Raw genomic sequence first — 115,343 nt, 5'->3', positions numbered from 1 at the left:
AAGTCCATCAACGGTGGCACGCCAAAGTACTCGGTATCGCTCATCATCCCGAAATCCGACACCGTGACCGTCGCCAAGATCAAGGCAGCCATCGAAGCGGCCTACAAGGAGGGCGAAGCCAAGCTCAAGGGCAACAGCAAGTCTGTGCCAGCCCTTTCCGCAATCAAGATGCCGCTTCGTGACGGCGATGTGGAGCGCCCGGACGACGAGGCATACCGTAACGCCTACTTCGTGAACGCAAACGCCACGACTGCTCCCGGCATCGTGGACGCGGATCTCAACCCGATCATGAGCCGCAGCGAGGTGTACTCCGGCGTGTACGGCAGAGCCAGCATCACGTTCTACGCGTTCAACAGCTCCGGCAACCGCGGTATCGCCTGCGGGCTGAACAACCTGCAGAAGATCCGTGACGGCGAACCGCTCGGCAGCAAGGCCAGCGCTGAATCCGACTTCGCGGACTTTGCAACCGACAGCGACGACGATTTCCTGAACTAAGGAGGCAAACCAATGGAAACCATTATGAACATGATTCTCTACATCATCTACGACCTGCTCGGTCTCAGCGGCATCGCGCTCCTGATCATCATCTCGGTCACGAGCGCCCGCTCCTACCGTGAGGACAAGGAGCTCAAGCTCCGTCAGGAAGAGCGTGACAAGGAGTACCACGAGCGCCGCATGAAGGAGCTTGAAGCGCATCGCGGCTAAGCCATAAACCATACAAGTATTGCGGGCGGCAGGGACCTATCTCTCTGCCGCCTTATTCGTGAATTGAGGTGAAAAATGTGAAGACAATCAGCATAGACATCGAGACGTTTTCCGACATCGGTCTTGGCAAATGCGGCGTATACAAGTATTCAGAGTCGCCTTCCTTTGAAATTCTCCTGTTCGGCTACAGCGTTGACGACGGACCGGTGCAGGTCATCGACCTTTCCTGCGGTGAACAGATCCCGGAGGACATTCTGGACGCCCTGACCGACGACACGGTTCTCAAGTGGGCCTTTAACGCGAACTTCGAACGCGTCTGCCTGTCACGCTACCTGCGTGACCTGGGCCGAAGCCTTGATCCGTTCCACGACAAGCATCCACTGTCGACCGAGCCTGCCCGGTTCCTGAATCCGCAGGGCTGGCGCTGCTCGATGGTGTGGGCAGCAACAATGGGGCTCCCACTCTCCCTAAAGGGAGTCGGCGCAGTCCTAAATCTCGAAGACCAGAAGATGGACGAGGGAAAGGCACTGATTCGTTACTTCTCCGTCCCCTGCGCACCTACCAAGGCAAACGGCGGCAGGACACGTAATCGGCCCTCCGATGATCCAGCCAAGTGGGCAACGTTCAAGAGATACAACAAGCGAGATGTCGAAGTCGAGATGTTGATCCAGAAGCGACTCCGGAATTTTCCTGTGCCGGACTTCGTGTGGAATGAGTACCACATCGATCAGAAGATCAACGACCGCGGCGTGCGCATCGACATGGATCTCGTGGAAAAGGCCCTCGACATGGACACCCGCTCCCGCAGCGAGCTCACAGAGAAGATGCAGAAATTGACGGACTTGGAGAATCCGAACAGCGTCCAACAGATGAAGCGGTGGCTCTCCGACAACGGCATGGAGGTCAACAGCCTCGGCAAGAAAGCCGTCGCCGCACTGCTCAAGACCGCTCCTCCTGAGCTTGCGGAGGTGCTGGAACTTCGGCAGCAGCTTGCGAAATCCAGCGTGAAGAAATACCAGACAATGCAGCGTGCCGTATGCTCCGACAGCCGTGCGCGAGGCATGTTCATGTTCTACGGCGCAAACCGCACCGGGCGCTGGGCCGGGAGACTCATCCAATTGCAGAATCTGCCGCAGAACCATCTGCCTGACCTGGATGCTGCGCGGGCGCTTGTGAAGTCCGGCGAATACGAAGCCTTAAAGATGATCTACGAGGATGTGCCGGATACGCTTAGCCAGCTCATCCGCACGGCGTTCATACCTCAGGACGGCTGCCGGTTCTATGTGGCGGACTTCTCCGCCATCGAAGCCAGAGTCATCGCATGGTACGCAGGCGAGCAATGGAAATCCGACGCATTCGCAAACGGCGAGGACATCTACTGCAGTACAGCAAGCCGCATGTTCCACAAGCCGGTCGTCAAACACGGCGTGAATGGTGAGCTCCGCGCCAAGGGTAAGATCGCTGAACTGGCATGCGGCTACGGCGGCTCGACAGGCGCATTGAAGGCGATGGGCGCTCTCGAGATGGGACTTTCCGAGGATGAACTTCCGGACATCGTGTCCTCGTGGCGGGATGCAAACCAGCAGATCGTCCGCTTCTGGTGGGACGTCGACAAGGCCGTCATGCAGGCCGTGAAAAACCACCGCACCACCCGGCTTGGGAAGCTCACCTTCTTCTGGCAGTCCGGGATGCTGTTCATCACCCTGCCGTCCGGACGGAGCCTCGCGTATGTGAAGCCAAAGGTCGGCATGAACCGTTTCGGCAGCGAGTGCATCACCTACGAGGGCGTGGGTGGCACGAAGAAATGGGAGCGCCTCGAATCGTACGGTCCGAAGTTTGTGGAGAACATCGTGCAGGCCACCTCCCGCGACATCCTGTGCAATTCGATGAAGACGCTCCGGCATTGCGCTATCTGCATGCATATCCATGACGAGCTTGTCATCGAAGCCGATCCGCGCGTCTCGCTCGACGCATTGTGCGAGCAGATGGGACGCGCCCCTTCTTGGGCGGATGGTCTGGTGCTGCGTGCAGACGGGTACGTCTGCGATTTCTATAAGAAAAACTGAATCTGTTTCGTCAAAAGCGGTCTGTCTCCTCCAGTGGGAAGTAGAGGCAGGCCGCTTTTTCTATTGCCTGCCGGAAAGGAGGATACCGGTTTGGATTACAGGAATTTTGAGGGCTATCCGGACCCGACATGCTGCGAGGCCTTGAGCCGTATCGAGCTCGAGGAAAAGAAGGCGCTCCGGGCTTTCCGTCCCATCGTCTATGTCTGCTCACCATATACGGGCAACATCCAGAAAAACGTGGAGGCGGCAAGGCGCTACTGCCGTTTCGTGGTCGATCAGGGATACATCCCGATTGCGCCGCACCTGCTGTTCCCGCAGTTCCTTGACGACAGCGATCCAACGGAGCGCAAGCTCGGACTCTTCTTTGGGAACGCGCTCATGAGCAAGTGTGCCGAGGTCTGGGTGTTCGGAAACCGCATATCGCGTGGTATGACGACGGAAATCAAACACGCCCGCTGGAAGGGATACCGACTGCGCTATTTCACAGAGAATTTAAAGGAGGTCTAACCATGCATGCAATCAATGAAAACAGGCGGACGCTCTACGACGGAACCAGCATCACCACCTACAGCCGCGAGATCGAAAGCGCGAACGTGCTGGAGGCCGAGGCCGGAACAACCGGATATATGGGAGGCGACACCGGTCACGGCGGACGCACCTTCTTCCGTGTCACAGATCTCGGCGGCACGGATATCCGTGTGAACCCGATCCAGGACAGGTACGGGAACGGCGGCTTCGAGGTTACCCTCGGCGGTGACTGCGAGCTTGAAACCATGATCATGGCCCTAAAGTTCATCGTACAGGTGCTGGAGGAAGAATCGAAGGAGGTGTACGACTGATGTTCACCATCTATACATCTGACGCCTACCAGCAAGAATCCAACTGCGTCTACCCGCACCCAATCGAGGTCGCCGACGAGGCGAGCTTCAAAAGAGCCGTCTCGCACGACCACGTGTGCGCCAAGTACAGGAACAACTATCGCGGCAACGACAACTTCATCTCCTCGGACTGCCTGCCGGTCGACTGTGACAACGACCACTCCGACAGCAAGCGTGACTGGAAGACGCCTGCGGATATTCAGAAGGCACTGCCCGGCGTCTTCTTCGCCGTCCACTACAGCCGCCACAACATGCGGCCCAAGGACGGGAAATCCGCAAGGCCGCGGTTCCACCTGTTCTTCCAGATCGATCCGATGACCGACTACGAGGCGTACGTCGCATTGAAACAGCTCCTGCACGAAATCTTCCCCTACCTGGATGCGAACGCGCTCGACGCGGCACGCTTCCTCTACGGGACAAGGAACCCGGAGGTCGAGTTCCATCCCGGAGGCAAGACGCTCACGGACTTCCTGTTCGGCGACGAGTTCGACAGGGACATGCCGGGCGGCTACGAGAAGCAGGCCACGATTCCGGAGGGCAGCCGGAACAACACGATGTTCCACTGGGCAGTACGCTCCATGAAACGCTATGGCGATTCAGAGGAATCCAAGAACGCGTATTTCACGGAAGCGGAGAAATGCCAGCCGCCGCTCTCCACGGAGGAGCTGAACCACATCTGGAGAAGCGCACAGAAATACTATGCGAAGATCGCAAGCCAGCCCGGCTACGTGAGCCCGCAGGAGTACAACAATCCGGACACCGGATGGAGCGAGCCGCTGCCGTTCTCACGGTACACGATGGCGCCCTTCCCGGTCGACGCACTCCCGCAGGCGATAGCCGACTATGTTCGTGCTGTCGCGGAGAGCACGCAGACCAGCGTCGACATGGCAGGCAGCATTGCAATCAGCGTCCTGTCGACCTGTCTTCAGAAGAAGTACCGGATTCAGGGCAAGTCCGACTGGGTGGAGCCGCTCAACACCTACGTGATCGTCATCGCACCGCCGTCCGAGAGGAAGTCGTCGGTATTGCATCTGATGCTGCAGCCGGTCAACGACTACGAGGTCGAATACAACAAGACCAACGCCGCTGCCGTCGAGGCGGGACGCATGCAGAAGCGCGTGCTGGAGCGCAGGCAGAAGGCCCTCGAGGAGAAGGTCGCCAAGGGCAACGCCGATCCGGAGGAGCTTGAGCGCATCGCGCAGGAGGTCGCCGACTTCGAGGAAGTGAATCCGCTGCAATTGTATGTGGATGATATTACGACCGAGAAGCTCGTCTCCGTCATCGCCAGCAACCACGGCCACGCCTCGCTGATCTCCAGTGAGGGCGGCATCTTCGACACGCTCTCCGGCATCTACACGCGGAACGTGAACATCGACGTCATGCTCAAGGGCTACTCGGGAGACACGATCCGCGTCGACCGTATCGGGCGTGACAGTGAAAGCATCATGGACCCGGCGCTCACCATCCTCCTGATGGCGCAGCCGAACGTCGTCTCCGCGGTCCTCAGCAACACGACCTTCCGCGGACGAGGGCTCACCGCGAGGTTCCTCTACAGCATGCCCGTCTCCAGTGTGGGAAGCAGGCGCTACCGGAGCGAGGCCGTGACCGACAGTATCTACCGCGCCTATGAGCGTCTGGTCGTAAACCTGCTGGACGACGAGTACCCGGAGAAGCCGCAGACCATCACGCTCAGCCCGGAAGCCGACCGCGAGCTTGAAGCCTTCGCCAACTGGCTGGAGCCCAAGCTCACCACCGGCTATGCGGAGATGGCCGACTGGGCTGGAAAGCTCGTCGGCAACGTGCTGCGCATCGCCGGGCTCCTCTGCCGGGCAGCCACCTATCAGAGCCACGACTTCCTCGACGTCCACAGCGCACTCACCGTATCGGGCGAGACCATGCAGAATGCGATCCGGCTTGGCAGGTACTTCCTGAACCACGCGCAGGCCGCCTACTCCGTTCTTCCCGAGGATGCGATGTACAAGAACGCCGACATGATCCTCCAGAAGCTCAAGGAGCGGAACATCGACCACTTCGACCGGCGTGACGCCATGCGTATGTGCCGGACCTTCAAGACCGTGGAGAGCATCCAGCCGGTTCTCGACTTCCTTGAGGACTACGGATACATCGCGCAGAGGCCGCAGAAGGCATCCGGGACCGGCAGACCGCCGCTTCCCAAGTATGCCGTCAATCCGTGGCTGAAGGAGCACAAGTGAGTTTTGTCATTTCGTCCTATGCCTGTCCTGACCTTCAGGACAGGTTCAGGGACACGAAAACATCAGCATCCATGCGGCTTTCAGGGTTTTGTCCCTTTTGTCCGAACCCCTATAAAAAGCAAAAAAGACTTATTTATTTATTATCAATTCTTCTACAAAACCATATGGAAATACGGATAGAGGGACAAAAGCGACAAAAGGGACAAAGCCTCAAAAACGTTGAAAGCACGGAGGTTTTAACACCATGAACAATTCAGGACAAGTCTTAGGCATTGACGGCCTAAAGGACAAAAGCTATCTCGCCCGCTGCCAGAAGACACTACGCAGCTGGGGAGCACCGTTCTCCGGATGGACATGCAAGGAGATCTACGACGTACGTGATGACGACTGGAACGCACCGCTCCACGCATGCGAGCTGTGCGGCTGCACCAAGGTCCGCTACGTTCACGTCATGACGCACCCGGACTACTTCGAGGATGTATCCGTCGGCTGCATCTGCGCCGGAGTCATGGAAGGCGACATCCTCGCCGCCAAGAACCGCGAACGCCTGATACGGAACCGCTCCAAGCGGAAACGCAGCTTCCCCAGACGCAAATGGACAAGGACGACAAACGGCTGGAGTCTCACCTACCACGGAGAGCAGATCCTCATCGGGCGCAGCCGCCACAACCCGGAGCGCCTCGGCGTCAAATACAACGGCCAGTGCGTCTGGACATACAAGGGAAAGCCGATCACCGACTTCCTCTCCGCAGCCTACGCCGCATTCAACCTGGCCGACCAGGTTCCGGAGGCGAAACCATGAGAAGTGAAAAGCAGATCGAGCAGAAACTCGCCAGCGAGGTGAAGCGCCGCGGCGGCATCGCGCCGAAGTTCGTCTCACCCGGCTTCGACGGGATGCCGGACCGGATCATCCTGCTGCCCGGCGCACGCATCGCCTTCGCAGAGCTCAAGGCACCCGGAAAGAAGCCAAGAAGACTGCAATATGCACGGCACCGACTCCTGCGGAAACTCGGATTCCGCGTCTATGTCATCGACAATCCAGAACAGATCGGAGGTGTGATAGATGAAATTGAAAATAGTCTGTGATTGGTGCGGACGTGAATTCTTCCGAGATTCAGCCCAGCTTAAAGGCAAGAAGCACCACTTCTGCAGCAGACAATGCCTCGCGGATTTCAGCAGCAAAGCGAAGAACCCAGACGGCTATGCCAGCCTCAAGGACTTCACTAACATAAGCCAGCACATAACAAAGCTAAACGAGGAACTCAACCCGGATCGTATGACGCCTGAGACCAAGGAGAAACTCAGAGAATCCCGCCTCGGAAAAGGCAGATGCGACGGTTATTCCAAAATCCATGGACTCGCCGCACATCGCGTCGTAGCTGAACAGATGCTTGGAAGGTCATTGATGCCCGGAGAAGTCGTACACCATCGTGACGGAAACCGATACAACAATTCTCCCGAGAATCTGGTCGTTTTTCCGTCGCAAAGTGCACACGCTCACCACCACAGCGAATTGAGATGGTTCATCAAGCAGATAAAAGAAATGGAGGCCGAAGAAAATGCCGAAACTGAGTGACCTTCATTACTACCAGCAATACTGCGTCTCGTATATCGAGACGCACGAAACAGCCGCCATCTTCCTTGATTGCGGACTTGGAAAAACAATCATCACGCTGACCGCCGCCGTTGACCTCCTGTTCGACAGCTTCGAGGTTCACCGGATTCTCGTGGTCGCGCCTCTCAGAGTCGCCCGTGACACATGGCCCGCGGAGATACGGAAATGGGAGCACCTTTCCGGCCTCACCTACGCCGTCGCAGTCGGAAACTCACGCGAACGGAAAGCGGCTCTCCTGCAGGGCGCGGATGTCACGATCATCAACCGGGAGAACCTCGGATGGCTGATCGACGACTCCGGCATTCCCTTCACCTACGACATGGTGGTATTGGACGAGCTCTCCTCCTTCAAGAACCACAAGTCAAAGCGGTTCCGCGCCCTGATGAAGGTCAGGCCGAAGGTGAAGCGGATCATCGGACTCACCGGAACGCCATCGAGCAACGGTCTCATGGATCTGTGGGCGGAGTTCAAGGCCCTCGATCAGGGACAGCGCCTCGGACGCTTCATCACCCAGTACCGGACGGCCTACTTCATGCCCGACAAGCGCAACGGCGAGATCATCTACTCCTACAAGCCGCTGCCGTATGCAGAGGACGCGATCTACCGGAAAATCTCGGATATCACGATTTCCATGAAGTCGACCGATCATCTGAAGATGCCGGAGCTCATCTCCACGCAGTACGAGGTGCAGCTGTCCGCCGAGGAGCGCAAACGGTACGAGGAGCTGAAGAACGATCTGGTGCTGGAACTTCACGGCGACGAGATCACCGCAGCGAACGCGGCAACGCTTACCGGGAAGCTCTCTCAGCTTGCAAACGGCGCGATCTACTCCGACGACGGGAAGATCATCGAATTCCATGACCGGAAGCTCGACGCCTTGGAGGACATCATCGAGGCCGCGAACGGGAAGCCGCTGCTTGTCGCCTACTGGTTCCGGCACGATCTGGAGAGAATCCGCAGATGGTTCGACGTCCGGGAGATCAAGTCGTCGCAGGACATCGATGACTGGAATGCGGGCAATATTCCTGTAGCAGTCATCCACCCGGCCTCCGCCGGTCACGGGCTCAACCTGCAGTCCGGCGGATCGACGCTTGTCTGGTTCGGCCTCACGTGGTCATTGGAGCTCTACCAGCAGACGAACGCAAGGCTCTGGCGGCAAGGCCAGAAAAGCCGGACCGTCGTCATCCAGCACATCGTCACTGCGAGCACCATCGACGGGCAGATCCTCAACGCCTTGAAACGCAAGGACAAGACGCAGTCAGCGCTTATCGCTGCGGTGAAGGCGGTGATGCGATGAACGACCCCTACGAGAATCTCGCCAACGCCGTCATCCTGCAGGCTGTCCGCGACTACCGGACAGCACTGAAGGCCCTGCGCATGAACCCGCGGAACAAGGCCGCTCAAACGGAGAAGGAATCAATCGAACGGTTCTTCCGCTCTCAGTGGTATCAGGCGCTGACGACGGTTGACGGCGAGATGCTGATAAGAAAGCTCAACGAGGAGGTGATGAGATGACTCCGAAGCAATATCTGAATCAGGCCAAGCACCTGGATGCGCTGATCCACTCGCGGCTCCGGGAGATCGACTACTGGAGGGAAATGTCCACCAGCGTCAGCGGCATGCGCTACGACGGCATGCCGAGGAACCCGAACACGCCAAGCGACGCGCACTTCGTCACCTGCCTCCACAAGATCGACGAGATACAGGCCGACGTGGAGAAGAAGGTGGCGCAGCTCATTACGCTGCGGGACGAGATCAACGCGCGTATCGACCTGCTGGCTGATCCCGAGGAGCAGCTGGTTCTCCGCTACCGGTACATCGACAACTGCACATGGGAGGAGATCGCCAGCATGCTGAACGTCAGCCTCCGCACCGTACACCGCATCCACGGATCGGCACTTCAGAACTTCACAATGCCGGATTAGAAAAGTTGGCACGGTTTGGCACACTTTGGCACAGAATGGCAGACGCCTTCTGTGTTATCCTTACAATAGCGAAAACCATAAGAAGAACCAGAAGCCTCGACGGGAGCAATCTCCTGCCGGGGCTTTTCTCATGCCCGGAAAGGAGGCAGCGCCTATGCCAATGAAACCAAATCGGCCCTGCCGCTATCCCGGATGCCCGAACCTCTGCGACGACGGCGAACAGTACTGCCCGGAGCACAAAGCCTTGATGGAGAAGCACTACGAGACGTTCACGCGCGGCTACTCCACCGGCAAGCGTTACGGCAGGCATTGGAAACGCATCCGCGACCGTTACGTTCACAAGCATCCCTTGTGCGAGATGTGCCTTAAGCGGGGACGATACGTTGCGGTCGAGGAAGTCCACCACATCGTTCCGCTGTCGGAAGGCGGGACGAACGACGAGAGCAACCTCATGAGCCTCTGCAGGTCGTGCCACGAGAAGATCCACAGGGAACGCGGCGACCGGTAGGGGCGGTCGAAATCTCTGCGAGGCGGCCTCCCGGAAAACGGCGCGGGGCTTTCTGTACGAAAAAAGCGAAATCAAACGGGTAATAACCCGGCTCCTTATCTATTACGCGCGTACATGCGAGAAAGGCGGTGACGAAATGCCTACAAAATCGAATAACACTGGCGGTCGCGGCGGCAGACGTCCCGGCGCTGGCCGGAAGAAAACCGCCGTCAAGGAGAAATACGAAAACGGGAATCCGGGCGGACGAAAGCTCGAAGTGCTCGACATCCCAGACACCGAGGGCGAGGACATGCCGGAACCGCACGAGTTCCTCTCGGCTCGGCAGCATGACGGCTCCACTCTGGAGGCCGCCGACATCTACCGCGAGACTTGGGAATGGCTCGACAAGCTCGGCGTCGCAAAAGCCGTATCACCGCAGCTGCTGGAACGGTATGCGATGTGCTCCGCGAGATGGATTCAGTGCGAGGAAATGACGACCAAGCTCGGATATTTGAGCAAGCATCCGACGACCGGAAAGCCGATCCCGTCGCCGTTCATCAATATCGGCATCAACTACATGAATCAGGCGAACCGCCTGTGGGACGAGATCTTCCAGATCGTGAAGGAGAACTGCTCCACCGAGTATGGCGGCGCGAATCCGCAGGACGACGTGATGGAGAGACTGCTTCGTGCCAGAAAGGGAATGTAAATGAACACACAAAGACTTGAACAGGTACCGATTGACAATCTGGTGCCATATGCCCGGAACGCCCGGACACATAGTAAAGAACAGATCGCGCAGCTCCGCTCCTCCCTCCGGGAGTTCGGATTCGTAAGCCCTGCGGTCATCGATCAGGATTACAACATCCTCGTCGGCCACGGACGGATTGCTGCTGCACGAGAGGAAGGGTACAAGACCGTCCCTTGCGTATTCGCCGAGGATCTGACCGACGCGCAGAAACGCGCCTACATCCTCGCCGACAATCAGCTCGCGCTGAACGCCGGTTGGGATGAGGAGATGCTTTCCGTCGAACTCTCCGATTTGCAGGAGAACGCCTTCGACCTCTCCCTGCTCGGATTCGACGACAAGGAACTTGAGAAGCTGCTGAAAGGAGAATCCGACAAGGACATCGAGGATGACGACTTCGACCTGTCCGCTGCACTTGAGAAGGCCTCCTTCGTGGAGCGCGACGACATCTGGGCGGTCGGACGGCACAGGCTGATGTGTGGCGACGCCACCAGCGCTGAAGATGTAGATACACTCATGGACGGCAAGCGAGCGAACCTCGTACTCACGGACCCGCCGTACGGCGTTTCCTTCAAGGCATCCGATGGCCTGACGATCCAGAACGACAGCCTCAAGGGCGAGGAATTCTACAACTTCCTGCTCTCCGCATTCAAGAACATGGCCGACCATCTGGAGAAAGGCGGCGCGGCATACTGCTTCCATGCGGACACCGAGGGCCTGACCTTCCGGCGTGCTTTCGTCGACGCTGGATTCCATCTCGCAGGCGTGTGCATCTGGGTGAAGAACAGCCTCGTACTCGGTCGCTCCGATTACCAGTGGCAGCATGAGCCCGTGCTCTATGGATTCCTCCAGAACGGCAAGCATCCGTGGTACGCAGGACGCGCGGAAACCACCATATGGAACTTCGACAAACCCAAGCGCAACAAGGATCATCCGACCAGCAAGCCTCTCGACCTGCTCGGCTATCCGATCCAGAACTCCACGCAGGAGAACGCCATCGTCATCGACACTTTCGGCGGCTCCGGTTCCACGCTCATGGCCTGCGAGCAGCTCAACCGCACCTGCTATATGTGCGAGCTTGATCCGAAATACGCCTCCGTCATCCTCCGACGCTACGTCGAGGACACCGGCGATTCCGGGAACGTGCATGTCGTCCGCGACGGCAAGAAACTCATGTACTCCGACCTTGTGAAGGAGGTCGAGCTGCCGGACGGCGAGTGATCCCTTTGTGTACTAAGCACAGTTTCAGAGCCGGATAATCAGAAGATTTTCTACCAGAAAAATATCGCAGATTCGCTTGCTATTACAGGCCTTCAGAGTGATGTATAGACATGCCGAAAGGCACAGGGCCTTCCGGACAGACGCATACCAAGGAGGTAAACACAATGCGAATCAACTACAACGTAACAGGAGCACAGAGGAAAGAACTGGTCAAGGTCATCTCCGACACCACCGGAGCCAAGGCAGAATACAAATTCATGCCGACCTGCAACTACGAGATCGACTATTTCACCGTCACCAAGGACGGCACGCTCGAGTTCGACGACATGGCGGATTCCGAGGAGGTCGAGAAGGTTCTCGAAGCCATCGCTGCCGCGGGATTCGAGCCCGAGCTGCAGGAAACGGCTGAAGCCGAAGCCGGAGAAGTATCCGAAGAGCCGGAAACAAGCGAACAGGACGCGCCACAGGGCAACGAAGCGGGCCTGACGGTTGAGCTTCCGCTCGACAAGGTTGCGGTCGGAACATTGACCAACATCCTCGAAGCCAAGGGAACGCTCATCAAGAAGGCGCTCGGCATCGACGACCTTCGGTTCGAGATTAGGGACGACAAGATCGCCTTCCCCTGGTTCAAGGAACTGCCCACGCCGGAGGAAACCAGAGCGTACACGATGTTCATCGCCCAGCTCTGCAAGCTTTCCAAGGAACTGAAACGCGCGAGCTCGACCGAAACGCCGGTCACCAACGAGAAATACGCATTCCGCTGCTTCCTGCTCCGCCTTGGATTCATCGGCAGCGAATACAAACAGGAACGCAAGATCCTGCTCCAGAACCTTGAGGGCAACTCAAGCTGGAAGAACGGCGCTCCCAAGAAAGAAGCCACCGAAGAACCTGCTGCGGAAGCTACGGATACCGAGGAGGTGCAGGCATGAGGATAATCAGACCGGAACAGCTCAAGAGGCTCAAGGAAACCTACCCGAATGGCACGCGCGTGGAGCTCGTCCAAATGGACGACATTCAGGCACCGCCTGCCGGAACCCGCGGAACCGTCTACGGCATCGACGACACCGGCAGCCTGCTGGTCCACTGGGACAACGGCAGCGGACTCAACGTGATCTACGGCGAAGACATCGTGCGGAAGGTGGTGGACTGACATGGATGAGAAGGTCAAAGAGCAGATCCTCGCGATCCGCGACACCGGGCTGGCGAACATGTTCGACCTGCCCTACGTGCAGCGCCTCGCCTTCGACCGGAACTACTACGAGCTGGTGATCTTCATCGAAGAGCATCGCAAAGAATACGTGCATTTCATCATGACCGGCGAAACGCAGGAATCCTGATTTTCAGGCACAGAAAGTTATCAATTTATCTGGCCGAATTGACTTGCTATATCCCCTCGAAAGAGTGATGTATATACATGCCGAAAGGCACAGAAAACAAGCGAAAATCAGGAGGAAAACACGATGGAAAAGAACACATACTTCGAACAGATGAGAGACACAGCGATCGCCTACAACGAGGCGCAGGCCATCCGTGAAAAGGAACGCGACACGATGATCGCCGCGGACGACTGGGACAGCGTGAAAGCCTTTGACAGGCGCGAGAAAGAGGAATTTCCGTACCCCTTCACCGCCGGTCAGAACAAGGCGCTGGTCCTTTACGACCGGAGCCTCAGGAACGGCGCGGACGCCTTCGAGGCCGACGACCTGCCCTGGGACTACGAGCTTGAGGATTTCGTCAGGACGCTCCGGGAAGCCGGAATCACCGCGATTGTGGTGACCGACCAGAGCACCGGCCTGATGGACGGCATCTATGGACTGACGGCATTCGGCTGCCGGATGAACGGACTCAAGACCGTCACCAGAGTGGACAACCACCGCTTCGGCAGCAAGGAGCCGGAACGCAAGAACGGCATCGAATTCGAGCTGTAAACTATACAATTTTCTCCGCCGAAACTGCCCTGAAGATTGTCACATATATTCTCCGGAAACGACTTGCTATAAAGGCCGTTCAGAGTGATATATGTACACACCGAAAGGGAAAACAAAGCAAACGGAGGAAACCACCATGACAAACATTTACGACGAACTCAGAAGCCACTTCACACTTGGAGATTACAACACCAGCATCAGCCGGGAGGATTTCGAGGAAGCCTTCACAAAGACAAAGGAAAGCATCCGCTTCACCTTCAACGGCTGGGACGGCAAAAGCTACGACGGAGAAAGTCGCAGCGCAAAGGTCATCCGCTGCAACATTCCCGGATTCGAGAGCATCCGCTTCATCAAGGTCGGAAAGCACCTTTGCTTCATCGACGAAGACTGGATGGTAACGGAAAAGGAAACCGGCGAACAGCACCCGACTACCGGATGGCTGGTCGAAGTCAGAAAAGCCTGAAGGAGGACAAGACAATGTGGGAAAAAGGATCACTGCTCATCGAAGGAGCGGTTGTAAAGTACTGGGTAAAGCACTACCCGGAGCCTTCCGAGGATTACGGAATCGACGGCGGACGCATTTCCAAGATGGAACTGCGTGTCGGCGGCAAGGTCACACTCAACTACGACCGCGGATGGGACATCGAGCCCGAGGACGAAGCCAGTCAGCTTGCCTACGCGGTACTCATGAAGCAGTACAACTAAGCATCAACCTGAATTTGAATATTCCGAAAGCAGAGCCCAACCGGGCTCTCGCTCTCGTACTGATAGAAGCCGCAGCGATGCGGTTATTTTTATGCCATGAAGGGAGTGATTTTCCATTGGCAGTACGGAAACTGAAGAAATACAAGGTCACGCGGTTCATGGAGAAGACCTCCCATTACGACGAGAATCTTGCCGACTACGCCTGCCTGTTCATCGAGCAGCTCTGCCATACCAAGGGAACCTGGGCCGGAAAGCCCTTCGAGCTGATCGACTGGCAGGAGCAGATCGTCCGCGACCTGTTCGGCGTGATTAAGGAGAACGGCTACCGGCAGTTCAACACCGCCTACGTCGAGATTCCGAAGAAGCAAGGCAAGTCGGAGCTTGCCGCTGCGATCGCGCTGCTGCTCACCTGCGGAGACGGCGAGGAGCGTGCCGAGGTGTACGGCTGCGCGGCTGACAGGAATCAGGCCAAGATCGTCTTTGACGTGGCAGTCGATATGGTGCGCTTCTGCCCGGCACTCTCAAAGCGCGTGAAGATCCTCGAATCGCAGAAGCGGCTCGAATACCTGCCGACGCACAGCTTCTACCAGGTGCTCTCCGCCGATGTGGCAAACAAGCATGGATTCAATACGCATGGCGTGATCTTTGACGAGCTGCACACGCAGCCGAACCGGAAGCTCTTTGATGTTATGACCAAGGGCTCCGGCGACGCGCGGATGCAGCCGCTGTTCTTCCTGATCACGACTGCCGGGAATGATACGCAGTCGATCTGCTATGAGCAGCACCAGAAAGCGCTCGACATCATGAACGGCAGGAAGCACGATCCGACCTTCTACCCGGTCATCTTCGGAGCGGACGAGTCCGAGGACTGGACCGACCCGAAGGTCTGGAAGAAAGCCAATCCGAGCCTTGGTATCACGGTCGGCATCGACAAGGTCAAAGCCGCGTGCGAATCGGCAAAGCAGAATCCCGGTGAGGAGAACGCATTCCGGCAGCTTCGCCTGAACCAGTGGGTGAAACAGTCTGTCAGGTGGATGCCAATGGACAAATGGGATGCCTGCGCATTCCCGGTGGATGAGGACGATTTGGAAGGCCGCGTCTGCTACGGCGGACTCGACCTGTCATCCACGACGGATATTACAGCGTTCGTGCTGGTCTTCCCGCCGCAGGATGAGGACGACAAATATGTGGTTCTCCCATACTTCTGGGTGCCGGAGGGCACATTGGATTTGCGCGTCCGGCGCGATCACGTTCCCTACGACCTCTGGCAGAAACAAGGCGTCCTCGAAACGACCGAGGGCAATGTCATCCACTACGGATACATCGAAAAGTTCATCGAGAACCTCGGCGAACGGTTCAACATCCGCGAGATCGCATTCGACCGCTGGGGAGCCGTCCAGATGGTGCAGAATCTCGAGGGCATGGGCTTCACCGTCGTTCCCTTCGGACAGGGCTTCAAGGACATGTCTCCGCCGACCAAGGAGCTGATGAAGCTGGTCTTGGAGAAACGAATAGCACATGGAGGCCATCCGGTGCTCCGCTGGATGATGGACAACATCTTCATCCGAACCGATCCGGCGGGCAACATTAAGGCCGACAAGGAGAAATCCACGGAGAAGATCGACGGCGCAATCGCCACGATCATGGCGCTCGACAGGGCGATACGAATGGGCAATGACAATGCTGCCTCCGTTTACGATTCGAGAGGCATTCTTTTTATCTGAATGAGGACAAATGAATGATTCTGATTTCACTATTGGGCTTCCTGCTGCTGCGGGAGGCCCTTAATCAAATGGAGGTGTGGCAATGAGCATATTCAACAGATGGTTTCGAGGGCGCGACGCTCCCAAGGACAGCACAGCGGGCAGCTCGTACCGCTTCTTCTTCGGAGGAACGACAAGCGGCAAAGCCGTGACGGAGCGATCCGCCATGCAGATGACGGCGGTCTACTCTTGCGTCCGGATTCTGTCCGAGGCGATAGCCGGGCTTCCATTGCATTTGTACAGATACGCAGAGAACGGCTCGAAGGAAAAAGCCATCGACCATCCGCTCTATGAGCTTCTGCACGACGAGCCGAATCCTGAGATGACGTCGTTCGTGTTCCGGGAGACGCTTATGACGCACCTGCTCCTGTGGGGCAACGCCTACGCGCAGATCATCCGAAACGGCAAGGGCGACGTCGTGGCCCTCTATCCGCTGATGCCGAACCGCATGACGGTCGATCGCGACGAAAACGGGCAGCTCTACTACGAATACCAGACCTCGACAGACGAGGCGCACACCATGAAAGGCAGTCTGGTAAGGCTGTCTCCGATGGATGTGCTGCATATTCCCGGTCTCGGCTTCGACGGCTTAGTCGGCTACTCGCCGATTGCGATGGCCAAGAACGCCATAGGGCTTGCCATTGCCACCGAGGAGTACGGCAGTAAGTTCTTTGCCAATGGCGCGACGCCGGGCGGCATTCTGGAGCATCCCGGCGTGGTCAAAGATCCGGAGCGAGTCCGTGAAAGCTGGAACTCAGCCTTCGGCGGCTCTGCCAATTCCAACAAGGTCGCAGTGCTCGAAGAAGGCATGAAATACACGCCAATCAGCATCAGCCCGGAGCAGGCGCAGTTCCTTGAGACGCGCAAGTTCCAGATAGACGAGATCGCGAGAATATTCCGTATCCCGCCGCACATGATCGGTGACCTCGATAAATCGAGCTACTCGAATATCGAGCAGCAGTCGCTGGAATTCGTAAAGTACACGCTCGACCCGTGGGTATCCCGCTGGGAACAGTCGATGCGCAGAGCACTGCTCCGTCCCGAGGAGAAGAAGGACTACTTCTTCAAGTTCAACGTGGACGGTCTGCTCAGAGGCGACTATCAGAGCCGCATGAACGGCTACGCCACTGCAAGGCAGAACGGATGGATGTCGGCAAACGACATACGCGAGCTTGAAAATCTCGACCGCATTCCGGAGAACAAGGGCGGCGACCTGTATCTCATCAACGGCAACATGACCAAGCTCGAGGATGCCGGAATCTTCGCAGCATCAGCTTCAACAGAAACGGAGGAACAACCCAATGAAGAACAAGAATCGACCGAGAAATCGGAAGAATCACAGGAACAGTCGGAGTCCGGTGACCGGCTCCGGGAAAGGAGGAAGCCCCTATGACAAGAAAATTCTGGCGATGGACCAGAAACGAAACGCCGGACAGCTTCGGCAGCGACCGCACGCTCTACCTCGACGGGGAAATATCCGATGAGACCTGGTACGGCGACGAAGTCACGCCGCAGGTCTTCAAGGACGAGCTGAACAGCGGAAAAGGCAACATCACGCTCTGGATCAATTCGCCCGGCGGCGACGTCTTCGCGGCGGCGCAGATCTACAACATGCTGATGGACTACCCGTATGAGGTGACCGTCAAGATCGACGCGCTCGCGGCTTCGGCGGCAAGCGTCATCGCAATGGCGGGAACGAAGGTCTGCATGAGTCCGGTCGCGATGCTGATGGTGCATAATCCCGCGACCATCGCAATCGGCGATTCGGAAGAAATGCAGAAAGCCATCGACATGCTGTCCGAGGTCAAGGAATCCATCATGAACGCCTACGAGATCAAGTCCGGTCTCTCCCGGAACAAGATCAGCAAGCTCATGGACGCTGAGACCTGGATGAACGCTAAGGAAGCCAAGAAGCTCGGATTCGCCGACGAGATCCTGTTCGCGGACGGAACCGAGCCCGACGAAAGCACCGAGGGCGACGAGCCTGATGACGGCGAAGTCGAGATGCTTTTCTCCCGGAAAGCCGTCACGGATTCCCTGCTCTCGAAGCTGATACCGAAACGCAAACCCGAAATAAAGACACAGACCGTGAAGGTCGCAGATCTTGAGAAGCGGCTCTCGCTTCTCAGCCACTAATGAATGGAGGATAACGATTATGACCAAGATTATGGAACTCATGGACAGACGCGCCAAGGCGTGGGACGCGGCTAAGAACTTTCTCGACACCCACTCCGATAACGGCGGCAACGTATCCGCGGAGGACGCCGCCACCTACGACAAGATGGAAAAGGAAGTCACCGATCTGACGCACGACATCGAGCGCCTGCAGCGACAGGAGCAGATCGACAAGATGCTCTCCGCGCCGACATCCGCACCGCTCACCGGCAAGCCCGGTGCCAAGGACGAACCGGACGACAAGCCCGGCATTGCTTCCAAGGCGTACAAGACCGCCTTCTGGGATTCGATCCGCAAGCGCAACTGGTACGACGTACAGAATGTACTCGAAGTCGGCACTGACGCGAACGGCGGGTACCTCGTACCGGATGAGTACGAGCATCAGCTGGTGCAGGCGCTGACCGACGAGAACTTCTTCAGAAGTCTCGCGCACGTCATTCAGACCGACAGCGGAACGCACACGATTCCGATTGTCGCATCTCACGGAACGGCAAGCTGGATGGAGGAGAATGGGCTCTATCCGGAATCCGACGACACCTTCGACCAGATCACGCTTTCCGCGTACAAGCTGGGAACGGCGATCAAGGTATCCGAGGAGCTGATGAACGACTCCGTCTTCGACCTCGAGAGCTACATCTCCACCGAGTTCGCGCGGCGCATCGGTGCCGCCGAGGAGGAGGCGTTCCTCGTCGGCGACGGCCAGAAGAAGCCTGAGGGCGTCTTCACCAAGGTCAAGGCGACCGATGGCGCGACCACGGAGATCGCGAACACGAACCTCACCTTCGACCAGATCATGGACGTGTTCCACTCCCTGCGTTCGGTCTACCGCAACCGCGCTGTGTGGATTCTGAACGACTCCACCGTCAAGGCGCTGCGCAAGATCAAGGACGGCAACGGAAACTACATCTGGCAGCCGAGCGTCGTAGCCGGTCAGCCGGATACCATCCTGAACCGTCCGTACCACACGAGCATCTACGCGCCGGAGCTGGCAGCCGGAAATGTGCCGATCCTGTTCGGAGACTTCTCCTATTACTGGATTGCCGACCGTCAGGGACGCTCCTTCAAGCGCCTGTCGGAGCTCTACGCGGCGAACGGCCAGATCGGATTCCTCGCGTCTGAGCGCGTAGATGGCAAGCTGATCCTGCCGGAAGCCGTGCGCGGTCTTTCCGTCAAGGCGGCGGGCTGATTGATTTCGCTTTGTTGTGGGCGGGCATCCATTACGGGTGTCCGCTTCACTTTTATTGGAGGTGTCTCATGGAAGTAACGCTTGAGGAAGCAAAAACCTATCTGCGAGTTAGTTCTTCCGATGAGGACGAGCTGATCCAGAATCTCATAACATCGGCCACCGCGACCGTTCAGGACATCGCCCGCTACTCTGACGAGGAATGGGAGGCAAGCGAGGAGAAAATCCTCATCCGCATGCGCATTGCCATTCTCTACACCGTGGCGTACCTGTACGAGCACCGCGAGGACGCTGACCACAATCAGCTGAATCTGACGCTCCGGGCGCTTCTGTTCGGCGTGCGCAAGGAGGGATTTTGATGAAGATCGCCAATATGCGTGTGCCGGTCACATTCCAGAAGAATGAAATAACCACGGACAAGTACGGAAACCATACGGCGTCGTGGACAGACTACTTCAAGTGCTGGGCGACGGTCGGTACGGACTCCTACGGTTCGGAGACTTCCGGCGAGGTGATCAACTCGGAGGAATCGCTGAACTTCACCTGCCGCTGGTGCTCCGAGCTTGCCGAGGTCGTCTCCACGAAGTACCGGATTCTCGCGGAAGGCAAAACGTACAACATCACCTATGTGAACCCGATGGGCTACAAGAAGAACACGCTGAAATTCAACTGCGCATTGGAGAAAACGACATGAACGAGAAGGTATCAATTGACGGCCTGCGTGACGCCGTGATGAAGGGCCTGCAGGAATACGCCGACCTTGCCGCCGACGACATGAAGGATGCGGTCAGGGATACGGCGAAATCCGTCCGCAAGGATATTCAGGCGAACGCTCCTGTGCGTACCGGCAAGTACAAGAAGTCATGGTCGGTCAAGACCGTCAGCGAAAGTGCGGACTCCATCGACATGGTGGTTCATTCGCGGAACCGCTATCAGATTGCGCACCTTCTGGAGCATGGTCACGCCAAGCGCGGCGGAGGCCGTGTGGCCGCAAGACCGCATATCGCTCCTGCCGAGCAGGCAGGCAATGAGAAGCTGGTGCGCGAGATTGAATCCAAACTGAAAGGATGACGCCTATGAACTATGACGAGATCGTAACCATGCTCGAGGAAGCCGGACTTCCCGTCGCCTACGACCACTTTGCCGAGGGCGAGTCTCCGGACCCGCCGTTCATCTGCTTCCTGTTTCCGGGAACGGACAACATTTTCGCGGACAACGTGGTCTGGCAGAAGGTCGACGAGCTGAACATCGAGCTTTACACAGACAAAAAGGACCCGGACACTGAATCGAAAATCGAGGACATTCTCACCTCTCACGAATTGCCGTATGAGAAGTCGGAGGTCTGGATCGAGGACGAGAAGATGTACGAGGTTCTCTACCAAACACAGATTATTGGAGGTTAAAGAATATGGCTAATAAGAAGAACAAGGTCAAGTTTGGCCTGAAGAACTGCCACTACGCGATCGCGACGCTTGCCGAGGATGGAACGGTGACATTCGGCACGCCTGTGGCGATGCCCGGCGCGGTCAGTCTTTCCCTTGACGCCGAGGGCGACAACGAGCCGTTCTACGCCGACGACACGGTTTATTACATGGTCAGCAACAACAACGGATATTCCGGCGACTTTGAGCTGGCACTCATCCCGGAAAGCTTCCTCACCGACGTGATGCACGAGACCGAGGACGCGAACGGCGTGATTGCCGAGAACAAGGATGTGGAGCCGGAGCATTTCGCGCTGCTATTCGAATTTTCCGGCGACCAGCGAAAGATCCGCCACTGTATGTACTACTGCTCCGCGACGAGACCGTCCGTTTCAGGTCAGACCAAGGAAGACTCGACCGAGGTACAGACGGACACGCTTTCCATCACCGTATCGCCGCTGCCTTCTGGACTCGTGAAGGTCAAGACCGGCACGAACACCACGGACGCGGTTTACAACGCCTGGTACGACAAAGTCTACGAGCCAAGCGACACCACGACCACCTCGTCCGGCGAAAAGGCAAACATGAGCTATTCGACAGAGGAGGAGTAAACGATGGCAGTGACGAAAACTATCACGATTGACGGGCAGCCAGTGACATTCAGAGCATCGGCTGCGATTCCACGCCTCTACAGAAACAAGTTCCACCGAGACATCTACCGCGACCTGAATGAGCTTCAGAAAGGCATCAGCGAGAACGACTCGGAAAATTCCAGTCTGGATACATTCTCGCTGGAGCTGTTCGAGAACATCGCATGGCTGATGGCAAAGCACGCGGATGCAGCCGTTCCGGATACGCCGGAGGAATGGCTGGACGGCTTCAACACGTTCTCGATTTACGAGGTGCTGCCGCAGATTATCGAGCTGTGGGGCATCAATACCGAGCAGCAGGTATCCGCTAAAAAAAACATCGCGCGACAGAGCGGGAAATGACTACCCCGCTCTTTCTTTTGCGCTGCGTGCAGATCGGACTGCATGTCTCGGAGCTTGACCTGCTGACCATCGGCACCGTCAACGACATGTACGCCGAAATGAGCAACGACGACTGGGACTACCCGGAAATCGCGACACAGGAAATGATGGATAGATTTTAATAGGGAGGAGGAATCCGCATGGCGAATAGAATCAAAGGCATCACCGTCGAGATCGGCGGCGACACCACTAAGCTGACCGAATCGCTCAAATCGGTCGACAAGCAGATCAGCAATACGCAGAAAAGCCTGCGGGACGTCAACAAGCTCCTGAAGCTCGATCCTGGCAATACGGAACTCCTCTCCCAGAAGCAGAAAGGACTTCAAACTGAAATTGCCGCAACTAAGGAGCGGCTTGAAGCGCTCAAGGAAGCAGCAAAACAGGCAGATCAGGCTCTTGCAAACGGCGACATGAGCCAGAGCCAGTACGATGCGCTTCAGCGAGAAATCGTCGAAACCGAGCAAGACCTCAAAAGCCTGACCAAGGAATATGAGAACTTCGGCTCCGTCTCCGCACAGAAGATTGCGGCAGCCGGTGAGAAGGTCAAATCCGTCGGCGAGAGCCTTTCCAGTGCTGGAACAAAAATGACGATGGGCTTCACTGCTCCCGTTGTGGCCGGAGCGACAGCGGCAGTCACTGCCTACGGCGACGTGGACAAGCAGTTCAACCTCGTCAAACAGACGATGGGCGACACAGCGAACTCTGTCGAGGACTTCGAGGGACTATGGGACCAGATCGGGACCTCCGCGAAGGAATCTGTCTACGGCATGCAGGACGCAGCCGACGCCACCTTGAACTTCGCGCGTCAGGGCTTCACGGCAAAAGAAGCAACCGACATGCTGACTCCGGCGATGAACCTTGCCGCGGGTACTGGCACGGATCTTTCCGAAACCACATCTGGACTTGGCAACGCCATGAAGATGTTCGGTGCGGACTCCTCTGAAGCGGCAAACTACGCGGACGTTCTCGCCAAGGCGCAGGCACAGGCGAACACCACGACCTCGGAGCTTTTCGAGGCAATGTCCGTTGCAGGGCCTATCTGCAAGACCGTCGGATGGGATGTGAAGGATCTCGCGACGATTACTGACGTGTTCGGAAACGCGGGCATTTCCGGTTCTGAAGGTGCGAACGCTCTGAAAACAGGACTCGCACGTCTCGCTTCTCCCGCCAAGGAAGGCGCGACGGCAATGGATCAGCTCGGGCTTTCCACCGGACAGACCTACGCCATCTTCAATGAAAACGGCACGCTCAAGGACATGCCGACCGTGCTGGCAAATCTGAACTCTGCGTTCTCCGGTCTGACCGATCAGGAAAAGCTGGAAGCCGCCGCTAATATCTTTGGCAAGGAACAGATGTCCAAGTGGCTGACGCTGATCCAGACCTCACCGTCTGAGGTGTCGTCTCTCCGCGACGCGCTCGACGACTGCGGCGGCTCGGCGGAGAACATGTCGAACGCCCTGATGAGCGGCACCGGCGGTACAATCGAGCAGCTCAAGTCCACCTTCGATGTGCTGACGGTTACCATCGGTCAGGCAGTCGCACCGGCGTTCCTGAGCCTGATGGAGAAGATCATCGACGTAATGAACGCTATCATGAACATGGACCCGGCGATGCAGAAAATGATCCTGGCCATCACCGCAATCGTGGCGGCCATCGGTCCTGTGCTGATCGTCATTGGAAAGATGGCGACAGGAGTCGGGGCATTGATGACGCTTGCGCCGAAGATCGTATCTGCAATCAATATAGTTAAAGGTGGCATGACTGCGCTCAACGCGGCAATAGCGGCGAATCCAATAGGTCTCATCATTACAGCAATTGGACTGCTCGTCGCGGCCTTTATTTACCTGTGGAACAACTGCGAGAGTTTCCGCAATTTCTGGATCAACCTCTGGGACAACATCAAGGAAGTCGCGATAACCGTCTGGACAGCGATCAAGGACTTCTTCACAACCATCTGGACTGCCATCAGTGGCGTGTTCACCTCCGCGATGAACGGCATCAGTAGCTTCCTGTCCGGCGCGTGGAACGGAATACAGAGCATCGTTACAACGGTGATGAACACCATCAGCACGGTGATTCAGACTGTGTGGAATGGCATCAAGACATTCTTCACCACAATTTTTACGGCGATACAGACTGTCGTCACAGCCTACTTCAATATCTACAAGACGGTCATTACCACCGTTCTTACAGCTATCCAGACTGTGGTGAACACGATATGGAACGCAATAAAGACTGTGATTTCGACGGTATGCACAGCCATTCAGACTGTCGTCACAACCGTCTGGAATGCCATCAAAACCGCGATTACGACAGTCTGCAACGGTATCAAGATCGCCGTCACGACCGCTTGGAACGGAATAAAGGCCATCACCTCGACCGTGTTCAACGGAATTAAATCCGTCGCGACCTCGGTATGGAACGGCATTAAATCAGCCGTGATGAGCGTCGTGAACACGATGAAGTCCGGGATTACCTCCGCCTTCAATGCTATCAAAAGCACGATCAGTGGAATCCTGAACGGCATCAAATCAACGTTCACATCGGTGTTCAATAACATCTGGAGCTTTGTCTCCGGCGTCGTGAACAAGCTGAAAGGCGTGTTCAACTTCAAGTGGAGCCTGCCGAAAATCAAGCTCCCGCACTTCTCGATTTCCGGTTCGTTCAGTCTGAATCCGCCGAGCATTCCGCATTTCTCTGTCTCCTGGTACAAGAAAGCGATGAACGGCGGCATGATCCTCAAGGACGCGACCATCTTCGGGCAGTCCGGGGGAACGCTCCTCGGAGGAGGCGAAGCTGGCGACGAAGCCGTGGTCGGCGTGAACAGTCTTAAAAACATGATACGGGAAGCCGTCAGCGAAACCGCCGGATACAATGGCCCACTGATCAATATCGAAACCATGAGCGTGCGCAGCGACGACGACATACGCAAAATCTCGCAGCAGCTCAACACCCTGCTTGTCGGCAGCCGCCGCGCGAAAGGATCGGTGATCTAATGGGATTCAAATTCAACGGCAGAACGAGCCAGAGCTTCGGCTTGGCGACCAGAATGACAAAGGAAATCAGAATGCCGGACTTCACCAACAACACGATCACCGTTCCCGGACGCGAGGGCGTATTCGACTTTGGCGAGACCATCGGCGAGCGCAAGATCGAAATATCCTGTTTCATCCCTCCTGGAAAATCCGATGAGGATTTTCTCGCCCGCAAGGACGAGATCATCGCGTGGCTTAATCCGGACATCGGGCTGTGCGATCTGATACTGGACAAGGAGCCGAACCGCGTGCACCGTGCGAGACTCGAGAGCGGATTCTCGTTTGACAAGGTCGTACGGAACTCCTGCACCTTCGATCTGACGTTCCTCTGTCCCGATCCATACGCCTACGCCGAAAACGACGAGACGTTTGAAATCACCGAGGCCGGGACGTTCTCGCTGAACCGGACACTCGGCAATGCCGATTCCCTGCCGGTCTATTCACTTACGGCGGACCTTGCCAAAGGCAAGAATGCGGTCGTCACGACCAACGGCAGCAGCCTGAAGATTGACGGTGCACTCTCCAAGAATGAGATTCTGGTGATTGATTCCTCGCTCATGACTGCGAAGGTCACGGATTCTGACGGCAATACGCTTCGCAACGGCCTGCCGCTTCTAGAAAGCCTTGACTTCCCGGCGCTCAAGGTCGGCGCGAACACGATCACAATTGAAGCCGACAGCACTACGGAGACGACGGTTCAGACGCTGAACTCGCAGAACAAGTTCACCGGGCAGGTTCCCGCGTCATGGGGAGCGGATGGTCTGTGGCGGTTCAATGAATCCGCGCCGGATTCCGACACATGCCTTGCGGACTCCTCCGGCAAAGACAGAAAGGCATCCATCAGTGGATGGAGCGGCACTACGGCTTCCCTGCAGGCAGGCCACCTTGGCAGGTCGTTCCGCATGAACATCAACAATCCCTCGACCGAGCAGACGTATCTGAAAGTCAGCAACGACGGCACGCTGTTTTCGAATATCGGCAAGACGATAGTAGTCGGCGGATGGTTCATGTCCACAACATACTCGGTCGGAAATACTTTCTGCCCGCTGCTCAATACCCGCCAGGGAACCGGCAACCCGATATTCTACCTATCACTGCATTCCGGCAATCCGCGCCTGATGCTCTACAATTCCTCCGGAACACTGATCCTCGATGAGGATTTCACGCCGAGCTTCACGCTAACAAACGGCCTGTGGTACTTCATAGTGGCGGTGATCAAGCCGGACGACAGGACAGCACAGTATGTGCTTGAATGCCGGAGCACCGGCGAAATCTGGATATCCGATGCGGTCAGCTTCACAGGTGACCTCAACCGATCCTGTACAGCCGACCTGATCTGGGGAATGCACGCCGAGACATACTGGTATGCGGGTAACTTCGACGACTGGTTCCTGAACTGTGAGTCGGATTTAACAGCGGACGACATCGCCCTCTGGTTTCAGAAGTCCCTGACGGCAAATGCGGCGGACTCGACGGCAGACGTGGACGGACTGATGACAGAGGACGCCGTGACACTCAAAGCAACGGACTCCGCCTACGCGACGAGCGGATACCTCACAACCGCCGCCGTGGAATACGGTATAGTGGGAAAATGCTATCTTTCCCTGACTGCCGATAAGCCGGCCGGTACAAGCGTCTCCGTTGAGACCTCCACCTCGGGTGACTTATCGACGTGGAGCGACTGGGCGACTCCCGGCGCGGACAATACGGTGCAGTCGGATTCTGCGAAATACATCAAATTCCGTGTGACGCTTGCCACAACGGATTCATCGGTAACGCCAATGGTAAAAAGCATCACACTCTCGACGCCCAGAGAGTCCGCGTTCAAGAAACTGACCATTCAGGCCCGCAGCAGATGGAGGTGATCCTGTGGCTGAGAAAAAACAACTAGCCGTTCTTGATCTGAACGGCGAACTGGAAGCCGTGCTGGAAAACGCCTACGACGTGATTATCACGGGCGAGATCAACGGCATCGACACGCTCGAATTCAGCCTGCCCTTCCGTGACGAGAAACGCAAATATCTGGAGAACGAAAAGCAGGTCAAGGTCGGCGATGACGCATACCGCATCCGTACAATCACCGATGAAAAAAACGAGCAAGGCACAGCCATAACCTCGGTCTACGCCGAGGCGGCGTTCTATGACCTGGGATTCTCGACAAAGAAAGCCGAGATCACCTTCAACGCGGACACCGCCGACGTGCCAATGGCATACGCGCTACATGACACTGGATGGACGGTCGGGACCGTCAACAAGCAAACCAAACGCACCTGGACCTGTCAGGAGAAAAACGCGCTCGCGATTCTGCGCAAAGTTCAGGATCTGCACGGCGGCGACCTGATCTTCGACAACGCGAACAAGACCGTAAGCCTGCTGACCTTCAGCGGCACGGACTCGGGTGCATTGTTCTGCTACAAGAAGAACATGAAGTCCATCAAACGCGTGATCGACACGCAGAGCCTGATTACCCGGCTCTACGCCTACGGCAAGGATGGCATGACGTTCGCGTCCATCAACGAAGGCAAGGAATATGTCGAGGACACGACCTACACCAATGAAATCCGCGTCTCGACGCTCGACTGCTCGAATTTCACCAATCCGTACCAGATGCTGGAATACGCCGAGATGCGTCTCGCCGACTATGCCACACCGAGAATTTCCTATGTTCTGAACGCAATGGATCTGTCCGTGCTGACCGGCTATGAGCATGAAAGCTGGAAGCTCGGCGACATCGTGACGGTCAGGGACGATGAACTGAACATCAGCGTCAAGACACGAATCGTCAGGCGCGAGTATAACCTCTTGGAACCATGGAATACAGTTCTGGAGCTGTCCACCACGCTCCGCGAACTCGGCGATTCCTCTTCGCAATGGGACGCTGCCGCTGACATGCTTTCCGGTGCGAACCTCGTCGATAGTCAGGAAATGAAAGACCTCGTGCCGTTCAACCATCTGCGCAACTCACGAGCAGACAGCGGACTCAATTACTGGGAAAACTCCGGCTTTGAGGTCGATGCAGAGAACGGCGTATCCGGCACGGCGTCCTTTAAATGTGAAGGTGCTCTGAATACGACGAAGAGTCTGACGCAGACCATCACTCCGGCGAACCGCGATAGCTATACCTTTTCCTGTCAGATCGCGTCCGACGATCTCAAGATGGGCGACAACGGACAGGTCGGTGTGGAAATTACCTTTGAGTACGAGGACGGAACCACCGAGACGCGGTTCATTGACCTGATTTAAGGAGGCGTGCAATGGCTTCATTTACACATATGGCGCAGGCAGTTTCTCCGCAAAATGGGCGCGTGAAAAAAATCCGCATTCGCGTCTGCGTGACCGACTGCACCGGAACAATCTATATAACCGACATGTTCCTTCAGGGCGGTTCCATTGCGACCGGCTGGGTGGGACATGTTTCAGAGATTCAATGGACGCAGGACGGTGACTGATTATGCCGATATTCACACGCTTTACAGAGACAATCAACAAGAAGGAAAAAAAGCGGATCGTCAGCATCACCGTAAAACCAACCGTCACAGACTGTACCGGGACCGTCTGGTTCACCGACCTCATGCTGCAGGAAACCGCGATGCTCTCAGGCTACGTAATCAACACAGAGACAATGCTAAAGAAGTATGCGACCGGCGACGAATATGCCATCACCGGAAAGCGCTTCTTCAATGGCATCGTCCGTGGCAGCGCGACCTGCATCATCTTCAATCTCGGCAAGACCTCAACTGGACTTGACTGGAAGGTCTATCCGAATCAGGACATGAAAGCAGGCAGCGTTTCGCTTGGCCTCGGCGCGGGAGCGCACAAAGCGATCTTTACGGATGCTGCAAGCGCGGGTGATGAATTATCCCTTCTCGCGTCAAGCCGCGAATGCCTGAAGAACGGCTCCGCAACCGCCAAGGACGGATTCTTTCAATATTCCGCCGCAGGCGACAGCAAGCACCCGGTCACTGTCGAGGAGAAGAAATCGGCAAAGCTGTATGTGGAGTTTCAGGAGATGGAGGATGGTGATGTGATATGAACAGGGATATTCTCAAAGGCCGCAAGTGCATGGTCTGGACGTTCATGGGAAACGCCCGCATGTACACCGCATTGAAGAATTACGGAGACCGCCTCTCTCAGGTAGGTCTCTTTTCTTTTAAGGTCGACGCGACCGGGACGATTACCGAAACCGGCGTGGCAATATCCGATATGCTGACCTACATCAATAAGTATCCGCATATCACGTGGCTCCTCACTGTCCGCAATGACGGAACATCGAGTGTATTTACTGCTCTTCGCGAGAATACAGACGGAGCGCAGGACAAGTTCCTGAGCGAGCTGCTGCGGATCATGGAGAAGTATCCGTGGTGCGCAGGCGTCGACATCGACCTCGAGCGCGGCGGCGATTACTCAACGCACGCCAAGTCGACCGCCATGTTCAAGAACATCTGGAACACGGTCAAGAATTATGACAGCACGAAAAAGGTCAATATCTGCCTTCCCGGAATGGACTCCGTCAACGGGTCGGTCGGCGGCGAGAACTGGTGCGTCTATGCTGACCTAAATCCATACTGCGATACGGCGGCGATCATGAGCTATGGAATGGCGTGGGCAGGAAGTGCTCCCGGACCAGTGTCACCCAAGGATTGGCTCGACGGAATCTATGATTACGCCGTTACCGCGATGACGCCTGAGAAGGTGTTCATGGGACTTCCGGCATACGGCTGGAACTGGCAGATCTACGATACGCCGGAGAATCTTGGGAAAACCTATCGCGGAACTTCGAACACCTACTACGCCGCCAAGAACTGGGTAACGGGCAAGTACAACTTCACGGACGACAAGCCGCCTCAGCCGTTCATCCCGATTTTGGCGTACTGGGATGACTACAACAAGGTACCATATGCGTTCCCGCAGGTCTACGATTTTGCGGAAGGTCAGGACGCTTCAAGCTACGAGTACCCGCTGATGACCGGAACCTACAACCGGCGAAGGTACCTCACTGCCTACAGCAAAACACAGAAGACCTCGTTTGGAACGGTCTATGTGGATCATGATGGCACGCCGGACAACTACACCGGTATCGTCTCTTCGGAGAACGGTATCGCAGTCATGGGTGACGAGGGAGAAGCGACATACAGCTTCTCCGTATCAAGCGCCGGAACATACGACATCGCTGTGAGGCTCTGCTATCCCTTCTGGGACAAGAACGGTATCTATATCAGCATTGACGAGACACAGAAGCACTTCACCGAATCGCGGCTCTGGTGGCCGTACTGGAGGAGCACCTTCTGGGCATCGCTTGTAGATGGCATTTCGCTATCTGCCGGGATGCACACCGTTACGGTATCGGTCGATGTGAAAGGTGTGCAGTTCTACGGGTTCCGCGTCTGCTCGGCATTCAGTGAGAAACCGTCCGCCGGATCAGCTTCGTTTACCCTGTCTCCGCGCCACTTCATAGACGTGGACGGAAACGAATGCCAGCCGGATAAGGGCTTCAAGCTCACGACAGAAGTCCTGCGCCGCAAGCCCGACTCCGCGCTCATCTGGTACGAGGACTTCGAGGACTACGGCATGCTCGAGACGAACTACTGGCAGACGTTGTCCGGCTCTTGGAAGGTCTGGCGGTCGGATGAATACTCCGAATCCAGAGTGTATTCGCAGCTCGACGGCAGCGGCCAATTTGCGTGGAACTATGACGGATTCAAGGACATCCACTTGAGAGCACGTCTTGCGTTTCCGTCCGGCAGCACCGGCAAAGCGGGAATCTTCTGCGGAAATCTATTCTGTTGCCTGAACTACGACAGTCAAGCCGTAGAGCTATGGAGCGGAGGCACGAAACTCGGAAGCTACTCTCAGTCCATTGCGCAGACACCAACCGCAACTCTTCGCACCGACCCGACGACCTACACCATCGAGATGCGGATTCGCGGCAGCACGGTTCGCGTCTATTCCGGTGCATCCAACACGCTCCGGTTCACGGCGACCGTCAGCGGATTCACCGGAGGAACCGCGGGCTACCGGTCTGACCAGAGGACTATCTGCGAGCTTCTCCGCATGGGCGACGCATGGACGTATGAGCCATATGAACGGTTCGACGTAACCTTCCCGGACGGCAGCGTCACGCAGTACGGGAAGATCAGCCGGAGCAATGTCACCTGGGATGATGAATTTCAGGTATTCACGCTGACAAGCGACATCGAGGAATCCGAAACCCGCTCTGATTCCATCTCGATGGACTACGAGTTCTACCACTCGGCGCAGCTCGACCTCAAATGTGGGAAGGACTACACGATTACGGTCACGCCGAAGGACATCGACATCTGGATTTCGCGGCTGTTCCTCGGAGACGCGGACGGGTTCTCCATCCTCTACTATCAGGATGTGGACTCTCTCGTCTACTGGGCAAACCAGGCCGCCTACCACTGGAACTTGCGCGGCATTGCGATCTGGTCGCTCGGGCAGGAGGATCTCCGATTGTGGGAGGCTTTGCCGAAACAGACGAACACCTCATAACTTCATAAATCACACAGTTTTCCAAGGCTGTCTGCAATCTCGCAGGCGGCCTTTCTTTTTGCTCAAAATCAAAGGAGGGACTTATCAATGAAGGAATTCTGGAACACTATACAGCTCATTTTCGCAGCCATCGGAGGGTGGCTCGGCTACTTCTTAGGAGGCTGCGACGGGCTGCTCATCGCGCTCATCATCTTTGTGGTCTGCGATTACATCACCGGCGTGCTCTGCGCTATCGCGGACAAGAAACTGTCGAGTGCAGTCGGCTTCAAAGGAATCTTCCGCAAGGTACTAATCTTCATTCTGGTCGGAATCGCCAACATCCTCGACATCCACGTGCTCGGTCACGAGGGCGTGCTGAGAACAGCGATCATTTTCTTCTACATCAGCAATGAAGGACTCAGTTTAACAGAAAACGCTGCGCACCTCGGACTGCCGATACCAGGCAAGCTCAAGGACGTGCTCGAACAGCTTCACGACAGAAACGACAAGGAGGAACAGTAATGGCATACAAGGGAATCGACGTATCCGTCTGGCAGGGAAACAGCATCGACTTTAACATGGTCAAAGCGTCTGGCATTGACTTCGTGATCATCCGCGCTGGATACGGAAACGGCAACAAAGACAAATACTTCGAAACGAACTACAGCAAGGCGAAAGCTGCAGGACTTCACGTCGGCGCGTATTGGTATTCATATGCTACATCCGCTGACGGTGCGAAGCAGGAAGCGAAATCCTGCGCATCTGTCCTGTCCGGCAAACAGATCGACTACCCGGTCTACTTCGACATTGAGGAGAAGTCACAGCTCGCGCGCGGACGGAATTTCTGCTCATCGCTTACCACAGCATTCTGCACGGAGTTGGAGAGCCGCGGCTATTACGCCGGATTCTACACCTCGCTTTCGAGTCTGAACTCCGTGGTGACAGATGCCGTGAAGAAGCGGTTCACCGTATGGGTGGCGCAGTGGGCGAGCAAATGCTCGTATCCCAGCGCTTACGGTGTCTGGCAATATTCGTCCAAAGGAAAAGTAAACGGCATCAGCGGGAATGTCGACATGAACTACTCCTACATCGACTTCCCGAGCACAATTAAGAACGGCGGATTCAACGGCTATGGCAAAAGCGCTACTGCCAATACATCAACAACGACCGTAAAGAAATCCGTGGATGAGATTGCCTCCGAGATCATCGCCGGTAAATGGGGCAACGGAGCTGACCGTAAAAAACGTCTGACAGCCGCAGGATATGACTACAATACTGTACAGGCGAAGGTCAACGAAAAGCTCGGTACATCCTCTAAAAAATCCACTGCCATCTACTACACAGTCCAGCGCGGTGACACGCTCTCCGGCATCGCCAAGAAGTATGGAACGACCGTGTCCGCGATCCAGAAGCTGAACTCCTCGCTTATAAAAAACGTGAACCTCATCCAGGTCGGATGGAAGATTCGCGTGAAATAACCACATCCCCTTCTCTGGCCCACTGGCTTTCCTTTATTTGGATTGACAGTGGGCTTTTTTTCGTCTCTGCTTCGTCAAAACGAGCCTCCCGCCTCCAGTGGAAAGCAGGAGGAGAAACATCATGACGAAGGAAAATAACTACTACACAGATGAGCGTATCCGCAGCGATCTCGATTATCAGCGGGCGCAGAGAATCGCCAAAAACATGCTTGATTCAGGCTTGATTTCCGGTGAGGAATTCAACAAATTATGCAACATCAATCGCAAAACATTCTCTCCCCTGTTCGTGGAAATATATCCGAAAATCACTTGCTATGTGTCCGAAACAGAGTGATGTATGGACACTGACAAGGAGGAAAACCAATGCGGAAAGTAACGAAAATAGAACAGACAAGCATTAAAAAAAACAAGTCAAAAAAGCTAAAAGTTGCCGCCTACTGCCGCGTATCTACAGACTCGGATGAGCAGCTTGAGAGCCTTGAAACCCAGAAAACGCATTATGAAAACTACATCACTTCGCGCAATGACTGGCAGTTTGCCGGAGTCTATTACGACGAGGGCATCAGCGGCACTGACAAAGCCCATCGTCCGGAGCTCAAACGGCTCATACAGGACTGCAGAGCTGGGAAGATCGACATGATCATCACCAAGAGCATTAGCCGCTTCTCCCGGAACACCACGGACTGTCTTGCGCTCGTCAGAAAGCTCCTTGAGCTGAACATTCCCGTCTGGTTTGAGAAGGAGAACATCAACACCGGTTCGATGGAGAGCGAGCTCTTCCTATCCATTCTCTCGAGCATGGCAGCAGACGAATCCCTTTCCATAAGCTTGAACAGCAAATGGAGCATCAAGAAGCGATTTGAAAACGGGACCTTCAAGATCAGCTACCCGCCATACGGGTACAACTGGGACGGCGAAACAATGACCATCAACCCTAAGCAGGCGGAGATTGTCCGCCGAATCTTCTCTGAAGCACTCTCCGGGAAGGGAATCGCTACCATTGCCGCGGAGCTTAACCGGGAGCAAATCCCGACGAAGCGCGGAGGGCACTGGAGCCCGTCAGGGATACGCGGAATGCTAGCAAACGAGAAATACTGCGGAGACTGCCTCTACCAGAAAACATGGTCCGATTCAGCCTACAAGCGTCACCTAAACCACGGCGAGCAGACACAGTACCTGCAGCAGAACCATCACGAACCAATCATCAGCCGCAAGGACTGGGAAGCAGCGCAGAAGCTTATCTCCCAGCGAGCTAATGAGAAGAACATCAGCAAAGGCAATGAAAAGTATCAGAACCGCTACGCTTTCTCTGGCAGAATCATCTGCGGCGAGTGCGGTGCTGCCTTCAAACGGCGAATCAACTACACCACGGACGGAAGCTACGCGGCATGGAGCTGCAAAACGCACCTTGCCGACAAGGACCGGTGCTCCATGCTCTTCATCAGGGACAATGATCTCAAGCTTGCATTCACAACCATGATGAACAAGCTCATCTTCGCGCACCGGCTGATCCTTAAGCCCTATGCGGAGAGCCTGAAGCAGAATTCGACAAGTCAGACGCTCATCCGCATACAGCAGCTCGAAACAAAACTCGCCGAGAACGCCGACAAGCGCAAAACGCTGACGAAGCTCATGGCACAGGGATTCATCGACCAGGTAATCTACAGCCAGCAGACCTCTGAGCTCCTCTCACAGGCTGACGGCGTCCGGAAACAGATAGACGCCTTGAAAAACACGACAAGCAGTGAAACCGCAGCTTTGATGCAAACGAAGGACCTTCTGCATTTCGTCGAAAAAAGCAAAATGCTGGAGGCTTTCGACGACCGGATTTTCACACGGTTCGTTGAACGTATCGTCATCCACTCACGACACGAGGCGGCGTTCAAGCTCAAGTGCGGGCTCACGCTCACGGAAAGGATGTGAAAAACCATAGGACATACTCCATACGGATACAGAATCGAAAACGGCAAGGCAGTCATAGACGAGGATAAAGCCAAACAGATACGGAAGCTCTATAAGAACTATCTTGACGGCATGGCCCTTGCCAAGGCAGCGCACGAAGCAGGAATCGAGACCTGGCATGGCTCAGCAAAGCGCCTGCTCGAAAACAGGCATTTCCTCGGAGACGACTACTACCCCGCCATCATCGACCAGCAAACCTATAACAAGGCACAGGCGGAGCGCCAGCGTCGAGCAGAGAAGCTCGGACGGACGAACAGAAAGAAGCAGCCGCCGGATACGCGAAAGCCGCCGACTCGCTTCAAACTCTCCGCTCCCGAATCGATCTATGACGATCCGAAGCAACAGGCAGAATACCTGTACAGTCTGATAGAAAGCGAGGTGCAGTGATGGCAAACGTGACAATCATCCCTGCCAGAAGGCAGGTTGGAAACAATGTCAAACAGGCAGAGCAGCCGAAGCTCAGAGTTGCGGCATACTGCCGCGTCAGCACCAGCTCAGATGAACAGGAAACCAGCTATGAGACGCAGGTCTCCCACTACACGGAATATATCAAAAGCCACCCGGAATGGAAACTTGCCGGAATCTTCGCAGACGACGGCATTAGTGGCACCAACACGAAGAAACGCGACGAGTTCAACCACATGATCGACGAGTGCATGGCCGGAAACATCGACATGGTCATCACCAAAAGCATCAGCCGTTTCGCCCGAAACACCCTCGACTGCCTCAAATATATCCGGCTCCTCAAGGACAAGAACATCGCGGTCTGGTTTGAAAAAGAGTCCATCAACACGATGGACGCTAAGGGCGAAGTCCTGATCACCATCATGGCAAGCCTCGCACAGCAGGAATCACAGTCTCTCTCCCAAAACGTCAAGCTCGGACTTCAGTACCGCTACCAGCAAGGCAAGGTGCAGGTCAACCACAACCGTTTCTTAGGATACACCAAAGACGAAAACGGAAATCTCATCATTGATCCCGCGCAGGCCGAAGTGGTGCGGCGTATCTACCGGGAGTACCTCGAAGGACTCTCCATGAAGAAGATTGCCGAGGGACTGGAGAAGGACGGCATCCTCACCGGCGCAGGCAAAACAAAATGGTACGACTCCACCATCAACAAAATTTTGCGAAACGAGAAATACATGGGTGACGCCCTGCTACAGAAAACCGTGACCACCGACTTTCTCACCAAGAAGCGTGTACGAAACAATGGTGCTCTGCCGCAATACTACGTGGAAGACGATCATGAGGCGATCATCCCAAAAGACATCTTCATGCAGGTGCAAGCCGAGCTTGTGTGGCGCAGAAAGGTTCACACCGGGCCGAATGGGCAGAAGCGCATCTACTCTGGCAACAATTGCTTCTCCCAGATGGTCTTCTGTGGCGAGTGCAGCGAGCTCTACCGGCGTGTCCACTGGAACAACCATGGCTGCAAAAGCATCGTATGGCGATGCATCAGCCGCCTTGAACCCAGCCATGCCGCCTTGAACTGCACCAGCCGCACCGTCAAAGAAGACCTCCTGCAGGAGGTCACGGTCAAGGCATTCAACAGGATACTCACTGACAAGGATGGATTCATCCGTCAAATGCAGGAGAACATTGCAAAAGCAATAACGGCCGCCGATACGATGAGCCCGGATGGCATACAGGCACGACTCGACGAGCTGCAGAAAGAGCTCATCCGGAAGGCCAACAGCAAGCAAGACTACGATGCCATCGCCGATGAAATCTTCCGGCTGCGCGAGCAGAAATCACAGGCCGAAGCCGACACCTTCAGCCGCGAGGAAACCCGGAAGCGCATCATTGAGTTACAGGACTTCATTGGGAAGCAGCAGACCGGCATCACCGAATTCGACGAGAGCCTTGTCCGAAAGCTCATCCAGCAAATCATCGTCTACGACGATCACTTCACAATTCGATTCAAATCTGGGCTTGATGTCGACATCGACGAATAAGAGCAGGCTTGCTCATGGGATTGCTCCCGGAGCAGCCTGCTCTCTTTTTATCTTTTATGACATCCAACTGGAACACTACATCCAATCACGAGTCTCAACCTACCAAATATCTAATCACGAGTCTCAACCTTGTAAAATAGCTCGGTCGATAAGTTCCCCCAGAGAGTTTTTCCTTAATTGAACCATCCTTTTGCAAAATGGTCAGGTGTGCAGGAATGGCTTAAAATAAGGCTTTGCTCACCCCTTAGTCCCTGACCCTTGACATCAATACTACCGTCTCCACATGCACCGTTGAGCAGAACTGGTCAACTGCCACGCATTTCACGACTTCATACCCCCGCTCCTGCATCATCTCTAAATCTCTTGCCAGGCTTGTCACTTTACAGGATATATATACAATCTTATCCACCTGATAATCCAATATCTTCCGCAGTGCCTTGGGATGTACCCCGTCTCTTGGCGGGTCCAGCACTATCACATCGGGCTTTTCTTCTATCTCATCCAGCACCTTGAACACATCCCCCGCGATAAATCTGCAGTTCTTCAGCCCATTGCGCCTTGCGTTTTCCTGGGCTGCTTCCACCGCTTCCTCAACAATCTCCACGCCGATCACCTGTTTTGCCACTGGAGAGAGCACCTGTGCTATGGTTCCTGTCCCGCTAAAAAGGTCGAATACCGTCATGTTCTGAATATCCCCTATGTATTCCCGGACCGTGTTATAGAGTATCTCCGCTGCTCTGGAGTTTGGCTGAAAGAAGGAAAATGGTGTGATTTTGAATTCCATTTCCAGCAGCTTTTCGTAAAAATAATCCTGGCCATACAGTATTTTGGTCTCATCACTCTGAACCACATCAGAAAGAGAATCATTTAGAATATGCAGTACCCCTACGATCCGCCCCTCCAGTTTCAGCTGAAGCAGTTTTTCCACCAAGGGACGCACATCTATCTCTTCCTGGGTTGTGGTAACCAGATTTACCAGTATCTCACCGGTCATATCTCCTCTGCGAAGCAACAGATGTCTCAAGTAGCCCGTATGCTGCATTTTCTTATAGTAGCTTACATTCCCTGCTCTGAAATATTCAAGTACGCAAAGCAATATTTGATTCATATCTTTATGTACAAGTTTGCAGTCCCCTGCTGTCAGTACATCATAGGTGCTTCCCTTTTTGTGAAGTCCCAGAGAAAGAGGGCCGTCCTTGTATTCATCTCCAAAGGAGAATTCCATCTTATTGCGATATCCAAATTCTTTTGGACTTCCCTTTATTCCTTCAAAAACATAGTCTTTATTTACAGCCTCATCTATGATATTTTTCACCTGTCCTGCCTTCATTTTGAGCTGTGCGTCATAGGGCATGGTCTGATACATACAGCCGCCGCAGGCAGGGAAAATGCTGCAGACAGGATCACGTGTCTCCAGCGGTGATTTTTCTAATACCTCCAGGAGCCTCCCTTCCCGTCTGCTATGCTTAAACTTATTTATCACAAAGCGGATTTTTTGCCCTGGTATTGTGTTTTTCACTGTTATATATGTCTTCTCTTCCGGCACCCATACAAGTCCCTTATTAGGAAAATCAACTCTTTCTATTTTTCCTTCCAATACCTGTCCCTTTTTCATCCCTACCTCCAGTATGCTAATAGAATATAGGAAGCTTTCGTTCCCTATCACATAAAAAAACAGACAGGATGCATTAAGCCTCCGCATCCTGTCCTTTATTCTTTTCTGTTATGTTACAACTTAGCCATTTTTATTATCTATACTTGATCATCCTCACTGAAATAATCATCAAAGTCATCATCAAAATCATCTTCAAAGTCTTCCAGATAGTTCGGTGTAAAGAAACGGTACACCCCATAGGCAATGGCTGCTACTGCTGCTGCCGCCCCCACAATTGCAAGAATCCAGAGTACTATATTTTTCTGCTTCTCATTTTCTTTACCACGCAGCAATTCATTCAATTTTGTTTCAGCAATTAATTCCTCAACTCTATTCATATTGTCACGTCCTTTCCCTTTTTTGTTCAGGTGTATTTTTAGTTATTATATCACTATCACCTTCATATTACTACTTATTTACTTAATTTTTTGAAGTTTTGCAAAGGAGGCGAACATCTTTTTTACACCTGCCTTATCAAACTGCACGGTTACCTCGTAGTCCCGTCCTCCCTCTGTAATAGCTTCCACGGTTCCTTCGCCAAACTTTATATGGCGCACTCTATCCCCAACCGTATAATCCAGTTTCTTTCCTTTTGTTACTGTAAACTGCTGTGCGGTTTTTCCTGTTGAAAATGCCTTGGTTTTAAATGCCTGTTTTGCCTGAAAATAGGCATTTTGAGTTGGAATTTCCAAATCCTCCCTAAAAGTCTTCCCCGTTTCCATCAGCTCTTCCGGGATTTCCTTTAAAAAACGTGAAGTTTTGTTATAATGGGTTTCACCACGAACCATTCTTTTCCTTGCACAGCTTACCGTCAGCTCCTTTTTGGCACGTGTAATACCTACATAGCAAAGTCTTCTCTCCTCTTCCATCTCTTCCGGATCATCGGATGTAACTGTCATATAACTTGGAAACAGACCGTCCTCCATCCCTGCCAGATACACATGTGGAAATTCCAGGCCCTTTGCACTGTGTAATGTCATCAGAACCACATAGTCCTGATTTTCATCCAGGCTGTCAATATCGGCCACAAGGGCAACCTCTTCCAAAAAACCGCTCAGGGTTGGTTTTTCATCTCTGTCCTGACTATTTTCCTCATAAGCCGCAATTTTGCTTATGAGCTCATCGATATTTTCAATTCTGGCCTGGGCATCTTCTTTGTCCTCTGTTTCCAGTTCTTCCACATAGCCCGTTTTTTCTATAATCTCTTTTATCAGGTCGGATAGACTTTCTGTCCGGGCCACCCCTTTAAAATATTCTATTAGTGCTACAAAGGACTCAAGCTTAGCGGCTCCCCGGGCAATATTCGGAATTAGATCCAGCCCCCTTAATGCGTCATAAAAGCCGATTTCCCGTTTTGCCGCAGATTCCTGCACCCGGTTAATAGTTGTCAGCCCGATCCCCCTCTTGGGTACGTTGATGATGCGCCTTACTGCCAGATCATCCTGCCCGTTGTCGATGGTTTTCAGGTATGCCAGCAAATCCTTAATTTCTCTGCGGGCATAGAAATTAACTCCACCCACAATTTTGTAGGGAATATTAGAGGACACAAAACGTTCTTCAAGCAAACGGGACTGGGCATTGGTTCGGTACAAAACAGCATTATCGTTGTAAACCGCCCCCGCTCCCACGTTCTTCCTTATATCCTCAGCAATAAATTCTGCTTCATCGTATGCTGTATCGAACTGCCTAAGCTGTATTTTCTCTCCTTCTTTGTTTTCCGTCCACAAAGACTTCGCCTTTCGGCCTACATTATTGCTGATGACTGCATTTGCCGCACTCAGAATATTTCCGGTGGAACGGTAATTTTGCTCCAGTTTAATCACCTTTGCATCCTGAAATTCTTTCTCAAAATTCAAAATATTCTTGATGTTAGCTCCCCGGAATTTATAGATGGACTGGTCATCATCCCCCACCACACAGAGGTTCTTATATTTACCTGCCAAAAGGCTTACAAACTTAAACTGTACAGTATTTGTATCCTGATACTCATCCACCATTATGTAACGAAACCTTTGCTGATAGTATTCCAGCACATCCGGCTGCGTCTGAAGCAGCTGCACTGTTTTCACAAGCAAATCATCAAAATCAAGTGCATTATTTGCCCTGAGCTGTTTTTCATATTCCCTGTAGACTTTTGCAGTCTTCTGCTTTCCAAAATCTCCTGCCGCGTTAAGCTCATATTCTTCGGGAGAAATCATTTCGTCTTTTGCCGAGGAAATAGCTGCCAAAAGACTGCGCTCTTTGTACACCTTTGTGTCAATAGCAGCCATCTTGCACACGTCTCTCATCAGTATTTTCTGATCGTCCCCATCATAAATAGTAAAATTATTTTCATAGCCCAGTCTGTCGATATATCTTCTCAATATCCTTACACAGGAAGAATGGAAAGTACTCACCCAGATGCTCTCAGAGCCAAAGCCTACCAGCTGATCCACTCTCTCTCTCATCTCTCCTGCCGCCTTATTGGTAAATGTAATTGCCAGGATATTCCACGGATTCACGCCCTTTTCCTCTATCAGATAGGCGATTCTGTGAGTCAGCACCCTTGTCTTTCCTGAACCGGCCCCTGCCAAAATTAAGAGAGGTCCATCTGTGTGGAACACGGCCTCCCGCTGTTCTTTATTCAATGTGTCATATATGCTCATTTGTATCTCCTGTCTTTTTGCGCATAGTATGCTGCTCTGCACAAAACTTCTTGCATATAAGAGTATAATATAAAAAAGTATTTATGTCTATTGCTGTTCGCTTATTCCTCAGTCACATCATATAGTGTAGGGGTCAAAAGGTATTTTGCCCCCTGATACCTACGGATTGCTCCGCACTTTGCGCTCTCGCAAGCATGAAACCCATGGCCTTTTGACCCTGGTATCATCATATATAAAAAAGGCTTGCCATATAGTTTTGAATACTATATAATGGTGTTATTGAGGTGATACTATGACAATTGACGCGAAAGATATGCTGAACAGCATTCTGAAAAGTATCTCCCGCATTGATTATATTCATCCGGGAGATATTCCGAATATAGATTTGTATATGGATCAGGTTACGACCTTCATGGATTCTCAGCTTGCCTCCACAAAGCGGTACAGTGAGGATAAGATTCTGACAAAGACAATGATTAATAATTATGCCAAGAATAATCTTCTTCCTCCTCCGGTGAAGAAGAAGTATACAAAAGAGCATGTCCTGGTTTTGATATTTATCTATTATTTTAAAAATATTCTGTCAATCAAGGATATCGAGATATTGCTTAAGCCTATTACCGACAATGCCTTTTCTGCCGATGGTGATTTAGATTTGACCGTGCTCTACGAAGAAGTCTGCGCTATGGAAAAAGGGCAGATTGAACCCCTGCAGGAGGAAATCAAAAAAGCTTACAAGCAGGCTGAAAGTACCTTTGAGAGCGCAGATACCAAAGACCGGGATTATTTACAATTGTTTTCCTTCATATGCAGCCTGAGTTTTGATGTATATGTGAAAAAGCTGCTGATTGAAAAAATCATTGATGGGCTGCCTTCTTCAGAGGAAAAATCTTCTAAAAAATAAAAATATTTCAAAAAAGGATGCTTCACGCATCCTTTTTTTCGTTCTTCCCGAGTCTTTCAAATACCATGTCATAACCATCATTTCCATAGTTAAGTGAACGATTCACACGGCTGATGGTCGCGGTAGATGCGCCGGTCTTGTCTGCAATCTCCAGATAAGTCTTCTGCTCCCGAAGCATCCTTGCAACTTCAAAGCGCTGAGAAAGTGATAACAATTCATTGATCGTACAGATGTCTTCAAAGAATGTATAGCACTCCTCTTTGTTCTTCAGGCTTAACACAGCGCTAAACAGGTAGTCCACCGCTTCTGTCCTTATCTTCTTACTCATATTGCCGATCTCCTTTATTCCCGCGCGCAACAATCCAAACGGAAATACTTGAATTTCCATTTGGCGACCGCCGCGAGGATCAAATACCTCGCAGCTTGCTGCGCTGCAAGCTTGATGCCCCGCCAGCTTGCTGCGGGGTCTTTGACTAGTCAAATGACCACTACTGAATTTTAGCACACTAAACTTATAAAGTCCACCTTTTATAGAGATTTAAATAAGGTTTCAATTTCTCAAAATCTGTTGTTACAATCAGCTCTTTAGGGAAATCACAATGCTCCAGAATCTTCTCAATATTAGAAAAGTTTCCCGCATCCACATCAACATGGGCATCACTCCCCGTTGTCACCGGTACTTCATACTGCTTACACAAATCAAGCAGCATCAGCATATTCTCCTGGGCGCCCTGTCGGAAGCTTTGGGAACGCAGTGAAGAATTATTCAGCTCCAACAGTGTCTTAGTCTCCTTTGCCGCCTTGACCAATATTTCATAATCTATGGGAAAACGTCCGTCATCCGGATGCCCAATAATATTCACATAGGGCTTTTTCATTGTTTCCACATAAGCTTTCGTTACCGCCTCAATTGTAGGCTCCTCTTTAAAACACGGACTGTGCATACTGGCGACAACGATATCCAATTCTTTGCATAATTTTTCAGGCAAATCAACATTTCCCTCGGAATCCATAATATTCAGCTCAGTGCCAAAGAGCATATGCAGCCCGTTTATTTCCCTGGGAACTACATCAAGATTCTGAAAGTAATATAATTGACATGTGCCGGGCATTTCCGGGGCATGTTCTGTCAATGCAAGTATCTGTAGTCCTTTTTCTGCCCCTGCGGCTGCCATTTCCCTGATTGTACTGTAGGCATGTCCGCTTGCCAATGTATGTGCATGAGTATCTGCGATAAATTTCATACCAATCCCTCTTTTCTTTTTCCATTTTCTCCTAAGTATACCATATTTTGCGCAGAATACAATTTTTGCATCTGCAAATACTATTTCTGAGGTGAGATTATGTTAAGTAATAAGAAAAATCAAAAAATAATTGATGATTACGATTATTTATCAAATGCAGCATCGTCCATGGACTGTACTGGTCTGATTCCTTCTGCACCCTTAAGTGATGCAGAACTGGAATCCTATAATGATCTGTATCAATACCAGACTCCTGCAGCCAAAGGGAAAAAATCCAAACATGCCGATTCTGTAGAATAATTTCCCTCAATATAGTACTTTTTAATAGTATTATAGTGTTTCCCCAGAAAAGCATTGCCATTCTAAAATGTGGCGGTGCTTTTCGGTTGCTGCTTGCAGACTGGCCTGTGAACAGTAACGCTTTTCGACATAGTACGTCAAGATATTGCATTTTTTCATTGTCCTTCGACAGACAAGATGTTATAATAAAACCATTAAAAGTCAGCAGGGAAAGAGAGGAATGCATAAATGAGATGCCCGAAATGTGGAAAAGATGTAGAATTGCAGAAAAGGCAAGTAGGCGTTGATGAGAATGGAAAGCCTGTCTTTAATGAATATGCAGTCTGCAAGGATTGTAAAAAGCAGTGGAATTTGGACAAACAAAGAGCAAAAAAAGCAGCAGAGACAGCTGCTTCTAATCATACAGATACCCCGGCAAATCCTGGTTCTCCGAAAAAAGAGTCGAAAGCAGTGCCGGAAAAGAAAGTCACTGCTGCCAAAAAAGAGAGGCCTGCATCGGCCGCTTCATCAGAAGACAAAAAGGTGCGCAAAAGGCCGTCATCTGCGGTCTCTTCAGCAGCTCCTGATGCAGCAGGCTTAAGTAAAACCCGGAGCTATGGAAATATTCCTCCGGAAAAAGTAAGGGCAAAAAGAGAAAAAGCTATGAAGCAAAATTACGAAGATATGCTTTCATCCGATCCACGGAAGAAAACAGCCAAAGGCAAACGTTCTGCCGCAGACAAAAGCAGTGCTCCAAGCAGAAATGCTGCACCTCCCAAATCCTCGGCTTCCCGGGGAAAACCAGTTTCACACTCTTCTGGAAAAGGTGCTGAAAAAGAGGAAAAGCTAAAGCCCCGATTCAAAGTTTTACGTATTATTTTGGGAATTGTTTCTATTATTGCCTTTGTACTTTTTACATATAAGGGTTTCCTTGCAGGATTGAGTAATATCTCGGCCGGAAATAATTCTTCCTCCGGACTTACTTATATCGTTCTTGCACTTTGTATGCTTGTGTCCGGAATGCTTCTTCTGATTATGAGAGCAAAACGTACAATCTTTGCATTTATACTGCCCATGGTTTTTTGTATCGGCGGCGCAGTGTGCGCATTTCTAAGACGCGGGGGGGACCGATGGCTGTTATTCGGTGCACTGGCCGGGATTCTGCTGGCAGTAATATTCCTCGTTTTAGCTATTGTTTCAAAATCTGGGAATAACAATTACAAATATGATGATGATTACGATGATCCATTTGAAGAGGATCATGATAACTATTAAGTGTATTTTTAAAGTTGGGAGTCCGGAGAGCTAAGTATACTATTCCGGACTCTCACTTTTGTAGTAACAGTTCAGCCATGCGAATTTTCGACAGCGTAGGCAGGAGAAAGCTTGCTTTCGTATGCATATGCTGCCGAAAATTCATATGGCGCTCTGCCACAGCGAGATGAAGCGCAGCACATGTCCTTGGTTAGCAACCGTAGTGTGGTTGTTTAGCAAGGACGGTACCCTTGGGGTGGAATCGAGCTGATGGCTGAACTGTTACTTTTTGTATTTATAAAAAGACAAAAACTTGATGAAATTTGTCTTAACCTATGGTAAAATTAACATTATTTCTATCATTTTAAAATATGAGGGATTTTACTAAGGAATTGGAGGATTTAATTTATGGAGCCAAAACTAGAAAAAAAATATGGTTTTTTCACAGCTGTTGCGATGGTTATAGGCATCGTCGTAGGCAGTGGTGTGTTTTTTAAAGCAGAAAAAATTTTAACCGCGACGGGCGGAAATTTAAAGCAGGGAATTATTGCATGGCTGATTGGCGGCATTATTATGATTTCCTGTGCATATACCTTTGCTGTTATGGCAACCAAATATCAATATGTAAATGGCCTGGTAGACTATGCAGAAGCTACTGTCGGGAAAAAATATGCCTATTATATCGGCTGGTTCATGTCAATTATTTATTATCCAGCAATTACATCCGTGCTGGCATGGGCTTCCGCACGTTACACCTGTGTACTTCTTGGCTTTCCAATTGCCGGGGGAGAATGTATGACGATTTCCTGCCTTTACCTGGTTGCAAGTTTTGCAATAAATGCCCTGTCTCCCATTTTGGCTGGGAAGTTCCAGGTAAGTACCACAATTATTAAGCTGATTCCACTTTTTTTAATGGCAATAGTTGGCACGGCCATTGGAATTCATAGTGGAATGACAAAGTATAATTTTACTCATTATGTCTCTCAGAGTTCTTCTAACGGATTGTTTACAGCAGTTGTTGCAGCGAGTTTTGCATATGAAGGCTGGATTATTGCAACCAGTATCAACGCAGAATTAAAAAACGCAAAAAAGAATCTTCCTCTTGCTTTAATCACAGGTACTTTTATTATCATGACCGTTTATATTCTATATTATATTGGTATAGCCGGAACCGTTGAAAATAAAGTAATGATGGCCAACGGTGAAACAGGAGCCAAGCTGGCATTTCAGACTGTTTTCTCCGACCTTGGCGGAACGCTGCTGTTTGTGTTTGTCGTTATCTCATGCTTGGGGACTTTAAATGGATTGATGATGGGCTGTACACGGGGAATCTACTCCATCGCGGCAAGAGGGCAGGGGCCAAGCCCCAAGATTCTAAGCCATATAGATTCCACCACCAATATGCCTGTAAACTCCGCTATCATGGGTGTACTTCTCTGTGCAGTCTGGCTGTTTTATTTTTACGGTGCAAATTTGACCGACACATGGTTCGGTTTTTTCAGTTTTGATTCTTCCGAATTGCCCATCGTCACAGTTTACGCTTTATATATTCCCATTTTTATTATGTTTATGAAAAAAGAAAAAGAGCTCAACTTTTTCAACCGCATAATTATGCCCTGCATATCTCTGGCAAGCTGTGTATTTATGGTGATTGCTGCCTGCTTCGCACACGGAACTGCTGTCATCGCTTTTCTGATCGTGTTTGCAGTTGTTATGGCGGCAGGAGCTTTCATATATCATAAACCAGCTAAAGTCAAAGACCCCGCAGCAAGCTGACGGGACATCAATTAAATTCTTTGCCGCAAGAGCCCCGGATGTCTGAAGTCCGGGGCTTTTACTGTCATTACAAAATACAGCGCACACAAGATGAACCAATTTATAAGTTTTTCATATATTATTAAGAGATAAACAGCTTATGGGAGGAATCTTATGAAAAAGCGGCTACTTGCGGCGCTGCTTTCAGTTGTCATGGTTATAACGCTGTCTGCCTGCGCTTCACAGGAAGATAAGAAGGAGACATCCGGAAATACCACATCAAAATCAAAGGAAGAAGATACTAAGACGGAAATGGTGGATATTACCTTAAACGAGGTAGCACATTCCATTTTTTATGCACCAATGTATGTGGCTATTGAAGAGGGCTATTTCGATGAGGAAGGCATTAACCTCACTTTAATCTGCGGTTTCGGAGCTGATAAGACTATGACTGCAGTTATCTCAGGTGATGCAGACATTGGATTTATGGGCTCTGAGGCATCTATTTATACTTATAATGAAGGTGCAAATGACTATGTTGTTAACTTTGCACAGCTTACACAGCGGGCAGGAAACTTTTTGGTTGCCAGAGAAGAAATGCCAGACTTCTCCTGGGATGATATTAAAAACAGTACGGTTCTTGGTGGAAGAAAGGGCGGAATGCCCGAAATGGTATTTGAATATATACTGAAACAGAACGACATTGATCCTGCTGCAGATTTGGAAATTAATCAAAGTATTGATTTTGGCTCAACTGCCGCCGCCTTTTCAGAAGGAAAGGGCGATTTCACAATCGAATTTGAGCCTGGTGCCACCTCCCTGGAATCTGCGGGCAAGGGCTATGTTGTTGCTTCTCTCGGAGAAGACAGCGGCTATGTGCCATACACCGCCTACAGTGCAAAGCAGAGCTTCATTGAAAAAAATCCCGATACCGTTCAGAGTTTTGTAAATGCACTGCAAAAAGGTATGGATTATGTACAGTCTCATACGCCGGAAGAAATTGCAAAGACCATTGAGCCACAATTTCCTGAGACGGACCTTGATACTATTACGAAAATTGTAACCCGTTATTATGATCAGGACACCTGGAAAGAAAATCTAATATTTGAAGAAAGCAGCTTTGACCTGCTCCAGGATATCCTTGAGAGTGCGGGAGAATTAGATTCCCGTGCACCTTACGAAGATTTAATAACCACTGAATTTGCTCAGAAGGCAGCAAAGTCAAAGATTCCATAGCAAGCGGGAATAAACCAAAGTGATGCTTTTTTCATATAATGAATACAAAAGACGAAGTTAGGTATTGGAAAGATATGAACAATGATTATAGAGGTACAACTACTCAGCACGGCAACATCATGGTTGTAGAAAATGCCCTTGTGGAATTTACCTTTAATGCTATAGGAGAAGGCAGCTACCTGCTAATTTCCTATATAAGCCCCGGAACAAACATGATGCAATTTATCGAGCTTTTAAGATTGAATATAAATAAAAACACAGTGATTCTGGATTATTCCGGTTTTCCCACAGACTTTTCTGCTATCCGTAAAGGCATGTATGTTGATGCGATATACTCCCCCGTTTTAACCAGGAGCAACCCACCTCAATCAAGTGCCTTTTTAATAGTAATAAAGACAGATCATCAGGCTACACTTGGATTTACTATGGATCAGATTATTGAAGTAGATATTGATAATAATTGCCTTTACACCGGGAGCGCTGATGATACCGGCAACCGCATAAAGTTTACCATATCTGATAAAACTTTTATAAGAGACCAGACCGGAGTTCCTGCGGACATCCACTCTCCTCAGCCAGGGCAGAGTGCCAGAATCATACATGCCGCCCTGAAAAATAACGGCACACCTCAGGAAATTGCGGCACTCTATATACAACTTATATAAAGTCAAAGACCCTCGCGGCAGTTGCCCGCGGGAATAAAAAGGAAACCGTCTGTATGGATATAATCAAGCTTCGTGCAGACGGTTCCTCTTATAGTGCTCTATGCTCTCACCTTAGCCTTTTCACAGCCCTTACAGCCCCTACATCCCGAGCAAACGCTGCACAGTATTTCTTCCAGTGCATTCTGGCTGCTTGTGTGAGATCTGATAATCTCTGCGTTGCAGCGCCCGGCCTCCTCCACTGCGCATCTCACCATTTTATGTGAAACTGTGTTTGTGAACAATACAATCACATCCGGGCTTCCAATCTGCTTGCTTAAATTCGCGGACATCTGGGTAAACACTTTAGCTTTGCACTTGTATTGCTTACATAGCTTTTTATATTGACATACCATACGGTCATGTCCTCCAACTATTACTACACTCATAGGAGCCTCCTCACTGTTTTAAACAATATGCTTTTTATCGCTCACAGTGTCCTCCGCAATTTCTGCAATCTACACCGCACTGAAGAGATTTTCCACTCTTTTTGTCACGCACCAGCTTACGAATAATTATTGCGACTACTCCTAACAGAACTGCTCCTACTATAACTGTTCCCATAAAAACTGCCTCCTTCCGCAACGAAACTATTTTTATCTCAGGCTTACTCTAAGTAACGGCCACTACTTTGACTGAGACGCACCCTTCAATTTCACATTGAAAGTGGTGCTTTCTTTATAAGGTCTGACTAACAGGTAGATAAATCCGATAATCAGTATGATTGCTGCTACCATTCCTGCGCCGAATTTTCCTGTTGTTATAAATGTGCCGACCTGGTATACGCACAGTGAAACCACATATGCCAGTATTGTCTGATAACCCACTGCAGTCCAGAACCACTTTGTACTGTTCATCTCTCTCTTAATAGCTCCCATTGCCGCGAAGCAAGGTGCACACAGAAGATTAAATACCAGGAACGAGTATGCTGCAATCTGTGTCATGCTTCCTGCAAGAGAACCCCAGATTTCGTTTCCTTCCTCCCCTACTTCCGCAAAGCCATACAGAATACCGAAAGTTCCGACTACATTTTCCTTTGCTACCAAACCAGTGATGGCTGCAACTGCTGATCTCCAGTCTCCCCAGCCAAGTGGTGTGAATACCCATGCAAATACATTGCCTATCTTTGCAAGTATACTATGGTCTAATTCCAGCACATCCAGCATTCTGAACTTTCCATCTATCCACCCAAAGTAAGAGGTAAACCAAACAAAGATTGTAGAAAGGAGGATAATTGTTCCTGCCTTTTTAATAAAGGACCAGCCGCGCTCCCACATACTGCGAAGTACATTCCCCACTGTCGGCAAATGGTATGCCGGAAGTTCCATAACGAAGGGTGCCGGATCCCCTGCAAACAGTTTTGTCTTCTTCAAAATAATTCCGGAGCAGATGATTGCTGCAATTCCTACAAAATAGGCACTTGGTGCCACCCACGGTGCACCGTTAAACAACGCACCTGCAATTAGGCCAATGATTGGGAGTTTCGCTCCACAGGGGATAAATGTGGTAGTCATAATTGTCATTCTTCTGTCACGTTCATTCTCGATTGTACGTGACGCCATAATTCCGGGGACACCACATCCGCTTCCTATCAGCATAGGGATAAAGGATTTTCCTGAAAGACCAAATTTGCGGAAAATTCTGTCCATGATAAATGCAACCCTTGCCATATACCCGCATCCCTCAAGGAATCCAAGGAAAATAAACAGTACCAGCATCTGCGGTACGAAGCCCAACACAGCTCCCACACCGGCTACGATACCATCCAGAATCAGTCCTTCAAGCCAGGGCGCAACGCCTATTGCATCCAATAGATTTCCTATAAGCATGGGGATTCCGGGTACATCAGTTCCGAAAAAGCGCCAGCTTTCACCAAACAGGCCATCATTGGTCCAATCTGTCACCCAGGTTCCTACTGTCGTAACTGAGACATAGTATACAATAAACATAACAAGTGCAAAAATCGGAAGGGCTAGAAAACGGTTTGTGACGATACGGTCAATCTTATCAGAAATCGTCAGCTTTCCTTTACTGTTCTTGGTAGAACACTCATCTATAATGGACGAAATATAAACATATCTTTCATTTGTGATAATACTTTCTGTATCATCATCCATTTTAGTTTCGATTTCGTCAATTTCCTTTGTTACATCCGGAACAGACTTCATCTGTGTGGAAATCTTATCATCTTTTTCCAGAAGCTTAATGGCAAAGAAACGTTTCTGATTATCATCAATATTACTACCCAGCTTCGCTTCCACAGCATCCAGTACACTCTCTACTTCCGGAGCAAAAGTATGTACCGGTACAGTTACGTTCTTACTGTTTGCAACAGCAACTGCTTTTTCGGCAGCTTTCTGAATCCCGGTCCCCTTCAGAGCTGAAATTTCTACTACTTCACAACCTAGCTTCTTTGAAAGCTTGTCAGTGTATATCCTGTCACCATTCTTATCCACTACGTCCATCATATTAACTGCCATGATGACCGGAATTCCCAACTCCATCAACTGCGTGGACAGATAAAGATTCCTCTCCAGATTTGTACCGTCTACAATGTTCAGTATGGCATCGGGTCTTTCATTAATCAGATAATTTCTTGCAACCACTTCCTCCAGTGTATACGGTGAGAGCGAATAGATTCCGGGAAGGTCTGTGATAACAACATTCTTATTTCCCTTTAACTTCCCTTCTTTCTTTTCTACCGTAACCCCGGGCCAGTTACCAACAAACTGATTGGAGCCGGTCAGCGCATTGAACAATGTGGTCTTTCCACTGTTCGGATTTCCTGCCAACGCAATTTTAATAGCCATTTTCCTTTTCCTCCTAAAACAATTCACATTTATTTGAACCGTTAATATGATACCAGGGTCAAAAGGTCATGTGTTTCATGCTTGCATGAAAAAGCATGGCCTTGGGACCCATAAAACATGAGAAAGTAGCCCGAGTAGGGCGGATTTCGAATGTTTTTAGGATTGCGGGAGCACAAAGTGCGGAGCAATCCGTAGGTATCAGGGGGCAAAATACCTTTTGACCCCTACATCTTAATATTTAAATAGAGTATGCTTATTGTATACTCTTAATATTTCGATTAGCTTACTCTAACTCCTGTGCAAAAATTTGATGCAGAAATATCTGCTCCGGTCTATTCAACCTGAATCATTTCTGCATCTGCTTTTCTTACAGATAATTCGTATCCTCTGACCGTGATCTCGACAGGATCTCCCAGGGGTGCTACCTTTCTCACAAAAATGTCTACTCCCTTTGTGATTCCCATATCCATGATACGCCTCTTTATCGGCCCTGCTCCGGACAGCTTCGTTACCTTAACCGTCTCTCCGCACGGAATGTCTTTTAATGTCTTCATCGCTTCTTCCTCCCTAGACAACCATGATTTTATTTGCCATGTCTTTTCCAATGGCAACCCTGGATTCTTTTACATTGACAATCATATTGCCGCCCGTTACAGAAACGACTGTGACAACTGCCCCTTCAACAAAACCCAGATTTTCCAGGAATCTTTTGATTTTTTCTTTTCCTGTGACCCTGTGGATTTTGTTCGGCTCTCCTTCTCTCACCATTGTTAACGGCATCACGTCTCATCTTCTTTCTTCCGATTAGTTGATAATTGTTTTCATTTGTTTATCTAATAGTTAGTATATGCTAACATCCCGGGATTGTCAAGTGCTCTTTTAGAAAAAATTTATAATTTGGTAACAGTTCAGCCATGCGAATTTTCGACAGCGTAGGCAGGAGAAAGCTTGCTTTCGTATGCATATGCTGCCGAAAATTCATATGGCGCTCTGCCACAGCGAGATGAAGCGCAGCACATGTCCTTGGTTAGCAACCGTAGTGTGGTTGTTTAACAAGGACGGTACCCTTGGGGTGGAATCGAGCTGATGGCTGAACTGTTACATAATTTGAGCCATCATACTGCCACAATATATTTGCCCAATCATTGCAAATATGGTACGATAAGCCTATCAGATATTTATATATTTTAAAAATTGAGGTGAGTACCTATGAAAACAACTGAATCTGCTGAAAATTATCTGGAAACTATTTTAGTTCTGGGCAAACTGCACCCCACTGTGCGCTCCATAGATATTGCTGAGGAGATGGGGTTCAAAAAATCTAGTGTCAGCGTAGCAATGAAAAATCTCCGGGAGAAAAATCATATTGTCGTATCAAAGGAAGGATTTATCACCCTCACGAATACGGGAAGAGAGATTGCAGAAATGATTTATGAACGCCATGAACTGATCAGTAAATGGCTGGTGACACTTGGAGTAGATAAAGATACTGCGGTTGCCGACGCCTGCAGGATGGAACATATCCTTAGTAAAGAAAGTTTTGAAGCCATTAAAAATCATATAGCCCAGACAGGGGTTGCTATATCATGATAGATAAAAAGCTAATCCCCATAGGAGGATTGAAAAAGGAACCGTTCTCCGGCTGTCATGGCGGTATGCGATACTATTTTAAAATGGATGAAAGCAAAGAGACATTCACAGTGACAATCTATCCTGAACCGTGGTCTTTCGAAAACACCCCCGACTGCAATAAAGAATCTTCTGTATTTCCAATGTCGGATGAGGGGATGGATTCTGCAATAGAATGGCTTCATAAGATGTATGAAGAAAATAAGCCCAAGTGGCAGGACAGTGCAAAAAGCAAAATGCACCTTGTGTACAAAAAGCACTAAAAACACCGCTTCATTTTCCTTTAAGAATTTTAATAAAGAATTCCAAATATTGACACAATACATTCACAATTGTTTGTTATGATGTATTCATGAAGAACAGAAGACAATGGCCGCACTTGCGGTGGCGCATCCGCGGTCATTGGACTTCGCCTAAATAAAATGATATTAAAATAACTGTAAATAGATTTTTTCTTTTTCTAAATGAGCCGCTGCACAGTTTATGCAGCGGCTCATTTACTATACACATTCTATCGAATATAGCCGTTCTGATATGCTGTTGCCCTGTTTACCGAGTATAACTCAGCAATGGTAGCCTGTATATAAGGTTCTACATAGAAAACTCCGACAATCCCGAAAGTGATTCCTTCCAATATGCGCCATCCGATGAAAGACAAATCTAGTACAAAGACGTCCCATTTCTGCCCCATCATCATTTTCTTACTTATCGCAAAGGCCTCTTCTCTTCTCATTCCTGGATTCTCTGCCAATATATATGGTATCATCAGATATTCGTAATGCTTGACAATCCCGGGTATAACAAATAGCAGAGACCACAAAAATGTGAATAAATCTTTCAGGAACATAATTAGAATTACATTTCCAAAATTACCCGACTTAAAAACATACCCCAGAGTACCTGCTGTCGGTGCCTCTGTCTGGTTCAGCACGAAAAACCTATATCCACCTACCATCAGCGCATTCCCGATAAAAATATCAAGAAAGACCACAATTACCATTGCAAGAGCATACACTACAAGAATACTCAATAAAATCCCTATTGACCAAGCCCAGCCGCCGGCGCCCTGGTATCCCTCATAGCCCGAACTCCTATTAGAACTATTCGAACGTGATGCACTAAACGCCCCGGTTACAATAGCCATCACCAGAGCGACTGCGACTGAGGACCAGTAATTTCTTTGAAATGCCTGCTTTCCTCTTATTTTCAATTCAACTCTTGTCCACATAGCATCAACCTCCTTTTCTCAGTATTTTTCAAAAGCATATTTTATTATAACGTAATTGCTTTTAAAAATCTACCAATTAAAAGATATGGGTAAACTTTCAACATGAAGTTGATTATATTTTATATCCGCTTGTGTGGATCCGGCTGTGATGAATATTCAGGAAAATATTCTTCAAATGCAGCTTTCGTCTGCTCATTGACCTTCTGCTCCATCTGGCGGAACCTGGTTATCAAGGACTCTCCTTTGCCTGTCAACCCGCATTTACCGCCCTGGCTGCCTCCATGCTGCCGGACAAGCAAATCATACCCCAGTTCCCTCTCTGCTCTATTTACAATCTTCCAGCCCTTGCTGTAGGACATTCCCATCTCTGCACAGGCCTCTTTCATAGAATCTGTCCCCCGCAAAAACTCCAGCAGAGTTACCAGGCCGGGGCCACATACCAACTCTTCATTATATATCTTTAGCTGCACATACGGATGAAACATAAACGCACCTTCTTTACATGTGTTCTACAGATCCCGCCTATATCTTTACCCGTCACTCCAACAGCAGAATCTTGCTTTGATCCACCCACACTTTCTCCGGTATCTGCTCTTTTCCCCTCTCCTGCTTCATCCACATATTTCCTTTCGGATTTTCTTTGTTTTGAAACAGCAGCGTCCATTCAAAGGGTGCCTTTGTTATACCGCAGGGGAATACCGGAATAACATTTTCACGGCGCTGATCGTTCACATCTGCGGGAATGAAATCGTGGGCTCTTATTCCTATATAGGATAACTGTTTGGGTATCTCTCTGTCAATGCAAAATTCTACTCCCCAGTCAGTTGCCCGGATCGTCCGGGGTCCTACACGCTCTGCTTTGGAAATATTTTTACAGCCTGTCAGTCTTGCTGCCTGCATATACCGGGGCTGGTTAAAAAGCTTTTTTGTCTCCTCAAAAATGATGTTTGAACCCTCCCCCATAATCATGGTGTGTGAACATAATTTATAGATTTCATCTCTGTCGTGACTGACAATGACACTGCACCCGGAAAATGTCTTCAGTCTGTTATCCAGCTCTATCTGAAGCTCCTCCCTCAGATAACTGTCCATCGCCGAAAATGGCTCATCCAAAAGTAGAATGTCCGGCCGGGACACCAGTATGCGTGCCAGTGCCGTTCTCTGCTGCTGACCGCCGGAAAGCTTTACCGGATATTGATTTTCCAATCCCTGCAGCTGGAATTGTTCTATGAGATTCTTCACCTGTTCCCGGACATTTTGTTTTTCCGTCCTGTGCCGCTTATCCTTCCTTTTGGCATGGCGGATTCCTGCAGCGATATTATCCGCTACTGTCATATTAGGGAACAATGCATAATTCTGAAACAGATAACCTACTTTTCTTTTCTGGGGTGTCAGGTTGACTTTTTCGGCGCTGTCATAAAACACAGTTTTTCCTGTCTCAATCCTTCCTGTGTCCGGGGTGACAATCCCTGCGATTGTCTTCAGCGTCATGCTTTTTCCGCATCCGGAAGCCCCCAATATGCCAAGCCGGCCTTCCTCCATGGCAAAGTTCATCTGTAAATCAAAATTCTTCAGCCTTTTTCTGAAATCTACCTGTAACTTTTTCACCTGACTACCTCCGATTATACCTTTGGTATATATAAGTAACATAGTTCATACCAGTCACCACCAAAAAAGAGAGCACAACTAAAATCAGTACATACTGATATGCTCCCTGCATGTCTCCGGCTGCTACCTTAGAGTAAACGGCAAGGGGAAGTGTCTGCGTCCTTCCTGCTATATTTCCTGCAATCATAGCTGTGGCGCCAAATTCTCCAAGTCCCCTTGCAAAGGCAAGAATTCCTCCGGAGAGAATCCCCGAAAGAGCATTGGGAAATAATATTCTCCAAAATATACTCCATTCGGACATTCCCAGCGTTCTTCCTGCATAGAGCAGGTTCGGGTCAACCTGCTCAAAAGCTCCTCTTGCAGAACGGTACATCATGGGCAAGGACATTATGATAGCTGCCAATACCGTGGCAGACCATGAAAATGCAATCTTCACACCAAAAAAGTCCAGAAAGAACTTTCCAATCGGACGCTTCACTCCAAATACGTAAAGCAGGAAAAATCCTGCAACCGTAGGCGGAAGGACAAGAGGAAGGGTAAGAAGTCCATCGCAAACCATCTTTACTTTTTCATGTTTCATATTTACCACCCAGTAGGCAAAAGCTATCCCCACAAAAAACGTAAAAACAATCGCAGCCGAGGCTGTCTTCATTGATATAAGTATCGGTGAAAAATCCATCTTATCCTCCCATTTTTAATCTATTCATTTGGCATGAACCAAACAACGGGGAAACCGCAGGTTTTCAAGCTTGGCTCAGAATTATAGCCTTATTTATTCTGGATGAATCCATAATCTTCAAACACAGCAATTGCTTCACCGGTTCCAAGGAAATCTACGAATTTCTGTGCTGCTTCTTTATTCTTAGATGCTGTCACTACGCCTACCGGGTAAATTGCAGGTTCTGCAAGGCTGTCCGCCGGCGCCTCTGCTATTACTTTTACTTTATCTGTAGTTGCCGCATCTGTAGCATATACGATTCCTGCATCTGCACTTCCTTCAGCCACCTGATTCAATACTTCAGTTACGTTTGTTCCCAGACTTGCCTTTGCAGACACTTCATCCCAAAGTCCCAGGTTTGTCAGGGCTTCTTTTGAATACTGTCCTACAGGCACACTCTCAGGATCACCAAGTGCAACGGTCTGTGCTTTTGTAATATCAGTAAATTCTTTCAAATCTAATGTGGAATCAGCTGCAGTAATCAACACAATTTTGTTTTCCAGAAGATCTACGACGGTATCCTTGTCCACTAGACTTTCATCAACCAGAGTATTCATCTGCTTTGTTGCTGCTGACATAAATACATCTGCTTCAATACCTTCTTCAATCTGTGTCTGCAGTTTTCCGGAGCTGTCATAGGTTCCCGTCACTGTGATATTCGGATTCTCCTTTTCGAACATCGGGATCAGCTTGTCCTCATAAGAATACTGCAGACTTGCTGCCGCTGCAACCATCAAAGTTACCGGCTCCTCCTCTTTTGCAGACTCTGTTGTCTCCTCAGTTTTCGTTGCTTTTGTGTCATCCGCTTTGCTGTCATCCTTTTTCGCTCCACAACCTATAACAAGTGAGCCTGCCAAAACCACTGTTAATAATACACTTCCTGCCTTTTGCAATTTTCTCATCACTTCTTCTCCTTTTTGTTTAATGAATTTATTATACCTCAAGTTGTTTTCCGGCACAACTCGAAAGTAATAAAAAAAGTTAATTTTCCGGTAACTGTTCAGCCATGCAAATTTTCAGCAGCATAGGCAGGAGAAAGCTTGCTTTCGTATGCATATGCTGCCAAATACATTTTCCGAATGAAAATTTAACTATTTTTTCCTACTATAGGGGGTTCCTGTCAAGGGAAGTATTGTCTGAAATTCTCCATTCAATTTGTAGTACGCCCCTGCAACGGCCGGTGCTGTTGGAATAGATGTGATTTCTCCGATTCCTATCGCTCCGTAACCTACCTCTACGCCTGGTTTTTCTATAATAATGGGATCTAACTCCGGAACCTTATCTGCCCGGAACAAGCCTAAGGTGCCAAACCTGGATACCGGGTATCCGTCTTTAATCTCATATTTTTCTGTAAGAGCATATCCAAGACTCATAACAACGCCGCCTTCAATCTGGCCTTCTACACTGATTGGGTTAACTGCCTTTCCTACATCGTGTGCCGCAACCATTTTCTTTATGGTTCCATCCTCATTCAAGATACAGATCTGAGTTGCGTATCCATATGCCACATGAGACACTGGGTTGGGTACATCGGCACCCATTTTATCTGTCTTTGCAAGGTATTCGCCATAGAAGTCTTTTCCTTCCAGATCTTCCAGTGTATGGCTCTTAAGCTCCGCTCTCAGCAATTCTGACGCACGTTTTGCCGCCTCGCCGGTTATCAGAGTCTGGCGTGAACCAGAGGTGGTTCCTGCATCCGGTGCTTTTGCAGTATTCGGACGGCAGTATCTAATCTTGTCAATCGAAATATCCACTGTCTCCGAAACTACCTGGGTAAGAACCGTCCCCAATCCCTGTCCGATACAGGATGCGCCGGCATGGATCTGGATTTGTCCATCATGAATAAGCAGGCGGCAGCGTCCCCAGTCAGGAATTCCCACACCTACACCGGCATTTTTCATGGCGCATCCAATGCCAACATAAGGCTCACTGTCATAGATGTCTTTCACGGCTTCCAGCGTCTCCACAAATCCTGTAGAAGCATCGGCAATCTGTCCGTTGGGGAGTACCTGTCCGGGACGGACTGCATTGCGGTGGCGGATTTCCCAGGGGGAAATTCCCACCATCTGGGCCAGCAGATCCAGATTGCGCTCGGATCCGAAACAGGTTTGGGTCACACCGAAGCCTCTGTAGGCCCCTGCCGGGGGATTATTGGTATACACTGCTTTCCCGTCGATATCAATGATCTGGAAATTATAAGGTCCGGCAGCATGGGTGCAGGCTCTCTGCAAAACAGGGCCGCCAAGAGAAGCATAGGCACCTGTATCAGAAACAACAACGGCTTTCATGGCTGTCAAATATCCATTTTCATCACAGGCCGTTGTAATATCCATCCACATAGGATGACGTTTTGGATGGACTGTAATACTCTCCTGCCTGGAGAATTTTACTTTTACAATTCTTTTCGTAAGGTACGCAACCAAAGCTGCAAGATGCTGCACACTGGCATCCTCTTTTCCTCCGAATCCACCGCCTACCAGTTTATTTTCCACAATAACCTTTTCCGGCGGAAGTCCCAGCATAAGAGAACATTCATGCTGTATGTCATATGTACCCTGGTCTGTGGAATATATGAACACACCGTCATCAAAGGGCATCGCCACCGCACACTCCGGCTCCAGAAATGCATGTTCTGTCCAGGGTGTTTCATAGTGTTTCGTTACTTTATATTTAGACTTTTCTATCACTTCGTCTGCATCGCCCCGGACCAGATGCTCATGTGCCAGGACATTTCCGGTAGAATGTACTAAGGGAGCCCCTTCTTTCATGGCCTCAAATGGATCCAGTACAGGTTCAAGCACTTCATAATCCACTTTTATCAGGCTCTTTGCCTTCTCCAGAATCTCCGGTGTCTCGGCGGCAACCAGGCAGACTGCATCTCCCAGATAACGTGTCGTTTTCCCCACCGCGATCATAGTGTCCCAGTCATGCTTCAGATGGCCTACCTTTACACTACCCGGAATATCCTCCGCTGTAAAAACACCAATCACACCGTCCAGAGCCTTTGCCTCCCCCGAATGGATTGCCAGCACTTTTGCCCTGGGATATTCTGAGCGGACTGCACTCGCATGTATCATATCATCCAGATAGATGTCATCGGGATATTCACCTGTGCCCAGTACTTTCTCTTTGGCATCAATCCTTAAAATCGTATCACCTACCGCAACAACACCTTCATCTTCTTCGACAGAAAGGTTTTCCCGCATAATTTTAGCACTCAAAAGGATACCATCAATAATCTTCTTATACCCTGTACAGCGGCATATGTTATTACGAATTGCGGCAATTACCTCCAACCGTGTGGGATCAGGATTTACATCAATCAGACCTTTTGCACACATTACCATGCCCGGGATGCAAAATCCACACTGCACAGCTCCTGCCTTGCCGAAAGCATAGGAGTAAACTTCCTTTTCTCTATCGCTTAATCCTTCCACTGTTACAATTGACTTCCCCTCCAGTTTAGAAATCATGGGAATACAGGCCCTGGTTGTCTTTCCATCCACAAGGACTGTACACGTACCGCAGGCTCCCTGGCTGCAGCCGTCTTTTACGGATGTAAGGCGAAGGTCATCCCGCAGGAAACGCATGAGCTTGTTATCCTGCTCGGCCTGATAGTCCATTCCATTTACATGAACTGTAAACATTTGCTACCTCTCTTTCTTAAGCAGATTCTACTCTCTGTAATCTAAATCAGAAATATCACTTTTATAATCAATGTCATGAAGTTCTTTTGCATGAGCTTCTACGTATCGGATTTTTTCAGGGATCTCAGCCATAATTTGTTTTCCCCCGTTATCACCGGAAAGGCTCATTAGTTTTGGGAAAAACTTCCTGTCCCACAGAACGGGATTCCCCGGCCTTCCCTGATTTGCTGTGCAGATAATCTGCCCTTTGTGCAGACCGGCCGTATTCAGAAGTCTTTGTATTGTAGCCGGATGCAGCTTTGGCTGATCACATACGGAAAACAAAACTCCCTGTATATCCGGATTTTCTTCTAGGCAGGCTTTCAGTCCCATCTGAATGGAATGAGAAATTCCAAGTTCCGGCTCCAGGTTTATCACTGAGTGCATTCCCAGCTCTTCCGCTCTTTTTTCGATTTCATGGTATCCCGTTACTACGAATCTAGAAAAGTCCCAAAATCCTTCCAGGCGGGCTAATGTATGCTCATACAATGGCTTCCCTGAAACTGTGGTTAGAAGTTTATTTTCTCCTCCAAAACGCAGGCTTCTTCCTGCAGCCAATACTACGATTGCATATTTGTTTCGGATATTTTCAAAGCCTGTCACTGCTTCCAGAACTCCGCCGCCAATGGACCGTGCCTTATCAGAAATTGTAAAACAGTGAAACTTTTCACAGCGGGCATCAATATCCCCGATCTTGAGGTTCTTCCACACCTGTACACCGGGCTGCAGCATCCCCCGGACAATACCGCTCATCTGGGCATATACTTTCTGCCCCCCAGTTACAGCCACAACCTGCCCCTTTTCTACCATATCACCGATGGAGGCCACAGGCTCTATAAGTCCGTTTCCCCCGGCCCGGATAAGGCGCTCTGTTGTAAAACCTCCTATATTTCCCGGAACGCCTGTATTTGGAATAGCACTGCCGTCATACAACACCATGCCCAGTGTATGTCCCCTTTTTGTTTCCACCACACAATGGCAGTCCAGGCCCGCAGTAAATCCAGGCCCCACTCCTATGACAAAAGGAGCATCTGTCATTCTGGTTCCCAGATTTTTCTTGGCAAGAATAGCATCCACAATAACATCCGGTTTGTATTTCTGTACAATTTCTGCTTTTTCATCTACAATAATTGGAATATCTCCATCTTGTATGACTGCATTAGCTTCTTCCATAGAATGCACAAGGATTCCCGTCATATCCTCCACTTCTGCCCGCCCCTCATAGACTGCTCTGGAAAATGCAACCATTCTGCGCACAGTCAGGGGAACTGCTATCTCTGTCATTATAATTTGATGCCCGCCATGATAGAGGCGCGAGGCTATGCCGGTTGCTAGATCCCCGGCCCCTCTGATTAATATTCTCATTTTTGTGTCTGTCCTTCTCTCGATGTCACCGTCAGCTTCATTTTGCCTTTTTTCTCAGAAAATTTGCAGATAGCGAGAGCTGCTGCTTCTCTTTCAGGAATGTCTGCCTTATTTAAAACAACCTGGTATGACATAGAGGCTGTAACTCCTTTTTGTCCCGCCAGGTTGTTAAATGCCAATCTAACAATATCCTCTTCTGTAACCAGGTCGGTCTCCTTTTTTCTGAGCAGGCGTGTAGCAATGTCTGATCGAAAACATATTTCTTCAAAAGTTTTCCCTAAAGCATCCAATCCATATACATTGACTACATGTGTCGTCTCCGAAAGTATTACCGGTTCGTGATCCGCCGGGATTTTCAGCGGAAGGTGCCGGGCGCCGTCCGCCTCTATCAGAACCGGGCAGCCTAAGTTCAGGAGCTGATGCATCAGCTCCGAAGAAGGCGCCCGCATCTTTCCGGACTCATTTTGACGGCCAACCCAGACCATGCCTTCCCGCTTCAGTATCTCCCTCACTTCATCCAGAGAGGAAGTCAGCAAAAACCAGGGCTGATTCTCTGCCATCATGTGCGTCGTTGTTGTAACAATGACAGGAATCCCTTTTCGTCTGTACTCTTCCGCCGCTCTTTTGATTGTTGTTGTTTTTCCTCCTGCCCCCACTACGGAAACGACAGGATTTTTTATAGCTTCCAGCCCCAGTGCACAAAGCAGAGAGGACTGGTCTTTCAAAACGCCTTCCAGATATGATTTTATCATTGGCTCTTACATTAAATAAAATGAATAATCCTGGATTACAGTTTCCATAAGCTGCTGGAGCCCGGCAGGAAGTTTTGTCTCCTCTCCCTTTGTCCATGTAAAGATATCTCCCAGGTATCTTACCTGGCATATAAGCTTATCTGCATCCAGTACTGCAAATCCTTCATTTGTGCTGTCTTCCATATCTTTTGCTTTTGCAAAAAGGGTAAACTTATCTTTATACGGAGCGCTCAGATATGGACAGAAGCTTTCACAATTACCACACTCATTGCACATGTAATCTATGTGGATAATCTGATGCTGGAGCATTCCCGGAACCTGGATGGAAACATTTGCACGGTTTGGACATACCTCGACACAGTTTTCACAGATACTGGAGCAAGAAATACAGCGCTCTCCTTCTTCTTTTCCTGTCTGAGTAACTTTCAGGATGCCTTCCTTTGCGTAAACCTGTTCCTCCGGTGCCTGAATATGCTGGTTTTTGGAGAGAACTTTTCCGATAATGGCTTCTGCCGCCCTCTTTCCGTCGCGGATACCTTCCACAATGGTGGCCGGACCGCTGAGACCGTCGCCTGCAACATAGACACCGTCTACATTTGTCTCATTTGTCTCTTCATTTACAAGAGCTTTTCCGCGCTCATTTACGTGGATCCCATTTGCCTGGTAGAATTCTGTCTCCACTTTCTCGCCCACTGCAACGACAACTGTATCTGCCGGTACTTCCCGGGTTTCATCCGTCTCGACCACACCTCTTCTTCCGGAGGCATCATAATCCCCAAGCTTCATAACCTTGCATGTGAGAACCCCGTTTACCAGTTTGACCGGTGAGAGCAGCTCTTTAAACTCTACTCCATCTTCAAGAGCCATAATCAATTCTTCCTCGTCGGCAGGCATAAAGCGTTTTGTTCTCCTGTACACAAGAGAAGAAGTCTCCACACCTTTTGTCATCTTTGCTGCTCTTGCAGCATCCATTGCAGTATTTCCGCCGCCGATGACAACCACATGTTTTCCCGCATCAAAGTTTCCATCTGTCTCTTTAAATTTTGTAAGGAAGTCAATCGCATTTACGGTCTCGCCTTCCTCCAGCTTCAATGTACCCGGTTTAGATGCGCCGATTGCAAGGATTACGGAAGTATAGCCTTTGTCCTGTAGTTCCTTTACGCTTTCTATCCTTGTGTTGTACTGCACATCCACGCCCACAGCATCTATAATTGCCGCATCTTTGTCGATGGCTTCCTTTGTCATCCTAAATCCAGAGATAACATGGCGGGGTACACCGCCCAAAGAGTCATGCTGCTCAAACAGAGTGACTTTCATTCCTGCTCTTCTCAGGAAATATGCCGCCGCCATGCCGGCCGGACCGCCGCCCACAACTGCTGCCTTCCCTTCTTTTGTGATTGGATACGGGGTGACTTTCTTAATCCATGCATCATAGCCGTTTTCTGCCGCTACCAGTTTCACGTTCCTGATGTGTACCGGGTCCTCGTAGAAATTGCGGGTACATTTTGTCATACAATTGTGAGCACAGATTGTTCCTGTAATAAACGGCAATGGGTTTTTATCTGTAATCACCTCCATGGCCTCTTCGTACCTGCCTTCGCTTGTAAGTCTCAAATATTCCGGAATATCCTGGTTGATTGGACATCCATCCTTACAGGGAGCAATAAAGCAATCTAACAGCGGCAATTTTCTGTCTACCTTACGGGTCGGAAGAGGCTTAATTGCTTTTACATGGTAAGGATTAACCTTTGCATCTTCGGCCAGTTTCTGAGCGGCCTCTGCGCTGACACCTTCAAATGAAGCATTCTCTGTCTCTGTTTCTTTAGCAACCTGAATTATTCTTTCATACCCGCCCGGCTTGAGCACTGTAGTTGCCAGTGTAACCGGCCAGATCCCTGCATCTACAATTCCCTTAATATTGAAATAGTCCGCACCGCCTGAATAGGAAATACGAAGTTTTCCATTAAATTCTTTTGCAAGCTTTGCAGCCAGAGAAATAGACAACGGATACAGCGATTTTCCAGACATATACATCTCTTCGCTCGGCAGCTCGTTCTGCTTTACGTCTACCGGGAATGTATTTGTAATTTTAACACCAAATTCCAGATTTCTTTCTTCACAGACTTTCATGAGACGTGTCAGCATCGGCACTGCATCTTCATACTGTAAGTCATCTTTAAAATGGAAATCACCAAATGCGATATAGTCGTATCCCATCTCGTCCATTGTCTTTCTGGCAAATTCATACCCTAATAATGTAGGATTACATTTAATGAAGGTATGGAACCCTTTTTCTGTAATCAGGTACATAGCGATTTTCTCGATCTCCTGGGGAGGACATCCGTGCAGAGTAGAAATTGTCACGGAATTGCAGATATCGGACTGGATATTCTCAATATCCTCCTTCGTAACATTCTGTAACCTGTCCACATTGTCCAGCAGATACTGCCTGCAGGAGCGGAAAATTTCTGAATCTTTTGCTTCCTTCATTGTATTGAGGAAATTGTCAATCTTCTCAGACTTAATCCCTTCCAGGTCATATCCCACACTGATATTGAACTGAAACCCATCCATACTCCCAAGGCCAAATTCCTTTGAAATAACCTTCAGCAAGAACCATGCCTTGATATACTCTTCCATAGCCTGAGGAACATAAAGCTCCGTAGACCACTCACAGTTGTAACACTCGTCTACCGCTGCGATACAGGGTTTGTTTACACATGCCGCCAGTTCGGCACCGTCCATAACCTGAACAGTCTTCAGTTCAAAGAAACGGCTGCCTGTGTAGTAGGCTGCCACCACGTTTTGGGCCAACTGTGTGTGAGGGCCTGCTGCCGGCCCCACCGGTGTTTCAAGAGGACGTCCAAAGATCGTCCTGTTATACTTTTCATCTGCATGGTATGCATGATGTTCTCCAAATACCGTGCCGTGGTTCTTGTGTTCCTCTAAAATCCAATCTACCAATTGCCCGAAAGGAATCGGGGTCATAATGTCACTCATTGTGTATCCTCCTTTATCCATTTATCCTTTTTGCCAGGGCACCGGCTGCCTGTCTGCAGTCTGCCATTACTTTTGCTTCGTCAATGTGCTGCAATTCACGGTCTTTCATGAGGATTTTTCCATTGGCCACTGTAGTTACTACGTCTCTTCCATTCATACCGAACAGGATATGCCCGTTGCAGTTGTCTGCTCCAAAGGGTGTCAGCGGGTCGTAATTCATCACGATTACATCGGCTGCTGCACCTTCTTCCAGAACTCCCAGCTTCTGCTCAAAATAGCGGTTTGCAATCTGTGGATTTCCTTCAAAAAGCATCTGGGGAACCTCTGCCCATGCAGCCCCGGCATCGCATAAATGATGTTTATGAAGAATATTAGCTACCTTCCAGGACTCTATCATATCGTGGGTATACCCGTCTGTGCCGAGCCCTGTCAAAATTCCCTTGTGTACGAGTTCCATAGTCGGAGGGCAGCCGCAGGCATTGCCCATGTTGGATTCCGGGTTGTGCACTACCATAGTATTGGTATCTTTTATCAGGTCCATCTCATGCTTATTGACATAAATACAATGTCCAAGCAGAGTCTTCTCACCCAATATGTCCCAATCATACAGTCTGTCCACGATTCTTTTGCCGTAATGCTTCAGGCAGTGATGTAAATCTTCAATTCCTTCGGCAACATGAATATGGTATCCAACTCCATCCGGTTTATTCGCAGCTGCCAGCTCCATTGTCTCGTCGGAAATTGTAAACTGGGCGTGCATTCCCATCATGCCGGCAATCATTCCGGTGTTATCTTTTAATGCGTGCTTAATGAATTCTGCGTTCTCTATAACAGAATCTTTTGCTTTTTCCTTGCCGTCCCTGTCAGAAACCTCGTAGCACAGGCAGGAGCGCACTCCTGTCTCTTTTGCCGCCTTTTCAATGTGGAACAGAGAATCTCGGATGGCGCCAAAGCTTGCATGGTGATCAAAAATTGTTGTCACACCGTTCTTAATGCAGTCGATATACGTTGCCATAGCACTTAAGTATGTGTCCTCCAATGTAAGATTCCTGTCAATTGTCCACCATTGCCCATCCAAGATTTCTAAAAAGCCATCCGGGGAGTATCCTTTAATAGAAAGTCCCCTTGCAAAAGCGCTGTAAATATGCTCGTGGGTGTTAATAAATGCAGGCATGATCAGTTTTCCCTTCACATCCATAAATTCTGCGCGGGGATAAGCTGCCCGGACATCATCCAGGCTCCCCACCTTCTTAATCGTTGCCCCATCAATGGCTACTGCGCCGTTTTCCAGATACGGATTTTTGACATCTCTTGTAATTACCCTGCCATTCCCTAAAATCAGCATAATTTCTTCCTCCTTTTCTTTAGGTTGTCCAACTAGATACCCGCGTATGTGCTGCGCATTTTTAGACTCTTTGAACGACTCTTTTATATTTATAAATATACAATAACATTAATATAACTGGATTGCAATATTTATTCTAAAAAAAAATTAGGTTGCCTAAAAATTTTTTAGAAAAAGTATTGATTTAATTTTTTTTTAATGATATCATGCTTTTAGAAGCAAAAAGTTTTCAGGAAATATCCTGGAGTCCACATACGAAGGAGGCGAACATTTTGGGCCGCAGACTAGATTTATTAAAACAGCTTGCCCACGGACTTGCCGTGCAATTCGGGAGCTCATGTGAGATTGTCATTCATGATTTAACAAGAAAAGAGTTGGAACATTCTGTTGTTTACATTGAAAACGGATACATTTCCAACAGAAAGCCGGGTGACGGGCCTTCCAGTGTTGTTCTGGAGACATTAAGCCGGGAGCCCTCAAAGATTCAGGACCGTCTTTCCTATCTCACTAAGACAGAGGACGGACGGATTTTAAAGTCCAGTACAATGTACATCCGGGGGGATGACAATCGTATCGCCTACATTTTTTCTCTGAACTACGATATCACAGCACTGCTCACTGCCCAGACTGCTATTGGGTCATTAACCGACACAGAACCGGAAAAGGAATCCGAATCCGGAACCCGTCAGCCACAAAAAATCACCCACAATGTAAATGAGTTATTAGACATGTTGATTGAACAGGCTCTGGCTCTGGTCGGCAAACCCGTTGCCCTGATGAATAAGGATGACAAGGTGGCAGTCGTACATTATTTAAATGACGCAGGTGCTTTCTTGATTACCAAGTCCGGGGACAAGATTGCTTCACTTTTAGGTATTTCAAAATTTACACTTTACAGTTACATGGACGCAGGCAAGTAGTACAAAAAGGAGGTTTTTAACACATGGAAACAATCAAATGGGCAGTAAACCATATGCCCAAAACAGAGGATTCACAGCTTAAGGTTATGGCACTTGATGAGGTGGAAAAAGCAAGAGCTTTCCACGAGAGTTTTCCTCAGTACAGCATTACTCCCCTTGTTAAGCTTGACAAGATGGCCGGGAGACTCGGACTAAAGGAAGTATATGTAAAAGATGAGTCTTACAGATTCGGTCTAAACGCTTTCAAGGTACTGGGAGGTTCTTTTGCAATGGCCCGCTACATTGCACAGCAGGTAGGCAAGGACGTTTCTGAGCTTCCTTACAACGTACTGACTTCTGATGAACTGAGAAAGACTTTTGGACAGGCAACCTTCTTCACAGCTACAGATGGAAATCACGGACGCGGTGTTGCATGGGCTGCCAACAAATTGGGACAGAAATGTGTAGTTCTGATGCCAAAGGGAACAACACAGACCCGTCTGAACAACATTCTTGCAGAAGGTGCCCAGGCAACCATCGAAGAATATAATTACGACGAATGTGTACGTATGGCCAACGATCTGGCTAATAAAACAGAGCATGGAATTATGGTACAGGATACTGCATGGGACGGATACGAAGAAATCCCGGCATGGATTATGCAGGGATATGGAACAATGGCCAGCGAAGCTAACGAACAATTGGATGACTTTGGCTGCGAGAGGCCCACTCACGTATTTATCCAGGCAGGTGTAGGCTCTCTTGCCGGAGCAGTGCAAGGTTACTTTGCGAACCGCTATCCTGAGAATCCGCCGAAAGTGATTGTTGTCGAAGCAGAGGCTGCCGCATGTCTCTACAAAGGCGCTGCTTTAGGCACCGGAGAACTTCAGATTGTAGACGGAGACATGGTTACTATCATGGCAGGTCTTGCATGCGGCGAACCTAATACTATTTCATGGGATATTTTAAAGAACCATGTAGATTCATTCGTGGCTGCACCGGATTGGGTGGCTGCAAGAGGAATGCGTATGCTGGCGGCTCCGGTAAAGGGTGATTCACCTGTTACATCGGGAGAATCAGGTGCAGCGCCATTCGGTGCGCTCTCATGTATTATGTGCATGGATGAGTACAAAGAGTTAAGAGAGCATCTTGGACTGGACGAAAGTTCCAAAGTACTGCTCTTCTCTACTGAGGGAGATACAGACCCAGAGAGATATGAATCTATTGTCTGGGGTGGAAACAGCCGTTAACCAATCCATGTAAAGACAATTTTTACCTATATTTATGTATAAGTTAGAAGAAACTTGTAAACCTAATTTTTTAAAAGGAGAGATTATTATGGATTTTAACAAAATCAAAGAAGCTGCTCAGGGTTATCAGGCAGACATGACAAAATTCCTCAGGGATATTGTTAAAAACCCAGGCGAGAGCTGTGATGAAAAGTCTCACATCGACCGCATTGCAGAAGAGATGAGAAAAGTCGGATTTGATAAAGTAGAAATTGATCCTCAGGGAAATGTTCTCGGATACATGGGAACAGGCGAAAAGCTTATCGGATTTGACGCTCATATCGACACTGTAGGTATCGGCAATATCGAGAACTGGTCCTTTGATCCATATGAAGGCTATGAAAATGAGGAAGAAATAGGCGGACGTGGGGTTTCTGACCAGTGCGGCGGTATTGTTTCCGCAGTATACGGGGCAAAGATCATGAAGGACCTGGGATTGTTAGGTGACAAGTACACAGTTCTCGTAACAGGAACTGTTCAGGAAGAAGACTGTGATGGCCTCTGCTGGCAGTACATCATCAATGAGGATAAGGTTCGTCCTGAGTTTGTAGTATCTACAGAGCCTACAGACGGCGGAATCTACCGCGGACAGCGCGGACGTATGGAAATCCGCATCGATGTGAAGGGTGTTTCCTGTCACGGATCTGCACCAGAACGCGGTGACAATGCAATTTACAAGATGGCCGATATTCTCCAGGATGTCCGTGCGTTAAATGAAAATGATGCGGCAGACGACAAAGAAGTAAAAGGTCTTGTAAAAATGCTGGATGAGAAATATAATTCTGAATACAAAGAGGCAAACTTCCTTGGAAGAGGAACTGTTACTACTTCCGAAATCTTCTTTACATCACCAAGCCGCTGTGCAGTTGCCGATTCATGCTCAGTATCACTTGACCGCCGTATGACAGCAGGTGAAACATGGGAAAGCTGCCTGGATGAAATCCGTGCACTTCCAAGTGTAAAGAAATATGGAGATGACGTAAAAGTTTCCATGTACAACTATGACCGTCCTTCTTACACAGGGCTCTCCTATCCGATTGAATGTTACTTCCCCACATGGGTAATTCCGGAGGATCACAAAGTAACAAAAGCACTGGAAGAAGCTTATAAGAACCTTTACGGTGAAACAAGAATCGGAAACACAGAGACTGAAAGCATGAGAAAAGCACGTCCTCTGACAGACAAATGGACATTCTCCACAAACGGTGTGTCCATCATGGGAAGAAATGGAATTCCATGTATCGGATTCGGACCCGGAGCAGAAGCTCAGGCACATGCACCAAATGAAAAGACATGGAAGGCTGACCTTGTAGTATGTGCTGCTGTATATGCCGCACTGCCCACAATGTATTGTAAATAAAAGGGGACATAAAAGGGGACTGACCCTTTTGCGGCCCATTTTCAGAATATTCAAACAACACAATTAGGAGGATTTTTAGTATGAAAACATTACAGGACTATATCGACAAACTGAATGCCCTGAACTTCAAAGAAATGTACAACGGAGATTTTTTCCTGACATGGGAAAAGACAGATGACGAATTGGAAGCTGTCTTCACAGTTGCCGATGCACTCCGCTTCATGAGAGAAAATAACATTTCCACAAAAGTATTTGAGAGCGGCCTTGGAATTTCTCTGTTCCGTGACAATTCCACACGTACACGTTTCTCTTTCGCTTCCGCATGTAACCTGTTAGGACTTGAGGTACAGGATCTGGATGAGGGAAAATCTCAGGTAGCTCACGGCGAGACTGTCCGTGAGACTGCTAACATGATTTCTTTCATGGCCGATGTTATTGGTATCCGTGATGATATGTACATTGGAAAAGGGAATGCTTACATGCATGAAGTTGTTGACTCTGTAACACAGGGAAACAAAGACGGTATTTTGGAGCAGAAGCCAACTCTTGTAAACCTGCAGTGCGATATTGACCACCCGACCCAGGCTATGGCTGATATGCTTCACATTATCCATGAGTTCGGCGGTGTTGATAATCTAAAAGGAAAGAAGCTGGCTATGACATGGGCTTACTCTCCTTCTTATGGAAAACCACTGTCAGTTCCACAGGGTGTTATCGGTCTGATGACCCGTTTCGGAATGGATGTTGTGCTGGCTCATCCTGAAGGATACGAAGTATTTGAGGATGTAGAAAAAGTTGCTGCTGAAAATGCCAAGAAATCAGGCGGCTCATTTACAAAGACAAACGACATGGCAGAAGCCTTCAAAGATGCTGATATTGTATATCCAAAGAGCTGGGCTCCCTTTGCTGCTATGGAAAAACGTACAGAGCTTTACGGAAATGGTGACACTGAAGGAATCAATGCCCTGGAAAAGGAACTGCTTGCTCAGAACGCAGAGCATAAAGATTGGGCTTGTACAGAAGAACTTATGTCCACAACAAAGGAGGGAAAAGCTCTCTACCTGCACTGCCTGCCTGCCGACATCACAGGCGTAAGCTGTGAGACAGGTGAAGTTGATGCAAGCGTATTTGACCGCTACAGGGATCCTCTGTACAAAGAAGCAAGCTTCAAACCATACATCATCGCAGCTATGATCTTCCTTGCAAAATTCGCAGATCCTGCTGAAGTATTAAAAAAACTGGAAGAAAAGAAAACTCCAAGAGTTTTCGAGTAATCAATAGGTATCAGGAGGTAAATACTATGTTGAAATATGTTGATACTAAAAATGCACCCGCTGCTATCGGTCCTTATTCCCAGGGAATCATTGCAAATGATATTGCTTTCTTCTCTGGTCAAATTCCGCTTTCACCGGAAACCGGTGAGGTTGTCGGAACAACCATCGAGGAACAGGCAGAACAGATTATGAAAAATGTTGCTGCTCTTTTGGAGAGCCAGGGAGCTGATTTCAAAGATGTTGTAAAGACAACCTGCTTCCTTGCAGATATGGAAGATTTCGCTGCATTTAATGATGTCTACGCAAAATATTTTGTCGGAAAGCCGGGACGTTCCTGCGTTGCTGTAAAAGGACTGCCAAAGGGAGTTCTCTGCGAAGTAGAAGCTATTGCCTATGTCGGAGGAAAATAAAATGACAAAGAAAAAAAGAATCGTCATTGCTCTGGGCGGAAACGCCCTGGGCAATACGCTTCCAGAGCAGATGGCTGCAGTAAAAATTACGGCCCGCGCTATCGTGGATCTGATTGAAGAAGGCTGTGAAGTTGTAGTTGCTCACGGAAACGGTCCCCAGGTCGGAATGGTAAATAATGCAATGATCGCGCTGACTCACGAAGAACCGGAGCAGCCAAATACACCACTTTCTGTCTGTGTCGCGATGAGCCAGGCGTATATTGGCTATGACCTGCAGAACGCCCTGCGCGAAGAGCTTCTGAACAGAAACATTACAGACATTCCTGTAGCTACTATGATTACACAGGTGCGTGTGGATGAAAATGACCCTGCCTTTAAGACTCCTACCAAGCCCATCGGCAAGTTTCTGACAAAAGAACAGGCTGATGAGATGGCTGCGAAATATAACTATATCATGAAAGAAGATGCGGGACGCGGTTACCGCCGTGTAGTATCTTCTCCAAAACCACAGGAAATCGTAGAAATCGGTACTATCCGCACTATGGTAGACTCCGGTGATCTGGTAATCGCCTGCGGCGGCGGAGGAATTCCGGTTGTTCGTCAGGGAAATCACTTAAGAGGTGCCAGTGCCGTTATCGACAAAGATTTCGCAAGCAGCCTGTTGGCAAAGGAGTTGGATGCAGATTTCCTGATTATTCTGACCGCAGTTGAAAAAGTTGCAATTAATTATGGAAAGCCGGATGAAAAATGGCTGGATAGTATCACTATAGAAGAGGCAAAGCAATATATGTCCGAAGGGCATTTTGCTCCGGGCTCCATGCTGCCTAAAGTACAGGCTGCAGTAGAATTTGCTGAATCTGCACCGGAACGTCAAGCCCTGATTACTTTACTTGAAAAAGCAAAAGACGGAATTCTGGGAAAAACAGGCACCAGAATTAGTCAGACTTAAACGGAGGCACACATGAAAAAAGATGTAAAACACGCTAGTGTATTTCAAATGAGCGGAGTTCCTTCCTTGGGGGAAGCTCTTCCTCTTGCTTTCCAGCACGTTGTTGCTGCGATTATTGGTATTGTAACCCCTGCTATTATTGTAGCAGCAACTGCCGGAATTTCTGAGGCCGACAGTGTCAAGTTGATTCAGGCGGCACTGGTCGTATCCGCGCTTTCTACACTGCTTCAGCTTTTTCCATTTATCAGAGTTAAAGGAGTTGGCATCGGTGCCGGTCTTCCGGTTATCATGGGTATCAGCTTTGCTTACCTGCCAAGTATGCAGGCCATTGCCGAAGGTTTCGACATTCCCACTATATTGGGAGCCCAGATCGTAGGCGGCTGCATGGCAATCATTGTTGGTTTGTTTATTAAAAAAATTCGTAAGTTTTTCCCTCCGCTGATTGCGGGAACTGTAGTGTTCACCATCGGCCTTTCTCTATATCCGACTGCTATTAATTATATGGCAGGAGGCGCAGGGCGGCCGGACTATGGTTCATGGAAAAACTGGCTGGTTGCAATTATCACACTTGTCATCGTGACAGCACTTAATCATTTTGGAAAAGGGCTCTGGAAACTGGCATCCATCCTGATTGGTATTATCGGTGGATATGTTGTTGCGTTATTCTTCGGCATGGTGGACTTCAGCCCCGTTGCCCAGGCATCAGTTTTCCAGATTACTGCACCCTTACATTTTGGGGTAAAATTTGAGATTTCTTCCAGTATCGCAATCGGTCTGCTGTTTGTCGTGAACTCTGTACAGGCTATCGGAGACTTCTCTGCTACAACAAGCGGTGGTCTTGACCGTATGCCTACAGACAATGAACTGCAGGGAGGTATCATTGGATACGGAATTAGCAATATTCTGGGAGCTCTCATGGGGGGACTTCCCACAGCAACTTACAGCCAGAACGTAGGTATTGTTGCCACAACAAAGGTTGTAAACCGCTGTGTACTTGGCCTGGCAGCTGTTATTCTGCTGGTTGCCGGACTGATTCCAAAGTTTTCATCGCTGCTGACCACAATTCCATACTGTGTCCTCGGCGGAGCAACTGTATCTGTCTTTGCATCTATTGCCATGACAGGAATGAAGCTGATTAACACCGAAAAGATGTCTTATAGAAACACTTCTGTCGTAGGACTCGGCGTTGCATTAGGAATGGGTATTACACAGGCAAGCGGTTCCCTTGCATCTTTCCCGGATTGGTTTACCACAATATTCGGGAAATCACCTGTTGTAGTTGCTACATTGGTTGCTATATTGTTGAATATTATCCTTCCGAAGGATAAAGAAACGGTGCCGGAAACTGCATCTGATGAACAAGCATAAGTATCATACAACAAAAAGGATGAATCTATAAGCCAGGATTCATCCTTTTTATTTGTGCGGGTAACGAGCGAAACTCACAAAGTATGTTTCGTCTCGTTTACCGCTCCTATAATTCCTTTCCCAGTCGCCGATACATTGTCTTTTCCACAGCATTTAATATATTCTGGTATCCGGTACACCTGCACAGATGACCTGCCAGGAGCTTTCTCAGCTCTTCTCTGGTATACTCCTTACCGGATTCCAATATCTCCACTGCGCTCATGATTACACCCGGCGTACAAAAACCGCACTGTACCGCCGCCTCATCGATAAATGCCTGTTGAATATCCGACAGCTCTCCGTCCGGTCCCAGCAGCCCCTCAAGGGTGTGTATTTCCTTTCCGTCTGCCCACACAGCTAGGTAAATACAGGAATTATAACATTCTCCGTCAATAATCACATTACAGGCGCCGCACTCTCCCACCTCACAGCCCTTTTTCACGCTGGTCAGCCGATAGTCATTTCTCAGCATATCTGTCAGTGATGCACGGACATCCACCATGGCTTCTCTCTTCTCACCGTTAATGACACACCTTACCAGCTTATACTGCTTTTCACTCATGGATCACACCTCCTGCCAGTAAAATAGCTTCTTTCAATGCCCGTCTGCACAGCACCTTTGCAATATGTTCCCTGAAAGCCTTGCTTGCTCTCCAGCTGTCACGGGGGGTGATGTCCTCCAAGACCTTATTTCCCACTCTTTCGAGGACAGCCTCACTTATTTCCAGCCCTCTTCCCTCTGCTTCCGCATGTTCTGCGCGCAGGGGAATCGGTCCCGCTACCCCATATGCAATTCTAACATCCTCAAGATGCCGCTTATCTTTAGAAAGCTTTACATTTACAGAACATCCAAGGGTTGCAATATCCATCGCCTCCCGCATGGCATACTTGATATAATGTCCGAAATATCCCTCATAAGATTTCTTGGGAAGCAAAATACCCGTCTGCATCTCAGCAGGCTTTAAATCTACTTTTCCAGCCTTAATATAGAACTCCTGAATCGGAATTCTACGAATTCCTTCAGGTCCTGTAATCTCAATCACAGCATCCCATGCAAATAATGTGGAAGCTGAATCTGCGGAGGTCACACCGTTACAGGTGTTCCCGCCTATTGTGCCGATATTTCGTATCTGGGGGCCTCCTACCATATCCACTGCTTCGCCCAGTACATTGATATATTTCTGAATAACTGGGTCTTTTGTAATATGTGAAAAGCTGGTCAGAGAACCAATCCGTATAGTCCCGTCCTCCTCCATTGTCACCCCGCGCAGTTCCTCCAGCCCATAAATGCTCACCAGTTCAACCCCTGCACGTTTTCCTTCACGCATCTGAATCAGAACGTCACTTCCGCCGGCAATAATCTGGGCCTGGGGATGTTCCTGCAGTAACTGTACCGCATGTGGCACGCTCGTAGCTTCATATAATGCTTTCATGTCATACATGTCTTAAATCCTCCCTTTCATAAAACCCTTGATTATATCAGTCCTTCTTCTTTGAACCGGCAGAATAATACGTGTGGTGTCAGCGGAATTTCATCTATTGCCACTCCTGTCGCCTGCAGCACCGCGTTGCGGATAGCCGGAGCTACCGAGCATACCGGCGGCTCCCCTAATGATTTCGTTCCATATGCACTGGTGGGCTCATAATTTTCCACAAAATCTCCCTCCAATTCCGGGTGATCCATAAAAGTAGACAACTTATAATCCAGAAGATTATCATTCAAAGGCTTCCCGGTTTTCTCATCAAAGAGCAGCTTTTCTGACATTCCATATCCGATGCCCATACTCATGCCTCCGTGTACCTGCGCCTCCGCCAGCTGGGGATTAATTAGCTTGCCGCAGTCATGTACATTCACAATTTTCTTCAGTACGGCCCGGCACGCCAAAATATCCACTTCCACCTCGGCAAAGGTACACCCGAAAGAATATGCATTTGTCTTTGCCTGATATGTACTCTCTGCAGTGAGATGTCCATTGTTTGTCAGGCTGTAGAGCTTTTCCTCGGCCAGATCTGCCAGGCTCATCAGAATTTCTTTGTCTCCCTCTCGTATGATTTTTCCGTCAATGATGTCCAAACTTTCTTTCGTATGCCTTGTCAAATCCTGAGCTGTATCCAATATATGACTCTTTAAAAGGGATGCCGTCTGCTTTATAGAAAATCCCGCCATGTAGGTCTGGCGTGAGGCATAAGCGCCTGTACCAAATGGTGTAATATCTGTATCCTGTACCGTCATTACGTGCACCTTTTCAAATGCAATGCCCAGGGTCTCTGCAGCCATCTGTGCAAACACTGTGTCGGCTCCCTGGCCGATTTCCGTTTCCGCCACCTGTACCTGAATAGAGCCATCCTGATTCAGCACCATCCGGCAGGACGAAGTCTCCAGAGAAATAGGCCATACACCAGTATTATACCAGAATGCGGCAACTCCGATACCTTTTCTCACATCCCCTGTCTGATTTGCATATTCCTTTACCTTTCGGTCATAATCAATATGGGCCTTCCCCTTCTCCATACACTGGTGAAATGTATCAAAATAGTTTACATTCTTTGAGAATCCATCTGCATAGCCCTTTGGCATCAAATATTTCCACCGGAATTCGTAAGGTGAGATTCCCAATGCTTTTGCCACATCATCTATATGGGACTCCCCTGCAAACATAGCCTGAGGAATGCCGTATCCCCGCATGGCCCCTGCCACGCTCTTATTTGTAAATACTGTATAGGCATCTCCCTCTACATTTGAACATGGGTACAATTGAGGAAAGGCTCCCATTCCCTTTGCTGCGATACCATGTCCGTGGGAAGCATATGCCCCCTGGTCGGAGAAACATTCGATTTTCCGAGCTGCAAAGCTTCCGTCCGGACGGACATAAGATATAATGTGGGTCCGTATCGCATGGCGCACTCTTGTGCTCGCAAAAGTCTCCTCCCGGGAATTATCCAGTTTCACCAGCCTTCCCCCCACTACTGTACTTAAATACGCGCAAAGAGGTTCATAGAGAATATCCTGTTTGTTTCCAAATCCGCCTCCTATGTAAGGCTTTATCACTCTCACATCACCCCAGGGGATTCCAAGTGCCTGCCCCACAATCCTCCGGCAGATATGGGGAATCTGAGTGGACGAAACAACCACAATCCTTCCCTGCTCCATGTAAGCATAACAGATAAAGTTTTCAATGTGGCAGTGCTGAACCGTGGGTGTGTCATACCAGCCCTCAACCTTGATCAGTCCCGGTTCCTTCTTTGCCTCTTCATAGTTTCCGTTTCGTATGGTGGTATGATTCAATATATTTCCGGGATAGTTCTCATGAATCAGCGGAGCGTCCTCTTTCATAGCCTCCTGGACATCCAGCACAAAGGGAAGCTCCTCATACTCTACATTTATTGCCCGCAGCGCCTGAGCCGCCGCAACATCGTTCTCGGCAACTACTGCTGCCACATCATCACCATAGAATCTTACCTTGTCTGTCAAAAGCAGCCGGTCTGCCACATCCTGATGAGCCGGTTCTGTGGACCAGGGATGCCCTGCCGTAGGAAAATAATATTTGGGGACATCAAAGCATGTCACTACTTTTACCACCCCCGGAATACTCTCCGCCTCTTTTGTATCAACGGACTTTACAGTCCCGTGGGCAATCGTAGAATGCAAAATCTTTGCCACATAAGCACTCTTGTCGCATAAATCGTCTGTATATTTTGCACGTCCTGTTACCTTTTCAAAAGCATCCACACGCTTTACACTTTTGCCTACTACATGCTCTTTTCCATTCATGTCTCCGCCTCCATATCCTATTTTAAAACAATCTGTTCCCACTTACATATTTTGCAAAAATCTCTCTGTCATCTGACAAATAAATCATCCGTTCAAGACGTTCTTTCACCCCCAGAGACTGTGGATGCCTCAATCTGCTGTCATCCAGAATCACCGCATCCACCTCATAGCCCGGCTGAAAACTCCCTGCCTTTCCGAAAAATGCACCGCCGCCTTTTGTGGCCATATAAAATACTTCTTCCACCGTCAAGGGTTTAAGAGAATTGTCCTGAAGCCGCCACCTAAGCTTTGATGCCTGGATGGCGTGAGCCATAGCTGTAAAAATATTCTCCGTGGAGCCCCCCGCCACATCACTTCCTATGCCAACATGGAGTCCTTCATCAAGAAATGTTCTGACCGGAGCCACACCGGAGGAGATATTCATGTTTGATTCAGGGCAATGAGCGATAAATACACCATTTTCTTTCATTCTGGCAATTTCTTCTTCACCGGAATAGACGCAGTGTGCCATAATCGAAGATGTATCCACTCCAAACAAGCCAAACTTATCATAGGCGTCCCCATAAAATTCAGACCAGGGGCACAGGTCTTTTACCCATGCAATCTCGCCGGGGTTTTCTGATAAATGAGACTGCAGCGGCAGTTCGTAGCGCATCTGAATCATCTTCAGCTTTTCCATCAGCTCATCTGTACAACTGGGAATAAAACGAGGCGTCAGAATCGGCCGTGTGTGCCTATACTTCTTATACAGCACATCTTTAACCCATTCAATCGTTTCTGACGCTGATTCTTCTGCCGAAGCCTCCCTTATATAATCCGGGCAGTTTCTGTCCATATTGACCTTCCCCACCATTGTCTCAAGGCCGGCTTTCTCCAACATATCCATCAGCAGAAGGGTTGACTTTCTGTGCACTGTAGCAAAAATGCAGGCCCTCGTTGTGGCACCCTTTCGCAGATTCTCCACGAAAATCTCATGGGCGCGCTTGGCATATTCCAGATCCTTAAATTTGGCCTCCTCCGGAAATGTGTTTGTCTCCAGCCATTCCAGAAGCTCCATATCCATTCCAAGTCCCCGGTAGGAATACTGAGGCGCGTGTACATGCAAATCCACAAGTCCGGGGATAATAAGGCGGTTCTCATAATCCTCAATAGGAAGTCCCCCATATTCAAAAGGCAGTGTCCGGTATACTCCTTTCACTTTTCCCGCTTCACAGACCAGATACCCATGTTCACATATCTCCAGCTCATTCAAACTTTTACTATATACAATATTTCCCTTTAAAATAGAAATAGATTCATACATCAGATAACCTCCCTCTCGCATCCTTGCGTTATATAAGCACTGCAAAGAAATTACCCTTTGCAGATACTTATAGTCAACTATTCCGGTAGTTGGTAGAGACGTCCATCCGATTATGAACCTATATAAGCACTACTTCATTTTATTTGTAACCGTTCAGAACCAAGTAGCGGGGAAACTCTAGGTTTTCGAGCTTGCTTCTGAATAATTACCAACATTTTAATTTATAACATCCTAACACTTTAAAAAATTACTGTCAACTTGCATTTACTAATAACTTGCTTTCCAGTTTTCAAAAGTCTGTGTTGCTTCCTTTAGAAAATCATAGTTGATTGTAACCGAGTCCGCTGTTTCGGTTTTATCTTCTGAGAAAATGGGAAGCGGGTTGCAGCCGCCGGAAAGGACTTCTACCTGTTCCACCGTAAATTGATTTCCGCAGTTCTGACAAACCAATTTATCCCCAACCTGCTTATAGTAGCCTCTCCCTGAACTGTAGCAGACCTGGCAGGTGTTAAAAGCAGTACGAATGTTTCCTTCCTCATCTTTTACTGCAAGTATTTCCATATCGATCCCGTCCACTGTTACGGGATAAAACTTCACCGTCCCCGACAGTTCATTTACAGGAATCACCAGATTGCTTTCCGCTGCAATTTCCTGCACTATTGTCTCTGCCTGGTCTGAGTCATCTCCTTTGGCGCATCCTGCAAGGGCAAATGCCAAAACAAGACAAAGCATAAGAACTGTTCTTTTAATTTTATTGCTCATCTGTTTAATTCTCCTCCTTATTAAAAAATAGCGTGTACCCAAATAGACTATACCATTTTATGTTTCACTGCTGTCTGTGACAACAATGTTTCCGCGAATCATGCCCATCCAACAGCTGTATGGGTAGGTTCCTGATTCGGTAGGAGTGAATTCTATGACATTCTCTCCCTCCTGAAAATCATATTCGATGGAATATTCTGAAATCAACATTTTGTAATTACAGCCGTTGATACTTCCGGTTGGAGCATTAATTGTCCATTTGACCGGTGTGTTTGTCTGCACCGTAATATTCGGGTAGCTGCCGGGTAAAAGGGTACTGTTTATAACCTGTTTTCCGTCGATTATCTGGATATCAGTATCGTCTGCCCCCTGCTCTTTGCCCGCAGCAGAATTATCTGAGGATGCTGTAACCTCATCTGATAAAGCAGCAGCTGTTCCTGCTTCATTCAGATTGCCGCCCATCTGCAGATTCATGAAACTAAAAGCCGCGGCCGCAAGAACAGCCGTAACACCTGATGTTTTGACGGAACTGTTCCGCATGGGAATGCTGACAATAACGCCGACTGTGCAGAGAACAATGACCAGAAAGAATAATTCTTTTGGCAATATGAGCCCAGATAAGGCTCCTCCCTGCGAAAGCATTGCAAGGCCAAGAACTACTACCAGAACTGCACCTACATTCATTACTTTCCCGGTAAATTTTTTCCCGAGGGCCGATACACCAAAACCAAGTCCCAGCATCAGCGGCACAGTACCAAGACTGAATATAAACATGGACAATGCTCCTGTAAACGGGTTTCCCGCTGCCAACGCTACAATCTGCATGGACTGCAGGGGACCGCAGGGCATCAGCCCATTGAGCAGGCCCACAATCAGGGGACGTTTACTTTTACCTTTCTGTGTACCTATTTTTGCAACAAGGAATCTTGGCATCCGTGGATTAAATCTGCGGAGCCATGGGAAGATGCCGAGCATGTTGATTCCCATGATCACCATAAATACTCCCGCAATCAGTTTCAGAATACCTTGTAGAAAAACTGGCAGACCCGCAGAGGAGCCTCCACCAAGAAGCATGCCTATTCCGCCCAGAAGAAATCCAATAACCGTGTAAGAAATCACTCTTCCCAAATTGTATAAAAACGCGGGAGCAAATGTAGAAAATTTACTTTCCCCGGTTCCTTCCAGTGTATCCTGTGGAAGGCACTGGGAAAGATTAATACCTCCGCACATGGCAATACAATGAACGGATGTAATAAGCCCAATCACAAACAGCATCCCATATCCCATTTTTGTATCCGCCAACTGACCAGGAACAAGCAGGTTGAGGATATTGAATTTCTGAAGCAGCATATACAGACCAATAATAATAAGCAGAGCGAGGATAGTCTTTAAAATATCTTCATTTGTCTGCCTGCTGTTTTTTTGAACCTTATACCCCAGCTTTTCTATAACTCTGCAAATATCTTTCATAGATATTACATCAGAATCAAACATAATATCTGCCGTTCCTTTGCTGTAACTGACGTTGACTTTTTTAATGCCCGCTGTGTTTTTCAATTTTCTCTGGATAGTATTCTGACAGTTGACACAGCTCATCCCGCGGATGTGCAGCTCTCTTTTCATTATTCCTGACACAATATACACTTCCTTATCACTTCAATGATGTAGGGTCCCAAGGTCATGCTTTTTCATGCAAGCATGAAACGCATGGCCTTTTGACCCTGGTATCACTTCAATGAATGTAGTGTAACAGGCAAATATGTAGTTTTTATGTGGATTTGTAAAAAAGCTCCGGATTGTATTTCCAGACACGTTCTGCTAAGATAGAAGAAAAACATTTTGAAAAGAAGGGATATGTCATTATGAGAGCTTATGAAAGACTTTTAAAGTATGTTGTTGTACGCACACCGAGTGATGAGAACAGTGAAAGTGTCCCATCCTCCTCATGCCAGTTTGATCTGGCACATCTGCTGGTTCAGGAACTCAAAGACCTTGGGGTGTCTGATGCAAGAGTCGACGAGCAGTGCTATGTATATGCCCATATTCCTGCCACACCGGGTTACGAGGACAAGATAAAGTTAGGGTTTATCGCCCATATGGACACAGTATCAGATTTCTGTGACCACGATATTGTTCCTGTTGTGACGGAAAATTATGACGGAAAAGATTTCGTATTGGGGGCAAGCGGGCGCACCATTAGCACAAATGCTTTCAAACACCTGCCGAATCTAAAGGGACGCACATTGATCACCAGCGACGGAACTACTATTTTAGGTGCAGATGACAAGGCGGGAATTGCAGAGATTATAACAATGATTCAATGTCTGAAAGAGGAAAACATTTCTCACGGACCGCTATCTGTCGCATTCACCCCGGACGAGGAGATCGGCACCGGTGCCTCTCATTTTAATGTGGAGGAATTTGGGGCAGATTATGGTTACACATTGGACGGAGACACAGAAGGTGAAATCCAGTTTGAGAACTTCAATGCATGCAAAGCTGATTTTGAAATTGAAGGAGTTAACGTACATCCCGGCTCCAGCAAGGATACAATGGTAAACGCAAGCCTGGTTGCCATGGAAATCAACTCCATGCTTCCCTCCGGTGATACGCCAAGGGATACAGAAGGCTATGAAGGCTTCTATCATCTGGTAAACATGTCCGGTGAAGTAGGACATGCTGAACTGCACTATATTGTCCGGGACCACGATGCAGCTACATTTGAAGTCCGCCAGCAGACGCTGCGGCATATAGAAAAACTGATAAATGAAAAATGGGGCAAAGGTACAGTCAAATTGACCATCACCCAGCAGTACCGCAATATGTCCGAGATTATAGCCGAATGTATGCACCTGATTGAAAATGCCAAAAAAGCTTGTGAAAATGCCGGTGTAACCCCGCTGGTGGAGGCAATCCGGGGCGGCACGGACGGATCCCAGCTAAGCTTCAAGGGACTCCCCTGTCCAAATCTAGGCACAGGCGGCCACGGATATCACGGTCCTTACGAGCACATCACTGCCGAAGGAATGGACGCTGCTGCGAAAGTGGCACTTGAACTGGTAAAAATATATGCTGATAAAGTGAAAGCATAGAGATGTATTGTTTTGAAGCCGTGGGGGTTTTCATGGGAAGGATTCAGGCATCCTTAAATCCCTCCCCCACCACTTCATTAGATTCCATAATCACTGTAAATGCTAAAGGATCCACTTCTTTCACCATTTTGCGGATTGCATACATCTGCTTGTTGCTGCAGGCACACATGACGACTTCTTTTTCTATGCCGGAGTAACTTCCCTTGCCTTTCAGCAGTGTAGAGCCTCTTCCCGAATATTGGTCTATCTTATCCGCAACCTCCTGACCTTTCGTTGTGACAATCAGGGTCATCTTGCCGGAATCGATACCATACATTATTTTATCCATCACAAACGACAGCAAATAGGTAATGACAAAGCCATAGATTGTTCCGTCCACATCCCTGAAAATCAGTCCGCCGATTGCAACAACAACCGCATCTGTAATAAAGACGATCTTTCCCAATGTCAGATGAGGACGCTTTACTTTAATTGCAACTGTAATGAAATCCATCCCCCCTGTAGAAGAATTATTCATAAAAATCAACGCGTATCCCAGGCCGGAAAATATTCCGGTACACAGCGCTGCCAGCATTCTGCTGCCTGTATAGACAGGAAAGAGGGGCGCCACATAATCGATAATTAAAGAAGTAATAATCACCGTCCTCACAGAACGTACAAAAAAATCCTTTCCCAGCGTTTTATAGCATGCAAGTGCTATAGGCACGTTTAAAAGCATGCTCACCCAGCCAATGGGGAACCCAAATAAGCGGTAAAATATCAGCGCGATACCGGAAATCCCGGCCAGCGGAAAGGCCGCATTTGCCGCGAAATTATATACACCAATACCTATCAAAATTCCTCCCAGCACATCAATAAAAATATCGTATATTAGTTTTTTCAAATTGAATTTTCCCATCTGTCCCACCTCTTTCAAAGACTTACATAACCAGACTGTAGCTTAACTATAGCTTTCCCCAATTAGGCACAAAAAAAGCACCGACAAATTATAGGTCTCACCTGCCTGAACTTTTTTAAGTTCAATAAGATATAATTCGCATGTGCTCTTCTCTATTTCCTAGTCTAATTCAACTTTTTCCTTTTGTCAACACTATTTACAGCCGTTCACTGTTGACTGCTATAAATTTATATTCTGCCACAGAACGGTCAAAACTCTTTATATGGCCGTAAAGCCACTCTATCACATTCTTATTGACCTGCTCCACAAAAGCATTGGAAGGACCTTCTTCCTCTTCCAGCATCTCATAAAGCTCTTTCACAACGTTTCTCAACTTTTCATGTTCCTTTTTGTGCTCCTTAATACCCGGATATTCTATGTCTTCCTGAAGCTTTTCTTCTGCAGAGAAATGAAAGTCTGTGTAATCTGCAAGGTAATCTAACATCTTAACTGCTGTCAGTTTATCATTTCCGTTCTCGCAGCTGTCCAGCAGCTTATTAATTTTATCAAACAGTTCTTTATGCTGGGAATCGATGGTTTCATTTCCGGTTACCAGCGTTTCATCAAATATAGCTCTCATGCTATTACCCTCCTATATTTCGCCATTTTTGAACTTTATAATCATTTCATTCGTCAGGCTGTCCCTAGATGGTACCACAGGTATGTCCTCCCTGTCAAACCATTCTGCCAACGCCAGTTCATCTTCCTCTAACGTTATGGCATCTTCCCCATCCAGGTCGCAGTAAAACCCCATAAGTATTGTTTCGCTGAAAGACCACGGCTGGCTTCTGTAGTATCGGATATTCTTCACCTTAAGACCTACTTCTTCCATTACTTCTCTTTTCACGGTCTCTTCCAGCATCTCGCCTATCTCGACAAAACCTGCAATCAGGGCATAGTTCCTGTATACCCTGCCGGCATATTTTGACATCAAAATTCTGTTGCCATCTAATACGCCAATTATCACAGCAGGGCTGATTTTCGGATACACCATGTTGCCACATTTCCGACAGTGCATCATTCGTTCCTTCTTATCCTTATGCATCGAACACCCACAACGCCCGCAGTATTTATTATCCCTGTACCAGCTGTAAAGCTGATATCCAGTTATCCCCGCAAACGCCCGGTACTGGGGATCTGCCCTCCGAAAAATTTCAGTATTTTCCAATGTAAAAGGGGACATTCGCTCCGCATCAACTTCCCCTAAGAGATAGTATCTCTCCCCGTCTACGGAAAATAAATAGGTATAGTCTCTGTAAATCTCCTTATTTAAATCCCCCAGATCTTTAAATCTGGGGAACTCTATCCCCTCTGCCGTGTTCTTCAACAACACCGTGTGTTCCTCAAAATATAATGCGATACTGTCTTTGTCCGGCGGGGTGGGGATATACTCATTTCTATATAGATGTGGTTCTATTTCCTGAATCATAATTTATCTTTTTGCTTTCCTTTCTTGGCTTCTTTTTTCTTAGAAGGAAGCAGGGAAGACAGCATCATGAAGAGGCTTCCCGCCCCAATAAAAAGGTCGCCGAGATTGTAAGTGATTTCTGTAACTTTTTTCCATTTTGTCTGAAATCCCACATAGTCAATGACATGTCCCCGAATCCATCTGTCAATGGTATTGCTCCAGGCCCCGGCCACCATGAGAGACAGACCTGCTTTTTTCAGATACTTCCCTTTCCTCAGTAATGTAATAAGCTGATAAATGGTAAGCAAAACCGCGGCAAATGCTGAGGATATCTTTACAAATTCAGGATTATCCTCAAACAGATTCAGGCACATGCCCTTATTATATACCTTCCTAATCTTCACCTTACCTTTGCATATAGAGTGCTCTTCTCCCTTTTTCACAGCGCCTTCCACATAGGTTTTCACTGTGATGTCCGTGAGTAACAGACATAGAGTAAGACTCATTAAAACTAAAATACCCATGGGCTTCCCCCTAATCTTCCATGTTCTCTTTTATCTTTTCTTCTGCAGCCGAGACCTTTTCGCAGACATCGTCTGCAGCATCGGACACTTTTTCTTTTACCGTATCAGCGGCATCGGACACTTTTTCCTTTACCTTCTCTGCCGCAGCCTCTGTTTTCTCGCCCGCTTCTTCAGCTGCATCAACAATATGCTCCTTTGCTTCTTTGGCATAATCAGTCTTTTCACTGCTGCTATCAGAAACTTTCTCTCCGCAATATGGACAAAAAGTCATCTCTTTCGCTACAGACTTGCCGCAATTTCTGCATTTCACATCTCCTTTGACTTTAGATATCTGCTGTTCATATTTTTCAATACTCTCTTCTCTGTTCTGGATTGCTTCGCAAATTCCAATCGCTTCCGAATCTACAACTTCACCGTCTTTGTAATGCCGATATATAATTTCCCCCAAACCTATATAAGCACTTTCATTGCCTCTTTCCAGCACCCTTATCTGGTTCCTGATTTTCTGTACCTCTACTGCCTCGCCGGCCTTGTTTGTTACTGTCTCGGCTGTTTCACCTATTTTCTTACCTAAATCTTCAAAAAAAGTACCCATATTTGACTCCCTTCGTATTCATAATTTGAATCTTCCGTCTTTTTGATTTATTACTTATTTATATTATACCCGAATAAATGCTAACTTCAACCATTTTTCTTACAAAGCACATATTTTCCCCTCAATGTGTCATATACATATGATAAAAATAATATGGACGTTTTATATGGAGCCAAATATATGTAAAGAACGTATCTTGTCTGAGGATTACCGTGACTTTATTATTTCCGGAACCCGCCCATTTCCGCTGGCCAATATTATTCCTGATGAATTGGATTTGTGCCAGCAATTTGCCGATTTTGACTATCGCTGTCTCTACCTGGAAAGTGTTCCGATGGGAGAACTCAGCGTGAGTACATTTACCTACAATGCAATTCCAAAATGCTTTGCGCCCTTAAGTATGGATGCTATGAATGAAGCCGGCATCCTCCAGATTCAAAACTATCCCACCCTGCAGCTGAGGGGTGATAATATCATGATAGGCTTTTTGGACACAGGAATTGATTACACAAACCCGATTTTCTTAAATCTGGATGGTACGACTCGTATTGCAGGAATATGGGATCAGACAATCCAGACAGGAACGCCGCCTCCTGACCTTTTATACGGGTCGGAATATACAAGTGATATGATAAATGAAGCACTGGGCTCGGAGGATCCCTTAAGTATTGTTCCTACCACCGATGAGCTGGGGCATGGTACCTTTGTGGCCAGCCTGGCCGCCGGCTCCGGAAATCCCGATGAAGAATTTCTTGGTGCTGCTCCTGACAGTACCATTGCCGTTGTAAAACTCAAACAGGCAAAACAATACCTTCGTGATTTTTATTACATCCCGCAAGACACCACTTGTTTTCAGGAAACTGACCTTTTGCTTGGGTTAAAATATCTAAACGCACTTGCAGAGCGCATGAACATGCCTCTGGTCATATGCATTGCAGTCGGCACTAATATGGGAGGGCATGTCAGTCTCCTTCCTCTTACAAAGACTCTTGAAGATTATGGGGCAGAAATCAATCGAATTCCTGTCATCGGTGTAGGAAATGAAGCTGACAAAAGGCACCACTATTCTTATACAATACCACAAGGCACCGCATCCAATATAGTTGAAATCCGGGTCGGTGAAAATGTAGACGGCTTCATTATGGAACTGTGGACAGATATCCCGAATGTTTTTTCTATTTCGCTTGTTTCTCCTTCAGGGGAGTCCACGTCCACTATTCCCATACAGACAGCGACTACCACTTCCTTCAACTTTATCTTCGAAAGGACACAGGTAACCGTTGATTATGGCCTGATTGTAGAGCGGAGTGCCTCGGAATTGATTTTTTTCCGCTTTAGCGACCCTGCCCCCGGCATTTGGAATCTAATTGTACAGCCAATCCGAACCATCAACGGGTTATTCCATATATGGCTGCCCATAACAGAATTTTTAAGCGGAGAAGTATATTTTCTGAATTCAGACCCCTATTACACTCTGACAGTTCCCGCTAGTGCAAGAAGTGCACTCGTCGTATCCTATTATGACGGCAGCAACGGCAGTATTGCTCTAAGCTCGGGCCGAGGATATACCCGGGATGAATTGATCAATCCCAATGTAGCAGCGCCGGGTATCAACGTAAAGGGAGCACTTCCAGGTGGAACCTATGCAGTCCGTTCCGGCTCCAGCATCTCAACAGGCATTACTGCAGGGGCAGTTGCACTGCTTATACAATGGGCTATTTATCAGCTCGGATTTACCGGACTTGATGCTTATCAGGTGAAAAGCTTGTTAATACTGGGAGCAGTGCGGCCGGCTTCTATGCTGTTTCCAAATAGGGAATGGGGATATGGACTTCTTAATTTATATAACACACTGGAAGAAGCGAGAAACATCTGAAAAATGTCAGAGTTTCCTAATAATGAAAAGGCCCTGGAGTACATTTCCAAGGCCTTTAAATCTCTTGCTATGCTGAAATAATACTTATTGTCAATTTACCGCTGAGTAATGATCTCTATACTCTTTACATTGCATTCCTGTCAGTTCCTTAAATACCTTGCTGAAATAATAAGGACTTCCAAACCCTATTTCCTCCGCAATCTCATAAATTTTGAGATTTGTATCTGTCAGCAGCTTTTTCCCCTTTTCAATCCGATATTGATTCAAATAAGTTACAAAGTTAATTCCCGTTTCCTGCTTGAAAAGCATAGAGAGGTAACTCTTGCTGATTTCTCCATATTGCGCCACATCCTCCAATGTAATGTTGGACGTATAATGTTCCTCCACATAAGCAATTGCCTTTTTCACACTGGCACTATATCCGCTGATTCCTTCACTCATAAAACCTAAAATACCGTTAAAAATATCATGTATGTAAACTTCAGTTTCTCCTACAGAAGTAAGAATATTCCAGTTGTCATAATCCAGCTTGGCTGCAAAATTGTCCGTTATTGGTATATTTAACCTTTCCACGCTGGATTTAGCAATGGACAAGAAATCGATAAAGGTATGCTGCACTCCTGTATAGGCACCCTGTTCCTTTATACAGACAAAAATATCATGTATATAGGCAGCCAGCTCCTGGCTTCTGCCTTCTGTGAGATATTCAAGAATTTTAGAGCTGCTTACATGGGGCCTTACCTCCTTCTTCCTGGCTTCCCCGAATATTTTTTCATAAACAATAAAAGAATGCTCTACGGCAGAGCGCACACCACCGGGCGTTCCCTCCGCCCTGCTGCTGTCAAAAAAACACTGCTGCCTCGCCATTTCCGCTTGCCGCAGAAGACAGGGCAGATGTCCTGCTTTTTCTTTCCGGCTGATTCCGCCTTTTAAGGAAACAGAAAAATAGTATTTCATTTTTTTTCCGATAGAGATACTCTTTTCTATATAAATTTTCTCTGTATCTGCAAGAGAATTTACCGGACAAATCAAAGTTATGTAATAATGCATCTGGTATATAACCTCACTGTACACCACTCCCCAGAACTCATTCTCAACCAGAGAAACCATGGTCTTTGAAAGCATATCTATACTCTGCTCATTCAAAAGCCCAATACCGCAGAAATACTTAATAACCACATATTTATCTGCCCCGAAAAGCCCTTCGGGGGGAGCATCCATTCTGTCTATAGGAATACAGGCGTTAATCTGGGCTTTGGATAAATTGTTGGTCAAATAAGCTTTTCTCGCCTGCTTGTCATCCTGCTGGGATACATGCCTGCTGGTTTGTTCTGCCTTCACTGACTCCAGTGCTGCCAGGAGAGTATCCTCGTTGATTTCACTTTTTAAGAGATACTGGGAGACTCCAAGCTTTATGGCATGTTTCGCATATTGAAAATTCTCATAGTTACTCAGAATAATAAACGAAATGGTTTCGTTTATTTTCTTTGCTTCTGTAATAAATTCCAACCCATCCATCAATGGCATTTTAATATCTACTAATACAATATCCGGCATAGAGGAGCGCACCATTTCCAATGCTTCTTTTCCATTGGAAGCCTCCCCAGCAACTTTATAGCCATTTGATTCCCAGTCAATGGTTGTTTTTAATCCCAAACGTACCAGAAATTCATCATCAACTATTAAAACATGGTGCATACCCGTCCCCCACCGTTTCTCTCATATGACATTTGTCCATAAAACATTTTATAGAAACTATTAAAACACCAATGCTACTTTAAAATCTCCATGCTTTCCTGTCGCGTACTCAAAAGCCTTTTCCCATTCCTCAATTTTGAACTTCCTGGAAACAACGCCTTTTGTTCCTAATTTCTTATTTTCTATATTCTCAATGATAAATGGAAAAGCATATGGGCTCAAATGTGACCCCAGGATATCTAGCTCCTTTCTGTCACCGATAATAGACCAGTCAACTGTAGTAGGGGCGCCAAACACACTGAACTCTACAAAACGTCCCAATTTCCTTATCATGCTAAGTCCCTGGATTACACTGGAGGGATGCCCTGTTGCCTCGATATAAACGTCACATCCATAGCCTTCTGTTAATGTTTCAATTTCTTTTACCACATTAACCTTTCCCGGGTTCCATACAATATCGGCTCCAAATTCCTTTGCTTTTTCCAGGCGCTCATCCACCATGTCCAGCACAATCAGTTTCTTTGGATTCTTCATTCTGGAGTAAGTTACCATGCCCAGACCCAATGTGCCTGCCCCTGAAATCACTACAACATCTTCATTGGTAATATTTCCTCTGTCCACGGCATGCTTGGAGCAGCCATAGGGCTCAATAAGCAGCGCATCCTCAATGGACATGGTGTCCGGAACACGGCTGATCACTGCGGTCTGCGGGTATCTTACATACTCAGCCATTCCACCGTTATTTTCTTTCTGAAATCCAAAGATATTGTGGGGCTGGCACATCCAGTAATGTCCATCTTTACAGAATCTGCACTTTCCACAGGGGACAATCTGATCCGCAATAATTCTATCCCCCAATTCATAACCCTCCACATTTTCTCCAATTTCTACAATATGGCCAAAGAATTCATGCCCCGGAATAAATGGCGGTTTCACCCATGAGGGCTGAACCTCATCTCCCCAGAACATTGCTGCACCATGGTTGCATTTTAAATCCCCCGCACAGATTCCGCAAGCCTCTGTTTTAATTATGATATCATCAGACCCACATTCCGGAGCCGGATACTCATGCTCAAATACATACCTATCTTTGTCATATGCCACCAGTGCCTTCATTGTTTTTGGCGTTTCTCCTTTATTTCTCATACTTACAACCATCCTTTCCTTTATTTAAATGCTATTACACTTTGATCCGCCCTCCTGTCTCAGGATCAAACAGATGTGTTCGTTCTTCGTGAAAAACCAGCTGTACATTCTGTCCTGTTTCATAATAGACATCTTCCGGGGTAGTCATACTCAGCAGCATTTCCCCTACTCTTACCGAAATCCTTCTCTCGTCTCCGAGATTTTCGTATACTGCAACAGGCACCGGCGTGGAGGATACTTCCTCCTCTGCAATCAACACATCCACAGGACGTACCCCAAGTATTACTTTCATTTTATCTTTAACTACCTTATTGTAGCGTTTTGGCACTTCCACCTGGAGTTCGCTGCCTTCAAATGTAAACATATACTTATCCCCCTGTTTTTCGATTACTGAGGGCATTAAGTTCATCGGAGGTTCCCCGATAAAACCAGCTACAAACTCATTTGCAGGATCATCGTATACCTCCAGAGGTGTACCAATCTGCTGTATCTCCCCCTCCTTCATAATAACAATGCGGTCAGCCAGAGACATTGCCTCCATCTGGTCATGGGTTACAATAATCGTGGTACACTTTATCTCATGGTGCATACGCTTGATTTCCTGCCGAAGCTGCTGGCGCATTTTACCGTCCAGGTGGCTTAAAGGTTCATCCAGAAGTAAAAGACCCGGTCTTCTCACAATCGCTCTTGCAATATTGACTCTCTGCTTTTGCCCTCCGGACAATGCAGACGGCTTCATGTCCAGCAGGTCATCGATCTTCATAAGGGGGGCCACGTACTCAATAGCTTTTTTTATTTCATCTTCCTTTTTCTTTTTTGCCCGCATATTAAAAGCCAGATTTTCATAAATGGACAAAGGAGGATATAGGGCATAATCCTCAAACGCCAGCCCTATATTCCTATCCTTTGGCTGTAAATCATTAATGAGCACATCACCTATGTATATCTCACCCGCAGTAATCTTCTCCAATCCTGCCACCATGCGGAGGGTTGTTGATTTTCCACAGCCTGAAGGTCCCAATATTCCGATAAACTCTCCATCTTGACATTCATATGAAACATCTTTTACTGCAAAATCATTTTCCTTTTTCTTTTTCTTTTTAAACATCTTCTTTTTCTGTCCGTCATAACGTTTATACACATTTTTCAATATAAGCTGCGCCATGTTATCCCTCCCTTTTCTCAGCCATATAGCGGGACATGTTATTTCTTATGATAAATTTCTGTGTTTCACCATTAAAATAAATCGCATTCATCATATTGAATTTCACATAAACCTTCTGGTCCAACTCTGCCACAGTATCATTGGGGCAAGTGACAGCTAGTTTTGTATCTCCAATTAACACCGTCATGATTACCTTATTGCCAATCGGCTCATTTGCATATATGGTTCCTTCCAGCCACTCATCCCCGGGTTTTTCAAAAGCAAACTTGATATCATTTCCTCTCATTCCTATGTGTATATCATCCGTATCTGTCTCTTTCAACGCCTGTATAGTATCCTCAGAAGGATATAGTAAAACATCCTGCTCCAACACCTTGACATATACACTGTCTTCCCGGGCATATTTTTTTCCTTCCAGTATGTTAATTTCAGGTTCCCCGAATAAACGGGCCACAAATTCATTACAGGGGGTGTAATACATTTCCTGGGCAGTTCCTGTCTGAACAATTTCACCATGATTAAGAACCCCTATCCTGTCCGCCAGCGACATCGCTTCCATATAATCATGGGTTACATAAATGGTAGTGGAGTTGATGGAGGTCTGCATCTCCTTTAACTCTCCCCTCATGAAATGACGCAGTTTTGCGTCCAGATGAGCCAGCGGTTCATCCATCAGGAATACATTAGGTGTTCTCACCAGGCATCTCCCTAAAGCCACCCTCTGCCGCTGTCCATTGGATAGCTGGCTTGGCTTTCTTTCCAGAAGATGATTGATTTTCATCATCTTTGTTACCTTATCTACTGCTGTTTTTATATAATCTTCATCTTTCTTATATAGCTTGCTGCGCATTGGCGATGCAATATTATCATAAACCGACAGGTTAGGATACAAGGCATAATTCTCAAAAACCATGGATACATTTCTATCTTTAGATTCCACATGGTTTACAATATTGCCGCCAATTTTCACCAGACCTTTTTCGGGAAATTCGGCACCTGCAATCGTTTTTAACAGCGTTGTTTTTCCGGCACCTGCCGGTCCAAACAAGACAAAAAACTCATTGTCCCGGACCGTCAGGCTTACATTATCCAATGCTTTCACATCCCCGAATTGTTTCGTAATGTTTTCAAGTTCTATCTGAGCCATGGTTTTACCTCCGTTATCCCTTCACCGCGCCGAAACTTAAGCCGCGGACTAAGTGTTTCTGAATAAACAATGCCACAATCACTTCCGGAAGTACCGCAATAGTGGAGGCAACAGCCACCTGCCCATAATGCACTGTATCAGAAGCGATATAGCGCAGGGCAGTGATGGTAATTGTTTGAATTTCAAAGCCGCTTAATATCAACGGGAATGTGAAGCTGTTCCATGCAAATATGAAAGCCAGCAGGGCAGAAGCAACCAGTCCGGGTTTGATCAAAGGCACCAGGGTCTTAAAAAACACCTCGTACCACGTATAACCATCCAGCTGCGCCGCCTGTTCCACTTCTATACTGATATCCTCAAAATACCCCCGTACCACCCAGATTAGAAGGGGCATGGTAATAAGCTGATATACCCAGATCAATCCGAAATAAGTATCATATAATCCTATTTTTTGAAAGATTAAGAAAATCGGAAGAATTACCAGGATTTCGGGCGCAAATTTAAAGGATAATATCTGAAATGCCACATCCTCTTTTTTCTTAAAATTATACCTTGCCAGCGCATATGCACAGGGCACCCCTGCAATTACGGTAATAATTACCGCTCCCCCTGCCACTACCAGGTTCTGAAAAAAAGCACGGAAATAGTCGGTTCCTACCAGCACCGCCCTGAAGTTTTCCAGAGTAGGATGGAAAATAAAAACGGTATTGTACATTTGAGCATCTGACTTAAAGGCGCAAACCACCATCCATACCAGCGGAAACAGGGCGAACATGGCAAACAGGGTCAAGCCCAGATTTCTTCCTATGGGTTCCAATATTTTAAATATTTTTTTATTTTTCGAGCTGTCCACCAGCTGTCCCTGATTCTCCATACACCCTCCTTTACTTTCCTGCAGCCTGCTGTGCCAGATGCCTCTGCCGTTTTACCAGGAACTGTGCTGTCTTATTAATGATAAACCACAGAATAAGAAGATAGGGCAAGGCAGCTGCCAGCTTCTGATAGGTAAACCCATTGATGTAACCTGTCAGCGATATATTCATCAAGGTATCTCCGGGTCCGCCCTTTGTCAGGGCATATATAATACCAAACTCCTGCAATGCGGCCATAAGCCTGAATAATAACGCAATATACATAAAAGGCTTTAACATGGGAAACGTCAAGGTCTTGAATGTAAACCAGGCTCCGGCCCCATCCACTGCTGCCGCCTCAAAGGGTGATTTCGGCAAGGACTGAATCCCTGCCAAAACCAACAAAAGCACAAATGGAGTGTTCACCCATGCATCAATCAAAATCGCTGTAAAGAGAGCTGTACTGTGAGATGCCGCCCAGGGGAAATTATAGATTCCAAAGATGTTCAGTACCTTTTCAAGAATCCCCACTGTATTCGACGTCATCAGCTGCCAAATCAGTACCGCAATTGCCGGTGCGACCATCAGTGGAAATGTAAAAAGCACCTTTAATATCCTACTGTATCTGGTATCCTTCCTGAGCAGAAGTGCCACCCCTGTCCCTAAAAGCATCTCGGCAGCTGTGGCAAAGATACCATACCTCAAGGTCACGCCGAGAGCATGATAAAACTCTTTGCCAGTAAACATGTTTATCCAGTTTTTCAGCCCTACAAACCCCCATTTCGGCAAGCGGAAGGAATAATTTGTAAAGGAGAGAAATATTGCAGTGATAAATGGAATCATAATGCCGATCAGTATCAGCAATCCCGGCGCGATAATATAGTACGGACGTCTGCGGATGCGCGCAGGAATCTCATTATAATTGATCCCCCCGCCCGTTTTCTTTGTACTGCTGCCAAACATCTTCCTACCTCCTGTCATAGATATCAATACTGTGACAAATCAATGTCTGAAACAGCTTTATCCATTTTTTCTTTTAGCTGATCCATCCCGTCCTGCACAGAATCATACTTACCTGCAACAATATCCTGGAGTGTAGCCGCCCATTCTGTTGTGGTCTCAAAGAAATAAGGCTGTGGTGTAAATAGAATTGTAGTGTTATCGATGGTTGCATTATATGAGTCAATATACCCTGGCTGCTCATCCATCATAGTCTTAAACTCTTCGGATTCCCATACAGATGTACGTACTGGATCCAGACTGTTCCCTTCGATGGTCGCATACTTTGCAAAATCTTTACCGGTGAAATACATGATGTAATACCATGCGGCACCTTTATTTTTAGATGCAGAGTTCATTGCAACAGACCAGGTCCAGTAGTTAGAAATCTGGGGGTCCCCCTCTTTTCCTACCGGCAGGGGTGCAAAGGCTATATTTCCGGCTTCTTCAGAGGCACCTTTCCAATTTTGATGTACCGGATTATTGTCCGCATCCAGTACCATAGCCGTATTTCCGGTTCCAAGGTCGACACCGCAGTCATACCAGGTGTACTTTGACCAGGAAGAACTTCCTCCGCGTTTGATCATGTCTACAAAAAACTCTGTCATTTCAACTGCCTCCGGAGAATTTACTTTAGAAACCAGCTTATCACCTTCGATTTCAAAGTCTTTTGCCCCAAATGCAGCAAACATACTCATATATGCCGGATGGATGGTTCCCCAGTCCCGTGCGCCTCTGACTGCCACAGCATAGGAATTCTCCCCATTCCAGCCCTGAAGCTTATCACAGACATCCAGGAGTTCGTCATATGTCTTCGGAATTTCCAGGCCCTTATCTTCAAATGCCTTCTTATTGTACGCCATTGTATATACCTCAAATGCAAGTGGAAGCGCCAGCTGCTGCCCTGTACCGACTGCCTCTCCCGGTACGCCTGACCATTTCAGCGCATTTACCGCACTCTGTACAAAATCGTCATAGTCATAATCGGGACTGACCATAGACGGATCCTCCAGATATGTATTCAAATCTTCCACATACCCCGCTGCGGAATAATCCCAAAGCTGATATGCCCCCGACATAAAGAGATCCGGGCTTCCTGACCCGCTGGCCAGTGAGGTGGATACCTTGTCAAAATAGTTGCTTTCCGGTGTAATAGAATACTCTACATGAATTCCGGTAAGATCTTCAAATTCTTCCAATTTATTTACCATTGCTTCCGAGGCCGTATGCTGCACCATCTGAATCTCAATGGTAGTACCTTCATATTTTTTCCAGTCAAATTCACCGCCTGTGTCCGCTGATTTTTCTTTGTCAGCCCCATCGTCCTTAGATGAGGCACCGCTGCCGCCGCAGCCTGCCAGCATACCTGCCGTCATTACAGTTGCCATTGCCACTGCGAACATACGCTTAAACCGTTTGTTTCTCATACTTCATAACCCTCCTTAACTCCTTCATAAAGTGACTTTTCCATATCAATGCATTGAACTCAAATTTATTATAGACATATTTTATACATATCTAAATGCAGGATTTATCTAAAATTAACAATTTATTATTACTTTGTTAATTTCTTTTGGAGGCTTTAAATAAATATTTCAAAAATTATAAAAATATTACGATTCTTCTTTTATAATGGGAAGAATAATTTCTGCTATGGTAGCCACATTGGGCTCACTGTCAAAGATCAGCTCCGCCTCCTCCCCGAAATATAGCTTTATCCGCTCTCTGATACTGGAAACCCCGATTTTACTGAACCGGGTACTTTTTTCCTGTCCTTTGTTTATTTTTTCCGTGCTGTCCGCATCCATCCCCATTCCGTTATCAATCACACGTATATGCAGCTTTCCATCAAAAATCACCGCTGCAATATGGACACGATAGTTCCCCCGTTCCCCATTAAAGCCGTGGATAATTGAGTTCTCCACCAGCGGCTGCAGAATAAATCTGGGTACTCTGCATTTTTCTGCTTCCTCGTCAATCATAGTCGTGAACTCAAACATGTCACTGTAACGGTACTTTTGTATAATAATATAGTTTCTGACACTCTCAATTTCATTGTGAAGAGTAGTCTCTCCCTCTACTTTTCCCAGATTATATTGGAGCAAATTAATCAATGCTGTACTCATCTCCGCAATATTGTCCACTCCCTGCATAACTGCCAGCCATTTCATGGAATCCAATGTATTATATAAAAAATGGGGATTTATCTGGGCCTGCAAGATCTGATATTCCATCTCTGCCTTTCGATTGCGGGACCGGCGTTCTTTGTCAAAAGAATCATTAATCTGATCAATCATACTGTTAAACGTATCTCCCAGCCGGCCAAACTCATCCTGGCGTTTCACCGCTGCATGAACCGTAAAATCCCCCTTCATCACCTTTTTGCACACCTGCATTAATTCCTTAATCGGGAGGGTGATGGAACGGGTCAGCCATATGGTATAGCAGATAGAAATTATGGTAGTAATCACCAAAACAATCTGAAACACTTTCAGTATCTCCCGAATACTCTCTGTTGCCGCATCCTTCTGCACAAATCTCACCAGACTCCAGTCCGCCAGATTGATTTTCTCGGATACAATAATTACATCTTTTTTATAAAGCTTTCCCTCAATCTGTGTACTTTTCTTCAGCACCTGGGGATAATTGCGCAGAACCTCTGTATAATCCGCCAGTAAGGGATATTGCAGCAGAATAACTCCATCACTGTTTACAATCACAGCCTTGTCCTTTAAACGGATAGACGAAGCCGTAAATAGTTTATGAATACTTTCATAGGAAACATCCAGCACTACAATCCCATACACCTCTTTGGTCTCACTGTTAAATACGGGACGGATATATGAGGTACTGCTCAGATAGTCATCCTCTTCTGTACTGTGAAAACCTGTCCATATTCCTTTGCGCTCTGTCCCTTCCACATATTCTTTCAGATACTGCCTGTAAAATCCCCGGCTGTCCTGCATATTTGTAGAGCACCAGAAATCATTGATACCCAGTATATGAACATGATTAATACTGTCATTCATACGTACCATATCATTGATATATGTACGGATCTGCTCAACATCCTGACCTGCGCCGCCATTTTCCAATGCCTCCTGAACCGCGCCATTACTGACGAGAGAATAGCTGTATGCGTCAATCATAGAGGTAAGCATATTAAACTGCTCCTTTGTCCCGTTTGTGACTTCCAAATGATAATTAATTTCCATCTCCTCCATACGTTTCCCATACAGAGTAGAAATAATTATAGAAAAAATGACCAGAATGAAAAGGAACAATAAGAATATTCCTAAAAATATACGCGTTGACATGGATTTCTCTCTTCTTTTTCCCGCCCTCATAAGTCTTCACCCCCACACTCTAGTGTGCTGTATCATTGACTTTGCATTGTACAACCCTTCTTATCTACAATATGATTGATTACACTAATTTATCCTTAAGCACAAAATAGCGTGATATCTCTTTTGCTTATTGTATTCATAATTTTAAATATATTCAAATATACAAAAGTATATTGTACTAACTCTGTATTGTGGTTGAATTCCCTATTAAAATGAAAAAAGCCCTAGAATGCATTCCCAAGGCTTTTGGTTGTCCTGCTATGCTGAAAGAATACTTATATTCTTATACAGCCTGGCTAAAATATTCGTCTATGATTTCCTTCCAGTCTCCCTTACATATAATATGGTGGTTGCTGATCGGACACACCAGTCAATGTCATTATTGGTGCTCTTATTTTGAAAGAAATATTTGGTCTTGCTGATGAGGAAATAGTCGAAACACTTCCTTTTGATATCCGTTTCCAGTATGCAATACGACCAGTTTTGATGAACAGCCTTTAAATGACAGGACTTTGGGGCGTTTTCGTGCCCGATGCAATGCTTACGAAGAAAGTACTGAAGTTGATCTTATTTATAATTGCATCACAAGCCTTTCCGCGGAAATAGCTCAAATGATGAGCCTTAATTCTGGTATGCGTCGTATGGATTCATTGATGGTGGCTTCCAATATAAAGAGGATGAACCGTTTGGAATTACTCTGTACCTGCGTTACGAATCTATGCAAGCTTATGCATAAGCGAGAAGATTCAAATTTTCCGGAAAGCTTGAAGCACTACTTGGAAGATAGTAATCATAACATAGTACTTTGTCATAACCATAGTTAAGATACAGCTGGAAAAATCAAACAGGTGCTCAATGATGCAGCGGTTTTAAAGGCGGCTTGTGACGATGCTTATGATGAAACCAGCGAATATCAGTTGCCTATTCGTGTGATCAGCGAACAGACAGAGACAAGCGATGATGAAACGCTTAGCCTTAAAACCTCAGCTTCCGATATGAATTCTTCCATTTTACAGAATCCTGCTGATCCAGATGCTACCTATTGCAAGAAAGCCGGTACCGAATACAAGAATATTTACATGCGTTTCTTCATAAACTTATAATAACTTGTCCATTCTAATTGTCAATAGTAAGGAGGCTACCTGTGATTTTATTCTGTTTTATTTTGTTTTGTATCAATAAAGTCTCCACACCTTACGACCAGGAAATTGATGACCTGCAGCAGTTAAAATTTCTGCATGATTACAATCATAGGCGAAGCTAAAGCTCCACACCTTCATTTTTTATAACGTTTCATCCAAAATATGCTGAAAATCATAAATACCAATCCTGACCCGATGACAACTGCCAGCATGACAGGGAATGTAACCTGCACATCGCCAAACATATAGCTTACCCGTTCTCTGCGGTATAAATATCTACAATTTCCTGTGCAGTCATAAAAGTGCCTTTCACCGTCTGGTACGCAACACTGCCAAATGTAGCAGCAAGGGGCTCTTTTGTCATGACCTCGCGCATCATAGTTGCACCATGATGAGTTGGAATAAATGCGAATACCTTCTGGATGTTCGCAGGGAACATGCCGATGGGTAGAAACGCCCCTGTCACAAATCCAGCCAGGGCAGACATAATTCCTGTAAATGTGCTGTACAGGCTTACATTTTTCATCAGCATAGCTACTGCAAAAAGTATGCTTGTTGCGGAAAATGTATTCGCAATAATCAAACCTATCATTTGGATGTTAGTCTGTGGGCTCAGCCACTCGCCAGCTTATCACGAGATACCGCGCTGACGAGAAAGCTGTCCAATCGGTTATCGCTGCTGTCCTGCACCATGATTGTTAGCACGTTCATCGGAACTAAAATACAATTAATCATTAACACCCCGGCCATAGATGTTGTGTCCACCAACCATCGTACATGCGAGAAGTCCATACCCTCAACCCCTGCAATATGCCCCTATCATACCTTTTGCCATATAATCGCCTAAGAACAGGCTGATAAGGACGATGAACAATAACATATAAACAAACGAAAACAAAATAGACAGCGGGTTTTAAGATAGAGCTTCATTGTCCGGCCAGTTAATACATTTATTTCTCTCATTTCGGCACCTCTGTATGGCCTGTTACAGCCAAAAACACATCTTCCATGCTTCCCTTTACCATTTCAAAGTCAAGGAAGTTATCCAGACTATTTACAACTGCCAAAGCTTCATGGCTGCTTTCAACCGGGAGTTCTAGATAATCAGTTTTCTGATTTGGAGAATACCCCATAGCAGTCAGCTTTCTAATTCCTTCGTTTATATCATTAAACCGCAGCTTCAAAGTATCTTTGCCGTATTGGCTTTTCAGTGTGTCTGGCGTACCTTCGGCGCATATCGTGCCTTTTTCCAGTATCACAACAATGTCAGCCGCCGCAGCCTCTTCCATGTAATGGGTTGTAAGGAAAACCGTCATGCCCTGCCGTGCCTGCATGTCTCGTATAAGATTCCAAATAGTTGTGCGGGTCAGTGGATCAAGACCTGTTGTCGGTTCATCGAATATGAGAATTTCAGGTCTGCCCAATATAGCATGGGCAATTTCACATTTTCGCTTTTGTCCCCCGGACAGTTTTCCATAGGGCCGTTTCCAGATGTCCGATAGTTTAAACATACTGCGCAATTCGTCCATACGGCTGCTGAGTTCATTGCCATGCAGACCTTGAGACCTGGCCCGGATATTCAGATTATCCGCTACTGTCAGCAGATCATCTAAAACATTATTTTGAAAAACTACGCCCAAACGACTTCCACGGGGGCGTCTTTCCGGCATCAATGATCTCCTGACTCGCTTCGATGGCAGCAATACTATTTTGAACGCTGTAAATCTGATTGAACAATAGGATTTTTTGTGCTGACAAAAGCTCACTCGCATTTTCATCTATTTCCCTATCGAACAGCTTCTCTTTTATTTGTTTACCTCCCTATTTATTATACTACATTACACAACATTTTCTCGTTTGCCCCATACCCGATTGATGTAATACGTACAGGATAAAGTATAAACACCAGCATAAAACCTGCCCCAAACAGCAGCAGATTTTATGTTGACCAATTAATTATTGTTAATCTTTGCTCAATGGACTTTAATTTTTGTCATCCTTATATCAATCAAGAATAGCGCCCATGCTTATTAATTTTTCTCTCAGGCTTTCAACATTAACATCATCAACTGAGCAATTATCTTTTACACATAAAGCAGCACTTGTTCCTGCTGCCTGCCCCAGCCCCATTACTGAAGCCTGTACTCTGACAGATGCAGATGCCGTTTCATCTGCCGAAAAGCATCGCCCTGGCACCAATAGGTTGGGATAGGCCGGCACATATAATGTGCGGTAAGGAATATATGGAGACTTCTCTAAGAATGTCACATTTTGCCTCGTATTATCCGCATGATGAATATCTATCGGATGACAGCCTCGTGAAATTGCATCTGGAAACCTTCTTCCTTCTACATAATCTTGACCAGTCAGTATATATGCACCTTTTATACGTCTTGTCTCTCTTATTCCGACTTGTGGTGCGGTAGTTACCAAAAATGCATTTTTAAATGCATCCACATGCTCTTTTAGAAGCTCTACCATACGAAAAACATCTTCATGTAATGTGCATTCTGCATTGGTCATATCAGTAACTTTAGTCATATCCCCAGAAAACCGTGTCATATTAACAGCAAGATATCCTTCTTCTATCATACTGGAATACCAGGGGCCTCCAAATAACGGAATACCCTCTTTTTCTCTTAGCTCATTTAAGACATTCTGAATCGACACATCATGCATATTTGTTGTATCAAGATTATGATGGGCTAATGGTAACTTAGCGGTATCGACTCCGCCTAAGCAAAAGCATAATGATGCCGGTTGTAAAGGATTAGACTTAGGTTGCATTGGCACATCTGCATACCAGGCCAAATCAGCATCCCCTGTACAATCGATAAAATAGCGTCCTGTGATTGACTGCATCCCCTCTTTTGTATGAAATATAATATGAGTGATTTCATTGTCCTTCTTTAGGCATCCGGTAAGATAACAGTGAAAATATAAATCTACCCCTGCTTCCAATACTAAACGTTGTGCAATCAATTTATACTTTTCAGGCATAAATGATATATTTCCCGGCGGATTTTCCACAATTGCCCCACCCATTTCTTTCAATCTTTCAATAAATTCCCAAGGAATACCCCCAATCATTCTGCGGCCTTTCAGATTAAATCTACTAATTGGCGCAACTAAACCTGCTGTTGCCATTCCTCCTAAAAAACCATATTGCTCAACAATCGCAACTGATGCGCCTCCTCGGGCAGCTGCTATTGCCGCAATAAATCCTGCGGGTCCACCTCCACAAACGACCACGTCATAATTGCCCACTATCATTGCTTGTTCAAATATTTCTATTTTCTTCATAAAATATATACTCCTTTCAGCGCTATAAAAAGCTTAAAACAACTCATATGCAAAGGCATTGCCCGCAATTTCCGACAGTTTCATAATCCCTGACTTGCCAATTTCCACCCTTCTTATTTTAATTATAGGTGTACTATAAAGATTAGATGCAAAGTTATTATTTGTGAATTCTATGTAATGGTAAAACTCATGAGCTAATATAAATGTCTCAGCCGTTTCTACATTATATCCTTGGTCTCTTGCCCATTTTTTTATTGCCCGGTCATATAAATAAATTGATTTCTTTTTAGGATAAATTTCTGCACAATAGCGTATGTCTTTCACTAAAAAGTCTTTATCTTCATGAATAATTTTAATGCCCATATCTTCAATGTACTGAACAAGAGTTGGATTTTCTTTCCATGCTGAGTCTGAAATTATATTCTTCGCAGCGTTTCTCCCCATTGCTTCTGCCTTTTCTATGAGCAGAAGCCTATCCCTTTTATAAATCTTATCGCTTTTGGGATCTGTACTTAATATCGACAATTGCTCATCAAGAGAGTTAAAGCTTGCAATATTATTTTTAAATTCTATATTCATTTAAGTTCTAGCTTGCCCTTTCTGTACAAATACATATTAAATGATCATTTTCGTCAACGGATGCTAATTCCGCCTTTGCTACAGAAATCATATGGCCCACACTAGACAGACCTGATAAATTAATAATATTTTTCCCATATACAATGTAGACACTTGGAAGCTGTTTCCCTCCATCTCCATAAATGGAATTCTCCATTATTATCTTATTAATTTTTTCCGTCCAATGGTCTCCATTAATACTCGAAACATGAGCGTTATCTTTTTGAAGTCTGATGATGCCTTCATCATCAATTAATCGTAATGGATGCCTTTTTTGCTTAATCAGACCAAATAACTTCTTATTGCAAGTTTCTCCCATTATAGCGTACATTTGATTGTTTTTTGCTTTTATCGTTAACTTTTTAGCAGGAATCTGTAAATTATCAGATACAATATCAAGAGCTGCTTTTTCATCAATTTTGCTCTTTGTCAGGTCCTTTGATCTTAGCTCCGTATTACCTATTGCTATGGCACGTACTATATTCTTCTGCGGTTCAACTTCTACATGGACTGTAACCGAATCCGGTGCTGCCCCTGATCTTACTGCTTTTTCCTTAGCTTCTTTTCTTACTTTTAGTATATCTTCTTCCGTCGGATTCATGATCGTTCTCTCAACGCTGTCTCTTACCAAAGCAAGAGCTACACCAATTGTTGAAATAACAGGTGCATTTTTGGCCAATCTAAATTTATACCCCATATGCCTAGCTAAATGTGGAACAACACTGGAGGCCCCCCCACCGCCGCCTACCATAACTAATGTATTTGGGTTCATCTCATAATCTATAATTAAACTTTGAACAACTTTTGAATTTTTATTAGCCGCATATTCTAATGCAAGATTTACAACCTCTTCAACCGATAGATTCATTTTATCCGCCAATGGTTTCCAGGCTTTTACTGCTTCTTTTTCATTTCCTTTGGCATAGTCTCCATCTTTCACATATCCGGCAATATTTGCTGCACCTGATAATGTAAGTGCATAACTCCTGCCACTTTTACATTTAACATAAGCATATTCCGCATCTGTATCTGTCAGTTTAACAGAACATAATTGAGGCTCATCAATGTCTCCATCATTTGTGAATACTTCATAATCAAATCCAGCAATATGTACACTACGCGGCCCAACCCCAACAAGTTTGTCATCCTTTATTTGAATCATGCTTCCTCCACCGATACCTACCGTTCTAACATCTAATGAAGTCAGAAATGTTTTATGACCTCCTACCTGTGAATAACCGATCATAACCTTTCCATCCTTTACGCAAGATATATCCGTACTTGTGCCACCCACTTCAAGAAAAATTCCATCTGTTAACTTCTCATACATTAATGCGCCCGCAACACCTGCGGCAGGCCCGGATAAAATGGTTAAAATAGGATGTTCCCTCACATCATCAACAGTCATGACTCCGCCGTCGCAGCGCATTACCATTAGCTTTGCGCTTATGCCTGCCTGTTCAATACTATTCGCAGTCATATTTGCCGTATCCAACATTTTAGGCATAATACTTGCATTAATAACAGCCGTCCTTGTACGCACTTTTAGACCATACAATTTGGAAATTTCCGCTGTTGCCGTTCCTGGTATGTCTTTTTCTAAGCATTTCTTTATAACCGTATCTTCATTTTCAGGTTTATCCACACTAAACGCTTCCGCTGCTACAATTGATTCACAGCCATCTTCTATTAACGAATCAACAGCCTGATTAATATCTTTTTCAAATGTAGCAGATTTAGTATCGACATATCTATTGCTGGTGCCTAAATACTTGGAATTGGCAAGTTTAATTTCACCCATATTTGTATCCGATTTTGACTTTAAACCTTCTAATCCGCTCCCTAAAGTTACAATGCCTACTTTTGCAACATCCCCTTCTAACAATGCATTCGTTGCCTGAGTTGTACCATGCGCAATAAACGTAACGTCTTTGGGATCAATAGAGTATTTGTTCATTATTTTTTCAAGTACTTCTATGATACCTGCAGCTACTCCTGTAGCCGCAGTGTGGGTAGTTGGTATCTTTTCAGTCCCAATCAGTTCAAATGTCTCATTATTTATCAGTGCTGCATCTGTAAATGTTCCACCTACATCAATTCCAATTCTCACTTTCATTGCTTACTTTAATCTCCTTGTTTTCATTTCTAGTAATACATAAACATGCATATAATAATAGTCGCTGCAGCGCCCATCCAAACCCATGGCAATTGTTTCTTTGTGAGTGTTATGGTTTCAACCTCAATAAAGTCAGAAATCCATATATTGTAGGAGGCTGTCGGACAAGTTGTCTCTGTTAAACCGGCAACACCAAAAAAGCAAATACAAATAATGATAGGTGAAAATACCTTCATTGACACCATTAAAAGTGCGATACCAGCCCCTAATCCCATTATACTTAAAGGTCCTCTATATAATGCAAGAGGAGCCAATACTATAAATGTAATAGCAAGCGCAACAAGGCTGCTTGGCATAACCGCTTTCGCTAATGGTGTAAGGGCAGCCAACACTTGAGGTGTATTAATCGCATTCAGTAACATTCCGATAAATATCATTAATATGATTGCCGGAGCCCCTTGGGAGAATCCATCGTAGCAAGTTTGTGCCATTACACTCATTGCTTTTTTGAAATTGTTCTGAGTAAATATGAGCCCCCATACAACTGCAATCATAAATGCAGGAAAAATAGGCCATTTAAGCACTATCGCTAATACGATTGGAACAAAAGGAGTAAGTAATGCCAAAACCCCTTTAACCCCTTTAAAATCATTTTTTTCTTCAACAATATCTTCCTTGTATTCTGTAGCATTAGCTGAAAAAGCATATTTTTTACCATGTTTTCTTAGCCTCAGCAAAATATAAATTAATGAAAATACGGCAGTACTTATGGCAAGAGTGGCACTAATTGGATACACCTGTTTAATTGGAAGTGAAAAAACATCTGCAAAGTACGTCGCACGCAAGACTCCCAAATGTTCACCTACCCCTAAACCTAATAACACAATTGATGCTGCAGTAACTTTATCCACTCCTACTGATATAAGAATTGGGACTGCTATTGTTGCAATCATCATAACTGCTCCCAGACCAGTCATAGATGTGGTTAAAACACAAACGATTATAAACATAACTATTGCCACTAAAGTTGTTTTATCTCCGCCAAATTCGGCAGCTTTTCTAATAATATGTTCGCTAATACCTGTTGTCTGCATTAAGCTTCCCAGCCATGATGCAACGAGTACTACCATTATCGTAGCAACCAACTTTGTAGCACCATCTTGTACAACAGTGGTTAAAATATTTGCTTCCCCTTCTGCCGCCATTAATGGGACACCTGCAATCACAGCGATTCCTATGGCTAAGACTGGAAGGGCCGCTAACGTAGGCCATTTCCCACTGACCATCAATATAATCATCAATAGCATAAAAACTAATATTAGTATTCCTTTTATCATTTTATTATTTCCTTTCGTTGCATCTTTTTGTTAATCTTATAGGTAACTATCCGCTAAAGCTGCCTATTATATATGTGCATGTTCAATAAAATCGGGAATCAGTTTTTCCACTAATGCCTGCACATATAGGCGCAGAGAGTCTTTAGACTCACTTTTTGTGCGCCTAATATTTATATCTTCAGGCAAAATGTCACTTAGCATTTCCACCATTTCATTATTTAGTTTTTCTCCATCTCCTAACAACATAATTTCACTTATAGAGAAGAGCGTGTGAACATTATTTATTATTCGTGCCAGCCCAATAATAAACATATCTTTTTGATCTTCTAGTTTATAATCTGTGGTGTGCACCCCACGTGTTTTTTCTAATGTTAATATAACTTTACTGTTAAAATTCTTATCATTAATTATATCGGTAATATCAAGCGTACGTTTCCCAGCAATATCGATTTTTTTCCCTTCAATCACTATACCTATAGACACTCTGTTTGTCATAGATATAAAACAATAATTGTCATTTCGTTCCTTTTCTTTATTAATATAGTATTCTAGTGAAAAATTCTTCGAAGATACTTTACTCGTTTTTATTTTCAGGTTTGTTGAAATTGCGGCTTCAAGTGACATTGGTGCATAATCTTTTCCAAGCTCCACCATAATAGTATCAGTCCCTCTATATAGCCCATCTTGTACCACTAATCCAATGGTCACAATTTGATTCTCCGTATCACTTTTCTTCTTAACACATCTAATTACAGTGTCATACAGTGTTTGAATTTTTACTTTTCCTTTAATCAAATACTCAGCACTTAATTGATTACCCTTCAAATCAAACAAGTAAACACTTGTACCCATATCTGAAATATCAACAATTGCTATTCTTCCATAATTCTTATTAAATTGTATAAAAATTGGTTTGCGGCCACCTGTAGATTCGCCTTCTTTGATTTCTATAACAATCCCCTGCTCAATTAGAGGTGTGATTATTTGTGTAACGGTACTAGGTGAAACCCCACTTTTCTCCGCTATATCTTTTCGTGTAAGGGAGTCACTCTTTATCAGTAATTGTAAAACTTTTCTGGCATTATCTTTTCTTATTTGTTTCTGACTAATATTTTTGTACATGTTAACCTCATTCCGGCCTTATCTACATCTACTTCTTTTTAGACTAAAATTAAGTTGTAGATAGCATATCACTTATTGTAAAACAATTCAATATACGTCAATAAAATATTTAATTATTGTGCATTATTAACAATATCTGATATATTTTTGGCACCTTTCTTTCGTTCAATTTTTTACTTAGAGATCTGGTTGAAGGGAGAATAACTCACATAATGAAAGTGAAACACTTGCATTTCTATCATTATAACAGACTTGATATTGAGATGAAATCATCGATTACGCAGACCCCTACATAAGAACGATGAACAGTACAATTTATAAAATCAAAGGAAGCTTGTTGCTCCATTTTGCAACAGCTTCCTTCTACAATGTGATTTATTTTCCCAGAATCGGTCATTCATGCATTACAATTCTATTCTGTTTATGGCTGAGACCGCAGAGCTACGGCCTTGTGTCTCTACGTTACTCTTGCACATTAATAATCACCTTCATCGTTGTTTCCTTGTTTTCATCAATATACTGATATGCTTTCAAATATTCTTTAAACGAAAAATGTTTGGAAATAAGCGGAGTTAGTGCAACCTTGCCTTCATCAACAAGTTTAATTCCCTTAAGATAATCTTTATTTCTGTACATCATAGTGGTATTTTAAATCTAATTCATGATCATTCAACACTGCCATACCGGAAAATACTGCTACAAGTATGATTATGCTGCCTTTTCGGGCATATTTTATAGCTTGCCCCATTGTCACATTATTCCCGGCACAATCGTAAATCACGTCTGCTTTATCCGGCCCAAAGTTTTCCAACATTGCTTCCCCAAAATCTTTTTCTTTCGTATTTACACAAAAATCAGCGCCGCACTCTTTTGCTTCTTTCAAGCGTACATCACTTATATCTGTAATCATAACGCTCTGAGCACCCATACCTTTTGCAGCCTGTGCTACTAAAATACCAATGGGCCCGGCACCTAGCACAGCAATTTTAAGGCTTTTTACATCTCCCGCCTGTCTTACAGCATGGACAGCTACGACAAGCGGTTCAATCATCGCTCCTTCATCAAATCCCATGTTTTCCGGAAGGGGTGTAACCTTTTTAGCATCTACCGCAAAATAGTTTTGGAATGTCTACTTCATTAAACTCGATAGTTCCCGGCTGCGTCATAACCTGCTGTAACATCTTACCTTCCATTACTATGCCCCCTTTTCACAATACCAGCGCGGCCCCCCCGCTGAAACTAAAACAATATTTGAATTTGCAGTAAAATCACCTGTTCGGATCACAAACTTTACATCTCGTGTAATTTCATCCCTCAGCACCGGATGTTCCACTACTTTTACTTCCACATTTTCATCAAAATGATCTAAAAATTCTCTTTCTCTTGATGGGCTTACATCAGAAGTGGCTTTTGAGTAAATAATCTTTTCTACTGAGAAATGTTTTAAAATTTCTTCCAAAACATCAATTACGGTCGGTACATTCACTTGTAAAGACAAGTCTATGACTTTTGTCGTATTTGGCACTGCTAAACCGGCATCTACGATCATCATTTTATCTGTATGTCCCATCTTAGATAACTCAGCTGCAATATCCCGATTTAAGATTCCCGTCTCTTTCATATGTATCCTCCATTATTTTCTTTCATAGCAAGCCGTCAGCAGCTCATACATCTCGTCAATCGTTGCTACTCTGGGGTTGTTCAGATAATCACCTAATACCTGGCCGCAATCCGCAATCTCTCTGATATCTTCCATGGTTACGTTCAAATCTTTGAACCCAATCCACATATCAATCTTTTTCAGAAAATGATCGATTTCTTCACAGCATTTTTCTGCTGCTATTTCATCTGTTTCTTTTTCCAGATCCTGATTGAAAATTCGTCCCACTGCTGCAAACTTTTCTACTGTGCTCTTCCATGTAAAACGTGTAAATTCAGGATATATAGCTGCAAGAGCCTGGCCGTGTGTAACATGGGGGCAATGTCCTCCAACCTGCATTCCTAATCCATGGGGCAAAGTGACTCCGGCATTCGAATTGGTATATCCTCCTAAGGAATCTGCATAGGCCATCTTTGATCTTGCCTCCATATCCCCGCCGTCTTCCAATGCTTTGGGCAAATATTCTGCAATAGTTCTGATAGCATCAAGTGCCAGTGTTTCAACAATCGGGCTTGTGTTGACAGACAGATAGGCTTCAAAATTGTGGCAAAATGCGTCAAAACCTGTATGGGCTGTCACTGTTTTTGGCATGCTTGCTGTTACCTCCGGATCCACAATTGCAACCTTAGGGAAAATATTTTTATGCCATATTGCAGACTTATCTTTATCAGAGGTCTTTGTAATAACCGCACACTGTGTCAGCTGAGAGCCTGTTCCTGCAGTTGTACTAATTTCAATAATCGGTAATGTTGCTTCTGTGGGTCCGTCTGTATGACAGTTATAATCCCATGCACTTCCGGGGTGTGTTGCTTCTACGGCAATAGCTTTGGCAGTATCCATGGCGGAACCCCCGCCCACACCTATTACAATCTCTGCTTTAAATTCTTTTGCCATATCCGCTCCTGCTGTCACAACATCCGTTGTGGGGTTAGGAATTACCCCATCAAAATGTGCAACATTAATTCCACTATCATTCAAAAGTTTTTTCACTTTCTGAAAAGTAGGAGCCTGTGACGAACCCATGTTTCCTGTAACAAGCAGTGCCTTAGTTCCATATCTTTTTGCAATTTCAGCAACTTCGCTGATGCATCCACACCCAAACACAATTTCTGTGGGGGCATAATAAACAAATTTCTTCATGATTAATCTTCCTTTCTTTACTTAGAAAGGCGGACAGAGGCTGCACTCTTCCGCCTTATTATTACATTCAAGCCCTAAACTATTTTACATAGTAATCATCTACAGTGTCTTTTGTCACAATTGTGACACCTGTGTCTACAAAACCTGGCAGAGCCGCATTAGATAAGTTATGAGCCTGGGTGTATAACATTACCATAGACCAATATCCCATATTATATTGTCCCTGGGCTACAGTGGCATCTATATCTCCACTTTTGATCATATCTAATACAGTCTTATCTACATCAAACGCCAACACTTTCAAGTCAGACTTACTGGCTTCTTTTACGGCTGTCGGACCTGCTGTTCCCGCAATACCATCAACGCAGAAAACAGCGGAAATATCATTGTTCGCCTGCAATGCTGCAGCCATATTGTCAGTCGCTGTTGTAGTATCACCGGCATCATTTACTTCTACAAATTCAATACCCGGTGCATTTTCGGCACACCATGCCTTAAACCCTGCCACTCTCGCCTCTGCATTTTCAGTTCCTACTGTGTACAAAATTGCAACCTTCCCTTTGTTGTTAATCTGTGGTGCCAGATACTCTGCTGCTTTTTGTCCTGCTTCTTCGTTACCTGTAGAAAGATAGGAAGCCCTGTTGGATGTGGGAGAATCAGAATCAAATGTTACAACCTGAATTCCCTGATCAATTGCTGAATTAATGGTATCTGCCAGTGCTGTTGAATTCACACATGAAATTGCAATTCCTTTGGGCTGCTTAGCAATTACCTGTTCAAGTACTGAGACCTGGCCTGCTACATCAGAATCGGTCTGTCCTGTATATTGGGCCGATACTCCGTATAATTTAGCAGCATCTTCCATTCCTGTATAACAGGTTTTCCAATAATCAATTCCGGAAAGGAAGCTGATCATATAATATTCTTCTGATGAATCTCCTACCAATGGTGAAGTCCCCTCTCCATCATTTTCCTCATTTGCTTTGCCCTGCCCGCAAGCCGTCATAGACAATGCCATTGCCGCACATAACAAGACCGATAATAATTTCTTTTTCATCTTCTTCATACCTCCTGATTGAATTTGTTTTTTATTCTTATAGTGTTCGTACGCAACACTTTAGAATCATTTTCTTACTTTATTTAACAGGGCACATATTATTCCACCATTACTTTTGTCTTTATGCGTCACATAGTCCATTGTAACTGCCAGTACAAGAATAGCCCCCTGTACGAAGTCCTGCCAGTATACGGAGACATTTAGCATGACTAACGCTGAATTTACTACTTTCAGAAGAACAATTCCAAGAAAAGTTCCTGAAATACTGCCGACACCGCCGGTAAATGATGTCCCGCCAATTACTGCGGCTGAAATTGCTGTCGTTTCAGCCCCGACACTTAATTCAGGTGTGGCAACATTAAATCTGCCTAAACTTAAAATTCCAGACAAAGTTGCTAAAACTGAAACAGTAACGTATACTCCGATTTTTACTCTGTCAACATTGATCGCTGAATGTTTTGCCGCATCTTCATTACTTCCCACGTAAAAAATGTTTCGGCAAACATTAGATTTCATCAGAAAAATATGTGCGACTACGGCTATAACTACAAAAATGATAAATAACATCGGAATCCCCAGAACTTCTCCGGTAGCTAAAAACCGGAATGAATCCGGAAGATATCCTGAAAGCGAAAGTGGAGAACCTTTCGTCAATATGTACGCAACACCTCTTGATAAATTCATCATTCCCAAAGTAACAATAAAAGGCGGCAGACCCACTTTACTAATCATAAGACCATTGAACAGCCCTACTGCGACACCGGCTAAGACCGATACCAGACAGGCAGCCCATACATTGACTCCTGCTAAACATAAATACCCTGTCAAAACACATGTCATTGCCGCAACGCCGCCCACACTCAGTTCAATTCCGCCCAGGATCAGGGCAAGGCAAAGACCTATTGACAACAGCCCATCCGTTGAAACACTCAATGCAATACTTTTCAAGTTACTGACATTTAGAAACTTAGGCTGAATAATCTGTACAATTGCAACTGCAATAAGAATAATAATAAGTACACTTGTTTCTCGCTGTGCAAAGAATTTTTTCACTAAATTTCGGCCTGTTGTTTTCCCATTTTTTACACTCATTTTTTACTCCTAAACTGCTTCCCCTGAAGCCAATCTCATAATATTTTCTTCTGTCATCATATCATCTTCACTAATTTCTCCTGATAGATGTCCCTCATGAACGACAATAACCCGGTCGCTTACCCCCATAACTTCCGGCAGCTCACTGGAAATCATTATTACTCCGACCCCTTCATCTGCCAAGGTTCTCAGCAAATTGTGAATTTCCAATTTTGCTCCCACATCGATTCCCCTTGTAGGCTCGTCTACAATAATAATTTTAGGTTTAATGGACAGCCATTTTCCAAGCAGACATTTCTGTTGATTGCCGCCGGATAAACTGCTGATAGGATATTCAATCCCGGCCACCTTGATGGAAAGCCTTTTTACATATTCATCTGCCAGTCTCTTTTCCAGCTTTTCCTGTAACCAGATTCCTTTCGACACTGCTTTCAGGTTGGCGCTGGCCATATTGCTCTTAATACTCATGTCAAGATACAGGCCCTGTTTTTTTCTGTCTTCTGTAAGATAACAAACACCTTGATCTACAGCATCTCTGTAATTTTTAAATGACTGCGCCTTTCCATTCACCCATACAGTTCCGCTGGTTTTTTTGTCTATTCCACAGAGTGCAGTCATAATCTCACTTCTTCCGGCACCGACCAGTCCTGCAAACCCTAAAATCTCTCCTTTGTAAAGTTCAAAGCTCACATCTTTAAAAATCTTTCCGCTTAAGTTTTCAACTTTAAGAAGTTCTGTGGTCTTATCAATACAGCTGCTCTTAGGCGGATATAAATTGCCTAATTCTCTTCCTACCATCGCCCGTATAATGTCATCTGCATTAATCTCCGGGACATTCATGGTACAAACATATCTTCCATCTTTAAAAACAGAGACTCTGTCGCAGATGGCAAATATCTCCGGCATACGATGTGAGATAAACAAAATGGATATGTTCTCCTGTTTTAAGCTTCTTACCACTTCAAACAGCTTCCTCGTCTCTTTGTCAGTTAAAGATGAGGTCGGCTCATCTAATATCAGCAATTTACAATCCAGGGACACCGACTTTGCGATTTCTACTAATTGCTGTTCACTCACTGTAAGATCTGACACTTTTGTTTTAGAGCTAAAGTTTGCTCCAAACCGGCTCAAAACCTCATCTGCGTTCTCCCACAGCTTAGGAAAATCAATCATATCACCTTTATGTGGAAGCCGTCCTATGTAAATATTTTCTGCTACAGTCAGATGAGGACATAAACTTAATTCCTGATGCACAAACCCAATTCCAATTTTTTGTGCCTCCCCGGGGTTTTTAGGGGCTATTTTTTTACCTTCAAAAAACAATTCACCGTCTGTTGGGGGATACAGGCCTCCTATAATATTCATCAATGTAGATTTCCCTGCTCCATTTTCACCGCAAAGCGCGTGTACTTCGCCTCTTTCCACAGATAACTGAACGTTATCCAGCGCTTTAGTACCTGGGAATTGTTTGGTAACCTTTTTTATTTCTAGTAACATTTCCCTATTCATTTTTTCTCCTTTCCCTTGTGCTGCCGCCATGTTCTATGAAATTTCTCAAAATCAGGGATGCCGCTCCTATAGCTGCCGCATCTGCCCCTAATTTTGACACTTCAAATTTAACCTTACTTCCTGCAAATTTCATCTTTCTTTCCTGATGTAAGTGGTATACTATAACCAGCAGATTTAGGCAAATAAAATCCAGCAACTATTATACAACATCAACGAATGATATACTGTCATTCGGAGGTGA

Annotated in this window: 115 protein-coding genes, 1 pseudogene and 1 riboswitch (1 of these 117 running past the window's edge); of the genes and pseudogenes, 63 read left to right on the top strand and 53 right to left on the bottom strand. The window is 47.1% G+C overall.

What is annotated here, in order from left to right; genetic code table 11:
• From EDD59_RS06115 to EDD59_RS05910, 44 genes are all read left to right on the top strand, one after another.
• Positions 1-495, top strand: partial view of a DUF2815 family protein gene (locus tag EDD59_RS06115; RefSeq protein ID WP_132379968.1) — the 3' portion only. Its footprint begins 84 nt before the window's first position; the window shows 495 of its 579 coding nt (coding positions 85-579); its start codon lies off the left edge, out of view; the stop codon is at positions 493-495.
• 12 nt (positions 496-507) lie between these two features.
• Entirely contained in the window at positions 508-705 is a 198-nt protein-coding gene (locus tag EDD59_RS06110; RefSeq protein ID WP_132379966.1) for a hypothetical protein, read from the top strand.
• A gap of 77 nt (positions 706-782) precedes the next feature.
• Entirely contained in the window at positions 783-2,771 is a 1,989-nt protein-coding gene (locus tag EDD59_RS06105) for a DNA polymerase (RefSeq protein ID WP_132379964.1), read from the top strand.
• 90 nt (positions 2,772-2,861) lie between these two features.
• A complete protein-coding gene (locus EDD59_RS06100) occupies positions 2,862-3,278 on the top strand; it encodes a DUF7768 domain-containing protein (RefSeq protein ID WP_132379962.1) in 417 nt (138 codons plus the stop codon).
• Positions 3,279-3,280: 2 nt separating this feature from the next.
• A complete protein-coding gene (locus EDD59_RS06095; protein ID WP_132379960.1) occupies positions 3,281-3,610 on the top strand; it encodes a hypothetical protein in 330 nt (109 codons plus the stop codon).
• Complete coding sequence (locus tag EDD59_RS06090) at positions 3,610-5,862, top strand: DUF3987 domain-containing protein (protein WP_132379958.1); 2,253 nt, start codon at positions 3,610-3,612, stop codon at positions 5,860-5,862. Before EDD59_RS06095 ends, EDD59_RS06090 begins: the two co-directional genes overlap by 1 nt.
• Before the next feature lie 244 nt (positions 5,863-6,106).
• Entirely contained in the window at positions 6,107-6,664 is a 558-nt protein-coding gene (locus tag EDD59_RS06085) for a hypothetical protein (protein WP_132379956.1), read from the top strand.
• On the top strand, positions 6,661-6,948 hold the full coding sequence (locus tag EDD59_RS06080; protein WP_013485697.1) for a VRR-NUC domain-containing protein: 288 nt from the start codon (positions 6,661-6,663) through the stop codon (positions 6,946-6,948). Before EDD59_RS06085 ends, EDD59_RS06080 begins: the two co-directional genes overlap by 4 nt.
• Positions 6,926-7,438: an HNH endonuclease gene (locus tag EDD59_RS06075; protein ID WP_132379954.1), complete on the top strand. Its 513-nt coding sequence runs from the start codon at positions 6,926-6,928 to the stop codon at positions 7,436-7,438. Before EDD59_RS06080 ends, EDD59_RS06075 begins: the two co-directional genes overlap by 23 nt.
• Positions 7,422-8,774, top strand: coding sequence for an SNF2-related protein (locus EDD59_RS06070; protein ID WP_132379952.1), 1,353 nt, complete (start codon positions 7,422-7,424; stop codon positions 8,772-8,774). Before EDD59_RS06075 ends, EDD59_RS06070 begins: the two co-directional genes overlap by 17 nt.
• On the top strand, positions 8,771-8,992 hold the full coding sequence (locus EDD59_RS06065; RefSeq protein WP_132379949.1) for a hypothetical protein: 222 nt from the start codon (positions 8,771-8,773) through the stop codon (positions 8,990-8,992). The genes EDD59_RS06070 and EDD59_RS06065 overlap by 4 nt, the downstream gene beginning before the upstream one ends.
• Positions 8,989-9,402 carry a sigma factor-like helix-turn-helix DNA-binding protein gene (locus EDD59_RS06060; protein ID WP_013485701.1) on the top strand — a complete coding sequence of 138 codons (414 nt, stop codon included), beginning with the start codon at positions 8,989-8,991 and terminating at the stop codon, positions 9,400-9,402. Before EDD59_RS06065 ends, EDD59_RS06060 begins: the two co-directional genes overlap by 4 nt.
• A 154-nt stretch (positions 9,403-9,556) precedes the next feature.
• Positions 9,557-9,910, top strand: a complete 354-nt coding sequence (locus tag EDD59_RS06055; protein WP_132379947.1) for an HNH endonuclease — start codon at positions 9,557-9,559, stop codon at positions 9,908-9,910.
• A gap of 136 nt (positions 9,911-10,046) precedes the next feature.
• On the top strand, positions 10,047-10,598 hold the full coding sequence (locus EDD59_RS06050) for a P27 family phage terminase small subunit (protein WP_013485703.1): 552 nt from the start codon (positions 10,047-10,049) through the stop codon (positions 10,596-10,598).
• The gene (locus EDD59_RS06045) at positions 10,599-11,858 is read left to right on the top strand and encodes a site-specific DNA-methyltransferase (protein WP_132379945.1); all 1,260 of its coding nucleotides are present in this window, start codon (positions 10,599-10,601) and stop codon (positions 11,856-11,858) included.
• Positions 11,859-12,022: 164 nt separating this feature from the next.
• Complete coding sequence (locus tag EDD59_RS06040) at positions 12,023-12,787, top strand: virulence protein (RefSeq protein ID WP_132379943.1); 765 nt, start codon at positions 12,023-12,025, stop codon at positions 12,785-12,787.
• Positions 12,784-13,008 (top strand): DUF4314 domain-containing protein, encoded by a 225-nt coding sequence (locus EDD59_RS06035; protein ID WP_132379941.1) that lies wholly within the window; start codon positions 12,784-12,786, stop codon positions 13,006-13,008. Before EDD59_RS06040 ends, EDD59_RS06035 begins: the two co-directional genes overlap by 4 nt.
• Position 13,009: 1 nt before the next feature.
• A complete protein-coding gene (locus tag EDD59_RS06030; RefSeq protein WP_132379939.1) occupies positions 13,010-13,195 on the top strand; it encodes a DUF5049 domain-containing protein in 186 nt (61 codons plus the stop codon).
• Positions 13,196-13,318: 123 nt separating this feature from the next.
• Positions 13,319-13,786 carry a DUF7698 family protein gene (locus EDD59_RS06025; RefSeq protein WP_132379937.1) on the top strand — a complete coding sequence of 156 codons (468 nt, stop codon included), beginning with the start codon at positions 13,319-13,321 and terminating at the stop codon, positions 13,784-13,786.
• A 136-nt stretch (positions 13,787-13,922) separates the two neighbouring features.
• Positions 13,923-14,249, top strand: coding sequence for a hypothetical protein (locus EDD59_RS06020; protein ID WP_207670379.1), 327 nt, complete (start codon positions 13,923-13,925; stop codon positions 14,247-14,249).
• A 14-nt stretch (positions 14,250-14,263) separates the two neighbouring features.
• A complete protein-coding gene (locus tag EDD59_RS06015; RefSeq protein ID WP_132379933.1) occupies positions 14,264-14,491 on the top strand; it encodes a DUF7678 domain-containing protein in 228 nt (75 codons plus the stop codon).
• Between the two features lie 116 nt (positions 14,492-14,607).
• Positions 14,608-16,215: a terminase large subunit gene (locus EDD59_RS06010; RefSeq protein ID WP_132379931.1), complete on the top strand. Its 1,608-nt coding sequence runs from the start codon at positions 14,608-14,610 to the stop codon at positions 16,213-16,215.
• 82 nt (positions 16,216-16,297) lie between these two features.
• Positions 16,298-17,647, top strand: a complete 1,350-nt coding sequence (locus EDD59_RS06005) for a phage portal protein (protein WP_132379929.1) — start codon at positions 16,298-16,300, stop codon at positions 17,645-17,647.
• A complete protein-coding gene (locus EDD59_RS06000) occupies positions 17,644-18,390 on the top strand; it encodes a head maturation protease, ClpP-related (protein WP_132379927.1) in 747 nt (248 codons plus the stop codon). The genes EDD59_RS06005 and EDD59_RS06000 overlap by 4 nt, the downstream gene beginning before the upstream one ends.
• Before the next feature lie 19 nt (positions 18,391-18,409).
• A complete protein-coding gene (locus EDD59_RS05995) occupies positions 18,410-19,615 on the top strand; it encodes a phage major capsid protein (RefSeq protein ID WP_132379925.1) in 1,206 nt (401 codons plus the stop codon).
• A 68-nt stretch (positions 19,616-19,683) separates the two neighbouring features.
• Positions 19,684-19,971, top strand: a complete 288-nt coding sequence (locus EDD59_RS05990) for a head-tail connector protein (protein WP_086035046.1) — start codon at positions 19,684-19,686, stop codon at positions 19,969-19,971.
• Positions 19,971-20,306 (top strand): phage head closure protein, encoded by a 336-nt coding sequence (locus EDD59_RS05985; protein WP_086035047.1) that lies wholly within the window; start codon positions 19,971-19,973, stop codon positions 20,304-20,306. Before EDD59_RS05990 ends, EDD59_RS05985 begins: the two co-directional genes overlap by 1 nt.
• On the top strand, positions 20,303-20,683 hold the full coding sequence (locus tag EDD59_RS05980) for an HK97 gp10 family phage protein (protein WP_086035048.1): 381 nt from the start codon (positions 20,303-20,305) through the stop codon (positions 20,681-20,683). The genes EDD59_RS05985 and EDD59_RS05980 overlap by 4 nt, the downstream gene beginning before the upstream one ends.
• Before the next feature lie 5 nt (positions 20,684-20,688).
• Positions 20,689-21,015: a hypothetical protein gene (locus EDD59_RS05975; RefSeq protein WP_086035049.1), complete on the top strand. Its 327-nt coding sequence runs from the start codon at positions 20,689-20,691 to the stop codon at positions 21,013-21,015.
• 5 nt (positions 21,016-21,020) lie between these two features.
• Positions 21,021-21,644: a major tail protein gene (locus EDD59_RS05970; protein WP_132379923.1), complete on the top strand. Its 624-nt coding sequence runs from the start codon at positions 21,021-21,023 to the stop codon at positions 21,642-21,644.
• A gap of 3 nt (positions 21,645-21,647) precedes the next feature.
• Positions 21,648-22,025, top strand: a complete 378-nt coding sequence (locus EDD59_RS05965) for a hypothetical protein (RefSeq protein ID WP_132379921.1) — start codon at positions 21,648-21,650, stop codon at positions 22,023-22,025.
• Positions 22,022-22,186, top strand: coding sequence for a hypothetical protein (locus tag EDD59_RS17750; RefSeq protein WP_165920877.1), 165 nt, complete (start codon positions 22,022-22,024; stop codon positions 22,184-22,186). The genes EDD59_RS05965 and EDD59_RS17750 overlap by 4 nt, the downstream gene beginning before the upstream one ends.
• An 18-nt stretch (positions 22,187-22,204) precedes the next feature.
• The gene (locus EDD59_RS05960; RefSeq protein ID WP_132379919.1) at positions 22,205-25,060 is read left to right on the top strand and encodes a phage tail tape measure protein; all 2,856 of its coding nucleotides are present in this window, start codon (positions 22,205-22,207) and stop codon (positions 25,058-25,060) included.
• Positions 25,060-26,964 (top strand): distal tail protein Dit, encoded by a 1,905-nt coding sequence (locus EDD59_RS18075; protein WP_243117354.1) that lies wholly within the window; start codon positions 25,060-25,062, stop codon positions 26,962-26,964. Before EDD59_RS05960 ends, EDD59_RS18075 begins: the two co-directional genes overlap by 1 nt.
• A 4-nt stretch (positions 26,965-26,968) precedes the next feature.
• Positions 26,969-28,342: a phage tail spike protein gene (locus EDD59_RS18070; protein ID WP_165920873.1), complete on the top strand. Its 1,374-nt coding sequence runs from the start codon at positions 26,969-26,971 to the stop codon at positions 28,340-28,342.
• An 11-nt stretch (positions 28,343-28,353) separates the two neighbouring features.
• Positions 28,354-28,548, top strand: coding sequence for a hypothetical protein (locus EDD59_RS05950; RefSeq protein WP_132379917.1), 195 nt, complete (start codon positions 28,354-28,356; stop codon positions 28,546-28,548).
• Between the two features lie 2 nt (positions 28,549-28,550).
• Positions 28,551-29,132, top strand: coding sequence for a hypothetical protein (locus EDD59_RS05945; RefSeq protein ID WP_132379915.1), 582 nt, complete (start codon positions 28,551-28,553; stop codon positions 29,130-29,132).
• Positions 29,129-31,609 (top strand): glycosyl hydrolase family 18 protein, encoded by a 2,481-nt coding sequence (locus EDD59_RS05940; protein WP_132379913.1) that lies wholly within the window; start codon positions 29,129-29,131, stop codon positions 31,607-31,609. The genes EDD59_RS05945 and EDD59_RS05940 overlap by 4 nt, the downstream gene beginning before the upstream one ends.
• Positions 31,610-31,696: 87 nt before the next feature.
• Positions 31,697-32,110: a phage holin family protein gene (locus tag EDD59_RS05935; RefSeq protein WP_132379911.1), complete on the top strand. Its 414-nt coding sequence runs from the start codon at positions 31,697-31,699 to the stop codon at positions 32,108-32,110.
• Positions 32,110-33,066, top strand: a complete 957-nt coding sequence (locus tag EDD59_RS05930) for a GH25 family lysozyme (protein WP_132379909.1) — start codon at positions 32,110-32,112, stop codon at positions 33,064-33,066. The genes EDD59_RS05935 and EDD59_RS05930 overlap by 1 nt, the downstream gene beginning before the upstream one ends.
• A 121-nt stretch (positions 33,067-33,187) precedes the next feature.
• Positions 33,188-33,400: an SHOCT domain-containing protein gene (locus EDD59_RS05925; protein ID WP_132379907.1), complete on the top strand. Its 213-nt coding sequence runs from the start codon at positions 33,188-33,190 to the stop codon at positions 33,398-33,400.
• Positions 33,401-33,429: 29 nt separating this feature from the next.
• Positions 33,430-34,989: a recombinase family protein gene (locus EDD59_RS05920; protein ID WP_132379905.1), complete on the top strand. Its 1,560-nt coding sequence runs from the start codon at positions 33,430-33,432 to the stop codon at positions 34,987-34,989.
• A gap of 111 nt (positions 34,990-35,100) precedes the next feature.
• On the top strand, positions 35,101-35,415 hold the full coding sequence (locus EDD59_RS05915; RefSeq protein ID WP_330571925.1) for an integrase: 315 nt from the start codon (positions 35,101-35,103) through the stop codon (positions 35,413-35,415).
• Positions 35,415-36,983 carry a recombinase family protein gene (locus tag EDD59_RS05910; RefSeq protein WP_132379901.1) on the top strand — a complete coding sequence of 523 codons (1,569 nt, stop codon included), beginning with the start codon at positions 35,415-35,417 and terminating at the stop codon, positions 36,981-36,983. Before EDD59_RS05915 ends, EDD59_RS05910 begins: the two co-directional genes overlap by 1 nt.
• A gap of 244 nt (positions 36,984-37,227) precedes the next feature.
• Here the strand turns inward: EDD59_RS05910 and rlmD are convergent, their stop codons facing one another.
• The 3 genes from rlmD to pcrA all read right to left on the bottom strand — a co-directional run bounded on the left by rlmD (position 37,228) and on the right by pcrA (position 41,282).
• Complete coding sequence (gene rlmD / locus EDD59_RS05905) at positions 37,228-38,598, bottom strand: 23S rRNA (uracil(1939)-C(5))-methyltransferase RlmD (protein WP_132379899.1); 1,371 nt, start codon at positions 38,596-38,598, stop codon at positions 37,228-37,230.
• A 137-nt stretch (positions 38,599-38,735) separates the two neighbouring features.
• On the bottom strand, positions 38,736-38,975 hold the full coding sequence (locus tag EDD59_RS05900) for a hypothetical protein (protein WP_132379897.1): 240 nt from the start codon (positions 38,973-38,975) through the stop codon (positions 38,736-38,738).
• Positions 38,976-39,053: 78 nt separating this feature from the next.
• Positions 39,054-41,282 (bottom strand): DNA helicase PcrA, encoded by a 2,229-nt coding sequence (pcrA, locus tag EDD59_RS05895; RefSeq protein WP_132379895.1) that lies wholly within the window; start codon positions 41,280-41,282, stop codon positions 39,054-39,056.
• 292 nt (positions 41,283-41,574) lie between these two features.
• Between pcrA and EDD59_RS05890 the strand changes: the two genes are divergently transcribed.
• A complete protein-coding gene (locus EDD59_RS05890) occupies positions 41,575-42,186 on the top strand; it encodes a DUF1836 domain-containing protein (RefSeq protein WP_132379893.1) in 612 nt (203 codons plus the stop codon).
• Between the two features lie 22 nt (positions 42,187-42,208).
• Here EDD59_RS05890 and EDD59_RS05885 read toward each other — a convergent pair whose 3' ends face one another.
• Both EDD59_RS05885 and EDD59_RS05880 read right to left on the bottom strand, forming a co-directional pair.
• Positions 42,209-42,514: a YerC/YecD family TrpR-related protein gene (locus EDD59_RS05885; RefSeq protein WP_132379891.1), complete on the bottom strand. Its 306-nt coding sequence runs from the start codon at positions 42,512-42,514 to the stop codon at positions 42,209-42,211.
• Between the two features lie 184 nt (positions 42,515-42,698).
• Positions 42,699-43,430 carry a phosphatase gene (locus tag EDD59_RS05880; RefSeq protein WP_132379889.1) on the bottom strand — a complete coding sequence of 244 codons (732 nt, stop codon included), beginning with the start codon at positions 43,428-43,430 and terminating at the stop codon, positions 42,699-42,701.
• A 99-nt stretch (positions 43,431-43,529) separates the two neighbouring features.
• On the opposite strand from EDD59_RS05880, the gene EDD59_RS05875 reads away from it, so the two are divergent.
• The 5 genes from EDD59_RS05875 to EDD59_RS05855 all read left to right on the top strand — a co-directional run bounded on the left by EDD59_RS05875 (position 43,530) and on the right by EDD59_RS05855 (position 48,619).
• Entirely contained in the window at positions 43,530-43,730 is a 201-nt protein-coding gene (locus tag EDD59_RS05875; RefSeq protein ID WP_132379887.1) for a hypothetical protein, read from the top strand.
• Between the two features lie 228 nt (positions 43,731-43,958).
• Complete coding sequence (locus tag EDD59_RS05870; RefSeq protein WP_132379885.1) at positions 43,959-44,984, top strand: hypothetical protein; 1,026 nt, start codon at positions 43,959-43,961, stop codon at positions 44,982-44,984.
• A 387-nt stretch (positions 44,985-45,371) separates the two neighbouring features.
• Positions 45,372-46,739, top strand: coding sequence for an APC family permease (locus EDD59_RS05865; RefSeq protein ID WP_132379883.1), 1,368 nt, complete (start codon positions 45,372-45,374; stop codon positions 46,737-46,739).
• A gap of 153 nt (positions 46,740-46,892) precedes the next feature.
• On the top strand, positions 46,893-47,954 hold the full coding sequence (locus EDD59_RS05860; RefSeq protein WP_132379881.1) for an ABC transporter substrate-binding protein: 1,062 nt from the start codon (positions 46,893-46,895) through the stop codon (positions 47,952-47,954).
• A gap of 74 nt (positions 47,955-48,028) precedes the next feature.
• Positions 48,029-48,619 carry a hypothetical protein gene (locus EDD59_RS05855; protein WP_165920876.1) on the top strand — a complete coding sequence of 197 codons (591 nt, stop codon included), beginning with the start codon at positions 48,029-48,031 and terminating at the stop codon, positions 48,617-48,619.
• Positions 48,620-48,717: 98 nt separating this feature from the next.
• Here EDD59_RS05855 and EDD59_RS05850 read toward each other — a convergent pair whose 3' ends face one another.
• From EDD59_RS05850 to EDD59_RS05830, 5 genes are all read right to left on the bottom strand, one after another.
• The gene (locus EDD59_RS05850) at positions 48,718-49,044 is read right to left on the bottom strand and encodes a DUF2325 domain-containing protein (RefSeq protein ID WP_132379877.1); all 327 of its coding nucleotides are present in this window, start codon (positions 49,042-49,044) and stop codon (positions 48,718-48,720) included.
• 34 nt (positions 49,045-49,078) lie between these two features.
• A complete protein-coding gene (locus EDD59_RS05845; protein WP_132379875.1) occupies positions 49,079-49,219 on the bottom strand; it encodes a FeoB-associated Cys-rich membrane protein in 141 nt (46 codons plus the stop codon).
• Positions 49,220-49,281: 62 nt separating this feature from the next.
• Positions 49,282-51,465 carry a ferrous iron transport protein B gene (gene feoB / locus EDD59_RS05840; RefSeq protein WP_132379873.1) on the bottom strand — a complete coding sequence of 728 codons (2,184 nt, stop codon included), beginning with the start codon at positions 51,463-51,465 and terminating at the stop codon, positions 49,282-49,284.
• Between the two features lie 332 nt (positions 51,466-51,797).
• Positions 51,798-52,019, bottom strand: a complete 222-nt coding sequence (locus EDD59_RS05835; protein ID WP_132379871.1) for a FeoA family protein — start codon at positions 52,017-52,019, stop codon at positions 51,798-51,800.
• A 13-nt stretch (positions 52,020-52,032) separates the two neighbouring features.
• On the bottom strand, positions 52,033-52,245 hold the full coding sequence (locus EDD59_RS05830) for a FeoA family protein (protein WP_333791715.1): 213 nt from the start codon (positions 52,243-52,245) through the stop codon (positions 52,033-52,035).
• Between the two features lie 429 nt (positions 52,246-52,674).
• Between EDD59_RS05830 and EDD59_RS05825 the strand changes: the two genes are divergently transcribed.
• Positions 52,675-53,055 carry a metal-dependent transcriptional regulator gene (locus EDD59_RS05825; RefSeq protein ID WP_132379867.1) on the top strand — a complete coding sequence of 127 codons (381 nt, stop codon included), beginning with the start codon at positions 52,675-52,677 and terminating at the stop codon, positions 53,053-53,055.
• A complete protein-coding gene (locus tag EDD59_RS05820; protein ID WP_132379865.1) occupies positions 53,052-53,357 on the top strand; it encodes a hypothetical protein in 306 nt (101 codons plus the stop codon). Before EDD59_RS05825 ends, EDD59_RS05820 begins: the two co-directional genes overlap by 4 nt.
• 248 nt (positions 53,358-53,605) lie before the next feature.
• On the opposite strand, the gene EDD59_RS05815 is transcribed toward EDD59_RS05820, so the two are convergent.
• The 10 genes from EDD59_RS05815 to ssnA form a co-directional block, all read right to left on the bottom strand.
• A complete protein-coding gene (locus EDD59_RS05815; protein WP_132379863.1) occupies positions 53,606-54,322 on the bottom strand; it encodes a DUF975 family protein in 717 nt (238 codons plus the stop codon).
• 119 nt (positions 54,323-54,441) lie between these two features.
• Positions 54,442-54,807, bottom strand: a complete 366-nt coding sequence (locus tag EDD59_RS05810; protein WP_132379861.1) for a winged helix-turn-helix domain-containing protein — start codon at positions 54,805-54,807, stop codon at positions 54,442-54,444.
• A gap of 52 nt (positions 54,808-54,859) precedes the next feature.
• Entirely contained in the window at positions 54,860-55,972 is a 1,113-nt protein-coding gene (locus tag EDD59_RS05805; RefSeq protein WP_207670378.1) for a sulfate/molybdate ABC transporter ATP-binding protein, read from the bottom strand.
• The gene (gene modB / locus EDD59_RS05800; RefSeq protein WP_132379857.1) at positions 55,935-56,609 is read right to left on the bottom strand and encodes a molybdate ABC transporter permease subunit; all 675 of its coding nucleotides are present in this window, start codon (positions 56,607-56,609) and stop codon (positions 55,935-55,937) included. Before modB ends, EDD59_RS05805 begins: the two co-directional genes overlap by 38 nt.
• An 89-nt stretch (positions 56,610-56,698) precedes the next feature.
• Entirely contained in the window at positions 56,699-57,550 is an 852-nt protein-coding gene (gene modA / locus EDD59_RS05795; RefSeq protein ID WP_132379855.1) for a molybdate ABC transporter substrate-binding protein, read from the bottom strand.
• A 189-nt stretch (positions 57,551-57,739) separates the two neighbouring features.
• Entirely contained in the window at positions 57,740-60,295 is a 2,556-nt protein-coding gene (gene xdh, locus EDD59_RS05790; protein WP_132379853.1) for a selenium-dependent xanthine dehydrogenase, read from the bottom strand.
• 27 nt (positions 60,296-60,322) lie between these two features.
• Complete coding sequence (gene yqeB, locus EDD59_RS05785; protein WP_132379851.1) at positions 60,323-61,699, bottom strand: selenium-dependent molybdenum cofactor biosynthesis protein YqeB; 1,377 nt, start codon at positions 61,697-61,699, stop codon at positions 60,323-60,325.
• Positions 61,696-62,451, bottom strand: a complete 756-nt coding sequence (gene yqeC / locus EDD59_RS05780; protein WP_132379849.1) for a selenium cofactor biosynthesis protein YqeC — start codon at positions 62,449-62,451, stop codon at positions 61,696-61,698. Before yqeC ends, yqeB begins: the two co-directional genes overlap by 4 nt.
• Positions 62,452-62,457: 6 nt before the next feature.
• Entirely contained in the window at positions 62,458-65,451 is a 2,994-nt protein-coding gene (gene ygfK, locus EDD59_RS05775) for a putative selenate reductase subunit YgfK (protein ID WP_132379847.1), read from the bottom strand.
• Between the two features lie 13 nt (positions 65,452-65,464).
• Positions 65,465-66,796, bottom strand: coding sequence for a putative aminohydrolase SsnA (gene ssnA, locus EDD59_RS05770; RefSeq protein WP_132379845.1), 1,332 nt, complete (start codon positions 66,794-66,796; stop codon positions 65,465-65,467).
• A 272-nt stretch (positions 66,797-67,068) separates the two neighbouring features.
• Between ssnA and EDD59_RS05765 the strand changes: the two genes are divergently transcribed.
• From EDD59_RS05765 to EDD59_RS05735, 7 genes are all read left to right on the top strand, one after another.
• Complete coding sequence (locus tag EDD59_RS05765) at positions 67,069-67,716, top strand: helix-turn-helix transcriptional regulator (protein WP_132379843.1); 648 nt, start codon at positions 67,069-67,071, stop codon at positions 67,714-67,716.
• Between the two features lie 23 nt (positions 67,717-67,739).
• Complete coding sequence (gene dpaL, locus EDD59_RS05760; protein ID WP_132379841.1) at positions 67,740-68,945, top strand: diaminopropionate ammonia-lyase; 1,206 nt, start codon at positions 67,740-67,742, stop codon at positions 68,943-68,945.
• Between the two features lie 88 nt (positions 68,946-69,033).
• Positions 69,034-70,344, top strand: a complete 1,311-nt coding sequence (locus tag EDD59_RS05755; protein ID WP_132379839.1) for a YgeY family selenium metabolism-linked hydrolase — start codon at positions 69,034-69,036, stop codon at positions 70,342-70,344.
• Positions 70,345-70,424: 80 nt separating this feature from the next.
• Complete coding sequence (gene ygeW / locus EDD59_RS05750) at positions 70,425-71,618, top strand: knotted carbamoyltransferase YgeW (protein ID WP_132379837.1); 1,194 nt, start codon at positions 70,425-70,427, stop codon at positions 71,616-71,618.
• A gap of 26 nt (positions 71,619-71,644) precedes the next feature.
• Positions 71,645-72,028 (top strand): RidA family protein, encoded by a 384-nt coding sequence (locus EDD59_RS05745; RefSeq protein ID WP_132379835.1) that lies wholly within the window; start codon positions 71,645-71,647, stop codon positions 72,026-72,028.
• Between the two features lies 1 nt (position 72,029).
• Positions 72,030-72,977: a carbamate kinase gene (gene arcC / locus EDD59_RS05740; RefSeq protein WP_132379833.1), complete on the top strand. Its 948-nt coding sequence runs from the start codon at positions 72,030-72,032 to the stop codon at positions 72,975-72,977.
• A gap of 12 nt (positions 72,978-72,989) precedes the next feature.
• Positions 72,990-74,345, top strand: a complete 1,356-nt coding sequence (locus tag EDD59_RS05735) for a uracil-xanthine permease family protein (RefSeq protein WP_132379831.1) — start codon at positions 72,990-72,992, stop codon at positions 74,343-74,345.
• 106 nt (positions 74,346-74,451) lie between these two features.
• On the opposite strand, the gene xdhC is transcribed toward EDD59_RS05735, so the two are convergent.
• The 6 genes from xdhC to EDD59_RS05705 all read right to left on the bottom strand — a co-directional run bounded on the left by xdhC (position 74,452) and on the right by EDD59_RS05705 (position 81,856).
• The gene (gene xdhC, locus EDD59_RS05730; protein WP_132379829.1) at positions 74,452-74,946 is read right to left on the bottom strand and encodes a xanthine dehydrogenase subunit XdhC; all 495 of its coding nucleotides are present in this window, start codon (positions 74,944-74,946) and stop codon (positions 74,452-74,454) included.
• Positions 74,939-75,826, bottom strand: coding sequence for a xanthine dehydrogenase subunit XdhB (gene xdhB, locus EDD59_RS05725; protein ID WP_132379827.1), 888 nt, complete (start codon positions 75,824-75,826; stop codon positions 74,939-74,941). The genes xdhC and xdhB overlap by 8 nt, the downstream gene beginning before the upstream one ends.
• A gap of 32 nt (positions 75,827-75,858) precedes the next feature.
• Positions 75,859-78,156 (bottom strand): xanthine dehydrogenase subunit XdhA, encoded by a 2,298-nt coding sequence (gene xdhA / locus EDD59_RS05720; RefSeq protein ID WP_132379825.1) that lies wholly within the window; start codon positions 78,154-78,156, stop codon positions 75,859-75,861.
• Between the two features lie 22 nt (positions 78,157-78,178).
• Positions 78,179-79,459 (bottom strand): amidohydrolase family protein, encoded by a 1,281-nt coding sequence (locus EDD59_RS05715; RefSeq protein ID WP_132379823.1) that lies wholly within the window; start codon positions 79,457-79,459, stop codon positions 78,179-78,181.
• Positions 79,460-79,509: 50 nt separating this feature from the next.
• Positions 79,510-79,605, bottom strand: a riboswitch (purine riboswitch).
• 121 nt (positions 79,606-79,726) lie between these two features.
• Entirely contained in the window at positions 79,727-80,221 is a 495-nt protein-coding gene (locus tag EDD59_RS05710) for a DUF2318 domain-containing protein (protein ID WP_132379821.1), read from the bottom strand.
• Positions 80,222-80,278: 57 nt separating this feature from the next.
• Positions 80,279-81,856: an urease accessory protein UreH domain-containing protein gene (locus tag EDD59_RS05705; protein ID WP_243117353.1), complete on the bottom strand. Its 1,578-nt coding sequence runs from the start codon at positions 81,854-81,856 to the stop codon at positions 80,279-80,281.
• Between the two features lie 227 nt (positions 81,857-82,083).
• On the opposite strand from EDD59_RS05705, the gene pepT reads away from it, so the two are divergent.
• On the top strand, positions 82,084-83,313 hold the full coding sequence (pepT, locus tag EDD59_RS05700) for a peptidase T (protein ID WP_132379819.1): 1,230 nt from the start codon (positions 82,084-82,086) through the stop codon (positions 83,311-83,313).
• Positions 83,314-83,356: 43 nt separating this feature from the next.
• On the opposite strand, the gene EDD59_RS05695 is transcribed toward pepT, so the two are convergent.
• The 5 genes from EDD59_RS05695 to EDD59_RS05675 form a co-directional block, all read right to left on the bottom strand.
• A complete protein-coding gene (locus tag EDD59_RS05695) occupies positions 83,357-84,211 on the bottom strand; it encodes a YitT family protein (protein WP_132379817.1) in 855 nt (284 codons plus the stop codon).
• Between the two features lie 196 nt (positions 84,212-84,407).
• Positions 84,408-84,830, bottom strand: a complete 423-nt coding sequence (locus EDD59_RS05690; RefSeq protein ID WP_132379815.1) for a bacteriohemerythrin — start codon at positions 84,828-84,830, stop codon at positions 84,408-84,410.
• Positions 84,831-84,842: 12 nt separating this feature from the next.
• Positions 84,843-85,679, bottom strand: coding sequence for an NAD(+) diphosphatase (gene nudC, locus EDD59_RS05685; RefSeq protein ID WP_132379812.1), 837 nt, complete (start codon positions 85,677-85,679; stop codon positions 84,843-84,845).
• Positions 85,676-86,182 carry a signal peptidase II gene (locus EDD59_RS05680; protein ID WP_132379810.1) on the bottom strand — a complete coding sequence of 169 codons (507 nt, stop codon included), beginning with the start codon at positions 86,180-86,182 and terminating at the stop codon, positions 85,676-85,678. The genes nudC and EDD59_RS05680 overlap by 4 nt, the downstream gene beginning before the upstream one ends.
• A gap of 10 nt (positions 86,183-86,192) precedes the next feature.
• Positions 86,193-86,777, bottom strand: coding sequence for a zinc ribbon domain-containing protein (locus EDD59_RS05675; RefSeq protein WP_132379808.1), 585 nt, complete (start codon positions 86,775-86,777; stop codon positions 86,193-86,195).
• Positions 86,778-86,943: 166 nt separating this feature from the next.
• Here EDD59_RS05675 and EDD59_RS05670 point away from each other — a divergent pair, with 166 nt between their 5' ends.
• Positions 86,944-88,653 (top strand): S8 family peptidase, encoded by a 1,710-nt coding sequence (locus EDD59_RS05670; RefSeq protein ID WP_132379806.1) that lies wholly within the window; start codon positions 86,944-86,946, stop codon positions 88,651-88,653.
• Positions 88,654-88,743: 90 nt separating this feature from the next.
• On the opposite strand, the gene EDD59_RS05665 is transcribed toward EDD59_RS05670, so the two are convergent.
• The 8 genes from EDD59_RS05665 to EDD59_RS05630 form a co-directional block, all read right to left on the bottom strand.
• Positions 88,744-90,351, bottom strand: coding sequence for a response regulator transcription factor (locus tag EDD59_RS05665; protein WP_132379804.1), 1,608 nt, complete (start codon positions 90,349-90,351; stop codon positions 88,744-88,746).
• A 60-nt stretch (positions 90,352-90,411) separates the two neighbouring features.
• Positions 90,412-91,497 (bottom strand): alcohol dehydrogenase catalytic domain-containing protein, encoded by a 1,086-nt coding sequence (locus EDD59_RS05660; protein WP_132379802.1) that lies wholly within the window; start codon positions 91,495-91,497, stop codon positions 90,412-90,414.
• Positions 91,498-91,531: 34 nt separating this feature from the next.
• On the bottom strand, positions 91,532-92,662 hold the full coding sequence (locus tag EDD59_RS05655; protein WP_132379800.1) for an ABC transporter ATP-binding protein: 1,131 nt from the start codon (positions 92,660-92,662) through the stop codon (positions 91,532-91,534).
• 1 nt (position 92,663) lies between these two features.
• The gene (locus EDD59_RS05650; protein ID WP_132379798.1) at positions 92,664-93,809 is read right to left on the bottom strand and encodes an ABC transporter ATP-binding protein; all 1,146 of its coding nucleotides are present in this window, start codon (positions 93,807-93,809) and stop codon (positions 92,664-92,666) included.
• Positions 93,810-93,822: 13 nt separating this feature from the next.
• The gene (locus EDD59_RS05645) at positions 93,823-94,683 is read right to left on the bottom strand and encodes a carbohydrate ABC transporter permease (RefSeq protein ID WP_132379796.1); all 861 of its coding nucleotides are present in this window, start codon (positions 94,681-94,683) and stop codon (positions 93,823-93,825) included.
• A 10-nt stretch (positions 94,684-94,693) separates the two neighbouring features.
• Positions 94,694-95,623, bottom strand: a complete 930-nt coding sequence (locus tag EDD59_RS05640; RefSeq protein WP_132379794.1) for a carbohydrate ABC transporter permease — start codon at positions 95,621-95,623, stop codon at positions 94,694-94,696.
• 23 nt (positions 95,624-95,646) lie between these two features.
• Positions 95,647-97,086 carry an ABC transporter substrate-binding protein gene (locus EDD59_RS05635; RefSeq protein WP_132379792.1) on the bottom strand — a complete coding sequence of 480 codons (1,440 nt, stop codon included), beginning with the start codon at positions 97,084-97,086 and terminating at the stop codon, positions 95,647-95,649.
• Between the two features lie 186 nt (positions 97,087-97,272).
• Positions 97,273-98,976: a cache domain-containing sensor histidine kinase gene (locus tag EDD59_RS05630; protein ID WP_165920875.1), complete on the bottom strand. Its 1,704-nt coding sequence runs from the start codon at positions 98,974-98,976 to the stop codon at positions 97,273-97,275.
• Positions 98,977-99,402: 426 nt separating this feature from the next.
• Here EDD59_RS05630 and EDD59_RS18405 point away from each other — a divergent pair, with 426 nt between their 5' ends.
• Positions 99,403-99,507 (top strand): hypothetical protein, encoded by a 105-nt coding sequence (locus EDD59_RS18405; protein ID WP_330571918.1) that lies wholly within the window; start codon positions 99,403-99,405, stop codon positions 99,505-99,507.
• Positions 99,508-99,854: 347 nt separating this feature from the next.
• The gene (locus tag EDD59_RS05620; protein ID WP_132379788.1) at positions 99,855-100,109 is read left to right on the top strand and encodes a hypothetical protein; all 255 of its coding nucleotides are present in this window, start codon (positions 99,855-99,857) and stop codon (positions 100,107-100,109) included.
• Positions 100,110-100,398: 289 nt separating this feature from the next.
• Here EDD59_RS05620 and EDD59_RS05615 read toward each other — a convergent pair whose 3' ends face one another.
• From EDD59_RS05615 to EDD59_RS17735, 14 genes and pseudogenes are all read right to left on the bottom strand, one after another.
• Entirely contained in the window at positions 100,399-100,764 is a 366-nt protein-coding gene (locus EDD59_RS05615; protein ID WP_408632277.1) for an ABC transporter permease, read from the bottom strand.
• Between the two features lie 343 nt (positions 100,765-101,107).
• The gene (locus tag EDD59_RS05610; RefSeq protein ID WP_132379784.1) at positions 101,108-101,818 is read right to left on the bottom strand and encodes an ATP-binding cassette domain-containing protein; all 711 of its coding nucleotides are present in this window, start codon (positions 101,816-101,818) and stop codon (positions 101,108-101,110) included.
• Positions 101,819-102,152: 334 nt separating this feature from the next.
• Positions 102,153-103,451 (bottom strand): FAD-dependent oxidoreductase, encoded by a 1,299-nt coding sequence (locus EDD59_RS05600; protein WP_132379782.1) that lies wholly within the window; start codon positions 103,449-103,451, stop codon positions 102,153-102,155.
• 33 nt (positions 103,452-103,484) lie between these two features.
• A complete protein-coding gene (locus EDD59_RS05595) occupies positions 103,485-104,030 on the bottom strand; it encodes a hypothetical protein (RefSeq protein ID WP_132379780.1) in 546 nt (181 codons plus the stop codon).
• A 7-nt stretch (positions 104,031-104,037) separates the two neighbouring features.
• Positions 104,038-106,185 (bottom strand): hydantoinase/oxoprolinase family protein, encoded by a 2,148-nt coding sequence (locus EDD59_RS05590; protein ID WP_132379778.1) that lies wholly within the window; start codon positions 106,183-106,185, stop codon positions 104,038-104,040.
• A 29-nt stretch (positions 106,186-106,214) separates the two neighbouring features.
• Positions 106,215-107,522 (bottom strand): C4-dicarboxylate ABC transporter, encoded by a 1,308-nt coding sequence (locus tag EDD59_RS05585; protein WP_132379776.1) that lies wholly within the window; start codon positions 107,520-107,522, stop codon positions 106,215-106,217.
• A 66-nt stretch (positions 107,523-107,588) separates the two neighbouring features.
• Positions 107,589-108,644 (bottom strand): winged helix-turn-helix domain-containing protein, encoded by a 1,056-nt coding sequence (locus EDD59_RS05580; RefSeq protein ID WP_132379774.1) that lies wholly within the window; start codon positions 108,642-108,644, stop codon positions 107,589-107,591.
• A gap of 462 nt (positions 108,645-109,106) precedes the next feature.
• Positions 109,107-109,773: pseudogene (locus EDD59_RS05575) on the bottom strand (zinc-dependent alcohol dehydrogenase); the annotation flags it as partial.
• A gap of 66 nt (positions 109,774-109,839) precedes the next feature.
• On the bottom strand, positions 109,840-110,265 hold the full coding sequence (gene rbsD, locus EDD59_RS05570; protein ID WP_132379772.1) for a D-ribose pyranase: 426 nt from the start codon (positions 110,263-110,265) through the stop codon (positions 109,840-109,842).
• A 12-nt stretch (positions 110,266-110,277) separates the two neighbouring features.
• Positions 110,278-111,444: an iron-containing alcohol dehydrogenase gene (locus EDD59_RS05565; RefSeq protein WP_132379770.1), complete on the bottom strand. Its 1,167-nt coding sequence runs from the start codon at positions 111,442-111,444 to the stop codon at positions 110,278-110,280.
• 79 nt (positions 111,445-111,523) lie between these two features.
• On the bottom strand, positions 111,524-112,501 hold the full coding sequence (locus EDD59_RS05560; protein ID WP_132379768.1) for a substrate-binding domain-containing protein: 978 nt from the start codon (positions 112,499-112,501) through the stop codon (positions 111,524-111,526).
• 66 nt (positions 112,502-112,567) lie between these two features.
• A complete protein-coding gene (locus EDD59_RS05555) occupies positions 112,568-113,593 on the bottom strand; it encodes an ABC transporter permease (protein WP_132379766.1) in 1,026 nt (341 codons plus the stop codon).
• 9 nt (positions 113,594-113,602) lie between these two features.
• Positions 113,603-115,090 (bottom strand): sugar ABC transporter ATP-binding protein, encoded by a 1,488-nt coding sequence (locus EDD59_RS05550; protein WP_243117352.1) that lies wholly within the window; start codon positions 115,088-115,090, stop codon positions 113,603-113,605.
• 4 nt (positions 115,091-115,094) lie between these two features.
• Positions 115,095-115,235 carry a hypothetical protein gene (locus EDD59_RS17735; RefSeq protein WP_165920874.1) on the bottom strand — a complete coding sequence of 47 codons (141 nt, stop codon included), beginning with the start codon at positions 115,233-115,235 and terminating at the stop codon, positions 115,095-115,097.
• Positions 115,236-115,343: the final 108 nt, after the last annotated feature.

Origin of the sequence: Muricomes intestini (genome assembly GCF_004346165.1) — a bacterium.
Lineage (GTDB): Bacteria > Bacillota > Clostridia > Lachnospirales > Lachnospiraceae > Muricomes > Muricomes intestini.
Note: the sequence above shows the minus strand (reverse complement) of the source record. Positions and strands in the feature narration are given on the sequence as shown.

Coding starts and splice junctions, on each gene's coding strand:
- EDD59_RS06110 (WP_132379966.1), top strand. CDS start 508: ATGGAAACCATTATGAACATGATTCTCTACATCATCTACGACCTGCTC.
- EDD59_RS06095 (WP_132379960.1), top strand. CDS start 3,281: ATGCATGCAATCAATGAAAACAGGCGGACGCTCTACGACGGAACCAGC.
- EDD59_RS06090 (WP_132379958.1), top strand. CDS start 3,610: ATGTTCACCATCTATACATCTGACGCCTACCAGCAAGAATCCAACTGC.
- EDD59_RS06085 (WP_132379956.1), top strand. CDS start 6,107: ATGAACAATTCAGGACAAGTCTTAGGCATTGACGGCCTAAAGGACAAA.
- EDD59_RS06080 (WP_013485697.1), top strand. CDS start 6,661: ATGAGAAGTGAAAAGCAGATCGAGCAGAAACTCGCCAGCGAGGTGAAG.
- EDD59_RS06075 (WP_132379954.1), top strand. CDS start 6,926: ATGAAATTGAAAATAGTCTGTGATTGGTGCGGACGTGAATTCTTCCGA.
- EDD59_RS06070 (WP_132379952.1), top strand. CDS start 7,422: ATGCCGAAACTGAGTGACCTTCATTACTACCAGCAATACTGCGTCTCG.
- EDD59_RS06065 (WP_132379949.1), top strand. CDS start 8,771: ATGAACGACCCCTACGAGAATCTCGCCAACGCCGTCATCCTGCAGGCT.
- EDD59_RS06060 (WP_013485701.1), top strand. CDS start 8,989: ATGACTCCGAAGCAATATCTGAATCAGGCCAAGCACCTGGATGCGCTG.
- EDD59_RS06055 (WP_132379947.1), top strand. CDS start 9,557: ATGCCAATGAAACCAAATCGGCCCTGCCGCTATCCCGGATGCCCGAAC.
- EDD59_RS06050 (WP_013485703.1), top strand. CDS start 10,047: ATGCCTACAAAATCGAATAACACTGGCGGTCGCGGCGGCAGACGTCCC.
- EDD59_RS06045 (WP_132379945.1), top strand. CDS start 10,599: ATGAACACACAAAGACTTGAACAGGTACCGATTGACAATCTGGTGCCA.
- EDD59_RS06040 (WP_132379943.1), top strand. CDS start 12,023: ATGCGAATCAACTACAACGTAACAGGAGCACAGAGGAAAGAACTGGTC.
- EDD59_RS06035 (WP_132379941.1), top strand. CDS start 12,784: ATGAGGATAATCAGACCGGAACAGCTCAAGAGGCTCAAGGAAACCTAC.
- EDD59_RS06030 (WP_132379939.1), top strand. CDS start 13,010: ATGGATGAGAAGGTCAAAGAGCAGATCCTCGCGATCCGCGACACCGGG.
- EDD59_RS06025 (WP_132379937.1), top strand. CDS start 13,319: ATGGAAAAGAACACATACTTCGAACAGATGAGAGACACAGCGATCGCC.
- EDD59_RS06020 (WP_207670379.1), top strand. CDS start 13,923: ATGACAAACATTTACGACGAACTCAGAAGCCACTTCACACTTGGAGAT.
- EDD59_RS06015 (WP_132379933.1), top strand. CDS start 14,264: ATGTGGGAAAAAGGATCACTGCTCATCGAAGGAGCGGTTGTAAAGTAC.
- EDD59_RS06005 (WP_132379929.1), top strand. CDS start 16,298: ATGAGCATATTCAACAGATGGTTTCGAGGGCGCGACGCTCCCAAGGAC.
- EDD59_RS06000 (WP_132379927.1), top strand. CDS start 17,644: ATGACAAGAAAATTCTGGCGATGGACCAGAAACGAAACGCCGGACAGC.
- EDD59_RS05995 (WP_132379925.1), top strand. CDS start 18,410: ATGACCAAGATTATGGAACTCATGGACAGACGCGCCAAGGCGTGGGAC.
- EDD59_RS05990 (WP_086035046.1), top strand. CDS start 19,684: ATGGAAGTAACGCTTGAGGAAGCAAAAACCTATCTGCGAGTTAGTTCT.
- EDD59_RS05985 (WP_086035047.1), top strand. CDS start 19,971: ATGAAGATCGCCAATATGCGTGTGCCGGTCACATTCCAGAAGAATGAA.
- EDD59_RS05980 (WP_086035048.1), top strand. CDS start 20,303: ATGAACGAGAAGGTATCAATTGACGGCCTGCGTGACGCCGTGATGAAG.
- EDD59_RS05975 (WP_086035049.1), top strand. CDS start 20,689: ATGAACTATGACGAGATCGTAACCATGCTCGAGGAAGCCGGACTTCCC.
- EDD59_RS05970 (WP_132379923.1), top strand. CDS start 21,021: ATGGCTAATAAGAAGAACAAGGTCAAGTTTGGCCTGAAGAACTGCCAC.
- EDD59_RS05965 (WP_132379921.1), top strand. CDS start 21,648: ATGGCAGTGACGAAAACTATCACGATTGACGGGCAGCCAGTGACATTC.
- EDD59_RS17750 (WP_165920877.1), top strand. CDS start 22,022: ATGACTACCCCGCTCTTTCTTTTGCGCTGCGTGCAGATCGGACTGCAT.
- EDD59_RS05960 (WP_132379919.1), top strand. CDS start 22,205: ATGGCGAATAGAATCAAAGGCATCACCGTCGAGATCGGCGGCGACACC.
- EDD59_RS18075 (WP_243117354.1), top strand. CDS start 25,060: ATGGGATTCAAATTCAACGGCAGAACGAGCCAGAGCTTCGGCTTGGCG.
- EDD59_RS05950 (WP_132379917.1), top strand. CDS start 28,354: ATGGCTTCATTTACACATATGGCGCAGGCAGTTTCTCCGCAAAATGGG.
- EDD59_RS05945 (WP_132379915.1), top strand. CDS start 28,551: ATGCCGATATTCACACGCTTTACAGAGACAATCAACAAGAAGGAAAAA.
- EDD59_RS05940 (WP_132379913.1), top strand. CDS start 29,129: ATGAACAGGGATATTCTCAAAGGCCGCAAGTGCATGGTCTGGACGTTC.
- EDD59_RS05935 (WP_132379911.1), top strand. CDS start 31,697: ATGAAGGAATTCTGGAACACTATACAGCTCATTTTCGCAGCCATCGGA.
- EDD59_RS05930 (WP_132379909.1), top strand. CDS start 32,110: ATGGCATACAAGGGAATCGACGTATCCGTCTGGCAGGGAAACAGCATC.
- EDD59_RS05925 (WP_132379907.1), top strand. CDS start 33,188: ATGACGAAGGAAAATAACTACTACACAGATGAGCGTATCCGCAGCGAT.
- EDD59_RS05920 (WP_132379905.1), top strand. CDS start 33,430: ATGCGGAAAGTAACGAAAATAGAACAGACAAGCATTAAAAAAAACAAG.
- EDD59_RS05915 (WP_330571925.1), top strand. CDS start 35,101: ATGGCCCTTGCCAAGGCAGCGCACGAAGCAGGAATCGAGACCTGGCAT.
- EDD59_RS05910 (WP_132379901.1), top strand. CDS start 35,415: ATGGCAAACGTGACAATCATCCCTGCCAGAAGGCAGGTTGGAAACAAT.
- rlmD (WP_132379899.1), bottom strand. CDS start 38,598: ATGAAAAAGGGACAGGTATTGGAAGGAAAAATAGAAAGAGTTGATTTT.
- EDD59_RS05900 (WP_132379897.1), bottom strand. CDS start 38,975: ATGAATAGAGTTGAGGAATTAATTGCTGAAACAAAATTGAATGAATTG.
- pcrA (WP_132379895.1), bottom strand. CDS start 41,282: ATGAGCATATATGACACATTGAATAAAGAACAGCGGGAGGCCGTGTTC.
- EDD59_RS05890 (WP_132379893.1), top strand. CDS start 41,575: ATGACAATTGACGCGAAAGATATGCTGAACAGCATTCTGAAAAGTATC.
- EDD59_RS05885 (WP_132379891.1), bottom strand. CDS start 42,514: ATGAGTAAGAAGATAAGGACAGAAGCGGTGGACTACCTGTTTAGCGCT.
- EDD59_RS05880 (WP_132379889.1), bottom strand. CDS start 43,430: ATGAAATTTATCGCAGATACTCATGCACATACATTGGCAAGCGGACAT.
- EDD59_RS05875 (WP_132379887.1), top strand. CDS start 43,530: ATGTTAAGTAATAAGAAAAATCAAAAAATAATTGATGATTACGATTAT.
- EDD59_RS05870 (WP_132379885.1), top strand. CDS start 43,959: ATGAGATGCCCGAAATGTGGAAAAGATGTAGAATTGCAGAAAAGGCAA.
- EDD59_RS05865 (WP_132379883.1), top strand. CDS start 45,372: ATGGAGCCAAAACTAGAAAAAAAATATGGTTTTTTCACAGCTGTTGCG.
- EDD59_RS05860 (WP_132379881.1), top strand. CDS start 46,893: ATGAAAAAGCGGCTACTTGCGGCGCTGCTTTCAGTTGTCATGGTTATA.
- EDD59_RS05855 (WP_165920876.1), top strand. CDS start 48,029: ATGAACAATGATTATAGAGGTACAACTACTCAGCACGGCAACATCATG.
- EDD59_RS05850 (WP_132379877.1), bottom strand. CDS start 49,044: ATGAGTGTAGTAATAGTTGGAGGACATGACCGTATGGTATGTCAATAT.
- EDD59_RS05845 (WP_132379875.1), bottom strand. CDS start 49,219: ATGGGAACAGTTATAGTAGGAGCAGTTCTGTTAGGAGTAGTCGCAATA.
- feoB (WP_132379873.1), bottom strand. CDS start 51,465: ATGGCTATTAAAATTGCGTTGGCAGGAAATCCGAACAGTGGAAAGACC.
- EDD59_RS05835 (WP_132379871.1), bottom strand. CDS start 52,019: ATGAAGACATTAAAAGACATTCCGTGCGGAGAGACGGTTAAGGTAACG.
- EDD59_RS05830 (WP_333791715.1), bottom strand. CDS start 52,245: ATGCCGTTAACAATGGTGAGAGAAGGAGAGCCGAACAAAATCCACAGG.
- EDD59_RS05825 (WP_132379867.1), top strand. CDS start 52,675: ATGAAAACAACTGAATCTGCTGAAAATTATCTGGAAACTATTTTAGTT.
- EDD59_RS05820 (WP_132379865.1), top strand. CDS start 53,052: ATGATAGATAAAAAGCTAATCCCCATAGGAGGATTGAAAAAGGAACCG.
- EDD59_RS05815 (WP_132379863.1), bottom strand. CDS start 54,322: ATGTGGACAAGAGTTGAATTGAAAATAAGAGGAAAGCAGGCATTTCAA.
- EDD59_RS05810 (WP_132379861.1), bottom strand. CDS start 54,807: ATGTTTCATCCGTATGTGCAGCTAAAGATATATAATGAAGAGTTGGTA.
- EDD59_RS05805 (WP_207670378.1), bottom strand. CDS start 55,972: ATGTTACTTATATATACCAAAGGTATAATCGGAGGTAGTCAGGTGAAA.
- modB (WP_132379857.1), bottom strand. CDS start 56,609: ATGGATTTTTCACCGATACTTATATCAATGAAGACAGCCTCGGCTGCG.
- modA (WP_132379855.1), bottom strand. CDS start 57,550: ATGAGAAAATTGCAAAAGGCAGGAAGTGTATTATTAACAGTGGTTTTG.
- xdh (WP_132379853.1), bottom strand. CDS start 60,295: ATGTTTACAGTTCATGTAAATGGAATGGACTATCAGGCCGAGCAGGAT.
- yqeB (WP_132379851.1), bottom strand. CDS start 61,699: ATGAGAATATTAATCAGAGGGGCCGGGGATCTAGCAACCGGCATAGCC.
- yqeC (WP_132379849.1), bottom strand. CDS start 62,451: ATGATAAAATCATATCTGGAAGGCGTTTTGAAAGACCAGTCCTCTCTG.
- ygfK (WP_132379847.1), bottom strand. CDS start 65,451: ATGAGTGACATTATGACCCCGATTCCTTTCGGGCAATTGGTAGATTGG.
- ssnA (WP_132379845.1), bottom strand. CDS start 66,796: ATGCTGATTTTAGGGAATGGCAGGGTAATTACAAGAGATGTCAAAAAT.
- dpaL (WP_132379841.1), top strand. CDS start 67,740: ATGGAAACAATCAAATGGGCAGTAAACCATATGCCCAAAACAGAGGAT.
- EDD59_RS05755 (WP_132379839.1), top strand. CDS start 69,034: ATGGATTTTAACAAAATCAAAGAAGCTGCTCAGGGTTATCAGGCAGAC.
- ygeW (WP_132379837.1), top strand. CDS start 70,425: ATGAAAACATTACAGGACTATATCGACAAACTGAATGCCCTGAACTTC.
- EDD59_RS05745 (WP_132379835.1), top strand. CDS start 71,645: ATGTTGAAATATGTTGATACTAAAAATGCACCCGCTGCTATCGGTCCT.
- arcC (WP_132379833.1), top strand. CDS start 72,030: ATGACAAAGAAAAAAAGAATCGTCATTGCTCTGGGCGGAAACGCCCTG.
- EDD59_RS05735 (WP_132379831.1), top strand. CDS start 72,990: ATGAAAAAAGATGTAAAACACGCTAGTGTATTTCAAATGAGCGGAGTT.
- xdhC (WP_132379829.1), bottom strand. CDS start 74,946: ATGAGTGAAAAGCAGTATAAGCTGGTAAGGTGTGTCATTAACGGTGAG.
- xdhB (WP_132379827.1), bottom strand. CDS start 75,826: ATGTATGACATGAAAGCATTATATGAAGCTACGAGCGTGCCACATGCG.
- xdhA (WP_132379825.1), bottom strand. CDS start 78,156: ATGAATGGAAAAGAGCATGTAGTAGGCAAAAGTGTAAAGCGTGTGGAT.
- EDD59_RS05715 (WP_132379823.1), bottom strand. CDS start 79,459: ATGTATGAATCTATTTCTATTTTAAAGGGAAATATTGTATATAGTAAA.
- EDD59_RS05710 (WP_132379821.1), bottom strand. CDS start 80,221: ATGAGCAATAAAATTAAAAGAACAGTTCTTATGCTTTGTCTTGTTTTG.
- pepT (WP_132379819.1), top strand. CDS start 82,084: ATGAGAGCTTATGAAAGACTTTTAAAGTATGTTGTTGTACGCACACCG.
- EDD59_RS05695 (WP_132379817.1), bottom strand. CDS start 84,211: ATGGGAAAATTCAATTTGAAAAAACTAATATACGATATTTTTATTGAT.
- EDD59_RS05690 (WP_132379815.1), bottom strand. CDS start 84,830: ATGAGAGCTATATTTGATGAAACGCTGGTAACCGGAAATGAAACCATC.
- nudC (WP_132379812.1), bottom strand. CDS start 85,679: ATGATTCAGGAAATAGAACCACATCTATATAGAAATGAGTATATCCCC.
- EDD59_RS05680 (WP_132379810.1), bottom strand. CDS start 86,182: ATGGGTATTTTAGTTTTAATGAGTCTTACTCTATGTCTGTTACTCACG.
- EDD59_RS05675 (WP_132379808.1), bottom strand. CDS start 86,777: ATGGGTACTTTTTTTGAAGATTTAGGTAAGAAAATAGGTGAAACAGCC.
- EDD59_RS05670 (WP_132379806.1), top strand. CDS start 86,944: ATGGAGCCAAATATATGTAAAGAACGTATCTTGTCTGAGGATTACCGT.
- EDD59_RS05665 (WP_132379804.1), bottom strand. CDS start 90,351: ATGCACCATGTTTTAATAGTTGATGATGAATTTCTGGTACGTTTGGGA.
- EDD59_RS05660 (WP_132379802.1), bottom strand. CDS start 91,497: ATGAGAAATAAAGGAGAAACGCCAAAAACAATGAAGGCACTGGTGGCA.
- EDD59_RS05655 (WP_132379800.1), bottom strand. CDS start 92,662: ATGGCGCAGCTTATATTGAAAAATGTGTATAAACGTTATGACGGACAG.
- EDD59_RS05650 (WP_132379798.1), bottom strand. CDS start 93,809: ATGGCTCAGATAGAACTTGAAAACATTACGAAACAATTCGGGGATGTG.
- EDD59_RS05645 (WP_132379796.1), bottom strand. CDS start 94,683: ATGGAGAATCAGGGACAGCTGGTGGACAGCTCGAAAAATAAAAAAATA.
- EDD59_RS05640 (WP_132379794.1), bottom strand. CDS start 95,623: ATGTTTGGCAGCAGTACAAAGAAAACGGGCGGGGGGATCAATTATAAT.
- EDD59_RS05635 (WP_132379792.1), bottom strand. CDS start 97,086: ATGAGAAACAAACGGTTTAAGCGTATGTTCGCAGTGGCAATGGCAACT.
- EDD59_RS05630 (WP_165920875.1), bottom strand. CDS start 98,976: ATGTCAACGCGTATATTTTTAGGAATATTCTTATTGTTCCTTTTCATT.
- EDD59_RS05610 (WP_132379784.1), bottom strand. CDS start 101,818: ATGCCGGAAAGACGCCCCCGTGGAAGTCGTTTGGGCGTAGTTTTTCAA.
- EDD59_RS05600 (WP_132379782.1), bottom strand. CDS start 103,451: ATGAAGAAAATAGAAATATTTGAACAAGCAATGATAGTGGGCAATTAT.
- EDD59_RS05595 (WP_132379780.1), bottom strand. CDS start 104,030: ATGAATATAGAATTTAAAAATAATATTGCAAGCTTTAACTCTCTTGAT.
- EDD59_RS05590 (WP_132379778.1), bottom strand. CDS start 106,185: ATGAAAGTGAGAATTGGAATTGATGTAGGTGGAACATTTACAGATGCA.
- EDD59_RS05585 (WP_132379776.1), bottom strand. CDS start 107,522: ATGATAAAAGGAATACTAATATTAGTTTTTATGCTATTGATGATTATA.
- EDD59_RS05580 (WP_132379774.1), bottom strand. CDS start 108,644: ATGTACAAAAATATTAGTCAGAAACAAATAAGAAAAGATAATGCCAGA.
- rbsD (WP_132379772.1), bottom strand. CDS start 110,265: ATGAAAGAGACGGGAATCTTAAATCGGGATATTGCAGCTGAGTTATCT.
- EDD59_RS05565 (WP_132379770.1), bottom strand. CDS start 111,444: ATGAAGAAATTTGTTTATTATGCCCCCACAGAAATTGTGTTTGGGTGT.
- EDD59_RS05560 (WP_132379768.1), bottom strand. CDS start 112,501: ATGAAAAAGAAATTATTATCGGTCTTGTTATGTGCGGCAATGGCATTG.
- EDD59_RS05555 (WP_132379766.1), bottom strand. CDS start 113,593: ATGAGTGTAAAAAATGGGAAAACAACAGGCCGAAATTTAGTGAAAAAA.
- EDD59_RS05550 (WP_243117352.1), bottom strand. CDS start 115,090: ATGTTACTAGAAATAAAAAAGGTTACCAAACAATTCCCAGGTACTAAA.
- EDD59_RS17735 (WP_165920874.1), bottom strand. CDS start 115,235: ATGAAATTTGCAGGAAGTAAGGTTAAATTTGAAGTGTCAAAATTAGGG.